Source organism: Bradyrhizobium iriomotense (assembly GCF_030160715.1).
GTDB lineage: Bacteria > Pseudomonadota > Alphaproteobacteria > Rhizobiales > Xanthobacteraceae > Bradyrhizobium > Bradyrhizobium iriomotense.
This window is the reverse complement of record NZ_BSOW01000007.1, coordinates 167802-283144: the sequence shown is the minus strand read 5'-3', so window position 1 is coordinate 283144 and position 115343 is coordinate 167802. Positions and strand designations below refer to the sequence as shown.

Here is a 115343-nt window from a genome sequence, read left to right as displayed (position 1 = left end):
CGTCCGGCCTGTTCTCGCGGGCGCTGACCAGCCCCGACGGCAAGATCCGCATTCCCATCAACGAGGACGCCGGCGAGTCCGGCCAGATCGAGGAATATCTGAAGACCTATCGCGGCGAGGGCATTCAGCACATCGCCTGCGGCTGCCGCGAGATCCACGGCACGATCGAAGGCCTGCGTGAGGCCGGCCTGCCCTTCATGCCGTCACCACCCGTCACCTATTTCGAGAAGGTCGACGCGCGCCTGCCCAAGCATGGCGAGGACGTCGCGCGATTGCAGAGGAACGGCATTTTGATCGACGGCGAGGGTGTCGTCGACGGCGGCCAGACCAAGGTGCTGCTCCAGATCTTCTCGGCGAACGCGATCGGCCCGATCTTCTTCGAGTTCATCCAGCGCAAGGGCGACGACGGCTTTGGGGAGGGCAATTTCAAGGCCCTGTTCGAGTCGATCGAGGAGGATCAGATCCGGCGCGGGGTGTTGAAGGTGGATGACGCGGCGTAAACTGCTGCTGTCGGGGATACTGCTGCGTCACTCGCGGTGTCGTCCCGGCGAAGGCCGGGACCCATACCGCGTGATCTATCATTGGCGGAAGGCAGGCGTACCGAACGACTAATCTTCGCCAAACTCCTCCCTGGGGTTATGGGTCCCGGCCTTCGCCGGGACGACATTTGATTTTGTAGCGCTAGCGCGGACTCTTACCGCTTCCACGCCTTCGTCACCGCGCCGATCTCTGCCGCCTCCGGCTCCCGAACCGTGGACGGCGTGCGCGAGAAGCGCGGCGCTGGGGCGGGCTGCTTCACGCCATGGCGCTCGACGAAGACGTTGCGCGCGACCATGTGCGGATGCTCGGTCGCCTCCGACATCGTCAGCACCGGGGCGAAGCAGATGTCGGTGCCTTCCATGATCTTGCACCAGTCCTCGCGCGTCTTGCTCTTGAAGACGGCCGTCAGCTTCTCCTTCAGCGCCGGCCAGGCCTTGCGGTCCATCTGCGCATCGAAATCGGCGTCGGTGAGCCCGGCGTGCTGCCGCAGCAGCGCGTAGAATTGCGGCTCGATCGAGCCGATCGAGATGAAATGGCCGCAGGCGCATTCATAGACGCCGTAGAAATGCGCGCCGCCGTCCAGAAAATTCTGGTCGCGGCCTTCGGTCCAGCGGCCCATCGCCGTCATGTCGAAGAAGAACGACATCAGCGACGCCGCGCCGTCGCACATTGCGGTGTCGACCACCTGGCCCTTGCCGGACCTCTGCGCTTCCAGGAGCGCCGCGAGCACGCCGACCACGAGATAGAGCGCGCCGCCGCCGAAATCGCCGACCAGGTTGAGCGGCGGCACCGGCGCGTCCTTCGTGCCGATCGCTGCCAGCGCGCCGGTGATGGAGATGTAATTGATGTCGTGGCCCGCCGCATTCGCCAGCGGGCCTTCCTGGCCCCAGCCGGTCATGCGGCCGTAGACGAGCTTTGGATTGCGCGCGAGCACGACATCGGGCCCGAGCCCGAGCCGCTCCATCACGCCCGGACGAAAACCTTCGATCAGCGCGTCCGCATTGGCGAGCAGGTCGAGCACCTCTGCGATTGCGCCCTTGTCCTTCAGATCGAGCTCGATCACCTTGCGGCCGCGCCCGGCCACCGACTTCATGCTCTTCTTAGCGCCAACGCGATCGAGCGTGACGACCTCGGCGCCCATGTCGGCGAGCAGCATACAGGCGAACGGACCCGGGCCGATGCCGGCGAATTCGACGATGCGGAAACCTGCGAGCGGGCCGGAGGCGCGGATGGTTGGAGCGGATTGATCGAGCACGTTGTTGTTTCCTCGGGGGCGCAAGACGGGCGCGCGAGAAGCGCACTCGTTTGGACGCTCCTCTATTGCGATTTAATCGGTCGATTAAATTTTCCCGCCTTCGGCCTGACGAGGCAAGCGCTTTTGATGCATGGGCGCATAATAAAAGCGGCGCGCATTGCTGCGCGCCGCGGAAAATTTGTGTTGAGTAGCTATCAGCCGGCCGCCGTTACCGCGCGCTGCGCCATCACCTTGATCAGATTGGCGCGATAGTCAGCCGAGCCGTGCAGATCCGACAGCAGGCCGCTCGACGGGATCGAGACGCTATCGATCGCGCTCGCCGCCCAGTTCGCCTTCAGCGCGGCTTCAATGGCAGCAACGCGCATCACGCCGCTCTGCGAGGCACCGGTCACGGCCACGCGCACGTCGCCCGCCTTGGTCTGGGCGACGAACACGCCGGTCAGCGCGAAGCGCGAGGCCGGATGCGGGAACTTGGCGTAGCCCGCTTTCACCGGAACCGGGAACGACACGGCGGTGATGATCTCACCGTCTTCAAGTGCGGTCGCGAACAGGCCCTTGAAGTAGTCGTCCGCCGCGATCGAGCGCTTGTTGGTCTTGATCGTCGCACCCAGCGCCAGCGTCGCGGCCGGGTAGTCGGCGGCCGGATCGTTGTTGGCGAGCGAGCCGCCGATCGTGCCGCGATAGCGCACGGCGGGGTCGCCGATCAGCGAGGCCAGATAGGCAACCGCGGGGATCGCCTTCTTTGCAGCGTCGCTGGTCGCGACGTCGTAATGCGGCGTCGCGGCCTTGATGGTCAGCGTGTCGCCGGAGGCATCAATGCCGATCAGCTCCTTGATCTTCGCAAGGTCGATCACGTCGGACGGGCTGGCGAGCCGCTGCTTCATCACCGGCAGCAATGTCTGGCCACCGGAGAGATATTTTGCCTCGCTCCCCTTGGCGAACAGCGCGGCCGCCTCGTCGACCGAGGAGGCACGATGATAAGTGGTCTGATACATCTTCGTTGCTCCTCTTTAAGCCGCGTGGATCGTGCGCCACACCCGGTCCGGGGTTGCGGGCATTTCCAGGTTGTTCTTGCCGATCGCATCCGTGATCGCATTGATCACGGCAGCGGAGGCGCCGATCGCGCCGGCCTCGCCGCAGCCCTTGATGCCCAGGGGATTGCCCGGGCAGAGCGTCGTGGTGTGGCTGAGCTTGAACGACGGCAGATCGTCGGCGCGCGGCATGGTGTAATCCATGAACGAGGCCGTGATCGGCTGGCCGTTGGCGTCATAGACCGCGTGCTCGAGCAGCGCCTGGCCGATGCCTTGTGCGAGGCCGCCATGGACCTGGCCTTCGACGATCATCGGGTTGATCAGGCGCCCGAAGTCGTCGGCCGCCACGAAGTTGACGAACGACGTCTTGCCGGTGCCGGGATCGACCTCGAGCTCGCAGATATAGGCGCCGGCCGGGAAGGTGAAATTGGAGGGGTCGTAGAAGGCGCTTTCCTTCAGGCCCGGCTCCATCCCGTCAGGCAGATTGTGCGCGGTGTAGGCCGCGAGCGCGACCATCGGCAGCGCGATCGCCTTGTCGGTGCCGGTCACCTTGAACTCGCCGTTCTCGATGACGATGTCGGCCTCCGACGCTTCCAGAGCATGCGCGGCGATCTTCTTGGCCTTGGATTCGACCTTCTCCACGGCCTTGAGGATGGCGGTGAGGCCGACGGCCGCGGAACGCGAGCCGTAGGTGCCCATGCCGAACTGCACCTTGTCGGTGTCGCCATGGACGATCGAAACCTGGCTGATGGGAATGCCGAGACGATCCGAAATGAGCTGAGCGAACACCGTCTCATGGCCCTGGCCGTGGCTGTGCGAACCGGTCAATACCTCGATGGTGCCGACCGGATTGACACGTACTTCGGCTGATTCCCACAAGCCGACGCCGGCACCCAGGCTGCCCACCGCCTTCGACGGCGCGATGCCGCAGGCCTCGATGTAGCAGGAGACGCCGATGCCGCGCAGCTTGCCTTGCGCCTTCGCCTGCGCCTTGCGGCCTGCGAAGCCGGCATAGTCGATCGCCTTCATCGCCGCATCGAGCGAGGCGTTAAAGTCGCCGATGTCATAGGCCATGATCACGGGCGTCTGGTGCGGGAACTGGGTGATGAAGTTCGTCTTGCGCAGTGCGGCCGGATCGACCTTGAGCTGCCGCGCCGCGGTCTCCATCATTCGCTCGATCAGGTAGCTCGCTTCGGGCCGGCCCGCGCCGCGATAGGCATCGACCGGCGTGGTGTTGGTGTAGACGGCGATCACTTCGGCATGGATCGCCGGGACGTCGTATTGGCCCGACAACAGCGTCGCATAGAGATAGGTCGGCACCGCCGAGGAGAACAGCGACATGTAGGCGCCGAAATTGGCGTAGGTCTTCACTCTGAAGCCGAGGATCTTGTTGTTGGCGTCGAACGCCATCTCCGCATGCGTGACATGGTCGCGGCCATGCGCGTCGGTGAGGAAGGCCTCGGTGCGGTCGCCGGTCCATTTGACGGGACGGCCGACCTTCTTCGACGCCCACAGCGCCACCATCTCTTCCGGGTAGATGTAGATCTTGGAGCCGAAGCCGCCGCCGACATCGGGTGCGATCACGCGCAGCTTGTGCTCGGGCGCGATGTTGTAGAAGGCCGACAGCACGAGGCGCGCGACGTGCGGATTCTGCGATGTCGTGTAGAGCGTGAAATGCTCTTCCGCCTCGTTATAGTCGGCAACCGCCGAGCGCGGCTCCATCGGGTTCGGCGCGAGGCGGTTGTTGGTGACGTCAAGCTTCACCACATTGGCCGCCTTCGAAAATGCGTCGTTCACCGCATTCTCGTCGCCGATGACCCAGTCATAGATCTGGTTGCCGGGTGCCTCGGGATGGAGTTGAGGTGCGCCGGCCTTGATCGCCTCGGTCACGTTCGCGACAGCGGGCAGTTCCTCATAGTCGACGACCACGGCTTCGGCGGCGTCGCGCGCCAGATTCTTGCTTTCGGCGATCACGACCGCGACGGCCTGGCCGACGAAGCGCACCGTTTCCGGCGCCATCGCCGGCCACGCGCCCATCTTCATCGGGCTGCCGTCCTTGGAGGTGATGGCCCAGCCGCAGATGAGGTTGCCGACCTTGTCGTCGACGATCTGCTTGCCGTTGAGCACCGCGACCACGCCGGGCAGCTTCAACGCCGCGGAGGCGTCGATGCCCTTCACCTTGGCATGCGCGTGGGGGCTGCGGATGAAATGGGCATAGGTCATGCCCGGTAATTTGACGTCGTCGACGTACCGGCCCTTGCCGGTAATGAAACGCTTGTCTTCCTTGCGCACGACGCTTGCGCCAATGCCTTCAACACCCATGTCCTGTCCTCCCGACCGGAATTTGTTTGACCGCGCTTTCCATCGAAAGCTGCGGCGGTTGTTCGTTCGAGGCCAAATCTGAGGCCAAGTCGCCGCTTACTCGGCGGCCTGCGCGACCTTCATGCGGCCGGCCGCATCCAGCACCGCCTTCACGATGTTGTGGTAGCCGGTGCAGCGGCAGATGTTGCCTTCGAGCTCGTGGCGGACGGTGGCTTCATCGAGCTGGCCACCATGGCGCTGCACGATGTCGACCGCCGACATGATCATGCCCGGCGTGCAGTAGCCGCACTGCAAACCGTGATTGTCGCGGAACGCCGCCTGCATCGGATGCAGCTCGTCGCCCTTGGCAAGGCCTTCGATCGTGGTGACGCTGGCGCCGTCGGCCTGGCCTGCCAGGATGGTGCAGGATTTTACCGCGCGGCCGTCGATGTGCACGACGCAGGCGCCGCACTGGCTGGTGTCGCAGCCGACATGGGTGCCGGTGAGGTTGAGGTGATCGCGCAGCAGATGGACCAGCAGCGTGCGGTCCTCGACATCGACAGAGACGGCCTTGCCGTTCACTGTCAGTTTGACTGTAGACACGTGAGTACCTCCCGATTGCTTGTTTGTAGTTATTCCAATTAGAGACAGCGCGAACGGAACTTTGCAACTGGGATTTTGGTGGATGCGCGTCATCGAAAGGTCATCGTGGCGACCGTCGCAGGCGCGCGATTCGATCATGATGGTCCATGCCGCCGCCAGCACGTGGCGCGGCTTGCAATGAGCTTTCGAAAAAGATCTCCGCTTCGTCGCTGGCGGCGTGCGTTCGGCCGTCATCGCGAAGCGCTTGCCTTGGACTTGCCCCGGACCTCCGCCTGGTCGCGCGTCGTCTCTCCCTTCAGCCTTGTTCGTTGTGCGAATAGGAGCACGCGCCCACGCCTTTGCAATCGCGATCTTGGTAGTAGGCGAAGGCGAGCTAAGTCATTGATTTTATTGATGGCGATTCTGGCGAGGCCCTCGCCGGCGGTGCGGTCCGCAAGCCGTGGCGGCGTGGGCGTCCTAGTACTTCCTGGCGATTGATCGACGGCGTGCGCCACCCTAGTCGAGCCGGACAGGCAACAGTTAAAGGGGAGGAAGCGATGCAGATGAACGACAGTCAGCGGATCCCGGCGTCGAAGGCCAAGGTTTGGGCTGCGCTCAACGATCCCGACATTCTCAGGCGCTGCATTCCCGGCTGCCAATCGCTCGAGATGGCATCGCCGACGGAGATGACGGCAACCGTGGTGCTGAAGGTCGGTCCGGTGAAGGCGACGTTCAGCGGCAAGGTGACGCTGGCCGATATCGACGCGCCCAACAGCTATCGCATCATCGGCGAAGGCGCCGGCGGCGTCGCGGGCTTTGCCAAGGGCGGCGCGAAGGTCAGGCTCGAGGAAGAAGCGCCCGACGTCACCATCCTGCACTACGAGACCGAAGCGCAGATCGGCGGCAAGCTCGCACAGCTCGGCTCGCGGCTCATCGATTCGACGTCGCGCAAGCTGGCCGCGAATTTCTTCGAGAGCTTTGCGACCGTGGTAGCGCCATCATCCTGATTGGCGCGCGTGTCGTTGCACGATGTCTTGCGGAGCGATGATCGGATTGCGGCATGATCTTGCCGGAATCCGACAGCGCGTTTCGAGCTGCAAGCAGGCCGCAAGACTCGAACGTGCACAACGAGATGCGCGACAAAAGCCGACGACGATTTGCACTACTACCTTCCGCCTATACTAAGCGCGCAAAGCCGATGCTGTAATTTCCAACGATGGCTCGCAGACAAACTGCGCATCAGGAGCGCAGCGCGCTCAGGCGCCCAACATGGCGTGCACAACAACACCGCGGAGGGAATACATGACCTTTGGAACGAAGGGCTTTTTGGCTGGCATTTCGATGATTGCGATGCTGGCCGCCGGCACGTCCGGCGCACGCGCCAACGACTCGGTGCTCAAGGCGCAATCCGACCAGAACCAGTGGGCCGTTGCCGGCCACGACTACGGCAATACGCGCTTCAGCCCGCTCAAGCAGATCAACAGCGAGAACGCCGGCAAGCTGACGCTCGCCTATTCGTTCTCGCTGGCGTCGCTGCGCTCGAACGAATCCTCGCCGATCGTCATCGGCAACACGCTCTACGTCTCGAGCTCCTGGGGCCCGAAATACGTCTACGCGCTCGATGCTGCGACCGGCGCGCGCAAATGGACCTACGAGCCGGACATTCCCGATGACGTGCTGCAATACGCCTGCTGCGACGTGAACAATCGCGGCGTCACCTACGCCGACGGCAAGATCTTCGTCGGCCGCCTCGACGGCAAGCTGACGGCACTCGATGCGGCCACCGGCAAGTCGCTGTGGACGGCGAAGGTGGTCGACTACAAGCAGGGCTCGGTCATCACCTCGCCGCCGGTCGTCGTGCGCGACAAGGTCATCACCGGCTTCGGCGGCGGCGAGTACGGCGCGCGCGGCGCGCTGCTGGCCTTCGACATCAACACGGGCAAGCAGGTGTGGCAGACCTACACCGTTCCCAATCCGGATGAGCCCGGCGGCGACAGCTGGAAGGGCGATACTGCCCAGCATGGCGGCGGCGCGGCCTGGCTGGTCGGCTCCTATGATCCGAAGACGGACACCGTCTATTGGGGCACCAGCAATCCCGGTCCGTGGAACACCGCGGTGCGCTCGACCGGCGACGGCAATTTCGGCAAGCTGACCAATCTGTACACGGCTTCCACGCTGGCGCTCGATCCCAACACCGGCAAGATCAAGTGGCACATCCAGACCACGCCGGCCGATGCCTGGGACTATGATGGCGTCAACGAGGCCGTGCTCGCCGATCTCAATATCGGCGGCACGACTGTTCCGACGCTGCTGAAGGCGGATCGCAACGGCTTCTTCTTCGTCGCCAACCGCGAGACCGGCAAGGTGCTGTCGGCGGAGAAATACGTCTTCTCCAACTGGGCGCAGAAGTGGGACATCGCCACGATGCGTGCGGTCGAGGATCCCGACAAGCGTCCGGGGCCGGGCCATCCCGCCAAGGACATCTGCCCGAACCTGATCGGCGGCAAGAACTGGCAGCCGATGTCGTTCAACCCGGAGACAGGCCTCGTCTACATCCCGTCCAACAACGTCTGCATGGACTGGTCGGTCGGCGACGTCACCTACAAGCGTGGCGTGTTCTATCTCGGCGCCGAATTCCCGACCAAGGAAGGCCCCGGCGGCTTCCTCGGCGAGCTCGTGGCCTGGGATCCGGTCGCCCAGAAGAAGGTCTGGTCGATCAAGGAAGACCTGCCGTTCAACGGCGGCACGCTGACCACCGGCGGCGGCCTCGTGTTTGCCGGCAACATCCATGGCGACTTCCGCGCCATCGATGCGAAGTCCGGCAAGGTGCTGTGGAGCAAGAACCTCGGCTCCGGCATCGGCGCGGGTCCGGTGACCTACCAGGTCGACGGCAAGCAATACGTCGCCATCGTCGTCGGCCGCACGGCTTCGCTGCCTGCGTTCCTGGGCGAGGTAGGCAAGAAGATGACGGCCGCAGCTCCCGAGGGCGGTTCGCTCTTCGTGTTCTCCGTCCAGTGACCACTCGCGCGCGTATCTCAGAGGTGACGAGGTACGCGCGCGCTTTTTCCAGACGATCGTTGCGGCATCGGCTGATGCCCCGTGCCGCAGCATCTGGTCCAACAATTCCCAACTACGGAGATGAGGATGCGCCGGAATCATCTTGGAAGTGGCAAGCGCCGAAATCGCACCGTTGCCGGGCTCGTCGCATGGGCGGCCGCATCCGCGATGACCGCACCGGTCACGACGACTCAGGCGGACGAGGCGCAGCCGTTCCGTCTCTGCGCCGATCCGACCAATCTGCCGTTCTCGAGCGATAGTCCGTCGCAGCCGGGCTTCTACGTCGAGATCGGGCAAGCCCTGGCGCAGGCGCTGGGACAGCCGATCGCGTATGACTGGTACAAATCCTATTTCGGCAAGCGCACCGTGCGCGTCACGCTGCTGGGCAAGCAATGCGATGCGATGATCGGCCTGCCGCGCTCCGAGGATTTCATGGGACCGGCCGTGATCTTCTCCAACAGCTTCGCGAAGGAAGGCTACGCCCTGGTGGCGGCGAAGGGACGGGCGATCGGCGGCGTCGATGGCCTCAAGGGCAAGCGCGTTGCCGTGCAGTTCGCCAGCACGCCGCAAAACCTGCTCGCGAGCCGTGACGACATCCAGAAGGTCACCGTGCTGTCGCCCGAGGAAGGCATGCAGGTGCTCGACCAGGGCAAGGCCGACGTCGCCTTCATCTGGGGACCCGTCGCCGGCTGGCTGAACAAGACCACCTACAAGGATCGCTATCAGATCGAGCTCACCGAAGGCGAAGGCCTGTCATGGGATGCGGCCATAGGCTTTGCGAAAACGTCGACGGAGCTGCGCGATCGCGTCGATGCCATCCTGCCGCAGCTTCACAAGACGATCGCCGACCTTGCGATGAAATACGGCTTGCCGACCGGCCAACCCGTTCGCTTCGGCGCGTCCCCGGCGGTGCCGGCGGGAACAACGACGGGAACGGGAACCGGAGCTCAAGCCGGAGCCCAAACCGGAGCCCAAACCGGAGCCCAAGTGACTGAGGTCGCCAATGTGGTGGCGACCGAGACCAAGGGCGACGCGGCCGCGCCAAGCGCCGAGGCGGTCGGCACGGGCAAGGAGATCTTCAACGGCACCTGTGCGCATTGTCACGGACCCGACGCGATCCAGAGCGAGCGGAAGATCGACCTGCGGCTGCTGCGTCACCGCTACGGCGACGAGATGCGCGAGAAATACTGGACCACCGTGCATGAAGGACGGCCTGCCAAGGGCATGCCGGCCTGGAACGAAGTCTTCACCGACGACCAGTTCGACAACATCTATTCCTTCCTGCTGACGGTTCAGTCCGAATCGAACGACTGAACGATCTTGACCGGACGCGATCGGGAGGATGTGCTAGCGTCCATCCGGCATCATCCCGGCGCCGGACGGGCGCCGCATGGATGCGCCACTTCCGCTCATGCGGTGGAGTCTCGTGCGGTGGAGTGTTGGGAAGGCGCCATGACCAGCTTCCTGATCATCGACGATCATCCGCTGTTTCGCGAGGCGCTTGGCAATGCGGTGCGGCTGGCATTGCCAGAGGCACGGATCTTCGAGGCGATGTCGATCGAGGACGCCCTGCATGTCCTGTCGGCCGAACAGGGGATCGACCTCGCGCTGCTCGATCTGTCGCTGCCGGATGCGACCGGCTTCTCCGGATTTCTCCGCCTGCGCGAGACCTATCCGCGCCTGCCCGTCGCCATCGTGTCGAGCGAGGAGGATCAGCACGTCGTCCGCGAGGCGCTGGCGCTGGGCGCCGCCGGCTATCTGCCGAAGTCGACCTCGAAGCGCGAGCTTGCGCAATCGATCGAAGGCGTGCTGAGCGGATCGGTGTCGGTGCCGAAGGATTTTGTCGCAACCCCGCAGCGGCGCCGGGCCGACACCAGCAAGGCGCTCGCGGTCAAGCTGCGCGAGCTCACGCCGCAGCAGCTTCGTGTGCTCGACCTGTTGCGCCGCGGCTATCCGAACCGGCAGATCGCCCAGGAGCTGCAACTCGCGGAGTCCACCGTGAAGGCGCATATCACCGAGATCCTGCGCAAGCTCGGCCTGTTCAGCCGCAACAAGGCGATCATCGAGATCGGCAAGATGGACCTGCCCGATCCCAAGGGCCGGCCCTATGCGCGCCTCGATCGCGGCAGGCCGCAATGACGCGCGCCTTCGTTTTTGACATGGGTCAACTCGGCTCGTCCCGACTGATGCATGCTCAATCCAATTTGGACCCCGTCAACACTTTGGGAATGGCTCACGCGTGATGCGATTTCTGATTGTCGAAGACCATCCATTGTTTCGCGAGGCACTCGAGGGCGCGCTGCAGATGGTGGCGCCCGACGCCGAGATCCTTCAGGCGATTTCGATCGACGGCGCGCTCGAGCTGATGTCGGCGACGTCAGGGCTCGATCTCATCCTCCTCGATCTGTCGATGCCGGGCACGACTGGCCTTTCGGGCATCATCCGCATCCGCAAGGCGTTTCCCAAAATTCCAGTCGTCATCGTATCCGGGCATCAGGATCCGCAGATCATCTCCGGCGCGCTGTCGCTCGGGGTCGCCGGCTACATCCTCAAATCCTCGTCCAAGCAGGATCTCGCGCAGTCGATCGGTGACGTCCTGCGCGGCGCGGTCTGCGTTCCCGGCGCCTACCGGTCGACCCGCCCGCAACGCGCCACAGGCCCGACGCAGGATCTCATCAAGCGCCTGCACGACCTGACACCGCAGCAATTGCGCGTGCTCGAAATGCTCAAGCGCGGTTTGCAGAACAAGCAGATCGCCTATGAGCTGAAGATTTCGGAGACCACGGTGAAGGTCCACGTCTCCGACATCCTGCGCAAGCTCAACGTGCTGAGCCGCACCAAGGCCATCGTCGAAATGTCCCGGATCGATTTCGCAACGCTGGCGAGCGAAGGGTCGAGGGCAAAGCACGATCGCGCGCAGTCCGAGTAGCAGGGCTGCGGCTCGATGCTCTCCCTTTCCTCACTCCTTGAGAGTGTTACTGCGCGCAATTGACGAGTTTCGCTCTGGCATTTCCGATGATGGCGTTATTTCGCTGATTTTCTCGATATATCAATGGCTTCTCATGATGCGTAAGGCGTGATGACCTAAAACCATCGACTCCTTTGCATGGGGTTGTTTTCGATATTTTGGTGTGGGCCATGCGCGATAGCCTCGCCGCAAGCGAATGGCTTTTGGTTGAATCGATTGCCCCCGCGGGCTCGGTAACCTCTCCCGCTTGCGGGAGAGGCGTAGGCCGCCTTCGGCGGCCGTCCTCAGGAGACGCCGAGGCGAAGCCTCGGCTATGGCGTAGCGCCGCGTGAGGGCTCTCTCCTCATCGGGGCTGTCCCATTGCGGAAGCACCCTCTCCCCAACCCTCTCCCGCAAGCGGGAGAGGGAGCGCACCTCCTTCGTGGCGCGGCAATCGCATCACCCCTAGGTCAGCAGGAACGACAGCAGAGCGCGCATCTCGGCGGGCTTGATCGGCTTCTTCAGCACTTCGAGGCCGTGGAGGCTGGCTTCCTTCGCGGCCTTCTCCGAATAGTCGGCCGTGATGATCATGGCGGGCACGTCCAGCTTCAGATGCTGGCGGATGTCGGCGACGGCCGACAAGCCGCTCTCGCCGTGGTCGAGATGGAGATCGGCGATCACGGCGTCGGGGGCGCCGCCGAGCTCGCTGAGGCGCAGCAAGGCGTCGGCGGCCGATCGCGTGGTCGCGACGTCGCAGCCCCAGCCTTCCAGCAGGGCGGCCATGGCCTCGGAGCCGTTCGGATCGTTCTCGATCAAGAGGATCTTGGCGCCTTCGAGCCCGCCATAGTGCCGCTCGGCGAGCTTGACCTCGTGCACCTCGTCGCTGACCTCAGTGAGGTCGGCCGGCTCCAGCTCCAGGGCGAAGGTCGATCCCCTGCCGACATGAGATGACAGGTGCACCTCATGTCCGAGCACGGTCGCGAAACGGCGGACGATCGAGAGGCCGAGGCCGAAACCGGCCTGGTCGGTGGCGCTGGCCTCGCCGCGCTGGAATTCGCGGAAGATCGCTTCCTGCTGCGCCGGCGCGATTCCAGGCCCGGTGTCGGAGACCTGGACGCAGATGCGCTCGCCCCTCGGCCGGCATCCCATGATGACGCCGCCGCTGCGGGTGTAGCGAATGGCATTGGCAAGCAGGTTTTGCAGGATCCGCCGCAGCATCATCGCGTCCGACGTTACCGCGAGCGGTGAGGTGCGGATGCGCAAGGACAGACCTTGCCGCGCAGCGATCGGCTCGAACTCGTTGCGGAGCTGCTCGAACAACGGCGCCAGCGCAATCGGGCGCACGTCGGGCCTGAGCGCGCCGGCGTCGAGCTTGGCGATCTCCAGCAGCGAGCGCAGCAGGTCCTCCAGCGTCACCAGCGAGCGATCGACCTGATCGATCAGCAGGCCCGCCTCCTGCGATTCCATCATCTCGGTCAGCGCCGACAGCGTCAGGCGCGCCGCGTTGAGCGGCTGCAACAGATCGTGGGTGACCGAGATCAGCACCGAGGATTTCAGCGAGCTCGCAGCCTCGGCCTGCTGCTTGGCGCGGTAGAGCCCCTCATTGGCGCGCTCGATCGAATGCAGGGCCTCGCGCAACTGGTGCGTCCGGTCGCGAACCTGGTGGTCCAGCGCAATCGCCGTCTCGAACAGCGAGAACGCATTGAGCTGCTGATCCATCGACCGCTCGACGCGGGACATCAGCGCCGCATTGATCTTCCGCAGCTTCGCGGCCTCGCGCCGGAGCTCGTCGACCGTATCAGGGCTTTGCAACATGTCCGTCACGCCGGCCGCCTGCCGATCGCGACGCCGGTGAACGTCTGGTTCACATGCATCGAGCCGAACTGCTCGCCATAGGTATGAAAGCCGACGACGCGATTCTGCCGGTACAGCTCGGACATGTCGCGAGCGAGCTGATGCTGCTCGGCGTCGAGCCGGCGCAGCAGGCATTCGAAGCCGATGAAGAGCGACACGTCGCCGATCTCATCGCGAATGTCGGCAAACGTATCGCGTGTCGTGCCGACCAGGCTTCGCGACGTCGCCGCCGTCAGCACCATGCCCTCGTCGATGGCGCAGAAGAAATGCAAGGAGCCGTCCGGTTCGACGCGCTGGATCGACCGCGCGTAATAGGAGCCGCCGACGCGCACCAGCACGGGGTGGGACGCAAAGGAGAACGGGTCGAGCTTGGCGTCCATGATCCCGACCATGCGCGAATATTCCTTCGCCGCAGGCTCCGCGTTCAGCTCCCTGACCGTTCGATTCTCGATGTCGGCCTCGGTGACCACCATCTTCTGCGGCTGCGGCTCGAAATTGTCGCACTTGAAGACCCGGAACGGCAGCGACGTGTTCAGGAGGATCAAGAGGGCGGCGTTGGTGTGGGCCTGGCCGTCGAAGAACACAAAGGTCTTCTCGAAGCGCATCCCGTCGCCCGCCGATCCGCCGACGACCGGAATGTCGTCGAGCGAGGCATAGATGGCGGACATCACCGCTTCCTCGCGGCGGCACAGGCCGTCGATCAAGACCAGGCCGAACGGATTGCCGCGGTCGACCTGCGGGGTGACCCGCAGCAGCTCGTGCCGCAACTCGCCGCCGATCCGGCGGCCGTCCTCGACGCGAAAACTGTCGAGATTGAGAATCGGCCGGATCACCGCCGAGAAGTCGGCGCGGCTGAACGCCAGCGCCACGACGCTGTTCTCGTCCCAGCCGTCCGGCGCAAGCTCGCCCGCGGTCGTGCAACCGCAGACCTGGGTCTCATCGAAATGCCGGGTGATCTCGGCGATGAAGTGATGGGGATCGTAAGCGGGGGAGAGGAAGACCAGGATCAGCGCCAGCTCGTCGGATGGGAGCTGGGCCACAAGATCGGCCACGGCTTCATCGACGCTGGCAGCCTTCGACTTGGCAACGGCAACGCCAGACGCACCGCCAAACCGAAAGTCGGTTTGCCCCACTCCGTTTCTCCCCTCGAGGACCGGCCCGGTCTGACGCCATGAGCCTGACAAGTGTCCGACAAGTGCCCCAAGAGTAAGGCGTTTCCCGGTTAGTCGCAACACGGCGCCACGCAGGCGGGGGACAGGATGCAGGCCGGACGAATTTACCGCCCCTTGACGTTTCTGCCTTAATTTTCCGCACCGGTTCGGGAGGGGCTGCTTCCGGGCCGCACGATCGTTGCAAGAACAAAGTGTGGGGGTTGGAATGACCGGGCGTACCGCGTCGACGTCGAAGCGCACATTTTTTCCGACCCTTAGGTTCCGCGCCAAGATCATTCTCGGCTTTGCAGCCGTGCTCGTGATCTCGGCCGTCAGCATGGCCTTTGCCTATTTCGGCTTTGAGCGGGTGTCGTCCGGCGTCGGCTCCTACCGCGCCAGCGTCTCCGAGGCTGACCTCGCCCGCACGATCGATCGCGAGCTGCTCGCCTATCGTTCGGCCGCCCGCTATTTCGTCGTCACCGGCAAGGAGGATGACGCCAAGGTGGCGCTGGAGGCCGAAGCCGGCCTGAAGAGCGCCATCGACCAGGCCATCAAGGGCACCAGGAAGCCGGCGCGGCGGGAAAGCCTCAACAAGCTCGCCAAGGAGTTTTCGAACTTCTCAGCGACCTTTGCCAGGATCCTGCAAGCCAAGCGCGACAGCGCGCTCCTGGTGCAGAACCAGCTTCAGCGCAACGCCAATCTCCTGAAGTACAAGCTCGACGACATCGGCAACAACGCCTCCGATGCCGAGGCGCAGGCGATCGAGTTCGGCACCAAGCAGGTCAATGCCCAGTTCCAGACCGCGAGCGCGGCGGCGACCAACTTCGTTCTCAATTCCGACCAGGCGCTTGCCGCAAGCGCGCTGGCGCGGCTGAAATTCGTCGAGAATTCGCTCAATGCCATCTATTCGATGGATGACAAGATCGTCGTCGGGCTCAAGGACGCCAAGGGCCTGCTTGTGGCCTACCGCGAGGCGCTGGAGAAGCTCGTCGCCAATGCCAAGATGATCGACGACCTCGTCACCGAGATGAGCGGCTCGGCGGGCGCCATCATGCAGGGCGCGACCGCGATGAAGGCCGATCTGGTGTCCGAGCAGCAGCGGCTGGAAACGGAATCCGAGGCCAGCATCGACCAGACGGAGCATCTGATCCTGACGCTGGCTGCCGGTGGCACGCTGCTCGGTGCCATCCTCGCATTCCTGCTCGGTACCGGCATCTCGCGGCCGATGATCGCGATGTGCAAGGCGATGCGGGAGCTGGCCTCGGGCAATTTCGAGGTCGTGCTGCCGGGCCTTGGCCGCAAGGACGAGATCGGCGAGATGGCCGGCGCGGTCGAAGAGTTCAAGATGCAAGCGGTGGCGAAAGCCGAGCGCGATGCGGCGAGCAGCGAAGCCCAGAACAGGGAGACGGCCGCGGCCCGCCGCGCCGAGCTGATCCGCTTTGCCGATGATTTCGAGACCGCGGTCGGCGCCATCGTCTCCAACGTCTCGGGGTCCGCCGTGCAGCTCGAATCGGCTGCCTCTACGCTGACCCGCACGGCCGAGACCACACAGAGCCTGTCGAGCCAGGTCGCGGGCGTGTCCGAGCAGGCCTCCTCCAACATGCAGTCGGTCGCCACCGCGACCGAAGAGCTCTCGGCCTCGGTCGAGGAGATCGGCCGCCAGGTCCGCGATTCCAGCCGCATTGCGGAGGCCGCCGTCGTGCAGGCCAAGGAGACCGACGGCCGCATTGGAAAACTCTCGCATGCGGCCCAGCAGATCGGTGAGGTCGTCAAGCTGATCACGGCGATCGCCGAGCAGACCAACCTTTTGGCGCTGAACGCCACCATCGAGGCGGCCCGCGCCGGCGAAGCCGGCCGCGGCTTTGCGGTGGTGGCCAGCGAAGTGAAGTCGCTGGCAAACCAGACCGCGAAGGCGACCGACGAGATCTCCTCGCATATCACGGGCATGCAGGGCGCGACCGCGGAGTCGGTCGCGGCGATCAAGGAGATCGGCGCCACCATCGGCCAGATCTCGACGATCGCGACCTCGATTGCGAGCGCCGTGGAAGAGCAGGGCGCCGCCACGCAGGAGATCGCCCGCAGCGTGCAGAACGTTGCACAGGGCACGCAGACGGCGGCCACCGATATCGGCCAGGTCAACCGCGGCGCCGCCGAGACCGGCTCGGCCTCGGAAGAGGTGCTGAACTCGGCCAAGACGCTCTCCAGCGAAAGCACCCGCCTGCGCGCCGAGCTCGACCGCTTCATGGCGAACATCAGGGCGGCGTAAGTAGGCCCGTCTGTCGCCTCATCTTCCGGTGTCGTCCTGGCGAAGGCCGGGACCCCCGCGCGAGCGCTTGCGCTCGTCGCGATATCCCCAGGGAGGAGTGGCGGCGCGAGGCTGATAACCACGAGTCTTCGCCAAACCCAATCCTGTGGTTATAGGTCCCGGCCTTCGCCGCGACGACAGCTGGGGATGCCTCTCGAACGCGCCCCCTCCACACCGCCGCAAATTTACCGCGGCTTATCCTTTCCGCCGTATTTTACCAGGGAGTCAGGGAGCGGGCTGCTCCTGGATTGCGGCTGGCTGGCCGCAGGTGAAATGGGGTGGGGCATGACCGTCACGTCCGAGGAAGCGTCGAAGCAAGCGACGAGGGCAAAGCGCGCAATCGTTCCGACGTTGCGCTTTCGCGCGAAGATCATCCTCGGTTTTGCCGCGGTGCTGGTGATCCTGGCCGTCAGCATGGCCGCTGCCTATCTCGGCTTCGAGCGGGTCGCAGGCGCCGTGACGTCCTACCGGACCAGCGTGTCGGAAGCGGACCTCGCCCGGGGCGTCGACCGGGACATGATCTCCTACCAGGCGCTGGCGCGGGCCTACACGCTGACCGGCGCACCCGATGATGAGACCGCGGCCAAGGCCGCCGAGGAGAATCTCAAATCGGCGATCGCGAAATCCATGGCCGCCACCACGGCGCCGGCGCGGCGCGAGCAGGTCGGCAAGCTGCAACAGGAATTCCAGGCCTTCGCAAAAATCTTCGCCGACATCGTCACGGTGACGCGCGAGAACACCAGGATCGCCGGCGAGGAGCTCAACGTCGTCGGCAACAAGATCCGCTTCAAGTTCGACGATCTCGCCGACACCGCGGCGCTGGCGGGGCTGCCGTCGGTGCAGACCACGGCCAAGGACATCACCTCGCAATATCTCGCCGTCTCCACCTCGGTCAGCGCCTTCATCGCCAAGCCCGAGATGAAGGCCGCCGACGGCATTACCGCGCGCGTAAAATTCCTGGAGACCCTTTTGGTCTCGATCTATGCCAACGATCAGAAGATCACCGACCGCGTCACCGAGATCGGCAATCTCCTGAAGCAGTATCGCGCGTCCTTCGCAAAATTGTCCGACAACGTGAAGGCGGTTGCCAAGCTAAACGGTGAGATGACCAGGTCGGCCGGTGCCATCCTGAAACTCTCGAACGAGCTGAGGTCGGACCTGACCGCTGACCAGCAGCGCATCGAGGCCAGTGCCAATGCAGCGATCGGCGAGACCGAGCGGTTGATCCTGATGCTGGCGCTGGGCGGCCTCGCAGTTGGCGCCGTGCTGGCGCTGATGCTGGGCAACGGCATCTCGCGGCCGATGATCGCGATGTGCAAGGCGATGCGGGAGCTGGCCTCGGGCAATTTCGAGGTCGTGCTGCCGGGCCTTGGCCGCAAGGACGAGATCGGCGAGATGGCCGGTGCGGTCGAAGAGTTCAAGATGCAAGCGGTGGCGAAAGCCGAGCGCGATGCGGCAACCAGCGAAGCCCAGAACAGGGAGACGGCCGCGGCCCGCCGCGCCGAGCTGATCCGCTTTGCCGATGATTTCGAGACCGCGGTCGGCGCCATCGTCTCCAACGTCTCGGGGTCCGCCGTGCAGCTCGAATCGGCTGCCTCTACGCTGACCCGCACGGCCGAGACCACACAGAGCCTGTCGAGCCAGGTCGCGGGCGTGTCCGAGCAGGCCTCCTCCAACATGCAGTCGGTCGCCACCGCGACCGAAGAGCTCTCGGCCTCGGTCGAGGAGATCGGCCGCCAGGTCCGCGATTCCAGCCGCATTGCGGAGGCCGCCGTCGTGCAGGCCAAGGAGACCGACGGCCGCATTGGAAAACTCTCGCATGCGGCCCAGCAGATCGGTGAGGTCGTCAAGCTGATCACGGCGATCGCCGAGCAGACCAACCTTTTGGCGCTGAACGCCACCATCGAGGCGGCCCGCGCCGGCGAAGCCGGCCGCGGCTTTGCGGTGGTGGCCAGCGAAGTGAAGTCGCTGGCAAACCAGACCGCGAAGGCGACCGACGAGATCTCCTCGCATATCACGGGCATGCAGGGCGCGACCGCGGAGTCGGTCGCGGCGATCAAGGAGATCGGCGCCACCATCGGCCAGATCTCGACGATCGCGACCTCGATTGCGAGCGCCGTGGAAGAGCAGGGCGCCGCCACGCAGGAGATCGCCCGCAGCGTGCAGAACGTTGCACAGGGCACGCAGACGGCGGCCACCGATATCGGCCAGGTCAACCGCGGCGCCGCCGAGACCGGCTCGGCCTCGGAAGAGGTGCTGAACTCGGCCAAGACGCTCTCCAGCGAAAGCACCCGCCTGCGCGCCGAGCTCGACCGCTTCATGGCGAACATCAGGGCGGCGTAAGTAGGCCCGTCTGTCGCCTCATCTTCCGGTGTCGTCCTGGCGAAGGCCGGGACCCCCGCGCGAGCGCTTGCGCTCGTCGCGATATCCCCAGGGAGAAGTTGCGGCGCGAACTGGCAACCACTAGTCTTCGCCAAACCACTTCCTGTGGTTATGGGTCCCGGCCTTCGCCGGGACGACAGCGGAGTGAAGTTCGCTTGTCCGGGATGACGAACTGAGTGTGCGGGCTGTCTGAATTTATTCACGCCGCAGCGCTCACTCCCTCCCGAACGCCCGCTTCAATTCCACCTTCGCGCGCTCGAGCCGCGTGCGCTGCGTCTTCGGCAGGGTCTTGCCGGCGCGGTTGATGTAGAAGGTCAGCATCGATAGCGCCGATCGATAGGCGCCGGACTTGCGGCGCCTCGAGTGCTCGGCCGAGCGCTTCAGGGACGCCGCGATCCTCTTCGGGCTGGTCTGCTTGAACACGCCGCGCTTGAGATCGAGCGCGTCGCTCTCCTTCGTCACCCGCTGCGACCAGCGCTCGGGCGCTGCACGTTTCGATATCTTGCGCGCGGATGTCTTGCGCGAGCCGGGATGGCGCCGCGTACGGCTTGATGTTCGATGCGCCGCCTTGCGCTTTGCGGTTTTGCGCGAATGTGTCGACTTTCTGACTTGAGCCATGCGTTAACTCCTTGCAGCTCCTCTGAAAACTGCTGCGCTACGAGGCGGTTCCTCCTGGAACCTGACTTCGCCGTAAACGTTGTCGGATGGTCGCGGATTGAATCAGGCCGCACCTCCAGCAATAGCGCGATGGACTTGCAGCAAACCCCAGCGCTGAAGTTTGGTTCTGCAGTCTCGGCGGCAGCGCATGATCGCGTCGTCGAGACCAGCATTCCCTCGCGCCTCGACGCGCTGCCCTGGAGCGGCTTTCACACCCGCGTCGTGCTCGCGCTCGGCATCACCTGGATTCTCGACGGGCTGGAGGTGACGCTGGCCGGCGCGCTCTCCGGCGCCTTGAAGCAAAGCCCGGTGCTGCGCTTCTCCAATTTCGATCTCGGCATCGCCAACTCCGCCTATCTTGCCGGCGCGGTGCTGGGCGCGCTCGGCTTCGGCTGGTTGACCGATCGCATCGGGCGCAAGAAGCTGTTCTTCATCACGCTGGCCGTTTACCTGTCCGCGACCGCCGCGACCGCGTTGTCGTGGAATATCGCGAGCTACGCGCTGTTTCGTTTCCTCACCGGCGCCGGCATCGGCGGCGAATACACCGCGATCAACTCGACCATCCAGGAATTGGTGCCGGCGCGCTACCGCGGCTGGACCGATCTCGTCATCAACGGCAGCTTCTGGATCGGCGCCGCCATGGGCGCGGTGAGCGCCATCATCCTGCTCGATCCTGCCGTGATCGGTCCCGATCTCGGCTGGCGTCTCGCTTATCTGATCGGTGCGACGATCGGTCTGGTCGTGCTGTTCATGCGGATGTGGATCCCGGAGAGCCCACGCTGGCTGATGATCCATGGCCGCCCCGATGAGGCCCACGCGATCGTCGATGACATCGAGCGGTCCGTGATCGGCCACCAGCAGGGCGAGGCCGCTTCGGCGAAGATCCGCCTTAAAATGCGCGACCACACGCCGCTCGGCGAGGTCGTGCATACGCTGTTCTCGGTCTATCGCCAGCGTGCGCTGGTGGGACTGGTGCTGATGAGCGCGCAGGCCTTCTTCTACAACGCGATCTTCTTCACCTTCGCGCTGGTGCTGACCGATTTCTACGGCATCAGCGCCGACGGCGTCGGCTGGTACATCCTCCCCTTTGCCGCCGGCAATTTCCTCGGCCCGTTATTGCTCGGTCGCCTCTTCGATACGCTCGGCCGCCGTACCATGATCGTGCTGACCTATGGCGTGTCAGGCGTGTTGCTTGCAGTCTCGGGTTATCTCTTCTCGATCGGCGCGCTGAGCGCGCAGGGACAGACGATCGCCTGGATGGTGATCTTCTTCTTTGCTTCGCCGGCTGCGAGCGCCGCCTATCTCACCGTCAGCGAAACCTTTCCGCTGGAGGTGCGCGCGCTCGCGATCGCGGTGTTCTATGCGATCGGCACCGGCATTGGCGGGGTCGTGGGTCCCGCGCTGTTCGGTGCGTTGATCGATACCGGCTCCCGCACCAGCGTGTTCGCAGGCTACCTTCTGGGATCGGCGCTGATGATCGCGGCCGCAATCGTGGCGTGGCGCTATGCCGTTGCCGCCGAGCGCAAGCCGCTCGAACAAATCGCGCGGCCGCTTGCCTATATGGAGTAGACTATGAATTCGGAAGTGATGGACATACGAACCATGGAAGATGACGAGACGCCGGAGACAGTGCCGGTGCCGCAGGCCCTGGTGCCGCATCTCAGCGAGACGGCGATTCTGCTCGACATCGACGGCACGCTGCTCGAACTGATGCCGACGCCGCGCGAGGTCTGGGTGCCGCCAGGCCTCTCGAAGACGCTCAATGGCTTGGTCGAACGGACCTCCGGCGCGCTCGCGCTGGTCAGCGGACGCTCGCTCAACGACATCGATCTGATCTTCGCGCCGGATCAATTTCCCGCCGTCGGCGGTCACGGTGCGGAGATGCGCCTCGACGCCGATGCCGAGGCGGTCGCGAGCCATGCCCCGCCGATGGACAAGGAATTGAAGCGGCGCCTCGCCGCGATCGCAAAGCTCTCACCCGGCATTCTGCTCGAGGACAAGGGCTACTCGCTCGCGCTGCATTATCGTCTCGCCCCGCATGCGGAGAAGGCGATCTATGCGGCGGTGTCGCTGATCCGCGCCGATCTGCCGAACGCGCCGATCGAAGTGCTGCCCGGCAAGTTCGTCTGCGAGATCAAGCATTCCGGCTTCACCAAGGCGAGCGGCGTGCGCGAGTTGATGACGCATGAGCCGTTCAGGGGCCGCCGTCCGCTGTTCATCGGCGACGATGTCACCGATGAAACCGTGTTCGCGATCATGCCCGACATGAATGGACTTGCATTCTCGGTGGGACGTCGCGCGCGCGGCGTGAATGGTCATTTCGACTCACCCAGTGATGTGCGTGAGTTCCTCGCCCATCTGCTCGACGGCGATACAAGGTAAAAGCAAGGCAGCGCCACGCGAGAGCCATAAAGGCCTCGGAACCCCGCGGCGCGCGCATGTTTCTTGCCGCGCAACAGGGAACGCCAAAAACTGTCTTTGCATCGAATTTTCGTTTCAGAGGACAAATGAAGGTTCCAGCGCGCGCGCCTGATTTTGGTTTCAATTGGTTGAAACCATGAACAGGAACCATATTGATGAACGCCAGTTAAACGAGGCGGAATAACAGGAGGGGACGACCCTGTGAATCTCGTCGTCATATCGAACCGCGTCGCGCGCGGGAAAGCCAACGAACCCATGACGGGCGGTCTCGCTGCCGCTTTGCTTCCCGTGGTGGAACATTCGGGAGCGATCTGGGTGGGTTCCTCGGGCCGGGTGCGCGATGGCCACCAGAAGGAACCCTTCGCCGAGATCGAAGCACTCGGCACCGGTGCGCTGGCGACGCTGGATCTGCCGGCGGCGCATTACGGCGGCTATTACGAAGGTTTTGCCAATTCGGCGCTGTGGCCGGCGCTGCATTCGCGCAGCGATCTCATTCGCGTCTCGCAAGGCGACTACCTCAGCTATCGCGAGGTCAACGCCTTCATGGCGCGCGCGCTGCTGCGTTTCCGCAAAGAGCGGACCGCCTTCTGGGTGCAGGATTATCATTTCCTTGCGCTCGGCGCGGAGCTGCGCGATCTCAACGTCGAAGACCCGATCGGCTTCTTCCTGCATACGCCGTGGCCGGTGCCGGCGGTGATCCAGGGCGTGCCGCATCATCGCGAGCTGATCGAGGCGATGCTCGGCTATGATCTCATCGGCTTCCAGACCGAGGAGGACTGCCGCAATTTCCTCAGCTATGTCGGTCAGGAACTCGGACTGACGATCGTGGACGGCATCGTCATCTCGAAGCACGGACGCACGCGATGCCAGGTGTTTCCAATCGGCATCGATGCGGAAAAATTTGCGCAGTATGCCGCGAAGTCGGTCTCGCATCCCGACGTGTCGCGGCTGCGCCGCAGCCTCAACGGCGAGAAGCTCGCGATCGGCGTCGACCGGCTCGATTATTCCAAGGGCCTCGTCAATCGCATCAGCGCGTTCGATCGCCTGTGGACCGAACAGCCGCAGTTCTTGCGCAGCATCTCGCTGCTTCAGATCGCAAACCCCTCGCGCGGCGGCATCGAAGCCTATGGCAATCTCCAGAACGAGGTCGCGCGCCTCGTCACCGACGTCAACGGCCGCCATGGCGAGGTCGACTGGACGCCGATCCGCTACCTCAACAAGGGTTTTAGCCAGGCAGTGCTTGCGGGCCTCTACCGCACCGCGCAGGTCGGCGTGGTGACGCCGCTCCATGACGGCATGAACCTCGTCGCCAAGGAATACGTCGCCGCGCAAAACCCGGCCGATCCCGGCGTGCTCGTGCTGTCGAAATTCGCGGGCGCGGCCAACGAGCTCGATACTGCGCTGCTGGTCAATCCGCACGACGTCGACGGCATGGCGCGCGCGATCTCGATCGCAGCCTCGATGCCGCTCACCGAGCGCAAGATGCGCTGGGAGGCGATGATGAAGAAGCTGCGCGGGCACACCATCCAGCAATGGTCCGCCGACTTCGTCGCGGAGCTCGAGAAGAGCCGGATCGAGAAACCTGCCGTGGTGCCACTGGCCGCGCAACCGCCGCAGGCGCTACGCTGGCTGAAGTCGGCGATCTCGGGCGTGAGGTTGATGTAGAATCCAGGAAGCTTGCTCCGCGCTCGATCGCCCTCTCCCCTTGTGGGAGAGGGTGGATCGCCGCGTAGCGGCGAGACGGGTGAGGGGTTCTCTCCGCGAATGAATCTCTTGCAGTTGAATTCGCGGAGAGAACCCCTCATCCGGCGCTTCGCGCCACCTTCTCCCACAAGGTGAGAAGGGAAGGAGAGACACCTCAATAACAATACGACACGCCGTCGAGCACAGCGCAGCGCCGCTTGTTCGGTGCGTTGGGATCATCCATCGGCACCATGCCGTTGCCCTGGCCGACGAACACGCCCTGGCCGACATGCACCGACGATTTGTTGCCGATGATCACGCTTGGATGCGGCGACGCGCTCGAGCGCGTGCCGTCCGGCCAGATGATGGCATCGCCCGCCAGCACCCCGCGCCGGCCGTCATCGCAGGTGACCTCGACGCCCTGGCGCGTGCACATCTGCGCGGACGCCTGGCCCGAAATCACCGAGACGACCGATACAAGGCCCAAGGCGGCGATGGCTCGAAAGCAGGTCATGGTGTCCCCCTCTCATCTGTCGGAAGCGCTGCTCGGTGAATCGTCGCGCCAGAGCCGCCGCCGGTTCACCCCGGGTGGTACGGCTCAAGCTCTGAGCGTCTATATATTCTTGTTAAAATACAATGGCTTAAGGAAATTTCAGCTGATCGGCTCGCAGTCCCTTGCAAAATCAGCGGCGCCCCTTCAAGAGAAGGCGCTCCGGAGAGATGGCCGAGTGGCTTAAGGCGCACGCTTGGAAAGCGTGTGTGCGGGAAACCGTACCGTGGGTTCGAATCCCACTCTCTCCGCCAGTACCCTGCACCGAGCAGAACCCACCAGAACTTATCTGAACGGAATAGCCCCAATATTCTCGGGGCTTAACCCGCTTTTCCTGCATCACGATGCACTGACCTGCACCAGTAGGAAATCCCGCCGAAATGTACAGTAAAGTGGACAGTGAGACCAATCGTGCCTATATCTTGGCAGCCGAACTAAAACCACCCTCCGAGGGGTTAGCTCCAACTACGTGAGCCGCTGGGTAAAACAGGGGGGGGTCACAGGGGGGTACGGGAAAAACCCCTTATGCGGCAAATGCTTACCCCGCTTTGGGCACAGGGGGTGGGCACAGGGGGGGGAGCCCCAGAACACCACCGCCGAAAGGCAGGAGAACATGGCGCGCGGCATTCACAAGCTGACGGAAACGAAGATCGCGAAGCTGATCAAGCCGGGCCGCTACGCGGACGGCGGCGGGCTCTATCTGCAGGTCGAACGCGGCGGCTCCAAGAACTGGATTTACCGCAGCACGCAGGCTGGCCGCGACACCATCACCGGGCTCGGCAGCCTGCGCGACATCGGCCTCGACGAGGTCCGCGACAACGCCAAGCGCATGCGCGGCCTGATCAAGAGCGGCGGCCGCTCTCCGCAGGCCGCCAAGGCCGCCAAGGCTGCGATCTCAGCGATCAATTTCCGCGAGGCCGCCCGCGCCTATGCCGCCGATCACAAGAGCAGCTGGCATAACCCGGTGCACCGCAATCAGTGGTTCAAGCACATGCTCGGCGAGGACGAGAACGGCGAGCTGGTGGGGCCGGAGCACGACTACTGCAGGCACCTCCACCCGCGCGACGTCCGCGACATCGGCCTCGACGAGGTCAAGGCGGTGCTGCTGCCGATCTGGAGCGCCAAGCCGGAAACCGCCCGCCGCATTCGGGGGCGCATCGAGAAGGTGCTCGGCTGGGCAACCACGCATGGCTACCGCGCGGGCGACAATCCGGCGCGCTGGGCGGGCTTCCTCGAAAACGTCCTGCCGTCGCAGTCCGGCCGCAAGGTCAATCACCACAGGACGCTGCCCTACACGGCGATGCCTGACCTGATGGCGAGGCTGAAGCAACAGGACGGCGTCGCGCCCAAGGCGCTGCGCTTCACCATCCTCACCGTGGTGCGGACCTCGTCGATACGCGGCGTCGACGACCGCGACGACACCCCGCCGCTCGACTGGAGCCACATCGATCTGCCGGCAAAATTGTGGACCGTCCCGCGCGTCAAGAACAACGACATCGAATTCGTCATCCCGCTCTCCGACGCGGCGCTCGATATCCTCCGCGAGATGCACCGCCTGACCGGCGGCAAGGGCCTCGTGTTTCCCGGCGACTTGAAGGGCGAGCCGCTCTCCAACAACGCCATGCTCGCGGTGCTCAAGCGCATGAAGGTCGCCGCTACCAGCCACGGCCTCGCGAGAGCCGGATTCGAGACGTGGGCCGACGAGTGCTCGACAGCCGACGACCAGATCATCAATGCCGTCATGTCGCACGGCAAGCAGCGCGGCAAGTTGAAGGCGGCCTATTCGCGGGGCCAGCTGCTACAGAAGCGGCGCGCCTTGATGCAGGATTGGGCCGACTATCTCACCGCTGCACAGGGGCGCAGGCTGACCGTGATTGCGGCATAAATAGCAGCTACGACGCACTGTCGTGTGGCGCGGCTGCAATAGCGCCAACGGCTTGCCGCCGCTGCGGTTCTCCTGCGCGATGGCCGCTTGCAAGCCCGACGACATCGTGCCTGCAAGCCCAACGCAAGCCGATGCAAGCCGATGTAAGCCGATTTTGACTTGAAACGGCGGTGTGCTGGATCATCGGTGCGCATCGAGTCAACCTGCTGCCGGTGAATGCAGTTGGGAGACCGGACCATGCAGAAGGGCAAGGCCAAATCCATCGCGCTTGATCGCGACCTGCCGTTGCTCGTCGATTACGAACGGGCGCGTCGCGAACTGGGCAATGTGAGCGAGCGCCACATCCACAATCTCGTGCAGCGCGGACTTCTGATCCGCAAAAAGGTCGGCCGCCGCTCGACCATCACCCGCGAGAGCCTCGAACAGTTCGCCGCAACCAAGTGAAATCCGAGGTCGCCAACGCCCATGCGGAGCCAACGACCCCGGACCAGTACGACAGACCATGTGTGAAGCGGTTGCAGCCGCTGCGCGCAGCATAACCTTTGCCGGTGTTGGCTTCAAGCAAGTGGGCGCTGACGGCCTCTCTTGAAAGGAGGAGCCAATGTCTCCGCTCGCAGCGGCGCTGCAGCTGGCCGCCGCCGACATTCCCTGCTTCCCGGTGGCGCGCTCGAAATGCCCGACCACGCCGCACGGCTTCCGAGACGCCAGCACCGATCCGGATGCGCTGTCCGATCTGTGGGGGCGCTACGGCGGGCCGCTGGTCGGCATCCGGACCGGCGCGTCAAGCGGACTGGACGTCCTCGACCTCGACCAGAAACCGGCCGCGCGGGCGTGGTGGACCGAGCATCGCGAGCGCATCCCCACGACACGCGTGCATCGCTCGCGTAGCGGCGGCCTGCATCTGGTCTTTCGGCATGCACCAAGCTTGCGCTGCTCGACTTCGCGGATCGCCATCGGCGTCGACGTCAAGGCCGACGACGGCTGCATCATCTGGTGGCCCGCCGCCGGCCTCCCGGTGTTGTGCGACGCGCCCCTCGCGCCTTGGCCCGACTGGCTTGAGGCGCTGGCGCAGCCTGCGGCGCCGCCTAGCTCGCGGCCTGTCGCCGTCGTCGCTGATGGCAAGCTGATCCGGGGAATTCTTGGCGTTGTCGCGCGCGCGAACGAGGGCGAGCGCAATCGGTCACTGTATTGGGCGGCCTGTCGCCTCGCCGAGAGCACGCTGGGGCGCACCGAGGCCGACGCGTTGCTGATCAATGTCGCCCTGCAAATCGGTCTGCCGGTCACCGAGGCGCGCGCCACGATCGCCAGCGCCTACCTCAGCCGCACGCGCGGAGGGTAGACGATGCCGAGGAAGAAAGCCGCGCCCAGCCTCAAGCTGGTGCAATCCGCAAAGCCCGACCTGTGCGTTCATTCGGACTATGCCGAGGTGTCCAAGTCCGCGCTCGCCCATCTCGCCGAGCATGCCGACGACGTCTTTCGCTTCGGCGACAGGCTCGCCTTCGTCAAGCGTGGCGACGACGGCGCCCCGCGCATCCACACCGCCGGCCTGCAGGATATTCGCCTGATCGTGGCCGACCACATGCAGCCGTTCAGGATCACCAAGGAGGGACGCAAGGAAATCGCGCTGCAGGAGGACGTCGCCAAGCTGATGCTCGCGGCCAAAACCGACATCGCCGCCTTCCGTCCGCTCGTCGGTGTGACCACCGCGCCGCTGCTGCGCGAGGACGGCACGATTCACCTGGCCGACGGCTACGACGAAGAGTCGCAGCTGTTTTGCGACTACACCCAGCTGCCGCCGCTCACTGTCCCGGAACGCCCCTCCCGCGAGGAGGCCGAGGCCTCGCTGCTGGCGATGCGGAAAATCTTCGCCGAGACGCCGTTCGCCGACCGGACGGTTGATCGCGAGAATCCGGAAGCGACCGATTTTGAACTGCCTCCCGGGCAGGATGAGAGTGCATTCCACAACGTGATGATGCTCGGCATCGCTCGCGCCTCGCTGCCGGCCGCGCCCGGCCACGTCGCCCGGGGCGCTTCCGGACAGAGCGGTGCCGGCAAGTCCACCATCACACGCGCCGTGGCCTTCACCGCCTTCGGCTGTCAGCCGACAGACACCGCGTTCGCGTCGGACATGGTCGAATTCGACAAGCAGCTCACCGCCACGCTGCGCCGGGCGCCGCTCGCTGTGCACTTCGACAACGGCAACGACGTGACGCTGCGTTCCAACCTGCTCAACATGGCCATGACGTCAGGTCACGCGCAGAGCCGCGTGCTCGGCAGTTCGGACAATATCGATCTGATGACGCGCGCGCTGCTGCTGTTCAACGGCAACGCGATCGACATCAGCGCCGACGACATCCGCCGGCTTCCGCTGATCTCCGATCTTGACGCCCGCACCGAAGACCCCGAGGCCCGCGTCACCTCGACCGACGATTTTCTGGAGCGGGTGATCAAGCCAAGGCGCGGCGAATTGCTGGGGCACTATCTCACGATCTGGCGGTGGGGCCGGCACAACGAAAGCGCCATCGCCCAAGGCCGGTCTTTGAAAAGTTACGAGACCTTCTGCCGCTGGATTCGTGATCCGCTGCTCGCGCTGGGCTGCAAGGACCCGGCGCTGCGCATTGAAGAGTTGAAGCGCACCGATCCGGAGCGCGACGCAAAAATCACGATCTTCCGCGAGTGGTGGCGTGCATCGCAAAGGGCCGGGGACGGCCTGCAGACTGTGCCGGTGACGGTGCACGGCCTCGACGCTGGGGTCTGCACCATCATCGATCCGAACTACGGGGCCAACAAGCGCCGCAAGGTGGCCCATGATCTCGCGCGGTGGCGCGGCGTGCGCGTCGGCGGGTTCGTGCTCGAAAGCAACGCCACGACCAAGGGCAAACACTCGGCGACGAAGTACTGGCTGACGCGGCAGGAGCCGTTGCCGATGGAGCACGAGAACCCGGCGCCGAAGTGCGACGACGCACGTTATGAGCGGGCCGAGCCCGAGCCGGAGTTTCCGGAGGTCAAGGAGCCACCGCGCGGTGCAGGCTATTTCCAGATCATCGGGCCGGAGCCGGACCATCCCTGCGAGCAATGCGGTGCGCGCGGCGACGTCTACCTGATCCGCGATCCGTTCCGGGGCGTCGCCAGCCACGCCCTGCACGAGGTCTGCGCGGCGAAGTTCTATGACCGATGATCATGGATGAAGGAGAGCGCGCTGCGACCTAGCCAAGGTAGCTCTTGCCGTCCGCGCCGTTGACGCGACCAAGGTGTCAACCCTTTGACACCTGCCTTCCTGTGCGCAGACGTTCTTCAGCGTTCGCTGTTGAGCAGTGAGCGCGCCAACGTCGCGACAGGGGGCGGGCCGATTGCGCTCTTGATCGTCGCACACAGCGTCAGGCTGTAGTGCGGCGGCAGGCCCTCGCGCACCGCGTGCTCGACCAGCCTTCGATGCTCTCCGCTAAGCCGCGATCTCTCCGCGTCGAAGGTCTCGGTGGCGTGCTGCCTGTAGGTCTGAAGCAGCGTCTCCCATTCCTCCTCGGTGATACCCGGATAACGCGCCTTCACCGTCCCCATCATCGCGTCGGTCAGCATCTCTTGGCTGCGCACGCCGTCGCGGAGGTTCGCCTCCAGCGTTGCCGTCATCAACCGCATGCATCGCTGCAGGTCCTGTTTAAGCATCGCAGGGTCCTCCGGGGACAAAAGCCCCGAGCGGCTCGCATCAACCGCCCGGGGCCTCTGGCGCAGCCTTCCGAGGGAAGCACTCCTCTCAAGCGCGCTCGCCCTTAAGCCTAGCTCCGGCGCCGGCAGCGCGCAAAAAAATTGTGAGCGCCGGTGGAATGCACCTGTTTCGGTGTGCGCACCCGAAACGGTACACGCCGGTGTCGCGACATCAGCGACTTGCGCGCAGGCGCGGCGTGATCGTACCCGATCCGGTACAGCAACGAATGGATGCACGCGCGCTCGTCATCGCGCGGTGAACGAGCAGGCGCGTTGACACTCTGCACAGCGCCGCGCATGATGTGGCCGTGAACCGCGACGGGGTTTCCCGCACCGCCAGAGCCAAATAGCGGCAGAGCCAAGCGCCAGCGCCAGTAAAGCCCTCGGGCTAAGAGGCCAGAGCCAAGCAGAGCCCAAACGGCCAGCGAAAGCCGGGCCGGTTCCACACGAGGCAAGGCAACGCAACGCGAGGCAACGCAACGCATAGCCTCAAAAAATCCGGACGCGGATTTTTGAACGGCAAGGGCTTAAGGGCTCTTGCCGTTCTTTTTGTTGACGGTTGCCCCGTCACAACCGACGATTTCCGCCCGGCTTCTCGAACGGCGGGCGGACCAAACCTCAGCCCTTGTTGAGCAGGACGACTGCGACCACGCCTCCGCCCAAGATCACAATGCCTAGGACGCCCCAGGCATCCTTGATCTCCTCGTCGTCGCTTGGCTCGAAAAGGGCACGGATCAGGACGAGCGCGATGGCAATCGAACCTGCGGTCTTGGTGAGGTCGGATAGCGTCAAACTTGCGAACGGCTTGTGTGAAATGTCTTCCGGCCAATAGGCATAGAGGATCAGGAACAGCACTGCGTAGGTGACGAGCCGCCCGAAAACACCCATTGGTCGCAGCCATCGCCGCCGCCGCGCGTCGTGCTCGGCTATCGCTTTTGCGCGACGTTCGATCTCCTCCAGCGCGTTCTCCGGCGACAGCTCCGGTTCGGCCAGCGGCACTGGCGGAGGTTTGACGAGAAGCGGGCTCGGCCGCGCCGGCCGGCGCATCCCAATGACGAACAGAACCACTATCCCCAATGCGATCAGCGCGACGCCCAAGACCTCCAACACCGTTGCCCCCTCAAATCAGCAACGCCCACGCAACGAGCGCCGTGCTACTGACCACCGAAAAGATCAGGCGTCTTTGGAGGCGGCTCCTCTAGGTCCTCAAGCCGATAGACCTGAAAGCCTTCGGCCTTGCCAAGCCGGATGACGTCGCTGTCCTCCGAATAAATGCGCTCAGCTCCCTCGACCTTCGCGATGGCAATGATCTGCCGGTCGAACTTCACCTTTGCCCAGCCCGCAGAGCCTTCCCTCTTGTCGCCTGCTTGGATCGCCTCGCGGTGACGGGCTGCTGCCTCGACAGCCGCGCGTGAGCCAAACGGGGCAATTTTGAAGCGTGCCGATTTGTTCAGAATGTCGAGATAGGATGGCGCTGCGTCGCCCGCGCCGATGAGCACTTCGCTCAATGCGGGGGTAGGCACAACGATGTCGTCCTTTCGCTTGTCCAGCGTTTCGATCAGATAAGCGAGCCGCGCATCGACATTGCCGACGCCCTTAACACTGTTAGGTGTAATTATGATGCCCCTATCATCAATTTTTTCCTGCCGCCGCCCCCTCTCGGGACCCCGACTCTGTTCACAAAGTCAACCAACGCGGCGCCAATGGCGATCCTCGCGTATGGCGTTGAACTCCGCACACTGCATCTGGCTTTCGAGAAGGCTGAGGCGCAATTTGGCGCGTGCGTCGTCAATCTGGTCCCTCAGCGAGTTGGCCTCGCGCCGCAAGGTGCGATTTTCTAGAATGGCCAATTGGGCCCGTGCGAGCAGGGGGTCGAGCATCGGCCAATGTTGGAGCGGTCGCAACTCGGTTCGCCATCACACATGTTAATCAGTCTGGATTTTAGCTTCCGCTGTATCGAAACCTCGTCGTCCGGGCCAAACCTCAGGCACGGGCGTAGCCAACAATTCGCGCGACTTCGACACCGCACGTTGGGAGCGCGCGAGCAATTCTTTGGTTAGCAAATCGCCCGCCTCAAGTCGGTGCATCATTGAGCGGTATCGCACAAACGCCGCAACGTAAGTTTCATCAGGGACAAACCTCATTTGCGCCTCATGGGTGGGGACCAGCGTGTAGCTGTCGCGCGTTGGGTTTTGTTACTCGGGTGGTTTCAAACCCGGCGATGTCAGCCACTCATTCATATGAGAGGCTGTTTCGGCGTGTCGGGCTTTGCGGATGAGTTCTTCGCGTAGAGCGCCGGGCGGAAGCATCTTGGCTTCTTCGCGTAGGCGCTTCGCTTCTTCGGCAAGGCGGGCTTCAAGGGTAAGGGTCTGTTTGAAACGGCGACGCTGCATGACACAACCTCGGGCTTACGGGTCCTAATCCGTAGGGTTCAGCACTTCCGATCTTAATATGCAGAAGGCCAGCTAACAGTTCCTTTTGGAGCAAAAAATGCCGGAGCGCCGGGGTTATGAGACAATACTCGTTGGGCCCAACCCAACGTTTTGGCCGACAAGGGGCGACGGGCTCCTTTTGCAAACAGACCAGAAACCTCCGTCATAATGATGTGTTAAACCTTCTTGGGGCCGCACAATGGAGTCGGCCATGCGGAACCGCATCGATATCGATCGCAAGCACAGCTATGCGATCCTTCGAGAGATCGGCGAAAGACTTCGCGGGGCTCTCAGGGAAGAGCCAGACCTCCCGGCGAGCTTTGGAAGGCAAATCGACCGGCTCCGTGAATTGGAACGTGGGTCGCCTAGACCGGGCCGCCCCAGAACTTCGTCAAACCCAAAAGAACAATAGAGGCAGTATTAGAAGAGATCATCCTAGAGGAGCGGCAGCAGCGCCTCGATGGCGTTTGCATCGCAGTCGTCTGGAGTCCGAGTTGGGTCACAAGGCGAAGAACTCAGCGTGAGCAAATCGCGTCCGCTACGCCCCCATTAAGCGGACCTCAGTGAGGGGGCGCCACAAACGACCTCAGCGCCGCCGCCACCGGCCTTGCCTGCGCTGCCAGACATAGAAGCGGACGTCGAGCGGATACGGATCGTCGCGCGGGAAGATGACGTAGAGCGTGCTGCCGGCACCCCGGCGCAGCGCGTGGCATTCCCGGTAACAGCCCGGCGCGTGGCCAGCGGCGACCGCGCGCGTCTCGCGCGGCGCGTCCTCGTCGGCGAGGAAGTAGCCGCGTGACGCCTCTCGCGGGAGCGGGTCCGTCATGCAGTGGGTGAGACGGTGGCCGTAGAACGGCCCGGGCCTGCCGCCGTCGCCGTGGGTGTGACCGCGCATCCCGCAAAAGGGACAGCGCGGAATGACGAGCAGATGGCCCTTGCGCCTGACGCTGATTACGGGCGGCGCGTCGGAGACGGGGGCGAGCGCCGTCATCACCTGACCCGCAGCAGCCGCAGCGCATCCGGGCAGATGATGCCGCCGCCGAGCCGGGCGAACAGCTTGTAGAGGATGCAGAAGCCGGCAGAATATTGGTCCGGCAGAATCGTCAGCGCGCGGCGATTGATCAGCATGTAGGCCTCGCGGAAATTGCCGAACGCAAGCGGCGTCGCGCCGGGGGCGACGTCGGGCCAGAATTCAGAGACCACGATCGGATGGCCGAGCAGTGTGAAGCGCGGTGCGGCCTGCAGGTCCTGCTGGACGATCGGGCGGCCCGCTGCGTCGCTCATGGAGAACAGCAGTCCGAGCGTGCGCTGGTTCGCCACCCACGTCGCGCCGGCATGGTAGGCGATCGGCACCTGAAACATCAGCATAACGAGGTCCTGCCACGTGAAGGTGCCGGCTGGCGTGTCGACGCCGGTATCGCAGATTGGGATGCCGGCCATCGGATTGAGGATGCCGATCGGCATGCCGTTGCCCGAGCCTGACGCAATCGCGCGCGAGGCGATCTTGCGGACACCGGCCTGCGCCTTGCGACTGATCCAGCTTTCGATGTCGATCGCGGCGTCGTCGAGGAATGAGCGCGTGGCGCAGATCAGGCCGCGCAGCTCCTCGGGCCTCAGCTCCAGCTGCCCGAGCCCCTTCGCGGCATCGGCCCCGGTGCCATTGGCCGCGCACTCGGCCTCGCAGGCCCAGCCGAACAGGTCCTCGAAATCCGCATTGTCGATCAAGAACTGGATCGAGGCGCCGCTGATCGTGAGGTTGTCGACGATGCCGGCGAGGTCGCCGGGGTCGGTGAGGCACGAGAGGATGCGGTCGCTGATCTGCGGCGGCACCAGCACGCCGAACTGGCCGAGCGCGAATTCGCTCAGCGCCTTGCGCTCCGGATCGAGCATGCGCTGGAAATCGCCGAAGCGGAGGAAGCTCCGAAACGCCTTGCGCGCGGCAATGGCCTGCTCGATCTCTTGGCCACCGAATTCGGGCGGCAGCGGCGAGGCCCCGACCTTCAGGACGTGGCGCGCGGTCAGGTAGTCGGTGGCGTGCTTGCGCTCAAGGGCGAGATCGGCGGCATCGAGCGCGCCGGGGCGGCTGATGCGCCTGATGATGTCGTTGACGCTTGTCTCAAGCGCGGCGAACTTCTTGGCGCTCGGCGCGTCCTTGAGACTTTCGCGCGCAGCCTTGATCTCTGCGAGCAGGTCCTGAATGCCGGATTGGTCGGTCATGGCGAGCGGCTTTCCACCGCCTCGCATGACGTTGGAGGCGGGATACGCTCGCGGGTCGCTCGGGTTATATACCCGAAACGGTCAGGCGGAAAAGCGGAAGCGGTACACGCGCGCGGGTGCGCGACACAGACGCCGAGCACGTCCAATTTTCATTGCTGCAATTTAACTGGCCGATCCTCTCGGGCTGGGGCAACACCGGACCGCGCTGAGGGCCACCCGCGAGAGTTTGCCTCCATCAAGCTATGCCAGATATCGAGATTACCGAGGAGTGTCGGGCCCTGATCGCGAGCGCGATCGAATCCCCGACCGGGCGGCGCTTGCCCAACGGCAACTGGCAGACCGAGATCGACGCGGCAACGTCGAAGTGGCTGCAGAGGTTGCAGCTGGACGGCGAGTCAGTATCGGATTGCATCATTCGCTTAGTGATCATCAGCCTCCACAAGCGTGGCTTGCAATAAAAGCGCGCACTCTCTCCTTGCGCTCGGCCGCGCCGGTCTCGCGGCGCTCGATCAGGCGGGCGGCGGCAGGGCCGCTGATCGGTTTTGCGTCATTTGGCGCAGCCGCCGTTTGGGGAGCGTTGATAGGATTCAGGTTTCTCTCTGCAGGTGCGTCATTTGACGCAGTGTCTCGATCCACGGTGCGGCTGCCGACCCCCAGCACCTTCGCCACCTGCCGGTTCGACGCCTTGGGCTGCAGCTCCTTGATGCGCATCGCCAGACGCTCGCGCACCGGCATACACCGCCAGCTTTAGCCTATCCGCTTAATTGCACTTCAGCGGGCTGCAGAAGGCCGCTGAGAGGGATTTGCCTCGGGCGCTGTTGAGGGAGCGGGTGGTGGGTTCAACGCGCGGGCGGCACGGCGCGGCGCGGGATGGCGGCGTTGCCGGGCGATGGAGCAGTGGTGGTTCGGAGGGGCCCGGCATGTCCGCACCTGACCGAGCCCCTCGTCCCCCTGCCGGATGGACCGGCACAACAGGCTTACACTGGAGGGTGTGGTGCGACAATGTGTCGGAGGTTCAGCCTGCAGGCTTCTTGGCGGCCAGCTCGCGCTCGACCTCGTCCGCGAGCGTCGCGAGATGCTTGGCAAGGCGGGTGAACAGCTCGCGCTTGCTCTTGTCGGTCGCAAGGTTCGCGATCAGCTCGCATTCGGCGGCGTCGCGGCGCAGCTTTTCGAGATGACGCTCATAGTCCTGCATCGCAGCATCCCCTAGCCAGTGCAGTTTACAACACGCGGAGGTGTGGGTGAAGGTCGGGGAATTGACTGGAGAGGGGGTACCTCCAGCCCGGGCGAAAAAATTTCACGCCGAGAATCCGAATCCCCCGGCATCATCGCAGGCCGAGGCGCTGACGGACGCGCGAGACCTGTATCGCATGCCATGGCTTGCCTGTCGCGGTCCTGATGCCGCGACTGTTCAGCTCGTCGGCGGCCGCCTGCATCGAGAGGTGACGCGTCGACGTGATCGCGGGCCGCACAGCTTCAGCGCGGGCCGTGGCGGCTTCCTGCTTGGCCTTGGCGATGCGTCGATAGTTGCCGAGCTTCCTGCCCTTGGCCTTGGCGGCGGCGAGCGCGGCCTTGGTCCGGGCGGAGATCGCATCGCGCTCGTGCTCGGCGACTGCAGCGAGGATGTGGATTGTGAACTTCGTGGCGGTCGGGTTGTCGCAGCAGACGAAGTCGACCTTGCGGTTCATGAGCGTGGCGATGAACGCGAGATTGCGCGACAGCCTGTCGAGCTTCGCGATGACCAGCTTCGCCTTATGCTTCCTGCAGGCGGCGAGCGCCCTCTCCAGCTCGGGCCTGTCGTTGCGCTTGCCGCTCTCGACCTCGGTGAACTCGCCGACCAGCTCCCACTTGCCGCCGTCGAGATAGTCGCGCACGGCCTTGCGCTGGGCATCGAGGCCGAGGCCCGACTTGCCCTGCTTGTCGGTCGAGACCCGATAGTAGGCGATGAAACGGCCGCGCATGACGGTTCCTATAACACTTCAGACGTTCATGAGATATGTTATGGACGGCCGGCGGCAAGGACCGGCGCGGGGAAAATTCTTCTCTGCTACTCGCCCTCGGGCTTCGGCAGCTTGCCGCGAATGCGATCGATGGCGGCGCGGACCCGTTCAGTCGAATTTTCAGCGGGCTGCACCTGACCCTCGATGACCTGCGGATCGGATCGCGGCTGCATCGAAAGCCCGAGCAGCACGCTGCGGCGCTCGATGATCTTGGTCACCAGCAACGCCGACTGCACGTCGCCGCCGCGTGCCTGGCTCTCGAACACCCGCTGCAATTCGTCGAGCCTTTCAAGCTCCAAAGCCAGTGTATGCACGCGCAATTTGTTTGTGATCGTCATGGCGGCGAAGCGATCAAGCACGTCGTTGACGTCAGCAATCGAGCAGCCGAACCGCTTGGCGATGTTGCGCACAGATTCGCCGCGCACGCGGGCCTGCACGATGTCCTCGCCATCGATGGTGATGATCTCGTTCATTTCGGCAGCATACCACGACGCCGGGCGCGGCGGTGGAGGTCGCGGTTCACGCCGCCGAGATGACCAATCAGCGCGTTCTCCTCGGCGATGATCTTCGCAACGAGGCGACGGACGCGAGTCGATCGCGAATTCATCGGCAGCGGCTCGAACGGGCGCGCGTCGACGCCAAGTCCGACGAGCTGTCGCCGCCAGCGCGCAATGCGGTGGACGCCGGGCGTTGAGCGATGCACGTGACGGCTGGCATAGTCGAGACCGCCTGCACAACAGGTCCGGCAGGCGATCTCGTCGAAATAGAGATGCCGACATCGGCGCTGGCATCGCGGACACAGGAACCACGGCCGCTTCAGTTCGTCCCACACGACGGCAATGCGGATGTCGCCGAGCAAAATGTCGGGCGCCTGTCTGGCGAGGCGGCGGCCCCCGTCACCCCACCTGACCTCCGTCACGACGCCGTCGGCCGCGAACGCGCCGGCACGGTGGAGCGCGAACGAGCAGAGCCGCGCCCGGTTCTCCACGAGACGATCGGGCGGGAAGTGCGTGGCATGTTGATCAGTGAGCAAGCCGAACGCGCCTGACATAGGTGTGAAACCAAAACGCAATCGGTGTTCGCGTCAACCGTACCAAACACCCGCGCGTGTGTACCTCCACGGCACAGGGGGCACAGGGGGTCACAGGGGAGGGCACAGGGGTCACTTATCCAGTTTGTTCTTCCTCGCAAAAAGACAAACACCCCCTGTGACCCCTATGCCTCTCCCATTCCTTTGGGAGCAAAACAGCAAAACGCCGCTCCAGAAGCGTACAGTAAAATGTACAGCGGCGCTCCCGAGCGCATACCCAAGTAATTGAAACTACGCTGACATCCGCCGTGGGTTCGGCGGGCACTCTCTCCGCCACGCCACCAAAATCATCTCGTAATTCGATCTGGAGACAGGCCAGAAATGCGGCCGCTTTCCTGCATTTTTATCGGCGGAGAACTCCCATCATCCATCCAACTGTGAGCTGGATATATCTGGAGAACCGAATTTTCTCCGAATCTTAGGACCCGCAAAATTGGTCTAGTACGGGATTCCCGCAAGACCAATGGCTTACTAGGGCGCCGGTTTGGATCTCTCTCGCTCAAGCGAGAGGGACGGAGGCGCAAAAACTTCGAAGGTCCTAGCAACTTGGACGCCGAGCGGTGGTGGTGAACTGCGGAACGACTCGGGCCTGTAAGAGCTGTTGTCACTGCCCGTCTGCAGGGCGCCGATCGGCGAGCTGCTTTTTGATAAGGATCGGGTTTTCCTAGCGAGTGAGCGTTTCGAGCTGATGCACGCACCCTCGGTGGGCGCTGGCGCGCATACCTCTTGAAGCAAGGTGAGCACAAGATCTTCAGGGCAAAAAGAACGGTATGAATGGCATTCCGCCGCCTTTCGGCTTGTCGCCCGCGCTGGCCTCGGCCTTGGGCGTTGCCGGAGCCTCCCTGCGCTCTTGCCTTGCGGACGGGCTGCGATCATACCTCGCGGACGGGGATTGACGCACCTTACGCTTCTCGCATTCATTGTCGTCATTGACAAAGTAACCTGGGGCGCAGGCAATCCTGACACAGCGATCGCCGTCGCGTTTGAAGCCGGATGCGCAAATCAACGGACAAACGCGCGCCGGCTTGAGCTTGATCGCATCAAGCACGTCGACGCTGGCGGCCTTGACATCGAACTTGGTGCCGGCGTGCTGGTTGAACAGCTCAAGCGAACGGCGTGACGCCGCATCCCACTCCCCATTGGCTGATCCAGTGAAGCAGCCGACGCGGCGCAACTCGGCCTGTACTAATTTTGCAACTTCGGCCTGCGGTGGCGGCGCTGGCGCTTCCGGAGCGGGCAATGCCGCGATTTTTGCATCCACTTTCGTCTCTCGCGGCCGGTCTGGCGAGACTGGTGCGACGTTTTTGGCGGCAGCGGCATCGGCTGCGGCACGCCTCTGCTCGGCCTGAGCGGCTTGCTCTTGTGCTGTTTCCTTGGCCTTCTCGGCGGCGACACGAGCATCTTCGGCTGCTCTCAGGTCCGAGGCCGCCTTGGCCAGCTGCAACTGTTGAGCGCCCTCATAGGCGAGCCGTGCCTGCTCCTGCTGGGCCAGACGCGCTTTTTCGGTCGCCGCGGCGCGCGTCTCTTCCGCAGCAATTTTGGCCAGCTGAAGCTTTGCCAGATTTGCGTAGTAGCCGTCTGGATACTGGGCGAGAAAAAAGTTGAATGCCTCCTTGTTGCCGATCTGCAGCGCGAGTTCATAATCGTGCCGCATCTCGGCCTGCGGAGGGGGCGCGGACGACGCACTCGGCGCGGCCTTGACCGGGACCAGCGGCACATCCTCGCCGCCGAGCGAGCCGTAGACGAACGGCTCCTGCCTGTTGCCGGTGCTTTTCAGCACATCGTCGCGCACGAAACCGAGGGCACGGCGCACGTCGAGACCTGGCGTCGTCAGACGCTGCGACAACGCGATCGTGAACGGGCTGTTGCTGCCGTCGCCGTCCTGTGCCGTGGAGCCGGCCTTCGCCGAATAGGCGACCAGCGTGTTGGGAATGCTTGGCTCGATCTGGGCGAGTCCTCTCCCGATGCCGCGCGAGGCCAGCGCGCGCTTCATGGACCTGGTGAAGGGATTGTCGCGGCAGGCGTCAAGGATCACAAGACGAAGCTGCTTTGCCGGATCGACTGCGACCAGGACGCGATCCAGCGAAAGAGTTTCATCGTATACGTCGGCGTCGCGCTCGAGCTTGGCGTCGACCGGAATCAAGTAATTCGCACCATCGACCTCGATGCCGTGCCCGGCGTAATAGACCACCGCGATATCGGCATCGCGCACCGCGTTGGCGAAGTCTCGCAAGGCGCGCCGCGTCTCCAGCGCCGGCAGGTCGTAACGGGAATCGACCACGTCAAAACCAGCATCCTGCAACATCTTCGCGATCAGCGCGCCGTCGTTGACGGGGTTCGGAAGTGGTGGCGCGTTCTGATACGCGGAATTGGCGATTACAAGCGCGACGCGCTTTCCGGCAAAGGCGGGTTGGGCGACCAGAACTAGCGCCAAGACAAGGAGCAACGGGCAAGATCTGAACAGGCTGCGCATGACGATGCCAACAACTGAAAGAATTCGCCGTCCAATCGCCACCTTAGCAGGAACTCGCGCGCAGTATTGTGAGCAAGGTCACGAGTCGCGACTGAGGTCACGAGTCGTGATCGAGATCACGACGCCCGCGCTTGTCCCGCCGCGGGAACTCAATCTATTAGTCGCACCAGCCCTGCAACGGTTCGCTCGCAAGGTTGCGCGCCGGGTTCCGGGCCGCCAAGACCGCCCTCTGCCGCCTGCGACATGAGGCCGCGGGCCTCCGGCGGGAGATGCGAAACGCATCGGACCAGCTGCCCTGAGGTTGGCTGGGCCAATTGATTTCCCCGGAGGCGTAGCGTCTAAAGCGCGATGAATTTGGTTGAATCGTCATCGCGCTTTAGCTCCTTGTTTGAGCACGATCTTTTCGGAAAACCGCTGCACACTTTTCCGGATCGTGCTCTAGTAAGACGAACCTCAATGAGCGAGGTCAGCACTGTGACTGACGTAAAGCTCGCCCAGGTGAACGCCCCAACGGGCGAGAACGGGATAGCCGATTGCGGTGTCAATCTTTGGCTGGATTGGACCTCAAGAGCAGCAATCGTCGTCATCTATGGCGGGTTTGCTCTCATCAGTGTCGCCAGCATTCCTCGCCTGCTTCCGTTGGACAGCATCCATGAGCTGCTATTGATCGCGGCTTGCGTTGCGAACGTCCTGGTCCTCACCCTGATAGCACTGACAACGATTACCCGGCTGGTCCCGATACGGAAGTCGAAGGGCATCGAGCCGCGCATCTCGGCATTGCTAGGCGCGTCCCTGAGCATAGCACTCGCTTTTCTTCCGAAGGCAGAACTGGGCCCTATTTGGTCGGCTCTGTCCACGACGTTGATCCTGGTGGGTGCCTCGCTTGCTTTCGTGGTGCTCCGCTGGTTGGGCAAATCCTTCAGCATTCTGGCGGAGGCAAGGCATTTGGTGACAGAAGGGCCTTATCGAATCGTCCGGCATCCGCTCTACCTCTGTGAGGGTGTTGCCTTGGTCGGTGTCACACTACAGGTGCTTTCACCGCTTGCCGTACTCATCGCCGTTGTGGTTGCGATCATTCAATGTCGGCGAATGATCAACGAAGAAGCCATTCTAAGGCTGGCGTTTCCTGAATATCACGCCTATGCCGCCAATACGCCTTTTCTGATCCCCGCAAGACTTGGGCGATTGGCCCATCAGGCTAGGCATAAGCTGTCGGCCAAGATTACTCGGTGGCGCCGGACCATGCCGACGGAGGACAGTTGACGCCATAACTCATACCCCGTCGCTGCTGCTCACCTTGTTTGGTGCGGGATGCCCTCGCTCACGAAAAATTCTCTCCACGTCGGCGGGGGCGGCGCAATGCTCCACGGCCGAGCGTAAGTTGATAGCCCTCGTCGGGAATTTCATGCCAATACATAGTCTCGACCACGTGCGAAGGTGACGCTAGCAGTGGCTGGCTCGTCCGTTGAATGAAGGAGCGCGCGTCCTTCACGAATGTCGTCGTCAGCACGGCACCGGCGCCGATCAGAAATCCACGTCGTGATTGCAGCATCAAAAATCCTCCGAGATGGCATGCGCATCTGGAGAACTAGCGACCTGCTGTTGCCCTCGCGGGTCATATCGTCGTGTAACCGTTGCCGGTATCCTTTAGACGGCGTCACAAACGCTGAACGCCCGTTAGACCATGAGCAGAACTTGAAGTGGCCTAATCGCGGTTTGCGAGTGTTCAAATTAGGACGGTACCAAGTGCGTCATCGGATAGCGTTATTCCGACTTTTTGCCGACAACCCATCTCACGATTGGCCAGCCCACAACGAAAGATGATGCGACGGTACCGATCATCCTTACGACGGCGTCACCCGCATCCTGATCGAAAAAATAGGGTCGTCGGTCATAGAAAATGAACACGAGGATGACGCTAAGCGCGCAGCAAAGGGCGATTAGCAATCGGGACACTTGCCCCTCTAGATGCGTGAGGCGATCGTTGAGTTTGTCGTGATCCACGGTCCTTCCTCCCCTTATCGCACGTTGCTTCCTCAGCCAACGGTCAAAACTATCCAGGATACGGATGCGGCAAAGAGTGCTTGCGAGCTGATGCCGAGCGGCCAACGAAGCCTCCGCTTCGTGTGGGTCCATCTATGCAAACGCTGTAGGGTCGTCAGAGGCTGCTTCGGAAGAACCCTGTGCACGACCCGCAGGGGGTCAGGCATCATGCCCGCGAGGGCGCCGAGCACGATCACTCCAATCGTTGCGGGTGTTGCGAAAAGCCAAGTTGCTATCAATAGACCCGCGCAAGCATCGAAGCCGATAAGGGCCAGATCGCGCAAAAACCTCGGATCTAACAGGCGGCGATTGTCGGCGCCCGGCTTTAGCCTGATCGCTCGAAGCGGATAATCCCAATGCGGAATCGCGTCGATCGCAAAGTGGCTTGCGAAGGCCGCAACCGCAACGAGGATTGGGTGCGACGGGAACAGGCTAGCGATGGCGCCGCCGACTACTGCGTGGGTGCTTAAGATCATATTCCCTCGTCTCGTTCCGCAACCTCGATCGGCCAAGAACATACCCGAGCCTACTGCTCCTTCGCGCGAGTGAACCAGGGAGTACCCCTAACGCGCCGCATTTCAGAAGAGCAAAGTGGTTCGGAAATAGGCAGCGCGAGCTTTTTTACTGGGACGACGCATCAAATTAGCCTTCGGCCCGGGAATCACTAGAAGGCGCGGCCCAATGGAGCTATCGTTAACGCCCATCCCCATCTAACCGGGAGGGCGAATTGATGCGCAAAGCAATCATCACGGCTGCGACGGCAATTGGCTTGGCTGCACCATCCTACGCCCAAGACCAACTCATCATCATTGGTGGCGCGCAACACCAGATGCCGAGTGCCGGATCAATCGCACAGCAGCGACTTTCCATCCAGCAGAGCCGTCCGAGCCGAGTGCCAAATAGTTGGTGGAGCAAAGACGCCGCACGGCACCAGCTACCCCAAAGCTCGTGGAACAGCGATGGCTATCAACCGCCGCAGAGCGCGTGGAATAACTATCAACCACCTACCAGCGCGTGGAGCAACAGCGGCTATCAACCGCCTGCGAGCGGTTCCACGAGTTGGTGGAACAGCAATGGCTATACACCACCCAAGAGCGGATGGAGCGGACAATGAACTCGGCAGCTACGACAAGCTGCAAGAGCCATAAGGCTCAACGACCCGATGACGTAGCCACCGCCTCCGCCGCCAGCATCGAAGCTGTTCAGCATCAGACCGATGTAGCAGTGATCTAGGCTTGAATTTTGGCTCTTGTCCCGCGTCAGGCGGCAGGCCACTCTGGTCGAGATATCGGGTGGCGCCATGACGATCTTCCTTCGCAGCCTCGATCGTGTGATCGGCGCCATCGTCGCCGCGGCCAAATGGCTGGCGCTACCGTTGATCATCCTGCTCTTCCTGCAATGGCCGCTGCGCGACTTCGTTCAGCGCTATTCGCGCGAGGCCAATGATCTCGGGCAGATCGCCTTCGCGCTGTTTGTCGCGGCCAGCGTCACTGCGGCGACGCGGGCGCGGACGCATCTTTCGGCCGATCTGCTTGCGCGGCACTATTCTCCGCGCACGCGGGCGATGCTGATACGGCTCGGCGCAGCGATCGGCCTCTTGCCCTGGGCGCTGTTCGTGCTGATCGCGGGCAATAGAAGCGTCTTCTCAAGCGTTCGACAGCTCGAGGCATTCCAGGACTCCGGCAACCCCGGCTACTTCCTGGTCAAGATCGCGCTCTTGCTGCTGGCGGTGCTCGTTCTCGGCCAGGCGCTTCTCGACATCTTCCGCCCGCGCGGGGGCGGGTGACTGATGGCATGGCTTGGTCTCGCGCTCCTGGTGCTGGTCGGCATCGCGATCGTCTCCACCGGCCTGCCTGCGGCCGTCATCCTGATCGCGATGGCGACCTGTGGCGCCGTGCTCGGCGTGGTGTCCGGTGCATTCGATCTGGCGACGCTGGGTGCGCTGCCCAGCCGGCTGATCAACCTTCTCGAAAACGACCTGCTCCAGGCGCTGCCGCTCTACGTGACCATGGGTCTCTTGCTCGACCGCCTTCCGGTCGCCGATGCGCTCTATCGCGCCGGCAACGCGGTGCTGCCGCGCAGCTCCGCCGCGCTGCTGGTCTCGGGCATGCTGCTCGGCGCCTTGCTCGGTCCGATGAACGGCTCGGTCGGCGCCAGCGTGCTCGCGCTCTCGCGCGTGGTCTCGCCGCGGCTGGCCGCGGAGGGGATCGCGGCGCCGGTGCGTCACGCTGTGATCGCGGTCGCGGCCACGCTCGGCGTGCTGGTGCCGCCGTCGCTGGTGCTGATCCTGCTCAGCGACGCCATGCTGTCGGCCCACACCATGGCGGTGACGGCCACCGGCCGCAGCGACCGCGTCGTCAACACGCAGGATATCTTTCACGCGGCGCTGGTGCCGGGCGGCATCTTCATCGCACTATGCCTGGTGCTGTCCTGGATCGCCGGCCGCGTCGCACCCACGCCGCCGAAACCGGAGCGCCTGACCGCGGGCGAAGCCTGGCTCGCCGTCATCGCGCTTCTCTTCCTGCTCACGCTGCTCGGCGGCGTCACCGTCGGCTATTTCTATGCGGTCGAAGCCGCCGCGATGGGCGCCTTTGCGTTGCTTGCCGCCGGTCTCCTCACCGGCCGGCTGTCCTGGAAAGTCCTGAACAGGGTGCTCAGTGACGCCATCGCGCTGACCGGAGCCTTGTTCGCGCTGCTGCTTGCGGCGACCACGTTCACGATGATCCTGCGGCTGCTCGGCACCGCCGATCTCGTCGGCAGGATGGTCGCGTCGATCCCAGGCGGCGAGATCGCGGCGGTGCTCGCCGTGCTTGCGGTGATCGCGATCTCGGCCTTCGTGCTCGACGCCTTCGAGATCATCTTCGTGATCGTGCCGATCGTGATTCCGCCGCTCCTGATCCGCGTCGCGGATGCGCGCTGGGTGTCGGTGCTGGTCCTGCTCACCTTGCAGTCGAGCTTCCTGCTGCCGCCGTTCGGCTATGTGCTGATGATGGTGCGTGGTGTGCTGCGGGAGCAGGTTGCCTTCCGTCCCTTCCTGCGCGCACTGGCGCCGTTTCTGGCCGCGCAATGGCTGCTGCTGCTCCTTGTCCTGCTCGTGCCGCAATTGACCCGCGTCGGCCTTTCACCGGAAGCCGCCTCGCGCGCGCCTGCCGCGCCGCTCTCCGACGATGAGTACAACAAGCGCCTGAAGGAGATGCTGCCGGACCTCGACCAGCTCGTGCCGGCCGATCGCCGCTGACGACTGGCCGCAATGCTCAACGGCAGGCGTTTGCCTGGCCATTGCTCTTCTGGGTTAGCGCGAAACCTGCCTGCGGCTATTGCGTCAGGTGCGAGGAGGCAACCGCCTTCTGGAACAGCGCGGTGAGTGCGGCACTGATGCTGCTGTCACTCGATACCTCGTAGTAGTAGCCCGACGTCGCGCAAGCCTTCATCTGGGTCGCGATCGAGCTGCGCCACGGCGCGATGTAGGTCGTGTACCAGCTATTGTTGGTGATCGCGAGATAGGTCGTGTAGAGAATGGCGATGTTGATGCCGCGGTTCTTGATGGTGTCGCAGATCGTGGTCGTCAGCGGCTCCTGGCATCGCCCGGACGAGGTGATGACGGTCTGCGAGCAGCTCGACGGATAGTAGTAGTCGGCCACACCGTCCGAGATGAAGAACAGCCATTTCTCGGGTGAGGAGGCGGTGCCTGTGCCGGAGGTCGGAATCGTGCTGTTCATCGACGACAGGATGCCGTCGAAGTCGGTGCACATGTCGTTGTTGTAGTTGGTGTAGGGGATCGTCATCAGGTCGACGGAGGAGACCGCCGTTTTCACCGCCGACAGGCTCGAGGTGAGCGAGGAGATCGTCGCCAAGCCGATCGAGCTGCAATCGCTGCCCATCGTGTAGACCGCCATGCGATACTGGTTGCTGACGAGCTCGCTGGCCGTTGCCGTATCGGTGAGCGACTGTGTCGCCTCCCGCACCAGGTCGATGCGCATCGTGATGCCGAGCTTCTTTGCGATCGAATAGTAGCTGTTGGTCTGCTTGGTCTTCTTCGAGCTCGACGTATAGGTGTCGTGGCAGGCGAAGGCGCAACTGTCGGAGGTCGCGGCCTGCAACGCCGTCATGTCAGCGGAGGTCGCGCCCAGCCCCTGCGAGGGCGAGTTGTCCAGAAGCACGTAGAAGTCGATATAGGTGGGCAGCGAGGCTGCCGAGGACGAGCTCGCCGACACCGTCATGGTCTTGTAGCCGAGTAACCCCATGAAATAGGTTGAAACAAAGGACGTCGCCGTCCCTGTCGCCGTCCGCGTGGTCAGGCTGTCGGTCACGGTGATGGTCACCGAGCCGGTCGCCATGTTGTAGGCCGACATCTGCGCCGCGAACGTGTTCAGCGCATTGCTCTGTGCGGTGGCAGCGGTGTTGGTGATCTCGCTCTTGGCGGTCGCGACCAGCACCGCGTCATCGAGCGCCGCCATCAGCTTGGTGCGCGCCCGCACGGCGAGGGAATAGTCGACGGCGGCGCCGACTGCGGCCAGCACCGGCAACAGCGCGATGGCAAAGATGACCGCGATATTTCCGCGGCGGTCGGAGATGAAGCGCGAAAGCAGGCGACTGAAACGCGTGGTAGCAAACGTCAACTTGGCGCACCCTCAAGCGAAAACTGAACGCCTCAACCTGGGGCGCGGGTGCTTGCGGTTCGGTTGCCAAATGCGTGTGGAGACGTTTCCGATGCGTTGCAGAATTTGTCGCACGCTCACGGAAAATCGTATCGAACCATCGACGCTTGAGAAGCGGGCGTCGATCATTCTTTGGGATTGCGGAAATCACGCGCGTAACCGCAACACGCCCACAAGGGGAGAAGGGGTCTACCTCACCCTCTCGCGCCAAGCACCGCTCGTGCGGCCGTCACATACTCCGGCCAATGCGTTTCCGCGTAACGCTCGGCCTGCCGTGCGCAGGTGATGTCGGGCGCGTGCGCGGCGGCGATCAGCCTGGCGAAGTGCTCTTCGGCGACCGTCATGTCTGCGCCGCCGACGGAAGGATGGGCGCTGGCTGCACCCTTTGGTGCTGCGACGAGTCCAGCCATTCCGGCCAGCAACACACGGCGTGATGTCTTCATTGCTTTCATCCTCTCTCGTGCTCGTCGCCCGAGCTTGGCAGGCAAGTGTGTCGTTGCGATAGCGGCAGGGTAACGTCGCGCGCCCGGACAGTCCACAGATGGCCCGGTATGGTTTGACGCAGCGACCGATCGCGCCCCAATCGGATAGGCGCTGCGAGCGCCGCATTACATCGTGCGCAACTGATTTCCGGCGTGGTGGATTTTCAGTAAAGCGGACGTCCTGGAACTGTCCGGGTGGCCGTGCGCGGCCGTCGCTCTGCGCAACTGTTGGGCAACGGCTTTTCGTGCGCCCCGCGTCCTTCCAATTTGCTGCACCCGTCAACAGATCGTTAGCCTTCCCGCAAAATCGCGATCTGCGTTATCCCGCCGCAAGGGGCATTGCGGCAGACTGGAGCCGGTTTCGTCCAGGAGGTTGCGATGCCCCGTTTGACGCCGGAACGAACGTTCCTGGCCGGGAAGATCATCTTCAATTTTGGGCAATCGTCGCTCGATTGCGTGGTGCGACGCATGCCCGAGGAAGGGGCAACGCTCCAGCTCGAGACGGGCCTTGGCGTGCCTGACCAATTCCAGTTGAAGCTTGCGGACGACGAGTTGCTGGCATGCCGCGTGGTCTGGCGTTCCGACCGCGAGATCGGTGTGGCGCTCGGCAGGGCTGGCGGAGAGGCGAGGGCCGAGGCGGCGCCGGCTCGGCGCGGCGACGCATTGATGCGCAGCCAGATGCTGGCGCTGCGCGCCGCGCTCGATCACGTGCCGACCGGCATCGTGCTGCTCGACGCGCAGCTAAGGGCGCGCCTGATCAATCGGTCATTCCGCGAAATGTGGCGGCTGCCTGACGAGGTTGCCGACAGCAATCCCTCCATCCTCACACTGCTCTATCATGGACGTGATACCGGGGGCCTACGAAGTGCCGGACCCCGAGCTCGATGCGCACGTCGCAATGCGCGCCCGTCAGGTCGAGGCAGGAGATCCCACGCCGATCGATCTGCGCCGAACCAACGGCGACGTCGTGCGCGTGCAGTGCACGCCGTTGCCGGACGGTGGGCGAATGCTGACCTACACGCCTGTCACCGATATCGTGCGCTTCTCCGATGAGCTCAGGGTTCTGCGGGATGCGCTGGAGAACGTCCAGGACGGCGTTCTCCTTCTCGATTCCGACTTGAACGCGAGCTTCATGAACCGGCGGATGCGGCGGTTCTGGGAGGTGAGCGAGGAGGAAGCGGCCGGCCGGCCGGCTTACGCGTCGCTGGTGCGGCGCATGCATCGCGCCAGCGCGCCCGATCTCCCGCCGAGCGAGCTCGCAAGATTTCCGGCGAGGCGCGTCGAAGAGGTCAAAGCCGGCGATCACGTGCGCGACCTTCAGACCCCCGACGGCCGGCGCATCCGCGCCCATTGCACGACGATGTCGAACGGCGGCCGCATGCTGACCTATGTCGATATCACCGATCTCACGCAAAAAGCCAAGATGCTGGAGACGCTGGCAACGACCGATCCGCTCACCGGCCTGTTCAACCGCCGCCATTTCCTCGAGAGCCTCGATGCGGAATGGAGCCGCTTCCAGCGCTATTATCGTTCGGTTTCGGTGTTGATGCTCGACATCGATCACTTCAAGTCGGTCAACGACCGCTATGGTCACGCGGTCGGCGACGCCGCGATCAAGACGGTCGCTGCCGCGTGCCTCGACGGCAAACGAAAATCTGACATCGTCGGCCGCCTCGGCGGCGAGGAGTTCGCGGTTCTCCTGCCCGAGACCAGCCTGTCGCGCGCGAGAACGGTCGCCGAGCGCATCCGCAAGCGCGTGATGAGCTCGTATGTCGCCGCCCACAAGATCCAGTTTGGCGTCACCGTGAGCATCGGCATCGCCGAGGCCAGCGTCAGCATGTCGGGCATCGACGCGCTGATGGCTGCGGCCGATCACGCGCTCTATCAGGCCAAGGCCGAAGGTCGCAATCGCTGCATCGCCTGGTCGCCCCCGCCGCCCGCAAGCAAGGCGGCGGAGTGATCGGGCAAACGATGCCGGCGTCTAATCCGGTACCGGCACGTCGAACGTGTTCAGCGTGACCGAGACCATGCAATAGACGCCAACGAGATAGGACAATTCGGCCGCACCATGCTCGCCGAATTCCTTCACCGCCGCGCGCCAGGTCAGCTCGGGCAGCACGCCGCCGCTGACCAGCGCGGACGCCATGTCGTAGGCGACGGCCTCCTGCTTGGTGAGGTCGACCGGCCGCTGGCCGGCGACGATTGTCGCGAGCTTCTCGTCCGACAGGCCGCGCTGTTCGGCGACCAGCACATGGGCATAGAGCTCATAGCCGGAGCGGAAGTGCGAACCGGTGACGAGGATCGCCACCTCGCGCACCGGCGCCGGCAGCAGCGGATTCGACGCGATCGCCTTGACCAGCTCCCACACCGGCTTGCCGAAGCGAGGCTCGCGGATCCAGGGATTCCAGGGTCCGAGCAGCGCGCCGTCCTCGCGCATGTTCACAAAGCCCTTGAAATGGTCCTTGATGCCCGCTCGCATGTCCTCATAGAGCGGCTTCTGCTCGGCGCTCAGGTCCTTCGGATCGAGAATGGGAAGGCGCATGGCAGGTCTCCTCGTTGAGAAGCGGCGACCGTCGCCCGGTCGCTGGCGCAAGGCAAGTGAAGTTGCCGTGACGATCACATGGCATTGAGATGCCGGCACAGCCATGAGATTTCGGTACGGCCGAACCGTGCTGGCCGGTTCCGGATCGGGATGTGCTTTATCGCCGACAATGGCGGTCGCGGAACCACGCCAGCGGCTCGCCCAGCGTATGCATCAGCCGGTTGGCCCATGATTCGTAATGCGCGGTCAGCGGGGCATCGCCGACATGCCGGCACATCCGCACCGCCAGCGCCGCGCGCAGGCCGTGGCTCAGCCCGCCGGCTTCGCGCGGCACCAGCACCGCGTCACGCGCGGCTTCGCTCAGCCGCAAAATCTCGGCACGCGCTTTCAGCGCCTGGCCAAGCCGGGATCCTCGGGCACGGCGGCCATCGTTTCGATCAGCGCGGTCACCCGTCACCTCGGGAATTCTGTGGGTTTGCCACATCCGCAATCGTGAAGCTGAGCGGCTTGCCCGTTTCCAGGAAGGCCGACAACTCGGCCTCATACGGCGCGGGATCGAGTCCGCGCGCGGCAAGCCATTGCGGCTCATAATAGGTCTGGCGGTAGCGCTCGCCGGAATCGCAGATCAGTGTCACCAGCGATCCTGTCTCGCCTGCATTGCGCATCTCGCTCGCAAGCCGGCACAGCGTGAGGAAATTGGTGCCGGTGGAGCCGCCGACCGCGCGGCGCAGCCGGCGGGTCAGCAAATTCATCGCGGCGATCGTCGCAGCGTCCGGGATCTTCATCATGCGGTCGACCACACCAGGCACGAAGGAGGGCTCGCAGCGCGGACGGCCAACACCCTCGATCAGCGACGGCCGCTCGCAGACCTGCGTGCGATCCTGGTTGCGGAAACAGTCGAAGAAGGCGGAATGCTCGACATCGGCGACGCACAGCCGCGTCGGATATTGCCGATAGCGCAGATAGCGCCCGATCGTCGCCGAGGTGCCGCCGGTGCCCGCGCCCATCACGATCCAGTCCGGCACCGGGCGCGGCTCGCCCTTGAGCTGGGTGAAGATCGATTCGGCGATGTTGTTGTTGCCGCGCCAGTCGGTGGCGCGCTCGGCAAAGGTGAACTGGTCCATGTAGTGGCCGTTCAGCCGCGCGGCGAGCGCGGCGGCCTCCGCATAGAGCGCGCGGCCATCGTCGATCAGATGGCAGTTGCCGCCATAATGCTCGATCGCGGCGATCTTCTCCGCCGAGGTCGTGCGCGGCATGACCGCATAGAAGGGTACGTCGATCATCTGCGCGAAATAGGCTTCCGACACCGCCGTCGATCCTGACGAGGCCTCGATCACCGGCGTGCCTTCGCGGATGTGACCGTTGCAGAGCGCGTAGAGGAACAGCGATCGGGCGAGCCGATGTTTCAGGCTGCCGGTCGGATGGGTCGATTCATCCTTCAGGTAGATGTCGATGCCGGCGAGCGCCGGCACGATCAGCCGGATCAGGTGGGTGTCGGCGGTGCGGCACTGGTCCGCTTCGATCGCGGCGACCGCCTCGTCCACCCAGCCCCGCCGGTAGGCCGGCGCGGCCGGATCCTGCTGGCGGAAGGGGAGTGGTTGCATCGGCATCGGCTGAATCTCGCATGATGCGTATCGCGCATCAATAGCGCCGCTCAAAACTCCAGCGGCGCGTTGTCGACGACCTCTTTCATCACGAAGAAGGTGCGGGTCTGCCGCACGCCGGGCAGCGCGATGAGTTGCTCACCGTGGATGCGGTTGAAATCCTCCATGTCGCCGACGCGGATCTTGAGGAAATAATCGAAGTCGCCGGCGACGAGGTGGCAGTCGAGCACGAATTTGAGCTTTGCCACCGCCTGTTCGAAGATCCCAAAACTCTCCGGCGTCGAGCGGTCGAGCACGACGCCGACCATCACCAACGTGCCCTTGGCCACCTTCTTCGGCGCGACCAGCGCGCGCACCGAGGCGATAAAACCGTCCTCGAACAGGCGCTGGGTGCGGCGATGACAGGTGGCGGGGCTGATGGCGACCGTTTCGGCCAGCTCGGCGTTACTGAGTCGGCCATTATTCTGTAGCAATCGCAATATCTTAAGGTCGGTTCGATCGAGCCGGGCAGCCATGGAAGAAAGTTCCGTAGATTACAAATAATATGAAAGAAAATGTCGATTCTGACGATAATAGTGCAAGAGTAACTCGCATATCTAGACCTATTTGAGAGCACATTTCCTTCGACTAGTGCTACTCGCTCCTTCCAGCTCAACGCCAATCGGGATGACCTTACGATGCTGGAAAAATTCGCGCGCTATCCGCTGACCTTCGGGCCGACCCCCATCGAGAAGCTGGAGCGGCTGTCGAAGCATCTCGGTGGCAATGTCGAGATCTATGCCAAGCGCGAGGACTGCAATTCCGGTCTTGCCTATGGCGGCAACAAGCTGCGCAAGCTCGAATACATCATTCCCGATGCGATCGCTTCGAACGCCGACACGCTGGTCTCGATCGGCGGCGTGCAGTCCAACCACACCCGCATGGTCGCCGCCGTCGCGGCCAAGATCGGCATGAAGTGTCGCCTGGTGCAGGAAGCCTGGGTGCCCCACGAGGACGCCGTGTACGACCGCGTCGGCAACATCCTGCTGTCGCGCGTGATGGGCGCCGACGTGCGCCTCGTCGAGGACGGCTTTGACATCGGTATCCGCAAGAGCTGGGAGCAGGCGATCGAGGAAGTGAAGGCCGCAGGCGGCAAGCCCTACGCGATTCCGGCCGGCGCCTCCGTGCACAAATTTGGCGGGCTCGGCTATGTCGGCTTCGCCGAGGAGGTTCGCAGCCAAGAGAAGGAACTCGGATTCAAGTTCGACTACATCGTCGTCTGCACCGTCACCGGCTCGACCCATGCCGGCATGCTGGTCGGCTTCGCCGCGGACGGCCGCGCACGAAAGGTGATCGGCATCGATGCCTCCTTCACGCCGGCGCAAACCAAGGCGCAGGTGCTCTCGATCGCGCAGAACACCGCAAAACTCGTCGAGCTCGGCAAGGAGCTCGTTGAAGACGACGTCGTGCTGATCGAGGACTACGCCTATCCCGCCTACGGCGTGCCGTCGGAGGAGACCAAGGAAGCCATCCGCCTCACCGCGCGTCTCGAAGGCATGATCACCGACCCCGTCTACGAGGGCAAGTCGATGCAGGGCCTGATCGACCTCGCGAAGAAGGGCCATTTCGAGAAGGGCGCAAAAATCCTCTACGCGCATCTCGGCGGCGCGCCGGCGCTCAACGGCTACGCATACGCGTTCCGGAATGGGTGAGGGAGCGCGAGCGGCGTACCCCACCAAGATTGTCGTCCCGGGATGCGACGAAGTCGCGGGCGCGGGACCCATAGCCACGACAGCTCATTGGCGTGAAGATTCTAACTCCGAGTCTTCGCCAAACTACTCCTGGGGTTATGGATCGGATCTGCGCTACGCTTGTCCGGGATGACTGTGGAGGAATTGAGCGCGCCAACGCTGCTGCGCGGTCAGCTACCGCGTCCTGACCAGCCGCAGCAGCTCCTCGCCGTAGTGCTCGAGCTTCTTGTCGCCGATGCCGGGGACGTTGCGCAGTTCATCCAGCGTCGTCGGCCAGGCGCGGACGATGCCGTCGATCGTCGCATCGTGCAGCACGACATAGGCGGGCACGCCGCGCTCGCGGGCGACCTCGGATCGCCAGGCGCGCAGGCGTGCGCGCAATTCGGGATCGACGTCGCCCTGTGGCCCGCTCGCCGCTGGCGCAAGATCGCCGCGGCGGGATTTCGCGCGGCTGCCGCGAAGGCGCGTGCCGGGGGCTTCCTCGCGCAGCCAGACTTCCGTCTCGCCGCGCAAAACGCCGCGCGAGGATTCCGTCAGCTTCAGCGCGCCAAAAGCCTCGCTGTCGCTCTGCAAATGCCCCATCGCCACCAATTGCCTGAGCACCGTGCGCCACTGCTTCTCGTTGAGCTCGCGGCCGATGCCGAACACCGTCAGCTTCTCGTGGCCGAACTGCGTCACCTTCTCGGTCAGGCGCCCCACCAGCACGTCGATCAGGTGCATGGCGCCGAAGCGCTGTCCGGTGCGGTAGACGCAGGACAGGAGCTTCTGCGCCGGCACCTTGCCGTCGCGCATCTGCGGCGGCGTCAGGCAGTTGTCGCAATTGCCGCAATTGTCCGCCGTGACCGTCTCGCCGAAATAGGCGAGCAGCCGCCGGCGCCGGCAATGCGCGGTCTCGGCAAGCCCGACCAACGCGTCGAGCTTGCCGATCGACGCCCGCTTGAACTCGTCGGATGCACCGGACTCGTCGATCATGCGACGCTGTTGCACGATGTCGGAAAGGCCGTAGGCCATCCAGGCGGCGGACGAATTGCCGTCGCGGCCGGCGCGCCCCGTTTCCTGGTAATAGGCCTCGATGCTCTTGGGCAGGTCGAGATGCGCGACGAAGCGAACGTCCGGCTTGTCGATTCCCATGCCGAAGGCGATGGTCGCGACGATGACGATGCCGTCCTCGTTCAGGAAGCGATCCTGGTTGCGCGACCGCACACTGCCGTCGAGCCCGGCATGATAGGGCAGCGCCGGAATGCCGGCTTCGCCCAAGGCAGCAGCGACCTCCTCGACCCGGTTGCGCGACAGGCAATAGACGATGCCGGCGTCGCCGGCATGGCGCTCCCGGATGAATTCCTTCAGTTGCGCCACCGAATTGCGCTTGTCGACGATCTCGTAGCGGATGTTCGGCCGGTCGAAGCTGGAGACGAATTGCGGCGCGTCCGTGAGTTGCAGTCGCTCGACGATCTCCTTGCGCGTCAGCTCGTCGGCGGTAGCGGTGAGCGCGATCCGCGGCACGTCGGGAAAGCGCTCGGCGATGATCGAGAGCGCGACATATTCAGGGCGAAAGTCATGGCCCCATTGCGAAACGCAGTGCGCCTCGTCGATCGCAAACAGTGCGACCCTGGCCTGTGCCAGCAGCGACAGGCAGCGCGGCGTGACCAGCCGCTCGGGCGCGACATAGAGCAGGTCGAGATCGCCGGCAATCAGCCGGCGTTCGACCTCGGACGCCTCTTGCGATGTCAGCGAGGAGTTCAACGCGGCAGCGTTGACGCCGGATTCGATCAGACCCGCGACCTGGTCGCGCATCAGCGCGATCAGGGGCGATACCACGATGCCGCAGCCCTCGCGCAGCAGCGACGGCAACTGGTAGCAGAGCGACTTGCCGCCGCCGGTCGGCATCAGCACCAGACAATTGCCGCCCGCCGTCACATGGCGGACGATTTCGCCCTGCGCGCCACGGAAACCGGAGAGCCCGAACACCGAATGCAGCACCGCCAACGCGTCGCGGCGATCGGGCGGCGCGGGTTGGGAAGCGGTGGAGGAGGCGGACATGGGGTGTCGGACCGGACCGTGAGATTCGGACCACGGCAGTCGCATGGCGGGGCGATTGTGGCAAGTCTATCTTGTCCCTTTCCCTGCAAGCGGGGCGAGGTGACGAAACTACGCCCCGATTCGCCGCAGGGCTTCGGCGACTGTCACGATCGGAACGTCGCGCCTCTGCGCCGCCTTCAATGCGTGGTGCAACAGCGACGGCGAGCAGCCATAGGGGCTCGGCTGGTTGACGACGTCGTGGCCGTAGAAGATCAGCCAGCCGCCGCTCGCGTTGGTCTCGTCGAAATAACGATCGATGCCGCCGGCATCGATGTCCTTGTCGATCAAAGGCGTGGAACGCAGCAGCTGCAGGTCGATGACGTCGCGATTGACGCCGGGAAGGATGCCGCGCGCCGAGCGGAAGTTCTTGGTGAGCTGCGGCTTGCGCCAGATCGAGGCGAGGCCATAAGGGTAGGCGAAGTTCTCGAGCCTGATCGAAGGGTCGAGCGCGTGAAAATAGCTGCGGTTCTGCTCGATCTCGCGGGCGAGCGCGGCCTGGTCGAGATCCGCCGCGCGGCGATGCGAGAACGTGTGGCAGGCAATCTCGTGGCCGCGATGATGGAGTTGCAGAATCGCGTCGTTGGACAACCCGAGCCAGTGACCGGACCACTGCCCGATCTGGCTGCCGGCCAGATAGAACGTGGCGCGTCCGCCATACTCTTCCAGCATGGGGGCGCCGTGGCTCGCGGCGCTGTCGGGCGCATCATCGAAGGTGAAGCTGACCATCGGCGCATGCGCCGGCAGCCGGTGCGGCGCGACGGCGAAATGCCGGGCCAGCCGATTGCTCACGCGTCCGTTGATCGCCGACCACACCGGGGTTGTTTCCCTGTATTTCCAAACGGGGCGGTAGCAATGAACCATCCGCCCTCGGCCTGACGCAAGCTTTACGATTCGGTATGCCTAACGGGGGAGCCCGCTCGGCCCTTCAGCGCAGAGACAGCGGCGTGGCCGCATCCTCGGCGAGAAAATCGAGCCAGTTCCTGAAAAGTACGGCCGCAGCGCTTCCGGCGGCGATATCGCTGCGCAAATTCAGTGCAGGCAGCTCGCTTGCCATTGCCGGATGACGCTGGTGCCTGGCGCGCTTTTCGAAGCGGATGAGCTTCTCTTCGGTCGCCGCATCAAAATAGCTCACGGGCAGCCCTGGATAGGTCTCGCGCTCGCGCGCGAGGAAGCGGCCGAGATCGCGCAGATATTCACGCTGCAGCGACAGCGCGTCATATTCGGGATGGCCCTGGAAGAACACGAAACGGCTGGCATATTGCCGGGCGAAAACGTCGACGCCGGCCTTTGCCGAGCGCGTCAGCACCTGGTAGCCATGCCTGGTGAGGTCGGCTTCTGCGACCTCGTTTAGCCGCGAGTGTGAAACTTTCAACGGCACCGTTGCTGTCCGCGTCAGCGGATCGCTGCCGACCGTCTCGCAGTCGAAAACGCCGTGGCATTTAGCGGTGAGTGGCCGCCGCGCGATCCGGTCGAGATGCAGCACCGCCGCATGCGCGGCAAGGCACGACCAGATCGTCGAGCGCGTATTGGTCCTCGCCCAGTCGATGATGTCGGTGAGATCGCGCCAGTACGGCTCCTGGTCGAGATCGGGCGCGACCGGCTCGGCGCCGGTCACGATCAGCCCGTCGAATCTTTGCCGCTTCAGATCGGAGAGATCGGAATATTCGCTCTCGACATGCCAGCGCGCCTCCGGCGAGCGCTTGACCGAGGGCAGCGAAAAACACTGGAAGCGGATGCGGCGTCCGCCGGCAGCGGCTTGCAACAGCTTTATGAACTGCCGCTCGGTCGCCTTCAATGCCGGATCCGGCATATTGTTGATCAGCCCAATGGCGATCTCGCGACCGTCGCCGCGCGCGTCGCCCAGCGCCGGCACCAGGGCCGGGCTCAAAATACCTTGATCCTTGTCGATCAAGACGGTCATCGGCGCTGCCGTCTACTCCGCAGCCTGAAGCCGTTCCGACGGGCACGCCTTTGCCAGCGCCTGGTCGATGTCTTCGATGATATCTGCGATATGCTCGATGCCGACCGAGAGGCGGATCGTCTCCGGCAGCACGCCGGCGGCGCGCTGCTGCTCGGCCGACATCTGCCGGTGCGTGGTCGAGGCCGGATGGCAGGCGAGCGATTTTGCATCGCCGATGTTGACGAGCCGCGTGATCAGCTTCAGTGCGTCATAGAAGGCCTTGCCGGCCTCCATGCCGCCCTTGATGCCGAAGGTGAACAGGGACGAGCCATTGCCGGCGAGATATTTCTGCACCAACGGATAATACGGGCTGTCCGGGAAGCCCGCATAGTTGACCCAGGCAACGCGCGGGTCAGTGCGCAGGAATTCCGCGACCTTGCACGCGTTCTCGACGTGGCGCTCCATGCGCAGTGCCACGGTCTCGATCCCCTGAAGCAAAAGGAAGGCGTTGAAGGGCGACAGCACCGAACCCATGGTGCGCTGATAGATGCTGCGCGCGCGCTCGATGAAGGCGGTATTGCCGAAGCGCTCGGCATAGACGAGGCCGTGATAGGACGCATCGGGCGTGTTGAAGGCCGGGAAGCGTGCGGCATGCTGCGCCCAGGGGAAACGCCCGGAGTCGACGATCGCGCCACCGAGCGTGGTGCCGTGGCCGCCCAGAAACTTCGTCAGCGAATGCACTGAGATATCGGCGCCGTAATCGAACGGCTTGAGCAGGATTGGCGTCGCCACCGTGTTGTCGACGATCAGCGGCACGCCGTGGGCATGCGCGATCTTCGCGAGCGCCTCGATGTCGCAGACGTTGCCGGCGGGATTGCCGATGCTCTCGGCGAACACCGCGCGCGTGTTCTCATCGATCAGCTTTGCGATCGCATCTAGCTTGTCGCTCTCGGCGAAGCGGCCCGTGATGCCCTGGCGCGGCAGGATGTGGGAGAGCAGGGTGTGCGTGGTGCCGTAAAGCTGCGGCACGGAAACGATATTGCCGCCGTGATCGGCGACGTTGACGAAGGCGAAATGCAGCGCCGCCTGTCCGGTTGCGACCGCCAATGCACCGACGCCGCCCTCTAGCTCGCTGATGCGCTTCTCCAGCACCGCCGTGGTCGGATTGGCGATGCGGCTGTAGCGATAGCCTTCAGCTTCGAGATTGAAGAGAGCTGCGCCGTGATCGGCGCTGTCGAACGCATAGGCCGCGGTCTGGTAGATCGGCACGGCGACCGCATGCGTGGTCGCTTCTGGTTCGTAGCCGGCGTGAATAGCGATCGTTTCGTTGCGCATCGTTCACCTCCGCATTTCAGCGGGTCGCACTTATTGGCACGTCAAGGGATGTGCGTTATCCGTCGTCCTCGTGTTAGAGGCGGGTGGTAAAGCGGGCAATAATTCGTCTAGAGATCGACGAAGTAACCCTAACGACTGCTGCGGAATTGGCTAAAATTTGAATCAACCTGTATCGATGGGGCCCTCGAGGGGGAGGGGGCGGTGAGTACGCCTCACTCTCCGACCGCGCGCCGGACCTGTTCGCCGATCTGCGACAGCACGAGCTGCGCCTGCGGCAGGATCGCGCCCATGGCGTGGAAATTGTGAACCATGCCGTCGTGGCAGACATGCTCGACGACACCGCCGGCCGCCAGCAGCCTGCGCGCGTAGGCGTTGCCCTCGTCGCGCATCGGGTCGAACTCGGCCGTGTGGATGATCGCCGGCGGCAAGCCCGTCAGCCGCGCGGCGCGAAGCGGCGAGATGCGGGGATCGGCCGTATCGATGCCGTCAGCCAGATAGTCCGCAAGATCGGCGTTGATCGTGACGCGATCGATCAGGTGATTTTCGGCAAAGGCTTCGCGCGAGGGCGAGGTCTCCTCGAAATCCAGCACCGGGCAGATCAGGCATTGCGCGACGATGGAGAGCCCGGCGTTCTGTGCCGCCTCCTGGCACACGACGGCCGCCAGAGTCGCGCCGGCTGAATCGCCGCCGACCACCAGCCGCTCTGCGTCGATGCCGAGGAGATCAGCGTTCCGCGCCACCCATTCGGTTGCGGCGATCGCGTCATCGACCGCAGCGGGGAATTTGTGCTCGGGCGCGAGCCGGTAGTCGACCGACACCAGGCGGCAACCGGTCTCGTGCGCGATGCCGGCGGCGATGCGGTCATGGGTCTGGATGCTGCCGGCGACGAGCCCGCCGCCGTGAAAGAACACGAAGCCCGGCGCTCGCGGCGCGGCGTTTTGCGGCGCATAGAGCCGGTAAGCGAGCTCGCCGCTAGGGCCGGGCAGCATGCCGTCGGACGTCGTAACGCCGGGAGCCTCTGCGCGCGCAAACTGCATCAGCTTCGCCAGCGACTGCCGTCGCGCCTCGACGCTCGGGCGGGTCCGCACTGCCGGCCCGGCCGCGGCCATCATGGTCAACAGGCGCTTTGCAAGCGGATCGAGCGGCATTGGGGCTCTCTCGGGATCGCTGCGTTGAATCTGTGGATCAGCAATCCAGAATTGAGCCCCTTCGGTCAAGTTCCATGCAGGAAATCTTTTAGAAAATCGGCTAATAGTGACGCATATTGCGGCATCACGGTAAGGGGAGGCTGGGCAATGGCCGAGAGCACAAAACTCATCGAATACTCGCCGAGCTGGACCTTCTTCGAAGGCAAGTGGCACGAGGGCAACGTGCCGATCATGGGGCCACGCACACATGGCGCCTGGCTCGGATCCGTCGTGTTCGATGGCGCCCGCGCCTTCGAAGGCGTTGCGCCCGATCTCGATCGCCACGTCGCCCGTGCCAATCAATCCGCGATCAACTTTGGCCTCAGGCCGGTGGTCGACACCGACACCTGGATGACGCTCGCGCGCGAAGGCATTGCGCGCTTTGCATCGAACGCCGAGCTCTACATCCGTCCGATGTACTGGGCGCAGAACGGCGCCGGTGGCGGTGTGCTGTTCGATCCCGAGACCACCAATTGGTGCCTGTGCATCTACGAGGCGCCGATGCCAAAGCCGGTCGGCAACGCGATCACACTGTCGCCGTTCCGCAGACCGACGGCGGAATGCGCACCGGTCGAGGCAAAGGCGGCCTGCCTCTATCCGAACAATTCGCGCGCGCTCGCCGAAGCCGCCTCCCGCGGCTTCCAGAACGCCCTGATGCTCGACATGCTCGGCAATGTCGCGGAGTTCGGCAATTCCAACGTGTTCATGGCGAAAGACGGTGTGGTCTACACGCCGGCGCCGAACGGCACGTTCCTGAACGGCATCACGCGCCAGCGCGTGATCGGCCTGCTGCGGGCCGACGGCGTCACCGTGGTCGAGAAGACCTTGCGCTATGCCGACTTCGTTGCCGCCGACGAGATCTTCTCGAGCGGTAATTTCGCCAAGGTCGCCCCCGTCATCCGCATCGACGATCGCGAGATGAAGCCGGGCCCGTTCTACACCAAGGCGCGCAAGCTCTATTGGGACTTCGCGCACGCCGTGAAGCTCGCGGCGTAGGGCTGCTCACCCGCGCCGGCGAAAGCGGCTGAACTGAAACGCCTGGGTGGAATCCCAGGGTGTGTGGTGGACATCGTGCCGCGTCTCCACCAGTTCGAAATCCTGGCTAAGCTCTGCGGCGAGACTGTTGCCATCATAGCGCTGCACCGGCAGCCCGCTGCATTTCTCCGGACCGTCGAGCGCGAAGGTGCCGATGATGACATGACCGCCCTCGCGCACGGCCGATCGCAGGCGATCGACATAAGCGGTCCGATCGGAGGGTTCGGTCAGGAAATGAAACGCGGCGCGGTCGTGCCAGAGCTCGTATGAGCGAGCCGGTCGCCATGTCGTGACGTCGGCAACGATCCAGTCGACGCCGGCTGCGGCAGGGCCGATCCGTGTCTTTGCAGCGTCAAGCGCATGGGCGGAGAGATCGAGCACCGCAATGGAGCGGTAGCCTTCCTGCAGCAGCGCATCGACCAGCCGCGACGCGCCGCCGCCGATATCGACGATGGCGGCGTCACGGCCCGGATTCGCTGCGTGGATCATTTGAAGCGAGATGGCCGGGCTGTCCTCGAACCAGCTCACCTCACGCTCGCCCTTGGTCGTGTAGACGCGTTCCCAATGCGCGCTGCGCTCGGACATGGATTGGTTTCCGTCGTTCGGAGGAAACTACCACATTTCCGGTGCCATCACCCGCGAAAGCGGGTGATCCAGTATTCCGAGACGTCTGTAATAGAACAGAGAAGCCGCGGCGTACTGGATGCCCCGCCTTCGCGGGGCGTGATAGCGGAGAATGTGCCGCCAGCAAGTCGATTGCGACGGACGCCCTCACGGCCCGTACAGCACGAGCTCCGTGTCGGTGAGGTCGGCGAGCTCCGGCCGGTGTGGGCCCTTGAAGTATTTTCGGCCGCGCCGCTCGGTGTAGATGCCGGTGAGGCCGGGGATGGGGCCGTTGGAATCGACGATGACCGAGATCTTGCCGAGCCGCAGCAGCAGGCGGCCGATGCGGCCGGCGCAGGCGACGAATTCGGCGACGCTGCGGCAATAGATCAGTTGCATCGCAGGCGGCGCGATCCAGCCGCGGCGGATGCGCACCGGTTGCAGGATGAAGGGGAATACGCCCTTCGGCGTGCGGACCACGAGGCTCAGGCAGTTGTAGCGCGCATGCCGCGTCAAAAGCTCGGTCTCGGCCTCGCCGAGGCCCTCGATCCGCTTGGCGTGCGGCGCGATCACCTCGATCTTGGTCCAGCGCGGCACGCGCGACAGCACCGGCACCGAGAAGAACAGGCCGCGGCAATACGCGCTGAATCCCTGGGTCTCGATGGTCGGCCAGGTCCACACCGCGGGACTGATGTTGAGATAGGTCACGTCCTTGTGCCGCTGCGCGATCTTGGTCAGGAACGGCGCGTAGTTGCGGAACGCCGGCTCGACATACCAGCTCGACAGGTTGCATTGGATGGCGATGGTCTCGCCGTCCTGGCGCGCCGTGTAGATCAGAAGCAGCACGCCGACCGGCGAGCCGTCATTGTCGAGCATGTAGCCGAAGCGCGGATAGCCCTCGGGCACGGGCCGGAAGGCCTGGCGGCGCAGGCCCTGAATCCAATAGTCGCGCGAGCGGCCGACGAAGCCGCGCGTCAGCAGGTCCGCGATGGCATCGACATCGGACTCTGTGATCTCGCGGCACCGGATCTTGGTATGGATCACGCTCGTCTTGCCCGTGGAAATGATCGGCCTCGTCGCTTAGCGCCAGCCTTCGACATGGGCGTCAGTTGCCACGTGCGGCGACAGGCCCAGGATGTCCCGCACCTTGGCGGGCCAGACGGAGAGGTCGACACCGTGGGTGTGGAACATCGCGACGGCGAGGCGGTCCATGCCGAACGCGACGCAGCCGGTGTGGGCGGGCTCGCCATTGGCGTCCTGGATACCCCAGGTCGTGCCGAAATGCTCGCGATGATAGTTGAAGCTCATGCAGGCCGTCGGCTGCTCCTCCGAGCGTAGCGGAATCAAAAGCTCGAACTTGAGCTGCTGCTGCTTCTGGCTCACCGCCTTCATCTGGCCGACGCGGCCGAAGAAGGGATCGCTGGCATAGTCGACACGGAAGGTCAGGCCGAGGTCGTGGGCGATCGCCTGCGCGCGCACCATCCAGCGCTCGCGAAAATCGGCGACGTCATCGGGGCTGCCGATGCAGACATATTCGCGCATCCGGAACGATTGCAGCCGGTCGAGATGACGCGACGGCTCGCGGCGGAAGCAGTCGGCGGCGACGTCGAAGCGCAGGCCGCCCTTCGGCAGCTGTCCGCGGCTCGCTGCAATCGGATAAACGGGATAGCAGGCCGCCGGCGACAGCACGAGATCGGCGGGCGAGAGCGACGTGGTCCAGTCGCCGCCGGCATCGAAGCGGCTGACCGCGGCGTTGATCTCGCGCTCGGTGCCATGCAGGCCGCAGACGCAGCCGAGCAGGTTCGGGAAGCTCTTGAGGTAGCCGGATTTTTCCAGCTGCGCGCGGCTCATCACCGGCGGAAAGCGCATCACCTCGGTGCCGGCCTCACGGTGCCGCGTGATCAGCGCGGCGAGCCGCTCCACGACATCCTCATAGAGCGCGGTGCGGGCGTAGACGCCGTCCGAGCCCATGCGGTGAAACAGAACGTCGGTGAGATGGTCGAGCGGATCAACCGCTTGCGGCGCGGTGTCGGGCGAGGTCGGGAGAACGGCAACGTTCATGGCCAAAACTTCCTGTTATCTGCAATTCTTCTTGTTGGTCGTGTAGGCTCGTCGGTCTCGAAGGCTAGTTAGTCCCGAAGGCTTGCCGGCACGCCGCTCATCAAGGTCGAGGTCGCGGCGTTGGCGAGGATGCGGTCATTATTGATCATGATCGGCGCGGAGAGCACGTCGCGCAGATGGCGGCCCATGGTGAAATCGCCGTCATTGCGATAGCCGGCAAGGCCGGTCGTGCGCATCGCGTGCATCACGGTCTCGACCGCCAGCTCGGAGGCTTGCACCTTGAGCAGCGTGATGGAGGACTGGAAGTCGAGCGAGCCCAGCGCGCGCTCGTCATGCTCGTGATGGGCGAAGGCGTCGATATTGGAGGCGATCAGCGCGCGGAGTTTTGCCAGCGACATCTTCGCGGCGGTGAAATGCGCCGCTGCCGGCGGCATCTGCCCGCCGGAGGCGCGCGCCGCCTTGCGGACGAACGCCTGCGCGCGCGTCACGGCGGCGGCCGCAACGCCGGCCCAGGCCGACGACCAGCACAGATGCGCAAACGGCGTCATCGTCTGTGCGTGGATCTTGTCATAGGATTCCGGGAATACACGGTCGGCGGGGCAGTCGACCCTCAGCTCGAAGCCGGTCGAGCAGGTGCCGCGCATGCCGAGCGTTTCCCAGCCCAGCGTCCGCTTCAGCGAATAGTCGTCCTTGGCGAGCGCCAGCAGCACCTGGTCGGAGGCGGCTGCATCGCCCGCGCGGCGCGCGATGGTGACGAGGCCGTCGGCCTCGGCGCCGTAGGAGATCACGGTGGCATCGCGCGTCAGCGCGATCATGTCGCCTTCATGATCGACCGCGGCCGCGCTCGCGCGGATATTGCCGCCGTTCTGGCCTTCGGTGGTCGAGGAGGCGAGCAGCCACTGGTCGCGGCCGACCCGGCGCATCATGGTTTCCATCCAGGGAATGCCGTGGCCGTGCCTTATGACGCAAGCGACCTTGGTCGTATGCATCGCATAGATCATTGCAGTCGAGGCGCAAGCACGCCCGAGCGTGTAGCAGATGTCGGTGACGTCGTAGATCGAGGCACCGAAGCCGCCGAATTCGACCGGGATCATCACGCCGAGCAGTTTTTGCTCGCGCGCGGCGTCGAATGCCTTGTGGGGAAAGCGGCCGTCGCGATCGACACCCTCGGCTTCGCCGGCTGCCACCGTCGCCATGCACGCGGCGCGTTCCACCAGAGAAGGGCTGTGCTCGAGAAAGCTTGCCTGGGCGTCGTCGACAGGTTGAAGGGCCGCTTCACGCACGTTCATGATTGTCCGCCTCCGTTACGTCGTTCGAGATCAGCACGGAGCACGCCGTGCCGATCATCCGACCATGTCTGCTTGGAGCGGAGGCTACGGATTTAATTCAAATTCGTCGACGAAATTGAAGGTAAACAAGGCTTAATTCGGAACGAGCAGTTAAGGCAGGGTTTTTTGCATCCGCGGATTTTCCGCGATCGCGTTAACGATGAGAGGACGGCGCGAGTTTTAGTCAATCTGAGTCATCGTTTACTAAGAAACGCGAGTTAAGAGTCGCGCCCATTGCGGGATCGGCCGGTCATGCCCATCGTAGCCGGTGCTCCGGACCTTATCAGAGTATGGGATATTGCAGATGCAGGCGTTCGATACCGATGTGCGGGATCGCATCATCAAGCTGGTGAAGGGCATCCTCGAACAGAATTCGCTCGCCGCGAACGTCGCGCCGGGTGTGCGCCTCGTCGACATCGGTCTGACCTCGATGGACATGGTCAACCTGATGCTCGGCGTGGAAGCCGAGTTCGACTTCACCATCCCGCAGTCCGAAATCACGCCGGAGAATTTCCAGTCGGTCGATACGCTCGAGCGGATGGTGGCGAGCCAGTTGCAGCCGGTGAAGGCGGCGTAGCCAAAACGACACCTGTTTCCCCGCGTCGTCCCGGCGAAGGCCCATACCGCGGAATCTATCCCATCGCGGACGGTCGTAGTACCGAACGACGGTCTTCGCCAAACCACGCCCTTTGGTTATGGGTCCCGGCCGTCGCCGGGACGACATCGAATGTGTGGCGAGCGCCGAAGCCTCGCTCGCAACGCCACGACCCGTCCCACCATCCCCGTTCCAAATCCGTCCCAAAACTGGCATAGCTTAACCACGTTGCACATCGCGGACGGGGTGAAGCAGGCATGACGCGGGCGGTATTGGGCATCATCGGCGGCTCCGGCATCTACGACCTGCCGGGACTCGAGGGGGCGCGCGAAGAGGTGATCGGGAGCCCCTGGGGCGAGCCGTCGGCGCCGGTCAGGCGCGGCACCATTGCCGGTCTGCCGATCGTGTTCCTGCCGCGGCATGACAAGGGCCACCGCCTGTCGCCCTCCGACATCAACTATCGCGCCAATATCGACGTCCTGAAGCGCGCCGGCGTCACCGACCTGGTGTCGCTCTCGGCCTGCGGTTCCTTCAAGGAGGAAATGCCGCCGGGCACCTTCGTGCTCATCGATCAGTTCGTGGACCGCACCCACAAGCGCGAGAGCTCGTTCTTCGGCAAGGGCTGCGTCGCGCATGTCTCGATGGCGCATCCGGTCTCGCCGCGGCTGCGTATCCATCTCGCCGCCGCGGCCGAAGCCGAAGGCATCGCAATCGCGCGCGGTGGCACCTATGTCTGCATGGAGGGGCCGCAATTCTCGACGCTTGCGGAAAGCATGACCTACAAGACGCTGGGCTATTCCGTGATCGGCATGACCAACATGCCCGAGGCCAAGCTCGCCCGCGAGGCGGAGATCTGTTACGCCACCGTTGCGATGGTGACGGATTTCGATTGTTGGCATCCGGATCACGACGCCGTCACCGTGCAGGATATCATCCGTGTGCTGACCTCGAATGCCGACAAGGCAAAGTCGCTGGTGGCCAGGCTGGCAAAGGATTTTCCGCGGGAGCACGAGCCGTGCCCGATCGGCTCGGACCGCGCGCTCGATACCGCGCTCATCACCGCGCCCGAGGCGCGTGATCCGGAGCTTCTGAGGAAGCTCGATGCCGTCGCGGGGCGCTTGCTCCGCGCATAAGGCGAAAGGCAGAACGCCATGAAGGTTGACGGCAAGCATTTTCGCAGCATCTGGCGCGAGCGCGACGGTTGGTCGGTCGGAGCCATCGACCAGCGCCGGCTGCCGCACGAATTCGTCATCGCGCGTCTCACCACGAGCGAAGAAGCCGCTGACGCCATCCGCACCATGCTGGTGCGCGGTGCGCCGCTGATCGGGGCCACGGCCGCGTTCGGCATGGCGCTCGCCATGCGCGAGGACAGTTCCGACGCCGGACTGAAGCGCGCCTACGAGACGCTGGTGGTGGCGCGCCCCACCGCCATCAATCTCAAATGGGCACTCGACGAGATGCGCGCAACGCTCGGACCGATCGATCCCCTGGAGCGCGCGGAAGCGGCTTACGCACGCGCCGACGAAATCTTGGAGCAGGATGTCGAGATCAACCGGGGCATCGCCCGCAATGGCCTGGAGCTGATCGAGGCGATCGCCGCGAAGAAAAAGCCGGGCGAGACCATCAACGTGCTGACCCATTGCAATGCCGGCTGGCTTGCCACTGTCGACTGGGGCACCGCGACGGCGCCGATCTATCTGGCGCATGACCGCGGCCTCAAGATCCATGTCTGGGTCGACGAGACACGGCCGCGCAACCAGGGCGCCTCGCTCACCGCCTGGGAGCTCGGGCATCACGGCGTGGCGCACACGGTGATCCCCGACAACACCGGCGGGCATCTGATGCAGCACGGCATGATCGATCTCGCGATCGTCGGCACCGATCGCGTCGCGGCCAATGGCGACGTCTGCAACAAGATCGGAACTTACCTGAAGGCGCTCGCCGCACACGACAACAACGTGCCGTTCTATGTCGCGCTGCCATCACCGACGATCGACTTCGCGGTCAATGACGGCATCCGCGATATCCCGATCGAGCAGCGCAGCGGGGTCGAGGTCACCGACATGACGGGCCGCACCGCCGACGGGCGGCTCGAGACGGTGCGGATCGTGCCCGAGGGCTCGCCGGTCGCCAACTATGCGTTCGACGTCACGCCGGCGCGGCTCGTCACCGGTCTCATTACAGAGCGCGGCGTGCTGAAGCCGGATCGTGCTTCGCTCGCGGCCGCCTTCCCCGAGCGGATCGCGACGGCGGCGGAGTAGTTTGGTTGGGCGATATCCCGCCGCACTCGTCATTGCGAGCGAAGCGAAGCAATCCAGTGTCTTTCCAAGGATGCATTCTGGATTGCTTCGTCGCTGCGCTCCTCGCAATGACGGAGAATGGACTATCCGAGCTTCAACCCCGTCGCCTTCTGCAGCTCCGTGATTGCCTGTGCAGCGCTCGCGACCTTGATCGTCGTCATCCCCATCTCGCGCGCGGGCTTCAGGTTGACGCCGAGATCGTCGAGATAGACGCAAGCTCTCGGATCGACCTTCAGCGCCTCGACCATCATCTGGTAGATCCGCGGATCGGGCTTGCGCAGGCCGATCTTGGCGGACTCGATGACGTGATCGAACAGCGCCATCACCTCGGCGACGTAGAGCGTGCGTCCGGTCATGCTGCCGATGGCGTTGGCGGGAAGATTGTTGGTGATGCAGCCAGTCTTGAAATTCGCCTTGATCCGCTTCAACGCCTCGACCATCTCGGGCCGCAGATTGCCTTGCAACAGCGGCAGCACGTCGCGGCCGCGCACCTCCGCGCCCAGCGCAAGCGATTCCGCGGCGAACAGCCGGTCAAATGTTTCGATATCGACCTCGGCGCGTTCGAACTTCGCCCAAGCGTTTTCCAGATGATTAGCGGCATTGGTGCGGCGGATGATGTCGGCGGGCAGGCCGCGCTCCTGTTCGAAGCGCGTGAAGGCCTCGAAGGGCGAGCTTGTCAACACGCCGCCAAAGTCAAAGATCACAGCTTCGATCGCCACTGTCCTGCCCTCGTCGATATCAGGTGAAAACCGCTAGCACGCTGCCGCTGCAACGGCCAGCGTGAAGGGTCTCTTCCAAGGGGCTCTTGGCTAAAGGCGTCCCAGCGGCTACCACACTTGCCCATGAACTTGCCCATGAACAAGACGTCGATCCGGCTCGCAGCAGTGGCGTTGCTCTTCACCGCACCCGCCCAGGCCATCGTCGGCGGCGGCACGCCGCAGTCCGAAGGCGTCGCGCGCTCCATCGTCACGATTGTCGGATCGCGCGGCAATTTCTGCACCGGCAGCCTGATCGCAGCGAGGCTGGTGCTCACCGCGGCGCACTGCGTGCAACCTGGCGCGGAGTACAAGATCCTCGACTATGGCGCCGACGGCAAACCGCAATTGCAGAACGTGCGTGCGGTTGCGATCCATCCGAGCTTCAACATGCAAGCCATGCAGTCGCATCGCGCGACCGCGGACGTGGCGTTGCTGCAACTCGAAATTCCACTCAAAGGAAAATCAACATCGCAGATCGGCACGCCACAAATTCCGATCGTGGTCGGCGGCCGCTTCACCATTGCAGGCGTCGGCGTGACGGTGCCCGGCGACGGCAAGAGCAGTGGCACGACGCGTGTTGCGGGCCTCGTCGTGACCGGCCAGCCCGGCACGCTGCAAATCAGGCTTGTGGACCCCGTAACCAACGGCGTTCGCACCGGAATCGGCGCCTGCACCGGCGATTCCGGCGGTCCGGCATTCGAGGACAAGCCCAACGGTCCCGTCGTCATCGGCGTCATCAGCTGGTCGACGGGGCCCAATGGCAGTGCGGGTTGCGGCGGTTTGACCGGCGTCACGCCGCTCACGCTCTACCGCGACTGGCTTGTGCAGACAGCGCGGAGCTGGGGTGCGGCGCTGTGATTTGATTGCGATTTGATCTATGTCATTTTGAAGCGGAAGCGCGGCGGGCGACCATGAGCCCGTTGCGGAGGAAACGCGTCGCTCGATCAAGGGCGACCTCAAAAGGCAAAGAATCAACAATGAATGTCGCTGTCCGTACTCAGCCCACCACGCAGCAAGCCACTGAACATTTCGATGTCCTGATCGTCGGCGCCGGCATCTCCGGTATCGGCAGCGCCTATCATCTGACAAAGCAGCTTCCGGGCACGAGCTTCGTCATCCTGGAAACCAAGGACAGCTTTGGCGGCACCTGGATCACGCATCGCTATCCCGGCATCCGATCCGACAGCGATCTCCACACCTTCGGCTATCGCTTCAAGCCCTGGGTGGGACCGCCGATCGCGACCGCCGACGAGATCCTGGCCTATATGAACGATGTGATCGAGGAGAACGATCTCGGCAAGCACATCCGCTACAAGCACAAGATCAATTCCGCGAGCTGGTCGAGCGAGACGAATCTCTGGACCATCGAGGCGGTAACGACCGATACCGGCGAGGCCAAGACCTTTACCGCGAAGTTCCTCTGGATGTGCCAGGGCTACTATCGCCATTCCGAAGGCTACACCCCGGAATGGAAGGGTACGGACAAGTTCAAGGGCCGCATCGTCCATCCGCAGACCTGGCCTGAGGATATCGATCTCACCGACAAGAAGGTCGTGGTGATCGGTTCGGGTGCGACGGCTGCGACGCTGCTGCCGAACATCGCCGACAAATGTGCGCACGCCACCATGCTCCAGCGCTCGCCGACCTATTTCCGCATCGGCCGCAACGCCATCGAGATCGCCGAGGAGTTGCGCAGGCTCCAGGTCGATGAGGCCTGGATCCACGAGATCGTGCGGCGAAAGATTCTGTTTGAGCAGGATGCATTCACAAAGCTCTGCGTGGCAAAGCCGGAAGAAGTGAAGAAGGAGCTGATCGGACAGATCTCCGCGATCCTCGGTCCGGACTACGACGTCGAGACGCATTTCACGCCGACATATCGGCCGTGGCGGCAGCGCATCGCCTTCGTGCCCGATGCCGATCTGTTCAAGGGCATCGCCGGCGGCAAGGCCTCGGTCGTCACCGACGAGATCGAATGCTTTGTCGAGAACGGCATCCAGCTCAAGTCCGGCAGGCTGCTCGAAGCCGACGTCATCGTCACCGCGACCGGCTTCAACCTGGCCGCGCTCGGCGACATCGCCTTCGAGATCGACGGCAAGCCGCTCGGCTTCGGCGACACCGTCACCTATCGCGGCATGATGTTCACGGGCGTGCCGAACATGGTGTGGGTGTTCGGCTATTTCCGCGCCAGCTGGACGCTACGCGTCGATCTGGTCGCCGATTTCGTCTGCCGGCTTCTCGGTCATATGAAAGAGAAGGGCGCCAAGAAAGTCGAGGTCAAGCTCAGGCCCGAAGACCACAACATGCCGATCCTGCCCTGGATCGATCCAGAAAACTTCAACCCCGGCTACATGATGCGCAATATGGACCTGCTGCCGAAGCGCGGCGACAAGCCGGAGTGGCAGCACAGCCAGGATTACTGGACCGAGAAGGACGATATCCCGAAGACGAATCTGGACGACGGGGCGTTTGTGTACGGGTGAGGGGGCCCGCGCCGCGGCCATCTCCAGTGTCGTCGCGGCGAACGCCGGGACCCATACCGCGGAATCTATCGATCGCGGACGGTAGTAGTCCCGCGACGATGAGTCTTCGCCAAACTCCTCGCTGTGGTTATGGGTCCCGGCCGTCGCCGGGACGACAGCATCCACTGGGCTGCCGGCGTCCCGACTCATTCGCAGTCGTGTCGGCGAATGTCAGTGCGGCTACGAATTCCTTCGCGTCGCGTTGGTCGCAATCGCTGCGGCCGCCGTGCGGTTTTCGACGCCGAGCTTGGCGTAGATCTGCTCCAGGTGCTTGTCGACCGTGCGGGGGCTCAATCCCAGGATCTGCGCGATGTCGCGGTTGGTCTTGCCTTTGCTCAGCCAGGCCAGCACCTCGCCCTCGCGGGTGGTGAGGCCGAGCTCGCTGGTGAATTCCGGCGGCAGCGTGGTGCCGGCCTCCTTGGAGAGTCGCAGCAAGAACTCATTCGATGCGAGCTCGCCCATGTAGTAGAGGCGGAGCTGTGGATTGTCAGGCAGTGACGCGGCTTGCGATTTTGCGCCGGCCTTGCCCTTGCGCGCCTGCTCCAGCCATTGCAGCAGCGATGGCGGCAGTCCCGCATCATCGCTTGCATTGGCGCCGTGATGGTCGGCGAGAAGCTTTTGTGCCTGCGGCGTCGCCCACAGGATCTTGCCCTGCCGGCTGACCGCGAACAGGAAGCGGCCGGAGACGTCGAGCGCCGCGCGCGCGCTCTGCGTCAGCCGCGCATTGCCGAGATGGACGCGGATGCGCGCCAGCATCTCCTCGATGACGATCGGCTTGGTCACATAGTCGACGCCGCCGGCCTCCAGCCCGCGCACGATGTGCTCGGTTTCGGCGAGACCCGTCATGAAGATGACGGGCACGTTGGCAAGCCCGGCGTCGCGCTTCAGCCGGCGGCAGGTCTCGAATCCGTCGATGCCCGGCATCACGGCGTCGAGCAGCACGATATCGGGCGTAATCTGGTCGACGATGCGCATCGCAGCCGCGCCATCGAGCGCCACCATCACGGTCATTCCCGCGCCGTCGAGCGCATCGGTGAGCAGCCGCAGCGTTTCCGGGGAATCGTCGACGACGAGGGCGACGTCGCGCTTTTTCGGCTCAGTGCTCATAAGCATGCAATGCTTTCAATGTGGCCAAGTACTGATCGAGATCGAAACGGTCGATCAGCGAGCGCATTTGTGCGACGAAATCGGCGTGCTCAGGGTGCTCGCTGCCGATCTCGTCCAGCTTCAACTGGATGCCCTTGACGTAACCGATCTGCCCGAGCCCTATCAGCGCCTCGATATGCCGCACAGGCGGCCGCGATCCGCTCTCCGGCCGCCACAGCGGCACGGCGATCTCGTCCGAGCCATACTGCCATTCGATCTTGAGGAGTTGCCGGATCGTCTCGAGCAGCCGCGGGATATCGATCGGCTTCATCAGGTAGCCGTCGTGGAAGGGCTGCGCCAGCGGCGTGCCGTGGGCTTCGAGCGCGCTCGCAGACACCATCAGGATGCGCGCTTGGTGATGGCCGTTCGCGCGCAAGGTCTCCGCCACCATCCAGCCGTCCATGCCGGGCATGGAGATGTCGAGCAGGAACAGGTCCGGCCGGCAATGCTGTGCCAGCGCGAGGCAGCCCGGCCCGTCGGTGGCGCTGAGCAGGATGAAGCCGAGCGGGGTCAGCACCTCGCGCAGGAGGTCGCGATGAACGGGGTCGTCGTCGGTGATCAAAATGGTCTTGCGCGCGCCGAGATAGCCGGAGACCGGCGCTTCCACTGGCGCGGTGCGGCGTGGATTGGTGACCTCCGACAGCAGGATCTTGACCTTGAACGTGCTGCCGGTGCCGACCGTGCTCGTCACCTTGATGTCGCCACCCATCACGCCTGCGAGCAGGCGGCTGATGGTCAACCCCAGGCCGGTGCCGCTCTGCGGCTGCGAGACGCCGAGCGCGCCGCGCTCGAAAGGTGCGAAGATGCGCTCGAGATCATCCGCCTGAATGCCCGGGCCGGTGTCGGTCACCTCGAACTCGGCGACCGGACTGCGGTAATGCACCACGAACTGCACGCTGCCGTTCTGGGTGAACTTGATGGCGTTGGAGAGCAGGTTGATCAGGACCTGGCGCAGCCGCTTCTCGTCGGCATAGACCACCGCCGGCAGGGCGCGAGGCCGCTTGAACACGAAGTCGACGCCCTTGGCGGCGGCCTGGAGGCGGAACATGCCGACGAGCTGATCCAGGAATTCGCTGAGGCGAACCTCGTCGCGCGACAGATACAGTCGCCCCGCCTCGATCTTGGAGATGTCCAGGATGCCGTCGATCAGCCCGGAGAGATGGTCGGCGCTGCGTCGAACCACGCGCACCTGGTCGCGCGGCTTGGCGTGCAGCGTTAAGTCCTGCTCCAGGAGCTGCGCATAGCCGCTGATCGCGTTGAGCGGCGAGCGCAGCTCGTGGCTCAAGCCGACCACGTAGCGGCTCTTGGCGAGGTTGGCGGACTCGGCGACTTCCTTGGCGCGTTGCAATTCAGCGTCGGTGCGCTTGTGCGCGTCGATCTCCTGGATCAGGAGCGTAGTCTGTCGCCGCGTCTCGGCCTCGGCCGCGCGGCGGCTCTGCTGCGCCAGCACGAACAGCCAGGCCACCACGCCGATGATGATGCTGAGCGAGAAGAAGACCTTCCAGAGCACGTTGGAGACGAGCATGTTCTCGCCATGCACGCTCGCCGAGGTCTGGAGATAGATCAGCCCCAACACCAGCGCGACGAGGCCGGCGGAGACCACGAACACGCCGACATAGTGGCCGAGCTGCGAGTTGATGCGAGCGTAAATCGGCTGCGGCATCAGCTTGCCCAGCGTCTCCGACACCTGCGCGTGGATCCGCGCATGCGGCTTGCAGAGATCATGGCAGCGGGCGTCAAGCGAACAGCACAGGGAGCAGATCGGCCCGGCGTAAGCGGGGCAGGAGGCCATGTCTTCCGGCTCGAACGAGTGCTCGCAGATGCAGCACTGGATCGCCTCGATGTTCTGCCAGCTCCGCTTCGGTTTACGCGCTATGTAGTATTTGCCGTCGGTCGCCCAGGCGATCAGGGGGGCGGCGAGGAAGGCAACCGCGAGCGCTATGAAGGCCGCCAGCGCCTTAGCGGTGGGCCCGAACAGGCCGTAGAAAGCACTGATGGAGATGATGGTTGCGATCGTCATCGCGCCGACGCCGACCGGATTGATGTCGTAGAGATGCGCGCGCTTGAATTCGATCTGCTGTGGCCGCAATCCAAGCGGCTTGTTGATGACGAGATCGGCGACCAGCGCGCCGACCCAGGCGATCGCGACGTTGGAATAGAGCGCCAGCGTCTGCTCCAGGGCCTTGTAGACGCCGATCTCCATCAACAGCAGCGCCACGATGACGTTGAAGACCAGCCAGACCACGCGGCCGGGATGGCTGTGGGTCAGGCGCGAGAAGAAGTTCGACCAGGCGATCGAGCCTGCATAGGCGTTGGTGACGTTGATCTTGACCTGCGACAGGATCACGAAAGTGCCGGTCAACGCCAGCGCGAGGTCAGGCTGCGACAGCACATAGCGGAACGCTTCGAGATACATATGTGCCGGCTCGGCGGCCTCTTCGGGCGGCACGCCGTGGCTCAGTGCAAAGAAGGCGAGGAACGAGCCGGCCAGCAGTTTCAGCGCGCCAAGCACGATCCAGCCGGGCCCCGCGCTCATCAGCGCGATCCACCAGGAGGCTTTCGACGCACGGCGGTCGCGCGGCAGGAAGCGCAGGAAGTCGACCTGTTCGCCGATCTGCGCCACCAGCGAGAAAACCACCGAGGCTGCGGTGCCGAACAGCAACAGGTCGAGATGGCCGCCGGCATCGCCATGCTCGCCGGCAAATTTGCGCCACTCCGTAAAGGAGTGCGGGTTGTGCCAGGCGATCGCCACGAACGGGATGATGTGGAGCACGATCCACAGCGGCTGTGTCCACAATTGGAAGCGGCTGATCAGCGTGATGCCGTAGGCCACCAGCGGGATGATGACAACGGCGCTGATAAGATAGCCGACAGGGCGCGGAATCCCGAAGCACATCTCGAGCGCGGACGCCAGGATCACGGCTTCGATCGCAAAGAAGATGAAGGTGAAGGACGCGTAGATCAGCGAGGTGATGGTCGACCCGATGTAGCCGAAGCCAGCGCCGCGCGTCAGCAAGTCGATGTCGATGCCGCATTTGGCGGCGTGATAGGCGATCGGCAGGCCGCAGAGAAAGATGATGACGCTGACGACGAGAATTGCGGCCGAGGCGTTCATCGCCCCATAGTTCAGCGTGATCGTGCCGCCGATCGCTTCCATCGCCAGGAACGAGATCGCGCCCAGTGCGGTGTTGGCGACGCGGGCCGCGGACCAGCGTCGCGCGCTCTTGGCGGTGAAGCGCAGCGCGTAGTCTTCCAGCGTCTGGTTGGCGACCCACTGATTGTACTGTCGCCTGACGCGGTCTATTCGCTGCCGCCCTGCCACTCGTTACCCCACTCCTGGACCAGCCGGAGCCCTCGCAAATCCCGTACCAAAAGCCTACGTCGGGATTTTGCGGTGCAATATACGCGATCTTGCGTATGCTTGCGCTGCACAAATCCGAGCCATCCTCACGGGACCAATCGCGTGTCCTCGAACAAAAGTGGGGTGCTCATGTCAGACCAAGCAAACAAGGGCTTATTGTCGCCGCTCCGGCGCAAATTATTGATGGGAATGGCGGCCTTGCCGGCCATTTCGATGCTGCCGCGGCAGTCTTTTGCCGACGTTCCGGCGACCGCGGCGGTGAACACCACGGGTCTTGCCGTCACCGACACCGAGGTAACGGTCGGCATCCTCCACTCTGCTACCGGCACGATGGCGATTTCGGAAACCGGCTCGATCGAGGCCGAAAAGCTCGCGATCGAGCAGATCAATGCCGCCGGCGGCGTTCTCGGCCGCAAGATCAAGTTCATCCAGGAAGACGGCGCCAGCGATTGGCCGACGTTTGCGGAGAAGGCCAAGAAGCTGCTGGTCAACGACAAGGTCGCGGCGATCATGGGCTGCTGGACCTCGGCCTCGCGCAAGGCGGTGCTCCCGGTCGTCGAGCAGTACAACGGCATGCTCTACTACCCGACCTTCTATGAAGGTCTCGAGCAGTCCAAGAACGTGATCTATACCGGCCAGGAAGCCACCCAGCAGATTCTCGCCGGCCTGAACTGGATCGCCAAGGAGAAGGGCGCGAAGACCTTCTTCTTCATCGGCTCCGACTACATCTGGCCGCGCACCTCGAACAAGATTGCGCGCAAGCACGTCGAGAACGTGCTGAAGGGCAAGGTCGTCGGCGAGGAATATTATCCGCTCGGCAATACCCAGTTCAACTCGGTCATCAACAAGATCAAGCTGACCAAGCCCGACGTGATCTTCACCGACGTCGTCGGCGGCTCGAACGTCGCGTTCTACAAGCAGCTCAAGGCGGCCGGCATCGACCTCGCCAAGCAGCCGCTGCTGACGATCTCGGTGACGGAAGACGAAATCGACGGCATCGGCGGCGAGAACATTGCGGGTGCCTATGCCTGCATGAAGTACTTCCAGTCGCTCGACAACGCCAACAACAAGGCCTTCGTGCCGGCGTTCAAGAAGATGTGGGGCGAGAAGACCGTGATCGGTGACGTCACTCAGGCTGCCTATCTCGGCCCGTGGCTGTGGAAGCTGACGGTGGAGAAAGCCGGCTCCTTCGACGTCGACAAGATCGCCGCGGCCTCGCCGGGCGTCGAGTTCAAGGGTGCTCCGGAAGGCTACGTGCGCATCCACGAAAATCATCACCTCTGGTCGAAGACCCGGGTGGGACGCGCCAAGCTCGATGGCCAGTTCGAGCTGATCTACGAGACCGCCGATCTGGTCGAGCCGGATCCGTTCCCCAAGGGCTACCAGTAACAAGGGCCACGTGGCGCTGGCCGCGGTTCTCCTCAAGACCAAGCAGCTCCCTGGCGTGGATCAGCAATCCGCGCCCACGACCCCCGCGTCGCGAAGCTGCTCGCGACGCGGGACCCTATCCCCCGACGGAGGACATCGATGTTCGGCGACTACTCGATTGGCGACCTTGGCTCCATCTTCGTCATGCAGGGTTTTGCAGGACTGATCCTGTTCTCGGTCTATGTTCTGATGGCGCTGGGTCTTGCGATCATCTTCGGCCAGATGGGCGTCATCAACATGGCCCATGGCGAGTTCATGATCCTCGGCGCCTACGTCACCTGGATGACCTCGAATTTATTCCAGGCCTACCTGCCAGGCTTGTTTGCCGGCTACTTCTTCCTCGCGATGATCCTGGCCTTCGTCGCATCCGGTGCACTGGGAATGCTGGTGGAATGGGTGCTGATACGGCACCTCTACAAGCGCCCGCTCGACACCCTGCTTGCCACCTGGGGCCTCAGCCTGATGTTGCAACAGGCCTATCGCTCCGTGTTCGGCGCGCGCGAGGTCGGCGTCGAGCTGCCGCAATGGATGCTAGGCTCCCTGCAAGTGACCAGCAGCATCGAAGTGCCGATCAACGGTGTGTTCGTGATGTGTCTCACCGTGCTGATCACCATCGGTGTCGCCTATGTGATGTACAAGTCGCGCTGGGGCCGTCAGGTGCGCGCCGTCGTGCAGAACCGCATCATGGCCGGTGCCGTCGGCATCAACACCGAAAAGGTCGATCGCTACACCTTCGGTCTCGGTTGCGGCATCGCGGGCGTCGCCGGAAGCGCCTTCACGATGATCGGCTCGACCGGGCCGACGTCCGGACAGCTCTACATCGTCGATACGTTCCTGGTGGTCGTGTTCGGCGGCGCCGCGAGCCTGCTCGGCACCATCGCCTCGGCCTTCTCGATCTCACAGACGCAATCCACCCTCGAGTTCTTCATGTCGGGCTCGATGGCCAAGGTGCTGACGCTGCTCGCCGTTGTCGGGATCCTGATGCTGCGGCCGCAGGGGCTGTTCGCCCTCAAGGTCCGCAAGTGAGAAACAGAGGCTGATGCAATGACCGACAATCGCTTCTTCAATCGATCGGAACTGATCGGAATTCTGATGCTCGCGGTCCTCCTGGTGGTGGTCCTGCCGCTCACGCTCGACGTCTTCAGGCTCAATCTGGTCGCGAAATATCTGACCTATGCCTTCGTCGCGCTCGGCCTGGTGATCTGCTGGGGTTATGGCGGCATTCTCAGCCTCGGGCAGGGCGTGTTCTTCGGGCTCGGCGGCTACTGCATGGCGATGTTCCTCAAGCTCGAAGCATCGAGCGTCGAGAACACCAAGATCCAGTCGACGCCGGGGATTCCTGATTTCATGGACTGGAATCAGATCACCGCGCTGCCGTTCTTCTGGAAGCCCTTCAACAGCCTCACCTTCACCATCGCCGCCATCATCCTGGTGCCCGGCATCTTCGCCCTGATCATCGGCACGGCAATGTTCAAGCGCCGTGTCGGCGGCACCTATTTCGCGATCATCACGCAGGCCGTCGCAGCGATCCTGACCATCCTGATCGTCGGCCAGCAGGGCTACACCGGCGGCATCAACGGCATGACCGATCTGCGCACGCTGAAAGGATGGGACATCCGTCCCGACCACGCCAAGATCGTGCTGTATTTCTTCGAGGTCGGATGCCTGTTCGTCTGCATCATGATCGCGCAGTTCGTCCGGCACTCCAAGCTCGGACGCATCCTGGTGGCGATGCGGGAGAAGGAGGACCGGGTCCGCTTCTCCGGCTATAGCGTCGCCAACTTCAAGATCTTCGCCTTCTGCATCGCCGCCGTGTTCGCAGCGATCGGCGGCGCCATGTTCGCGCTCAATGTCGGCTTCATGTCGCCGTCCTTCGTCGGCATCGTGCCGTCGATCGAAATGGTGATTTACACCGCGGTTGGTGGCCGGCTTTCGATCCTCGGTGCGATCTACGGCACGCTGCTGGTCAATTTTGCCAAGACTGGCCTGTCGGAATCCTTTCCCGAATTGTGGCTGTTCGGACTGGGCGGGCTGTTCATCGCCGTGGTCCTTGCCTTTCCGAACGGTCTTGCCGGGATCTGGGGCGATTATGTGCAGCCGCGCATCGACCGCCTGATTTCGTCGCGCAAATCGAAACCCGACGGCGGCTGGACCGACAGCTCGGTCGCCGACGGCGCGCCTGCGGAGTGAGGAGATCACCATGCTCATAGGTCACCAACCCAAGGATTTCCGGCTCGCGGTGTCCGGCCTGACCGTTTCCTTCGACGGCTTCAAGGCGGTCAACGATCTCTCCTTCTATGTCGACGAGAACGAAATTCGCGTCATCATCGGCCCCAATGGCGCCGGCAAGACCACCGTGCTCGACCTGATCTGCGGCAAGACCAAAGCAACCTCCGGCTCGATTCAGTTCCGCAGCCAGGAGCTGACCCGGATGAAGGAAAACGAGATCGTGAAGGCGGGGGTCGGCCGCAAGTTCCAGAACCCCTCGATCTATGACGATCTCACCGTGTTCGAGAATTTGGAAATCTCCTACCCGCGTGGCCGCTCGGTGTTCGGTGCGCTGACCTTCACCCGCGACGCCGCGGTGCGCGACCGGGTGCATGAAGTCGCCGAAATGATCTTCCTGAAGGATCGGCTGAACGTGAACGCCGATCTGCTCAGCCACGGCCAGAAGCAGTGGCTCGAGATCGGCATGCTGCTGATCCAGGACCCGGACCTCCTGATGCTCGACGAGCCCGTCGCCGGCATGAGCGTGTCCGAGCGCGCCAAGACCGCGGAGCTCCTCAATCGCATCATCAAGAACCGATCGGTGCTGGTGATCGAGCACGACATGAAGTTCGTCGAGGACATCGCGCACAAGGTCACCGTGCTGCACCAGGGCCAGATCCTCTCCGAGGGCACCATGGAGAAGGTGAAGAACGACCCCAAGGTCATCGAAGTGTACCTCGGCCACTAAGGAGCGCGCTGATGCTTGCAATTTCCGATCTTCACGTCGCCTACGGCCAGAGCGAAGTACTGCACGGTCTCAACGTCAAGGTCGCGCCCAACGAGATCGTCGCGATCATGGGCCGGAACGGCATGGGCAAGACCACGCTGATGAAGTCGCTGATGGGCATCCTTCCGGCGAAGAGCGGCTCGGTGACCATGGACGGCGCCGAGCTCGGCGGCCTGCCGAGCTATGAACGTGTCGCCAAGGGCCTCGCCTACGTGCCGCAGGGCCGCATGATCTTCTCGACCATGACGGTGAAGGAGAACATCGAGACGGGTCTCGTCGTCTCCGGGGGCTCCGAGGTGCCCGGCGATATCTACGAGCTCTTTCCGGTGCTGCTGGAGATGAAGGGCCGCCGCGGCGGCAATCTCTCCGGCGGCCAGCAGCAGCAGCTCGCGATCGCCCGCGCGCTTGCGACCAAGCCGAAGGTGCTGTTGCTGGACGAGCCGACCGAAGGCATCCAGCCCTCGATCATCAAGGACATTGCGCGCACGCTGAAGCGCATTCGCGACGAGAAGGGGCTCTCGATCGTCGTGTCCGAGCAGGTCCTCAGCTTTGCGCTCGACATCGCCGATCGCGTGCTGGTCATCGAAAACGGCGAGATCGTGCGCGACGACCCGCGCGACAGCGTCGATGCCGCGCAGGTCTCGAAATATCTGTCCGTCTAACCAACCGTGTAAAAGGGGAGCATCTCGATGCCAGAGACACTGATCAAGGTCGATCTCACCAAGTCGGCTTACGAAAATGACATGGTGCACAACCGCTGGCACCCCGACATCCCGATCGTGGCCTGGGTCAATCCCGGCGACGATTTCATCATCGAGACCTATGACTGGACCGGCGGCTTCATCAAGAACAACGATTCCGCCGATGACGTGCGTGACATCGATCTCTCGATCGTGCACTTCCTGTCCGGCCCGATCGGCGTCAAGGGCGCCGAGCCCGGCGACCTGCTCGTTGTCGATCTGCTCGACGTCGGCCCGCTCAAGGAGAGCCTCTGGGGCTTCAACGGCTTCTTCTCCAAGCAGAATGGCGGCGGCTTCCTCACCGATCATTTCCCGCTGGCTCAGAAGTCGATCTGGGACATCAAGGGGCTCTACACGTCGTCGCGTCACGTTCCCGGCGTGAATTTTGCGGGCCTGATCCATCCCGGCCTGATCGGCTGTCTGCCCGATCCGAAGATGCTGGACATGTGGAACAAGCGCGAGGCCGAGCTGATCTCGACCAACCCGACCCGCGTGCCCGGCCTTGCCAATCCGCCGTTCGCACCGACCGCTCATGGCGGCCGCGCCAAGGGCGATGCCAAGGCCAAGATCGGTGCAGAGGGCGCGCGCACCGTGCCGCCGCGCGAACACGGCGGCAATTGCGACATCAAGGATCTCTCGCGCGGCTCGAAGATCTACTTCCCGGTCTATGTGCCGGGCGGGGGCCTCTCGATGGGCGACCTGCACTTCAGCCAGGGCGACGGCGAGATCACTTTCTGCGGCGCCATCGAAATGGCCGGCTGGCTGCATCTGAAGGTCGACGTGATCAAGGATGGCGTCGCGAAATACGGCATCAAGAATCCGATCTTCAAGCCGTCGCCAATCACGCCGAACTACAAGGATTACCTGATCTTCGAGGGCATCTCGGTCGACGAAGCCGGCAAGCAGCACTATCTCGACGTCCACATCGCCTATCGCCAGGCGTGCCTCAACGCGATCGAGTATCTGAAGAAGTTCGGTTACTCCGGCGCCCAAGCCTATTCGATCCTCGGCACCGCGCCGTGCCAGGGCCACATCTCCGGCGTTGTCGACGTGCCCAATGCCTGCGCCACGCTGTGGTTGCCGACGGAGATTTTCGACTTCGACGTCATGCCGTCGGCGGCAGGACCGGTCAAGCACATCACGGGCGATATTCAGATGCCGATCTCGCCGGACAAGTAATCCCTGCGCGACGGGGTGCGGGACGGCGCGTCTTTGCCGCCCCGCATCCGCCGCGCGATGTTTTGAACAGGCAACAGCGTAGGGATGATGCGATGCCGGTCTATGAATATCTCTGTGACGACTGTGGTCCCTTCAAGGATCTACGCCCGATGGCCGAGTGCGACGATCCGCAAACCTGTCCGCAATGCGAGGTCCTCGCGCCGCGGGTGATTCTCACCGCGCCGAGTTTCTTCTGCATGCCGGCCGAAAAGCGCAAGGCGCACGCCGTCAACGAGCGCAGCACGCATGCGCCGCAGACGCTCGCGCAATACAAGGCCTCGCACGGTCCCGGTTGCGGCTGCTGCTCGACGGGCAAGAAGAAACCGGCACGGCCGATGACCAAGACGAAAAGTGGCGCGAAGGGATTTCCGACCGCGCGGCCATGGATGATCAGCCACTGACGTTCACGCCGTCGTCTGATCGGCGGTCAATTCAAACCAGAAACCAAAACAGAAGGCATCGCCAATGCTTCACGGTGACATTTCTTCCAGCAACGACACGGTCGGCGTCGCAGTCGTCAACTACAAGATGCCGCGCCTGCACACCAAGGGCGAGGTGCTCGATAACGCCCGCAAGATCGCTGACATGATCGTCGGCATGAAGCTCGGCCTGCCCGGCATGGATCTCGTGATCTTCCCGGAATATTCCACGCACGGCATCATGTACGACTCCAAGGAGATGTACGACACCGCCTCGTCGATCCCGGGTGCGGAGACGGAGATCTTCGCCGCCGCCTGCCGCAAGGCCAAGGTCTGGGGCGTCTTCTCGCTGACCGGCGAGCGGCATGAGGAGCATCCGCACAAGGCACCCTACAACACCCTGATCCTGATGAACGACAAGGGCGAGATCGTCCAGAAGTACCGCAAGATCATGCCATGGGTGCCGATCGAAGGCTGGTATCCCGGCAACTGCACCTATGTCTCCGATGGTCCGAAAGGCCTGAAGATCAGCCTGATCATCTGCGACGACGGAAACTTCCCGGAGATCTGGCGCGACTGCGCCATGAAGGGCGCCGAGCTGATCGTGCGTTGCCAAGGCTACATGTATCCGGCGAAGGAACAGCAGGTCCTGATTTCCAAGGCGATGGCCTGGGCCAACAACGTCTATGTCGCGGTCGCCAACGCCGCCGGCTTTGACGGCGTCTATTCCTATTTCGGCCACTCCGCGATCATCGGCTTCGACGGCCGCACGCTGGGCGAGACCGGCGAGGAAGAATACGGCATCCAGTACGCAGGACTGTCGAAGAGCCTGATCCGCGACGCGCGCCGCAATGGCCAGTCGCAGAACCACCTCTTCAAGCTGCTGCATCGCGGCTACACCGGCATGATCAATTCCGGCGAAAGCGCGCGTGGTGTCGCCGCTTGCCCCTATGATTTCTACAAGACGTGGATCGCGGATCCCGAGGGCACGCGCGAGATGGTCGAGGCGATGACGCGCCCGACGGTTGGAACCGACGAATGCCCGATCGAGGGCATCCCGAACGGCCTGACGGGGACCAATTACTGAGGCATTGCGCTACGACGTGGCCGCAACAACCTCGACTGAATGCGCCTGGAACGCAATCACTGCTTCTGCTGCGTGGGTTTGCGCGGCGGGCGAGGGGCTACGGGCGTGCCGCTCATCTTGTTGGCGGCCTCGCTGATGTCGAGGAGGGCGCGGCGCCCGTCCTCGATGAAGCTCGCCGACTTCTTCTTCATGGTGTCGGCGAGCTCGCGCAATCCCTTCATCTTCTCGAACAGCTCGTCGGCCTTGCCGTCGGCAAAGCCCGGCACGACGTTTTCGATCTTGGTCACCGCATTGTCGAAGCTCGCGAAGCCCTTGTCGACCTTGCCCATCACGGCGTCGATCTCTTCGCCCTTGCCCTTGAGGTCGGCGGTATAGTTTTCGAACGTGCGCAGGCCGTCCTTGATCGCGGCCGAGTTGCTCACGATCATGCGGTCGACATTATGCAGGGTCTCGACGATCGACTCGGCGTCGCTGAGATCGGCGGTCAGCACGGGGACGCCGTCCTCATCCAGCGGCACGGGCGGCGCCGAGGGCGCGCCGCCGATCAGCGAGATCGCGGCGATGCCGGTCAGGCCCTGGAATTCGATGCCGGCGACGGTGTCCTTGCGGATCGGGGCCGTGTTGTCGAGCATGACGAGCGCGACGATCTTGCGCGGATTGTCGAGCTTGATCGAGACGATCTGGCCGGCCGGCACGCCATCGAAATTCACCGGGCCGCCCCGGCGCAGGCCGCTGGCCGAGCCGCCCTCGAACACCACGCGCAACTGGCTGCGGCTCTGGGCGGCGCGGTATTTCTGCACGCCAAGCAAACCGCCGAACGCCACGGCGATCGCCAGCAGCGTCACGGTTCCGATCGTCAAATTGCTTCTGCGCGCCATTATCCGTTCCGGCTCGCGCCCCGCCGCCGAGAGCAGCGGAATCGCGCGCCGATTTTATGGGCAAAGCGCGGCCAGTGGAAGCCGATCAATGCCCGGCCGCGCGCCGGGCGGCGGCGTTGTTGAGGACGATCAGTGCGTCTACGGCGACACCGGTGCTGGTATTGATCAGGAACGGATTGACGTCGATCGAGGCGATCCGGTCGCCGGCGTCCGCGATCAGGTTGGAGAGGCCGACCAGGGCCTTCATGGCGGAGGCCTCATCCAGCTTCGGCTTGCCGCGATAGCCGCGCATCTTGATGCCGGCCTTGGTGCGGCCGATCAACTGCCGTGCCTCGGCCGCATCGAGCGGCGCACCGGCCAAGGCGACGTCCTTCATCAGCTCGATGTCGATGCCGCCGGTGCCGAACAGCACAACCGGTCCCATCTCGGCGTCGAGCGATGCGCCGACCACGAGCTCGAGATCGGCCTTGACCTGTTGCGCGATCAGGATGCCGTCGAGCCTGGGCTTGCCCTTCAGCTTCTTGACCCGCGCGGTGATGTCGTTGAACGCCTGCTTCACCTCGGTTGCACTGTTGAGGTTGAGAACCACGCCGCCGATGTCGGACTTGTGCAGGATCTCAGCGCTGACGACCTTGGCGACCACGGGGAAACCGATCTGCTTGGCGATCTTCACGGCCTCCGCCGGCGTCTGCGCGATTCCTTCCTTGGAGATCGGGATGCCATAGGCCTTCAACAGCTTCTTCGAGGCGACCTCGTCAAGCGCGGCGCCGGTGGCGGCCTTCAGCGTCTTCTCCAGCACGCTGCGCGCCGCGGGCTTCGAGCTTGCGACGACATCAGGCACTTCCTTGGCGAGCTTTGCGTAGTCGAGCAGCGACTTGATCGCGGTTACCGCGCGGTCGAGGCCCTGCATCACCGCGATATGCGGCAGCGATTTGCGCAGGGTTTTTGTGAACTCGGTGAAGCCGATCGACATCGCGCTGATGTAGATGACCGGCTTTGCGGCGCGGCTCGCCATCTCGTTGACGATGCGCAAGTTGCGTTCGCGCAGCTCATGCGGCGCCTTCGGCAGCTCGGCATCGATGATGACGATGTCGATGTCGGGATCGTCGATCATCAGCTTGATCGATCTCATGTAGACGGAGGGATCGACCACCGCGGCAAAGCCGGCATCGAGCGGATTGCCGACGATCGAGCCGGGACCCAGCATCTTCGCGAGCTCGCCGCTGACATGCGGGCTCAGCGGCGCAAAGTCGACCCCGGCCGCATGGAAGGCATCGATCAGGAGCCCGCGCTTGCCGCCCGAGAGCGTCACCGCCGCAAGGCGATTGCCTTTGGGGACGGTGCTGTGCACGAAACATTCGGTGGTCTCGATCAACTCGTCGAGACCGCGCACGCGGATCACGCCCTCGCGCGTTGCGACCGCGTCGAAGGTTTCGATAGAGCCCGCGAGCGCGCCGGTATGCGCCATTGCCGCTGCCCGCCCGCCCTCGGAGGCGCCGAGCTTGAGCGCGATCACCGGCTTGCTGGCGGCACGCGCGGCCTTGCAGGCGTCGCGAAATGCCCTGGTGTTGCGCACGCCCTCGAGATAGACGACGATCACGCGGATGCTCGGATCTTCGGCGAAATAGCGCATCAGATCGGGCGTCTCGAGCCCGGCCTCGTTGCCTGTAGTCACCATGTAACCGACACCGACGCCGCGATCCTCCAGCGCCTGGCGTATCGCCATCACGATGGCCCCGGATTGTCCGGCGATTGCCACCGCGCCCTGGTCCATGGTGACGACGCGGTCGTCGATATTGGTGAAGAGTTTTTCGCCGGCACTCAAATTGCCGAGGCAGTTTGGCCCGGTGACGGCGAGGCCAGTCTCGCGTATCGCCTGCTGTAGCTCGCCGGCGAGTTTCTGGCTCTCCTCATCCTGCAACTCGCTGAAGCCCGACGTGACGATGGTGGCCGAGCGTGCGCCGGCTGCAGCCGCATCGCGGATCACCTGCACGGCGAAGCGCGCCGGCACCAGCACCAGAACGTGATCGGGCGTTTCGGGAAGGCTTGAAAAATCCTTGTAGCAAGTCACGCCCCAGATCGTTTCGCGCTTCGCGTTGATCGGAAACAGCGAGCCTGCGAATCTGTATTTGATCAGGTTGTTCCAGATGCGCTCGGCATAGTTGCCGGGCTTGTCGGTGGCGCCGACGAGCACGATGTTGCGCGGATGCAGCATCGCGTGGATGCCCTTCACGACGTCGCTGGCATCGGGCGCTGGAGACCATGGTAGAGGGGTTGCAGCGGTCACCTGTGCTTCCATGGTTCCTCACCTTGTTCTTCTTGGCGTGCGTTCTTGTCGGCACGTCCGCTTTGTAGGGTGAGTTCGCACGAGTGGCAACCGCGCGGCCCGCATGCCGCCGCGCGGGAAATAGGGCGTGCCGCAATCAGTATTTCAGGAGGCCGAGCTTGTAGCCGTAGTGATAGGCGATCTGGAGCGCGAGATAGGGCGCGATGACACGGCGGATCTCGGCCTGCGTCGGATCGAAACCCAGCACGCGCCGCCGCAAAATTCCCATTTCCTTCACGCCCACCGCATAGGTGGCCGCGGTCTTCTGCGCATCGTGGATGCGGAAGCACGACAGGAAGCGCGGCAGACGAACGAATTTGAACCCCGCCGCCTGCGCGCGCAGGATGAAGTCCCAGTCCATCGCAAAATGGAAACTCTCGTCGATCGGCCCGACCTTGTCCCACACGCGCTTGCGCCAGAACATGGTCTCCTGCGGAATATAGTCGGCATACTGCAGCGTCTTGCCGTGATAGGGCGGCAGCACGGCGCGGCCGACCTCCAGCCCGTCGCGATCGACGAAGACGCGGTGTCCGTAGACGATATCGATGTCGGGATGGGACATGAAGTAGTCGGCGACATAGGCGAGCGTGCCCGGCAGCAGCATGTCGTCGCTGTTGAGGTAGGCCATGATCTCGCAGTCGACGCCGGAAAAGCCGATATTGATGGCGTTGGACTGGCCCTTGTCGGGCTCGCTGCGCCAGCTCAGGCCATTACCACGCTTGCTCAGCAGCTCAACCGTTCCATCGATCGAGGCACCATCCTGCACGTGATAGTGCAGGTTCGGATAGTTCTGGTTGAGGATGCTGTCGATGGTGGCGTCGAGATAGTGCACGTGATTGTAGCTCGGCGTCACCATCGCGATCCGCGGTGCGTTCGCAGGTGGCGATGGTGTCGGCTGAAAGCTGTTCAAATTGAGCAGGCGCGGCGGATACTGCTCGAACGTCCACATCGGCGGTCGTCGCCAGAGGCTGCGCAGCGACTCACGTCGTTGTCCCGCCGCGATGAGATGCTGGTTTCTCTCCAGAAGCGCGATGCGGCTTTCGATCTGATCGAGCTGTTGCAAAACTTTCTGCTTGAATTCGTCGTCCATCAATAAAGTTCCGCAACAGGAATGCAGTATGAAAAGCGCCTGGCCAAGCCGTTCGCTACGAGCCGTCTCTATAGGTCTACGGCCCGCGATGCCAGTTCAGTTCCCCGCTCGAAACGGGTGCCCGGAAGCCATGGTTAGAAGCCATAGTTAATTGTGCGCGACGTGAGAAGCCCTCACCAGACCTCCCTGGGTCTTGCGGGCGAGGCGATGCCAGCCAGCAGCACGGCCAGGATGCCGGTCAGGAAGATGCCGTCGAACGTGCCGGCGCCACCGATCGAGGCGACGGGGGCGCCGAGATTGCCGATCTTGTCGAGGTTGAGCAAATCGGCACCGATCAGGGTGCCCATCGAGCCGCCGATATAGGCGAGCGGCGCGGCATATTCGCGCGACAGCAGGAAGGCCAGGATCGCCGTGACCACGACCGGCGCGAAGACGGGAACCGCGATGCCGACTCCCTGCACCGGTGTCGCCATCATGTGGATGACGAAAGCGATCGCGATCACCGCGATCGCAGCCTTCAGCCAGAGCTGGTAGCGCAGCACGAGATAGCTCGACATCAATGTCGGGATCACGGCGCCGCCGACGTTCACCGCAAGCACCGTGCCCGGCCATTGCGTCACCAGCGGTACCACATAGCGCATCCCGAAGAAATCGACGATCTCGCCTGAGCGCACCGCCTTGCCCGGCAGCACCGTGACCGGGATGTTGAAATAGCTGCCGACCAGCGAGCCGAACAGCAAGAGCAGCGCAACGCCCGGGCCGACGCCGAGCCGCATATAGGCATAGCGCAGGATGCGGAGCTGGATCAGGATGATCAGCCCGGCGAACAAGAGCACCAGGACGGAAAACAGGCCCGGCGTGATCGGCAGGTACTGAACTTGTGAATGCATGGTCACACGGCTGGATCTGGCGCGTCACGCCAGCATCCCACGGGACGGCCGCGATGACAAACCTAGCCGCCGGTTCCAATCAGCGTCGCGTGCAGGATGTAGCGGTCTGGGCCTGAGGTGAGCGCATCGAACGGCCAGCAGGTCGACAGCACGAGCTCGTAACCTTGTGTATTGGGATCGATGCCCGAGGCGTCGAAGCGCACTACGGCCGAGGCGTCGGCCCGGTAGTGGAAGTGCTTGCCGTCGCCGCGCGTGACCTCGATCTCGTCACCAACGGCAACATCTTGCAAGAAACGGAAATGCGTGTCGCGATGTGCCGCGTAGACGGCGACGCCGCGCTCGCCTGCGTCCACGGTCTCCTCGACATGTCCGGGACCGAAGGCGAGCGCCTGGCCGCTGCTGCCTGCGAGCACGATGGCGCTGGCGCCGATCCGCTTCACCTCGATCCGTGCCACCGGCCAAGTATCCGCCCATGACCACGGCTTCGTCGGCTGACCGCTTGCGATGCTCTTTGTGAACGCGCGTTCCAGCAGCACCTGTGCCAGCCATGCCTTGGCGTGGATATAGGCGCCGTCGCCGAACAGGATGGCGCCGACGAGCGCGAGAATGAGGGGATGGACGAGGCGGGGCATCTTGCCGGATTCTCCGTCATTGCGAGGAGCGAAGCGACCAAGCAATCCAGACTATCTCCGCGGGTGCAGTTCTGGATTGCTTCGCTTCGCTCGCAATGACGAATGCGGTGATAGGGTAAATCTGAAAAAAAGCGCGCGCGGCTGTTTGGGGCGGGTGACGGGCAGCCGCGCGCGCTGAAGGAGAGAAGGTGGCTGAGACCTCCTCTTTCATCCGGCGTCAGTGAGCAAAGGCTGCCGCCGGTTGAACACGAACAGGACCAGGCTGAGCAGCAGCACGATCAGCCCTGCGATCATCTTCAACTCGGCCGAGGTTGCCGTCTTCGGCAGGCGGATCGTGTCGGCTGCCGCCGGCGTCGGGCGTCGCGCGGCCGGCTGGCCGCTCGCATCCGCATGGCGCTCGCGGAGCTGCGTCGGCACTTGCTGCGGCCGTTCGCCGAACACCTTTTCAAAGTCCCAACCGGACGGCAGGTTGATCGGCAGCTCACTGAGCTTGAGCGGCTCGCCTTCGGGGCGGCCCGGCGTCTTGTCGACGGCGACGAGGCTAGTCAGCCGGGTGACGATCTGGTGCTCCAGCGCCAGCCGCAAGATGGCCTTGTCGGCATCTTCCGGGTTCATCTGATGCATGGTGCGCGCCACCTCGGCGTCGCCGATCTTGCGATTGGCCCAGAGCTTCGAGAGACCCTTGCCCTCGGCGGCGTTCTGCAAAGGCAGCGTCACCGACCACGGCCGGTCACCGACGCGGCCCTTGATCTCGAGCGAGCCCGAAAGCTTGTCGAGCTTTGCCGCGAGCACCAGCGGCTCGTCGCGATAGACGTCGGGAATGATCGCCGGCGTGATATCGGCCGAGGCGTCCGAGAACCTGGCCGAGAGGCCGGTCACGGCCGGATTTTCCAGCTTGGCGAACAGGCTGCGCATGCGCTCCTCGACCTGCTCGACCGAGCCGATATGGGTGAAGGCGCCGCGTCCGAGCTCGGAGGCGCGGGTCATCAGATAGGTGTTGGGCGCAGAGCCGATGCCGACCATGAAAATGCGCGAACGGCCGCGCATCGCCGTGATCGTTTCGAACAATTGCTGCTCGTTGCCGATGGCACCGTCGGTCAGGAATACGACCTGGCGGACCATGCTGGTGTCGCCAAGACTATCGGTGAGCGCGGCGCGCATCGCCGGCACCATCTCGGTGCCGCCGCGGGCCTGAAGCGCGTCCACGAAGGCGGTTGCCTGCCGGACATGCTCGATGTCGGCCGGCACCGACGTCGTGAACAGCACGTCCATGGTGTCGTCGAAGCGGATGACGTTGAAGCGATCGTTCGGCTGGAGGCGCGCGAGGGCGTAGTTGAGGCTCGCCTTGGCCTGGATGATCGACGTGCCGCCCATCGAGCCGGAATTGTCGATCACGAACACGACTTCGCGCGGCAAGGGTTTTTGCGTCGCCTGCTCGATCGACGGCGGGGTCACGAAGGCAAGCAGGTAATCGGCGTCGCCGACATGCTCGCGGAACAGGCCGACCGACGGCGCCTTCTCGGCCGCGGGCTTCCAGGTCAGCTCGAAATCGCGGTCCGCAGGCACGGTGTCGTCGGCAAGGCGAACGATCCGCGTTGCATTGTCGGGGCTCTCGATCTTGACGGCGTGGTGATGGCTCTTCACCTCGCCGAGCGCAAAGCCCCCCTGGAGGCGAACCGTGATGCTGGTCGGATTGACCGGCGGATTCTTGGCGGGATCCAGCACCGGCGGCGAAATACGGTCGCGATCCGGCACCGGGTCGGTCTTGGCCGCGCCCCAGCCGGAGCCGTCGGGACGGAAATCGACGCTCTGCACGATCGGCGCCGGATTGTAGCGCGGCCCGACCACGAGCGGCACGCGCAGCGAATATTCGTTGCCGGACTGGTGCACCGGCTCCTGGTATTCGATCTGCACCAGCACGGTTTCGCCCGGGCCGATATTGGCGACCGAGTTGGTGAAGATGTTCGGCCGTTCCTGTTCGGTGAGCGCGGCCTTCTGGCCATCCCGGCGCGCCTGCTCGTAGATCACGCGTGCCTGCTGCCGCTCCTTGATGTCGCCGACGATGACGCGGTCGCCGACCACCATCTTCAGCGTGTCGACGGCGCCGTTGGTGGCCATCGGATAGACATAGGTCGCCTCGACCCAGTTCTTGGTGGGATTCCTGAACACTTGGGTGACGCGCGCACGCAGCGTCGGGCCGGAGACGGTGATGTCGACGTCGATGCCGAGGCGGAGGGCCTCTGTGGTGGCGCCGTCGTCCTTCAGAAACAGCGTCCCCGAGCGGGCCTCGCCGGGCTGTAGCAGGCCTGCCTGCTCTGATGTGGCCGACCAGCTCGGCACGAAGCTCACGAGCAGAGCCACGAAGGCGATCAGGATCACGGCAACGCCCTGCGCCAGCAGGAACAAGCCCAGATTGATCAGCTTTCGCAGCATAGGGTGCTCGTCATTGTCGGTCTCGTCATAGATGCTCATCTCACCTGCTCCCGAAGCACGTTTGGCTGGCCTCTATTTCGGCCGCGGAGCCCTGATTTCGCGAGCAGAATGATCGGCAATGTTCGGCCGCCGGCCACCTGGGCCAGCCGCCGCCGAGGCGGTCCTGTGCGGTTTTGTGCTGATTTGTCCGGCCTGCTAGAATGTCCGCCTGGAGCAGGGAATAACGATGCAGACGCCGGACAAGCAGCTTACCGACGAGCAAAGCCGCGAGGTCGCGGAGAAGATCCGCGAGGAGCTCGCCAAACGGCGCATCTCCCGGCAGGCGCTGGCCGAGCAGGCCAAGCTCAGCCTGTCGACGCTGGAAAAGGTGCTCGGCGGCCGGCGCCCGTTCACGCTGGCGACCACGGTGCGGCTGGAGCAGGCGCTGGGGGTTTCCTTGCGGAAAAATCACGCCGCGCCGCCGTCGCCTGTAGCAGGCAACGATGTCGCGCCCGACAGTCTCGGCTCCTATTCGCACCGCGCGGTGACCTGGCTCGAGGACGTCTACATCACGCTGCGGCCGTCATTCGGCGACAAGGACGCGCTCTTTGCCTACCGCACCGAGATCGCCTGGGAGCCGAAAGTGTCGTCGCTGGTCTTCCGCGAGGGCGAGCGCACGGACGCCGCCTATGAGCACACCGGCGAGGTCGCCGTTCCCCATCAGTCCGGCTTCATCTATCTCGTCATCAACCGGCACGGGCAGCATCGGGTGATCACGGTGTCGCGGCCGACCACCGCCGGCGAGATGTACGGCATCATCTCGACGCTGCGTGCCGGCCCGGGCTCGCAACTGACGCCGATCGCTGCGCCCATCGCCTTCGTGCCGGCGCGAAACGTCAAGACGCCGACCTTGGGGCGGATTTCTCCCGACAACGTCAATTACGCCCTGTACCGTGACCATCTGCGTCGTACGGTGGACGAATCATTCGCGCTGTTCCTTCCGGTCTAGCGGCTCTTTCATCCCACCGTTGCTTTATTGAATTCGTTTGCCAGTGTCATTCATGCCCAGTCCGCAAGCCGAGCCCGACGCCGAGCATCCGCTGTTCTCCGTCATCATTCCACTCGAATATCACCGCGGGCAGTGGGAGCAGTCATGGCAGGGCTGGATGTCGCAGACCATCGCGCGTTCGCTTTACGAGATCATCCTGGTGGTGCCGCCGGACTTCTCGCCGCGCGAGAATCTGTCCGCGCTTGCCGGCGGCGAGGCGCGGCTCGAGTTCGCCGATTCGGCCCATGACATCGGCCTCTGCGCGATCGGCGCGGCACGGGCGCGCGGCAAATATCTGTTCTTCACGGAATCGCACTGCTGGCCGGAGCCCGAAGTGCTCGCGCTCTGTGTCCGCGCCTTCGAGGATCGTCCCGAATGGTCGGGCTTTTCCTGCAAGTCGATCCCGGTCTGCCACAACCGCCTGTCGGAAGCCGAGGCCGCGATGTACCAGGCCGACATCGATTTCGGCATGAAGGTGCATCCCTGGCGCAAGGTGCTGGACCAATGTTTCGTGACGCGGCGCGATGTCTACGAGGAATGCGGCGGCTTGCGCGAGGAGCTCGGCCATTTCGCCGAATGGGTGCTCGCGGCCGCCTACCATGCGCGCGGCCGCGTCATCGGCTATCTCCAGGAGGCGCGCTTCCATCACTACTACATCGGACGGCTGTCCGACCTGAAGACGTTTACGCTCGATTTCGTGGAGGGCGAGATCCGCTACCTCAGCGAAGGACGGCGCGAGCCCGGCAGCGAGCTTCTGGAAATTCCCGTCGAATGGAGCCGTCAGGACAATTTCGATCCCGCGCTGGCGCGGAGCGCGCTTCGCGCCTTAGTGCTTGATGGTCGTGCGTGGTTGAATTGGCCTCAAGAGACATGGCGCGGAGTTCGGCGCTGGGTCGGACCTGCGCTGTTTGGCGACCTCCTCGCGCGCGGTGCAGCGCGGCTCGTGGCAGCCTATGCCCGCTGCGTCCTGACCGTTCTGGCGCGTGCCGGCTCGCCCGAGACCATCGCGCGCTGGATGAAGCTTTACATTGCGGCCCTGATCGATTTTCAGCGGCTCGATTGCATCCACCGCGTTCGCAACGCGAGAGGCGTTCCCTTGCAGCGCTTGGGCGATCAGGTGCTTGCGCAGGCCGGCTTCAATGCGGCGGAGATCTGGCAGGGCCGAGCATTCCGCTGGAGCGAGCCGGAAGCCGCCATCCGGATCAGCGTACGGCCCGGCCGCAACGTGGTTCGTGTTCAATGCCTCAACGTCCGCGGACCCGTCGATCGAATCGGGCTCCGCTTCTATCTCGACGGCGCGCGTGTCGCCGACCGATCGATCGCGATCCATGAGGACGGCTTCGAGTTGTGCCTTGAGCTGCCATCGTCGGGCGCGGCCACGCTGGCATGGACCTGTCCGAGTTTTGCGGCCGTGGGCGATCCGCGCCGCCTCGGTTTGCCCGTGGTCGGGATCGAAGTGGCGAGCGACGCGCAGCCGCGCGACGCTTGATGCTCGGGCGGTCGCGACTCCGGCCTTGTCGACTTCCGAAGCGTTGAATTCTTGGAACATGGATCGACTCGAAGTCGAGTGCTCCGCGCCAGCTACTCGACGCAAGTGAGCGGGTGGTGTTCCGGTCATGTTGGCATCAGGAATCGCCGCCAGCGAAAGCGACCATGCGATGGCAAGCCCGTTCTATACCGCCGAGCACGACGCCTTTCGCGCCGTGATGCGCCGCTTCGTCGAGAAGGAGATTGAGCCCCACGCCCATGAATGGGACGAGGCCGGCGAATTCCCGCGCACGCTGTATCGCAAGGCGGCGGAGATCGGCCTTTTGGGGCTTGGATTCCCCGAAGAATTTGGTGGCATCCCCGCCGACCAGTTCATGAAGATCGTGGCGTCCCAGGAGCTGGCGCGCGCCGGTGCCGGCGGCATCAGCGCGTCGCTGATGAGTCACACCATCGGCTCGCCGCCGATCGCGCGCGCGGCGCGGCCTGAGATCAAGGCCAGGGTGTTGCCGCAGGTCCTCGCCGGTGAAAAGATATCCGCGCTCGCGATCACCGAGCCGAGCGGCGGCTCCGATGTTGCGAACCTCCGCACCAAGGCGCGGCGCGACGGCGATCACTACGTCGTGAGCGGCGAGAAGACCTTCATCACCTCGGGCATGCGCGCCGACTATCTGACCGTTGCCGTGCGCACGGGCGGCGAGGGCGCCGGCGGCGTCAGCCTGCTCCTGATCGAGGGCGATACGCCCGGCCTGTCGCGCACCAAGCTGAAGAAGATGGGCTGGTGGGCCTCCGACACCGCGACGCTGCATTTCGACGAGTGCCGCGTGCTGGCCGAGAATTTGATCGGCGAAGAAGGGCAGGGCTTCAAGATCATCATGCAAAACTTCAACAGCGAGCGCATGGGCATGGCGGCCGGCTGCACGGCCTTTGCCCGTGTCTGCCTCGATGAGGCCATCGCCTACGCGAAAGAACGCAATACGTTCGGCAAGCCGCTCGCCCAGCACCAGGTGATCCGCCACAAGATCGTCGACATGGCGCAGAAGGTCGCAGCAAGCCAGGCGATGCTGGAGATGCTGGCCTGGCGGCTGGAGCAGGGCGAGAGCCCGGTCGCCGAAATCTGCATGATGAAGAACCAAGCGACGCAGACGATGGCGTTCTGTGCCTCGGAAGCAGTGCAGATCTTTGGCGGCGCCGGCTTCATGCGCGGCATCAAGGCCGAGCGCATCTACCGCGAGGTCAAGGTCAACGCCATCGGTGGCGGCACGGAGGAGATCATGAAGGATCTGGCAAGCCGGCAGATGGGGTTATGATGCGCCGATCTTTTCGGAAAACCGCTGCACACTTTGCGCTAACGCGGCCCTATGGGTCCGGATCATGTTCTAGGGGAAACGACTGATGATCACGCTTTATCACTGCGACGCCGCGCGCTCCTTTCGCCCGCTCTGGATGCTGGAGGAGATGGGCCTGCCCTATGAGCTGAAGATGCTGCCGTTCCCGCCGCGCGTCTTCGCCAAGGAGTACCTTGCGATCAATCCGCTTGGAACGATCCCCTATCTGATCGACGGCGAGACGCGGATGACGGAGTCCTCCGGCATCTGCCATTATCTCGGCACCCGATATGGGCCGACGCCGCTGATGGTCGATGCCAATGATCCCGATTTCGGCGCCTTCCTGAACTGGATGTATTTCAGCGATGCGACGTTAACCTTCCCGCAAACGTTGGTGTTGCGCTACAGCCAGCTCGAGCCGGAGGAGCGGCGCAATCCGCAGGTCGCCGGCGACTATGCGAAATGGTTCTTGGGTCGCCTCCGCGCGGTCGAGGCAGCGACTGCCAACGCCGGGGCGTTGTGTGCCGGCCGCTTCACCGCCGCCGACATCGTGATCGGGTATGCCCTGCGGCTTGCAGAAAGCATCGGGCTTTCGCGGGATTTCGGTCCAAATGTCGCAGCCTATTGGACGCGGCTGCAACAGCGTGATGGTTTCAAGCGGGCGGTGGCGGCGGAACGCAAGGCCGGCATCGAGCAAAATGTCGCGCCAAGGTTGAGGGCGTAGCTTTTTGTCGTCCCGGCGAAGGTCGGGACGACGGTTTTGAAGAGTTCCGGGCTCGCGGTTTGGTCGTCCCGGAACGGCGACGTTTTGCGTCTCCATGACAGCGCTATCCCGCAGTGACACCGCCCAAAATTCCGCTAAGGTGGCCTCCGTCCGCAGCGGTCCGAAGAGCCGCGCGAGGAGGACCGCCGATGGAAGGCCCAAAAATCAAAGACAGCGGTCGCGAATCCGACCATTTGATGCTGATCACGCCGGAACGCGTGTTCTACGCAGGGCTGCTTGGCCGGCCGCGCCGGCGAACAGCCGGTTGCTGCCACGTCTATGTCGCGATCAAGGGCAGCCTGCATCTGACCATCGACGACGTCCATACCACCGATATCCTCGTCGTGACGCTGCCGAACCAGCGGCACACCATCGCGAGCGATTACCGCACCGTCATCAGCGTGACGCTCGAGCCCGAGAGCATGTCGGACGGCGTGATCGAGGCGCTGAAGCAGCGCTTGATCGGACCGGACAAGGCGGTCTATGCGCGAAAGATCCTCGCCGCCTACGCGTTCCTGCGCCAGCGCCGCTATGGTGACGTCGCCACCGCCGAATTCGACGAGATGTGTTTTGGCGAGGCGCTGCCGCGCCGCGTGCTCGACCCGCGCGTGACGCGGGCGATCGCGCGCATCGAGCGCTTCTCCGGCGAGCCGGTGACGGCGGATACTTGCGCGGCGGAAGCGGGCCTCTCGGCCTCGCGCTTCCTGCACCTGTTCAAGGAAGAGACCGGCATCTCCTTCCGCTCGTTCCGCGCCTGGAAGCGCGCGCGGTATCTCCTTCATTTCGCCAACCAGGACCTCAACCTCGCCCATCTCGCGCAGGACATCGGCTATCCCGACAGCACCCATTTCAGCCATTCGATCCGTCGCTTCTATGGCCTGAAGCCGCGCGCCATCTTCGTCGGCTCGCGCGATCTTGCGATCTATCGCAGCAGCGAGACGGTGAAGCTTGCGGAAGCAAGCTAGCCAAGTGTCGTAGGGTGGGTTAGCGAAGCGTAACCCAGCACTTCTGTATCCGGGAAAACGGACTTGGTGGGTTACGCCTTCGGCTGACCCACCCTCACGGCAGCGTGCCAGATCTCTAGCTTCTCCGCGCAAGAAGCCACTACCTGCCGCGTCACATGATCGCAGCGTTGCATTCCCAACCTGCGAGAACCCCAAGGCATGAGCGACAAGGCCGTCATCACCTGCGCGCTGAACGGCGTGCTCACCGACCCCCGGCAGCACAACGTGCCGGTGACGCCCGAAGAGATGGCACGCGAGGCCAGGGCTGCGTTCGACGCCGGCGCCAGCATCATGCACATCCATCTGCGCCAGCAGGCGCCGAACAAGGGGCACCTGCCGTCCTGGGAGGTCAGCGTTTCGCGCGAGATCCAGCAGGCGATCCGCGAGGCCTGCCCCGGTGTCATCATCAATCACACCTCGGGCGTGTCGGGGCCAAACTACAGCAGCGCGCTCGATTGCATCCGCGAGACCAACCCCGAGATCGCCGCGTGCAACGCCGGATCGCTGAATTATCTGAAGGTCAAGGCCGACAACAGCTGGGCCTGGCCGCCGATGATGTTCGACAACGCGGTCGAGAAGGTGAAGGATTATCTCGATGTCATGAACGCGGTCGGCACCATCCCCGAGTTCGAATGTTTTGACGTCGGCATCGTCCGCTGCGTCGGCATGTACACCCAGGTCGGCATGTACAAGGGGCCGCTCGAATACAATTTCGTCATGGGCGTTGCCTCCGGCATGCCCGCCGATCCCGAGCTGCTGCCGATTCTATTGAAGCTGAAGCGCCCAGAGGCGCATTGGCAGGTCACGGCCATAGGCCGCGAAGACATCTGGCCGCTGCACCAGCGCTGCGCCGATCTCGGCGGTCACCTGCGAACCGGCCTCGAGGACACCTTCTATCTCGCCGACGGCAGGAAGGTGACGTCGAACGGGCAGTTGATCGAAGCAGTCGCGGCGTGTGCCCGGCGAACGGGGCGCGAGATCGCGAGCCCGGCTGAGGCGCGGAAGATTTTTGGGACAAACCGGTAGGTATCACCCCCAACCGTCATTGCGAGCACAGCGAAGCAATCCAGAATCCCGTCGCGGCAACAGTCCGGATTGCTTCGTCGCTTCGCTCCTCGCAATGACGAGCAGGATAGACTTCATGTCCATCATCGAAAACACCATATCCCCCGGCAGCGCTGCCTACCGCGCCAACCATGACGGCATGCTGGCGCTGATCGATCGCATGCGTGCGCTGGAAGAGCGCACCCGCGCGTTGTCCGCCGCCGCGAAGGACCGCTTCCACAAGCGCGGGCAGCTGCTTCCGCGCGAGCGCGTCGCGGTGGTGCTCGATCCCGGTGCTCCCTTCATCGAGCTCTCCACGCTCGCCGGCTACATGTTCGACGTGCCCGATCCCAACAAGAGCGTGCCCGGCGGCGGCGTCATCGCCGGCATCGGCTTCGTCTCGGGCATTCGCTGCATGGTCAGCGCCAGTGATGCCGGCATCGATGCCGGCGCGCTCCAGCCTTACGGCCTCGACAAGACGCTGCGGGTGCAGGAGCTCGCGCTGGAGAACAAGCTGCCTTACGTGCAGCTCGTCGAAAGCGCCGGTGCCAATCTCTTGCGTTACCGCGTCGAGGATTTCGTCCGCGGCGGCAACATCTTTCGCAACCTCGCGCGGCTGTCGGCGGCGGGCCTGCCGGTCGTCACCGTGACGCATGGCTCGTCGACCGCGGGCGGCGCCTATCAGACGGGGCTCTCCGACTACATCGTCATGGTGCGCGGCCGCACCCGTGCGTTCCTTGCAGGTCCGCCGCTGCTCAAGGCGGCAACCGGTGAGATCGCAACGGAGGAAGAGCTCGGCGGCGCCGAGATGCATACACAAGTCTCCGGTCTCGGCGACTACCTCGCCGAGGACGATCGCGACGCCCTGCGCATCGCGCGCGAGATCATGGCGGCACTGGAATGGGAGCGGCCGAGCGGGGCGAGCGCTCAGTACAAGCCGCCGCGCTACGACCAGGATGAGCTGCTCGGCGTCATGCCGATGGATCACAAGCGTCCGGTCGACATGAAGCAGGTTATCGCGCGCATCGTCGACGATTCCGATTTCACCGAGATGGCGCCGAACTACGGTCCTGCCACCGTCTGCGGCCACGCCCGCATCGAGGGGCAGGCGATCGGCATCATCACCAATAACGGCCCGCTCGATCCGGCCGGCGCCAACAAGGCGACGCATTTCATCCAGGCCTGCTGCCAGACCCGCACGCCGCTGCTCTATCTCAACAACACCACCGGCTACATGGTTGGCAAATCCTACGAAGAGGCTGGCATGATCAAGCACGGCTCGAAGATGATCCAGGCGGTGACGTCGGCGACCGTGCCGCAGATCACGATCTATTGCGGCGCCTCCTTCGGCGCCGGCAATTATGGCATGTGCGGCCGCGGCTTCCATCCGCGCTTCTGCTTCTCCTGGCCCAATGCCAAGACCGCCGTGATGGGCGGCGAGCAGGCGGCCGAGACCATGGCGATCGTGACGGAGGCCGCCGCCGCGCGGCGCGGCAAGCCGGTCGAGAAGGACAAGCTCGAGGCCATGAAGGCGCAGATCATCGGCGTGTTCGACGGCCAGATGGACGTGTTCTCGACCAGCGCGCGCGTGCTCGACGACGGCGTGATCGATCCGCGCGACACCCGCGCGGTGCTCTCCGAAGTGCTAGCGATTTGCCGCGAGGGCGACGCCCGGATGCCCCAGCGCATGCAATTCTCGGTGGCCCGCCCATGAGGAATGGATCAGTGCAGCACCGGCCGTTCTTCAAGGTGTTGGTCGCAAATCGCGGCGAGATCGCGCTGCGGGTGATGCGCAGCGCGCGGCGGCTCGGTTTGGGCGTCGTCGCGGTCTATTCGGATGCGGATCGCGATACCCTGCATGTGCGGCAGGCCGACCAGGCGGTGCGGATCGGTGAAGCCTTGCCCGCGCAATCCTATCTCAACATATCAGCCATCATCGCCGCCGCGAAAGCGAGCGGCGCGGATGCCGTGCATCCCGGCTATGGCTTCCTCGCCGAGAACGGAGTGTTCGCGCGGGCCTGCAAGGATGCGGGCCTCGTTTTCATCGGCCCGTCGCCGCAGGCTATCGAGGCAATGGGCAACAAGGCCGGCGCCAAGGAGATCATGAAGAAGGCCGGCGTGCCCATCGTGCCCGGCTATCAGGGTGCCGATCAGAGCGACGAGGTGATGCTCGTGGAAGCCGAGAAGATCGGCTTCCCCGTGATGATCAAGGCGGTCGGCGGTGGTGGCGGCCGCGGCATGCGGCTCGTGTCAGAGGCGGCATCCTTCCCCGACGCGCTGCGGAGCGCGCGCTCGGAGGCGAAGGCCGCCTTCGGGGATGCCACCGTCATCCTCGAACGCGCGATCCAGAATCCCAGGCACATCGAGATCCAGGTGTTCGGCGACGCCCATGGCAACGCCATACACCTCGGCGAGCGCGATTGCTCCGTGCAGCGGCGGCACCAGAAGCTGATCGAGGAGGCGCCGTCGCCGGCCGTCTCGCCCGAGCTGCGTGCGAAGATGGGCGAGGTTGCTGTCGCGGCGGTGAAGGCGCTGCGCTACGAGGGCGCCGGCACGCTGGAATTCCTGCTCGACGCTAGCGGCGGGTTCTATTTCATGGAGATGAACACCCGCCTTCAGGTGGAGCATCCCGTGACCGAAGCCATCACCGGGCTCGATCTCGTCGAGCTACAACTGCGCGTCGCTCGCGGCGAGCCGCTGCCGGTGAAGCAGCAGGACATCAAGTCCAGCGGGCATGCCATCGAGGTGCGGCTGTGCTCGGAGGACGCCGGGCACGATTTCATGCCTCAGTCCGGCCGCATGGCGCGCTGGCAGGTGCCGAACGGTGTGCGCGTCGAGCACGCGCTGCAATCGGGCGCGGAGATACCGCCCTTCTACGACTCCATGATCGCGAAGGTCATCAGTCATGGCGCGACGCGCGAGGAGGCGAGGGGCCGGCTGATCTGTGGCCTGGAGCAGCTCACAGCTTTCGGCGTCACCACCAACCAGGCGTTCCTGATGTCGTGCCTGCGTCATCCCGGTTTCGCCGGGGGTGAGGCGACGACGGCCTTCATCGGCGCCCATCGCGACGAATTGCTGGCGCTGCGCAAGGACGCGTTCGACACGGCGCTGGCAGGCCTGCTGCTCTACGTTACCAACCCGCACGCGCCATCATGGCGCGCCGGACGGAGCCTGGCGGCAACGTTTCGGTTGCTGGCGAAGATCGAGGTGGACGGTCACGCGCACGAGCTCGAAGTCACGCGCGAGCGCGATGGCAGGTACATGGTCTCCAGCGATGGGCAGGAGCATAGGTTTGAGCTCGATGAGCTCAACTCGGAGACGATTCGCTTCCGCCACAACGGTCTCATGGACACTGCAAAATTCCTCCGCGACGGCGATCGGCTCTACCTCCAGCACCGCGGCATCCCGCTTGCGGTCACCGATCTCACCCTCGCTGCGCCGAAGGCCGCCGCAACCAACGGCGGCGACGGCAAGGTACGCGCCGCCATGAACGGCCGCGTCGTCGCCGTGCTGGTCAAGCAGGGCGACCGCGTCACCACCGGCCAGCCCGTGATGACGCTGGAGGCGATGAAGATGGAGCACGTCCACAAGGCCGGTATCGATGGCGTGGTCGCGGCGATCGACGTCGCCGAAGGCGAGCAGGTGACGGCGGGAAAGATCGTGGTGGAGATCGAGGCCGGGCGCGTAAGCTGAGGCTGTCATCACAGACGGCTTCCGCAATCGCCGGCTCGGCGCGGAAAATCGCGAAGCGATTATGCCCTCGCGCGCTGGGTCCAGAAACGCAATCAGTGATTTGAATGCGATCCGTGCAGACCGTGGCCGAGAAATGCGTCGGCCTGTGAACTGTCTCACGTTCGATGGCACGGACCTGCGTTATCTTGAGCGGAGTCTGGCCAGGTCTGGATCAAGCCAAGCGTCGTAAAGCCGTCTCCGATCGAGCGCCGCACGGAAGTGAGGAATTGGAGGGCAAGTCATGTTTCAAGCGAATCGTCGCATTTTCATTCAGTCGTTTGCAGCAGGTGCCGGAGCCCTCGCCACTACTCAATCCTTTGCTGCGGCCAATGATGGTCACGCCGTAGGGTACGATGTCTCGCCTGCTTCCGAATACATGAAAACGGTCCCGCGCAAGAGCGGCGATCCGGTTGCCTTCACGGCCTCGCTCGACAAGGCGCCGATCAAGGCGACCTCGGGCGGCTGGGCGCGCGAGATTACGACCCGCGGATTGCCTATTGCGACCGCTATCGCCGGCGCGCATCTGTTCATCAATGCCGGCGGTGCGCGCGAGATGCATTGGCACAACTCGGCGGAGTGGGCCTACGTCGTGGACGGTCATTGCCAGGTCACTGTGGTCGACCCTGAGGGGGTCGCGGAGGTCGTCAACCTCGGTCCGCGTGATCTCTGGTACTTCCCGAAGGGGCATGGTCACGCGATCCAGACGCTCGGAACGACTGCCTGCCACGCAATCCTCGCCTTTGATGACGGGCTTTATTCCGAGCATGGAACATTCGGCATCAGCGACTTGATGAGTCGCTACGATAGTCCGACGCTAGCGCAGGTTTTTGGTGTGTCCGCAGACATATTTGCCGACACGCCCAAGGCCGAGACCTACATCATGCAGGGGGACGTGATCCCGCTGGACGGCCCGCAGGCCCGCTCTGCACGCGAACTGAATCGGGCGCGAACGCACCGGTTTTCCATGACGGGGCAGAAGCCGCGCGTCGGCGGCGCAGGCGGCTCGCTCTATGTCGCCTCGGCAAGGGAATTTCCAATGTCGACCACCATGACCGGCATGCTGCTGCAATTGCGGCCCGGCGGGATGCACGAGCCGCATTGGCATGCTGACGCCAACGAATGGCACTACGTGCTCAAGGGGCGTGCGCGCGTGACGTTGTTTGCGCCGGACAAGCGCCTTGCCGTTGCGGAGCTATCGGCCGGGGAATGTGCTTATATTCCGCGCAATTGCGGCCACTCGATTCAGAATATCGGGATGGAGGATGCCGAGATCGTCGGTGTGCTGGATAGCGCAAGCTACCGCGAGAGCTCGCTATCGGATTGGCTCACCAGCGCGCCGCGTCACCTGCTGGCCAACAATTTTGGCATCGCGGAAACGGCCGTCGCCAGTTTCAAGAAGCACCCTGCGATCTCGGCAGCCAAGGCTCAGACGTGATTGAGGTAGATGGTGGCTTGAGGACTATGATCGCGCAGTTGCGTGCCTATATGCTGAGCCTGGTGCTGCTCCTCGCTCCAGTGCCGGCAAGCCAGGCGGCGGATCAGACGATCACGCTGGCGCTCGGCACCGGATCGGTGTTCACGCCTGAACAGCCGTTTGAAACCGTGCTCATTGATGACGAAAATGTCGTCAGTATTCGCATCCAGGACGATCGCTCGGTGATCTTCCAGGCGCTCAAACTCGGGACTACGAACGTCATTTTCATTGATGCGCAAAGCATCGCGATTGCCAATGTCAGGATCGTCGTGCGTGACGCGAGAGCATGAGCCTGCCCTCGTCAGCCGGCCGATGTAACTAAGGCGTCAGGCCGACCGCCCCGTCCCCTCATTGAGCAAGCACGCCACCTGGTGCCCATTGGCGGCCTCCACGAGCGCCGGCCGCTCCGTCTTGCATCGCTCCATCGCAAAGCGGCAGCGAGTGTGGAAGGCGCATCCCGAGGGCGGATTGACCGGGCTCGGCACGTCGCCGTCGACCAGCGGCGTAAGCCGCTTCGCATGCGGGTTGGCGATCGGGACCGAGGCGAGCAGGGCCTGCGTGTAGGGATGGCGCGGATTTCTGAACAGCTCGTCCTTGTCGGCGATCTCGACGATGCGGCCGAGATACATCACGGCGACGCGGTGGCTGATATGGGCGACCACGGCGAGATCATGCGCGATGAAGAGATAGGAGAAGCCGTGCTGCCGTTGCAGGTCGATCAGGAGGTTGATCACCTGCGCCTGGATCGAAACGTCTAGCGCGGAAACCGGCTCGTCGCAGACGATCAGCCGCGGCTCGAGCGCGAGCGCCCGCGCGATGCAGATGCGCTGGCGCTGGCCGCCCGAGAATTGATGCGGGAAGTTGCCCATCTGGTCGGGCCGCAGGCCCACCTGCTCGAACAGTTTTGCGACGCGCGCCTCCAGCGCCTTGCCGCTCGCGAGGCCATGCACCGCCAGCGGCTCGCCGACGATGTCGCCCGCGGTCATGCGCGGATTGAGCGAGGCAAAGGGATCCTGGAATACGATCTGCATCGAACGGCGATGCGGCCGCAGCTCGGTCTTGGAGAGATGCGTGATGTCCTCGCCGTCGAGACGAATCTGGCCCGAGGTCGGCTCGACCAGCCGCAGTACGCTGCGCGCCACCGTCGACTTGCCGCAGCCGGATTCGCCGACGAGGCCCAGCGTCTCACCCGTTCGAAGCGAGAAGCTGACGCCGTCCACCGCATGCACGGTGCCGACCTGCCGCCGCAGCACGCCGGCGCGCACCGGATAGTGCTTCATGAGATCGGTGACCTCGAGCAGAGCCTCGCTCATGCCACCTCCTCCGCGACCTCGGCCGCGCGCCAGCAGGCGGCGAGATGACCGCCGCCCCAATCCTGGAGCGGCGGATACTCCTCCTGGCAGCGCTTCACCACCAGCTTGCAGCGCGGCGCGAAGGCGCAGCCTTTGGGCAGCCGTACCAGCGAGGGCACTGTACCAGGAATTTCGTTCAGCCGCGCCTGCGCGGCCACACCGGACGCCGGGACCGCCGGGATCGAGGCCATCAGCCCGCGCGTATAGGGATGCTTTGGTGCAGCGAACAGCGCTTCCACTGTCGCTTCCTCGACCTTTTTCCCCGCATACATCACGATCACGCGCTGCGCGGTCTGCGCGACGACGCCGAGATCATGCGTGATCAGCACGAGGCCGGTGCCGAGTTCCTTCTGGAGGTCGAGGATCAGCGCCAAGATCTGTGCCTGGATGGTGACGTCGAGTGCGGTGGTCGGCTCGTCCGCGATCAGGAGCGCCGGCCGGCAGGCCAGCGCCATCGCGATCATCGCGCGCTGGCGCATGCCGCCGGAGAGCTGATGCGGATATTCCCTGGCCCGTCGCGCGGCTTCCGGAATACGCACCAGCCGCAACATCTCGACCGCGATGCCGTTAGCTTCCCTCACCGGCAGGTTCCGGTGCAGCCGCACGGCCTCGACGATCTGGTCGCCGATCCGCATCACGGGATTGAGCGAGGTCATCGGCTCCTGGAAGATCATGGAGATGCGGTTGCCCCGGATCGCGCGCATCTTCGCATCATCCAGCGCGAGCAGGTCGGTGCCCTCGAGCGTGACGGAGCCGCCGACGATGCGGCCGGGCGGGTCGGGCACGAGCCGCATCAAGGACAGCGCGGTGACGCTCTTGCCGCAGCCGGATTCGCCGACGATCGCCAGTGTCTCGCCGCGCCGCACGTGGAAGGAGACGTCATCGACCGCCTTGAACAGCCCGGAATTGGTGAAGAACACCGTTTTCAGGTTTTTGACATCGAGCACGAGATCGGAGGCGTCGCTCATCAGCCGCGCTGCCTCGGATCGAGGATGTCGCGCAGCGCGTCGCCGAACAGGTTGGTGCCGAACACGGCGAGGCTGATGGCAATGCCTGGGAAGATGACGAGCCACGGTGCGGTGCGGACATATTCGGCCGCCGATTCCGACAGCATGCGGCCCCAGGATGGGTAGGGCTCGGGAATGCCGAGGCCGAGGAAGGAGAGCGAGGCTTCGGTCAAAATGGTCGAGCCGAGCTGGGCGGTGGCGAGCACGATCAGCGGCGCCAGCGTGTTCGGCAGCACGTGGCGGAGCGCGATCCGCACCTCGCTCATGCCGATCGATTTCGCGGCTTCGACGAACGGCTGCTCGCGCAGCGCCAGCGTGTTGGCGCGGATCACGCGCGCCACCGTCGGGATCAGCGGAATGGCGATGGCGATGATGACGTTCGGCAGCGACGGCCCGAGCGCGGCCGTCATCACCAGCGCCAGCACCAGAAGCGGCAGCGCCTGAAGGACGTCGGAGACGCGCTGGAACACGAGATCGACCCAGCCGGAGAGATAGCCGGAGGTCAGCCCGACGATGACGCCGATGGACGCGCCGAGCGTGGTCGAGCCGATCCCGACCGCGAGCGAGATCCGCGCGCCGTGGATGATGCGGCTGAAGACGTCGCGGCCGAAGGAGTCCGTGCCCATCCAGTGCAGCGCGCTCGGGCGCGCCAGCGCATGCGCGGCATCGACCGTGAGGGGATCGAAGCGGGCGAGGACATTGGCGAAGATCGCGGTGAGCGCGAACACGATCATGATGATCAGCCCGGCCGCGCCCAGCACATGCCGCTGCGCCAGGAACAGCGCGCGCCGCCAGCCGCCGGTCGCGCCCGCGCCGGCGCGCTTCAGTTCGAGATCATAGTCGATCGCGGCCAAGCAGATCTCCTAATCCGTATACCGGATGCGCGGGTCGAACACGGCGTAGAGCATGTCGACGGTGAAATTCGCGAACACCACGACGACGGCGATGAACATCACGAGGTTCTGCACGATCGGATAATCCCGCCAGCGGATCGCTTCGACCAGGAAGCGCGCGACGCCGGGGATGTTGAACACGGTCTCGGTGACGATGAGGCCGCCGATCAGGAATGCGGCCTCGATGCCGATCACGGTGATCACGGGCAGAATCGCGTTCTTCAGAGCGTGCTGATAATTCACTGCGGCGTCGGAGGCGCCCTTTGCACGTGCGGTACGGATATAATCCTGCCGCAGCACCTCCAGCATCGAGGAGCGCGTGATGCGCATGGTGAGCGCGGCGCTGCGGAAGCCGACCGCCGCAGCCGGCACCGCATAGGTCGCAAATGCTTCCAGCCAGGTCTGCGGATTGGGATTGAAGATCGGCATCTGGCCGAACATCGCCACCGACGCCGTCAGAATCAGAAGGCCGAGCCAGAACGAGGGCAGCGACAGGCCGCTGAGGCTGACGACACGCAACGCGTAGTCGAGCTTGGTTCCCTGCTTCACTGCGCTGATGACGCCGAGCGGAATGCCGATCGACGCCGAGAACAATAGCGCGAGGCCCGCGAGCCGCGCCGTGATCGGAATCCGCGGCAGGATCTCCTGGAGCGCCGGCTTCTCCGAGACATAGGAGTAGCCGAAATCGCCGCGCAGAAAGCCGCCGATCCAGTGCAGATATTGCACGACCAGCGGCTGGTCGATGCCAAGCTCCTTTTCCAGATTGGCCTTGTCGGCGGGATCGACATAGCCGGCTGCTGCGAACAGGATGTCGACGATGTTGCCGGGCACGATGCGCAGCAGGAAGAAGATGACGATCGAGATCCCGAACAGGGTCACGAGCATCAGGAACAGGCGGCGCACCAGATAGGCAAACATCCCAACGCCTCCTGCCGAGCCCTCAGCTGCCCGCCCGCCGCGTCACTTGTCCAGCCACAGATCCTCGTACCGATAGCCATTATAGGAAGAGTTGCTCATGACCGTCACGCCCTTGACATAGGGCTGCCAGCAGGTGCCCAACCGGCTGTGGAAGATGATCGGGCGGGCGACGTCCTCCTGCAACTTCTTGTCGATGTCCCAGACCAGCTTCTTGCGCTTGTTGGCGTCGGTCTCCTGCGACTGCACGTCGAACAGCTTCTCGATGTCCTTGTTGCAGTAGTTGGTGTAGTTGCGCTCCGAGCCGCAGGAATAGTTCTCGTAGAAGGACTGGTCGGGATCATCCACGGCATTGCCCGTGAGGTTGAGGCCGATCATGTAATCCTTGCGCGCGACCTTCGGGAACCAGTTCGCGGTCTCCGCGACGTCGAGCTCGCCGTCGATATAGATGCTCTTGAGCTGGTCGATCAGGATCACAGCGGGGTCGCGATAAACCGGGATGTTGCGCGTGGAGACCTTCACGGCGAGGTGCTTGTCGGGTCCATAGCCCGCCTTCTGCATCAGCTTCTTCGCCTCCTCGCGGTTGGCGCTCACGTCGGGGCCGTAACCGGGAATGGTCTCCAGCATCTCCTTGGGCATGCCCCACAGCCCGTTCGGCGGCGGCAGCATGGTGCCGCCGACGTCGCCCTGACCCTCGAACATGATCGAGATGAACGCCTTGCGGTCGAGCGCCAGCGCCATGGCGCGGCGGATGTCGATATTGTCGAACGGCGGCGCCGTCGAATTGACGATGATGTTGGTCGCGACGTTGGTCGGCGCGATCTCGCAGATCGCGTTCGGCGCCTGCGACTTGACGTCCTTCACCAGCGGGATCGTCACCTCGGTCGGGAACGTCATGTCGAACTTGCCGGCGACGAAGGCGAGGATCGCGGTCGAGCGATTGGGGATGATGGTGAACTCGATGCCGTCGAGATAGGGCCGGCCCTCCTTCCAGTAGTCGGGATTGCGGGTCAGCTTGATCGATTCATTGGCCTTGAACTCGACGAACTTGAACGGCCCGGTGCCGATCGGATGGGTGCGCATGTCGCCCGGCGAGACGTGGCAGGGATAGACCGGGGTATACCCCGAGGCCAGCAGCGCCAGCAGCGAGGGCTGCGGCCGCTTCAGGTTGAACGAGACCTCGAAATCGCCGTTGGTCGAGACATCATTGACCTCGTTGTACCAGGTCTTGCGCGGATTCTGCCGGAACTTCTGCTGCGACTTGCCCATCAGCATGTCGAAGGTGCATTTGACGTCAGCCGATGTGAACGGCTTGCCGTCGTGCCATTTGACGCCCTGGCGCAGCTTGAAGGTCAGCGTCTTGTTGTCGTTGCCCCAGGCCCAGCTCTCGGCGAGATCGGGGACGATGGTGTCCATGCTGTTCTGCGCCACGTCCTGCTTGTAGATGACGAGGTTGTTGAACACGGGCATGAAGGGCACGTTCAGTGAATAGGTCGCGCCTTCATGGATCGAGGCATTGCCGGGGCTGTCGCGGTGATACATCCGCAAAATGCCGCCCTGCTTGGGTCCGCCGGCGAGTGTGGTGGTTGAGACCGTCAGCACCGATAGCGCCGCCATCGCGGCGAGCGCAACCACGCTCCGCATGCTTCTCTCCCTCGAACCTCAAGGCCTTAAGCAGCCTGTTTGATGGCGACGATAGCTAGGTGGGCGAGGGCAGGCAACGGCCAAGGCCCGTTGCGGCCTTGGCAATTCGGATGACGTAAAGCCGCACGTAGCGTCGCTCTCTCGCAATGTGAGAGAAGCCGAGGTCATCATTTCGGTGGTTGGAACCGGATCGACGCTACGGCTGCGCTTGCGCGCGGGATGGCAGCAGCGCGAGGGCGATCGAGGGCAGCGGAAAGAACAGGGCACCCAGAACGAACCAGACACCCCGTGAACGTCCCTTCTCCGCCGCGAATTTCGCAGTGCAGCGTCCGCAAATCACGAGCAGGTAAACAACCAGAAGGCCGTAAAGGGTCAAGGCGAGCATGACGGCTCCCTGTCGATGCACCCTGTTGAGCATACAGGACCGCGAACGCAGAGACGACGGCGCCGGCAGCCCCGCGACATCAAAACTGAGAGAGCTTCGCGATCACACGTTGAGCGTGTCGCCGCCCTTCAGGTGCAACATCTCGCGTGCCTCGTCGGAGGTGGCGACCTCCAGGCCAAGCCCCTCGATGATCTTGCGGGCGAGACGCACCTGCTCGGCATTCGACGAGGCCATGCGGCCCGGCGCAGCCCACAGCGAGTCCTCGAGGCCGACGCGGATATTGCCGCCCATGGCAGCGGCCATCGCCGCGATCGGGAGCTGATGCCGTCCGGCGCCCAGCACCGACCAGATGAACTTGTCGCCGAACAGCCGCTCCGCGGTGCGCTTCATGTGCAGCACGTCCTCGGGATGCGGGCCGATGCCGCCTTGCAGGCCGAACACGGTCTGCACGAACAGCGGCGGCTTCACCAGGCCCTGATCGAGGAAGTACTGGAGATTGTAGAGATGCGCGGTGTCGTAGCACTCGAACTCGAAGCGGGTTCCGGTTTCCGACAGCGTCTTCAACACGAACTCGATGTCCTGGAACGTGTTGCGGAACACGATGTCCTTGTTCTCGACATGCTTGCGTTCCCATTCATGCTTGAAGGTTTTGAAGCGATTGAGCATGCCGAAGAAGCCGAAATTCATCGAACCCATGTTCAACGAGGCCACTTCCGGCTTGTACACTGCGGCTGGCCGCACGCGCTCGTCCACCGTCATGGTCGGCGCGCCGCCGGTGGTGAGGTTGATCACGGCGTTGGAACGCTGCTTGATGATCTTGAGGAACGGCGCAAAGGCTTCCGGCGATTGATCGGGCTGGCCTGTCTCGGGGTTGCGCGCGTGCAGATGCACGATTGCAGCCCCCGCTTCGGCGGCGTCCACCGCGGCGTCCGCGATCTCCTGCGGCGTCACCGGCAGAGCAGGGGACATCGACGGCGTGTGGATCGCGCCGGTGACGGCGCAGGTGATGATGACTTTGCGGGCCGTTACTTTGCTAACCATGGGTTTGCAACTCCGAGGCGGCTGTGATCTACCGTCACGCTTAGCATCAAGACACGACCGGAGCCATCATGGATCTCGACATCAAGGGGTTGCGCGTATTGGTGACCGCAGGGGCGGCCGGCATAGGGCTTGCTATCGCCCGCCGCTTCCTTGCCGAGGGCGCAAGGGTGCATGTCTGCGATGTCGACGAGATGGCGCTTGCGGCGGTCGCGAACAGCGATCCCGCCATCACGCGCACGCAGTGCGACGTCTCTGATCGCGCCGCGGTCAAGACGATGTTCGACGAGGCGGTCCGCGTGCTCGGCGGGCTGGATGTGCTCGTCAACAACGCCGGCATCGCCGGCCCGACCGCGAAAATCGAGGAGATGAATCCGGAGGACTGGGACCGCTGCGTCGAGGTCTGCCTCACCGGCCAGTTCAACTGCACCCGGCTCGCGGTGCCGCTGCTCCGCGAGAGCAAGAACGCCTCGATCGTCAACATCTCGTCCGCGGCGGGAAAGGTCGGCTTCGCCATGCGTGCGCCCTATGCGGCGGCGAAGTGGGGCGTCATCGGCCTGACCAAATCGCTGGCGATCGAGCTCGGCCCCGACAAGATCCGCGTCAACGCCATTCTGCCCGGTCTCGTCGCCGGCGACCGCCAGCGCCGCGTGCTGGAAGCAAAGGCCCAGCAGCGCGGAATCTCCTACACCGAGATGGAGCGCATCGCGTTCTCCTACACCTCGATCAAGGACTACGTGACGCCGGAGCAGATCGCCGACCAGATCCTGTTCATGGCAAGCCCTCGCGGCCGCACGATCTCCGGCCAGGCCATCTCGATCTGCGGCGATACGCAGATGCTGGGGTGAGGCTGCGTCAACTGCCTGCCACGAACTCCACCGTCGTCCCGGCGAAGGCCGGGACCCATACCGCGGGATCCGTCAATCGCGGAAAGTAGGCATATCGAATGCCTATCTTCGCCAAACGACTGCCTGTGGTTATGGGTCCCCGGCCTTCGCCGGGACGACACCGAGTGTGTGGCGCCTGCTTGCGAGAAAGTCCTCACACAATCCTTGAAGTCTTGTTCCCCCAATAGCGATCCCGCAGCAGGCGCTTGTAGAGCTTGCCCGTCGGCAGGCGCGGCAACTCCTTTTCGAAATCGACCGAGCGCGGCACCTTTTGCCGCGACAGGGATTTGGCGCAGAACGCGATCAGCTCCTCGGCGAGCCCTGGCCCCGGCACCACACCTGGCATCGGCTGCACCACGGCCTTCACCTCCTCGCCGAGATCGGCATTGGGCACGCCGAACACCGCGGCGTCCGCGACCTGCGGATGGGTGATCAGCAGATTCTCGCATTCCTGCGGATAGATGTTCACGCCGCCCGAGATGATCATGAAAGTGGCGCGGTCGGTGAGATAGAGGAAACGGTCCTTGTCGACATAGCCGACGTCGCCGACCGTGCTCATGCTGCCATCGGCCGAGCGGGCTTCGTTTGTCTTCTCGGGATCGTTGAAATATTCGAACGCCGAGGCGGTCTTGAACCACACCGTGCCGGCGGTACCGGTCGGGCACTCCTTCATGTTCTCGTCGAGGATATGCAGATCGCCGAGCATGATCTTGCCGACGGTGCCGCGATGGGCGAGCCATTCTGCGGTGTTGCAGGCGGTGAAACCGAGACCCTCGGTCGCGCCGTAATATTCGTGGATGATCGGGCCCCACCACTTGATGATGTCCTCCTTCACCAGCGCCGGGCAGGGCGCCGCGGCATGGATCGCGATCTCGAGCGAGGACAGGTCGTGGCGCGTGCGCACCTCCTCTGGCAGCTTCAGCATGCGCGAGAACATCGTCGGCACGAGCTGGGTGTGGGTGATGCCCCATTTTTCCACGAGCTCGAGGTAACGCTCGGGATCAAAGCTCTCCATGATGATTACGGTGCCGCCCATGCGGATCGTCAGATTGACGGCGGCCTGTGGCGCGGCGTGATAGAGCGGCGCCGGCGACAGATAGACCATGCCCTCGCGGTAGTGCCAAAGCTTTATGAGAAAATCGAACAGCGGCATGTTGTGTCGCGGCGGCTCCTCCGGCAGCGGCCGCAAGATGCCCTTCGGCCGTCCCGTCGTGCCCGACGAATAGAGCATCGCCGTGCCCAGCCATTCGTCCGCGATCGGCGTCTTCGGCAGGCCTGCCGTCGCCTGCTCCAGCCCAACGATGCGATCGCTCTCGCCGGGTCCGTCGGCGACGACGCAGAGCTCGACCTTCGGACATTCCTTCAGCGCGTCGCGCGCGATGTCGAGCTTGGCCACCGAAGTGATCAGGATGCGCGACTGGCTGTTGGTCAGGATGTAGGCGAGCTCGGCCGCGGTGAGGAACGAGTTGACGCAAGTAAAATAGAGCCCGGACCGCTCACCCGCGCTGCAGGCTTCGAGATAGCGCGAATTGTTCTCCATGAAGATCGAATAGTGGTCGAGCCGCTTCAAGCCGTGCTTGCGAAACAGATGCGCCAGGCGGTTGCTGCGCGCATCGAGCTCGCGATAGGTGACGGTCTCGCCCGTGCCGGCCATGATGAAGGCGGGTTGCAGCGGGCGTAGATGGGCATGCGTACCTGTGTACATCAATCCTCCAGGGGCGATCAGGCGGCGAGAAGCAGGATTTCACGAATCTGGGCGGGACCATCGATCCTGCGCGGGTTGCGCGGCACCCAGGGCGTGCGCATCGCTTGCGCGGCGATGGCGTCAAAATGCTCCGGCGAGACGCGCATTTCGGAAAGGCTGCGCGGCATACCCAGCGAGCGGATGAAGGCGTCCAGCACGTCGGCGGCATTCTTGCCGGGAAAACCCATTGCCGCCGCGACGATCATCTGGCGCTCGGCATTGTCGGGCGCATTCCAGCGCATCACCGCCGGCAGCATGATGCAGGAGGTGTAGCCGTGCGGCACGTCGAAGGCCGCGCCCAGCACGTAACCGATGCCGTGGCTCGCGCCCATGGGAACGCCGGCGGCGAGCGCGCCCATCGACAGCCAGGTACCGAGCTGCGCGTCCATCCGCGCGTCGAGATCCCCGGGGTTGGCCTTCACCCGCGGCAGCGCATCGGCGAGCATAGCGAGCCCCTTCACCGATTGCGCGTCGGCATAGGGATGCGTCTCGCGCGAGCAGATCGCCTCGACGCAATGGTCGACGGCACGGATGCCGGTCGAGAGGAACAGCCATTCCGGCGTGTGCACGGTCATCGCGGGATCGAGGATCGTTGCGCGCGGCACCACCAGCGGGTGGCGCAGCATCTGCTTCACATGAGTGCTGCGGTCGGTGACCCCCGCGATGGCGCTGAACTCGCCGCCGGCGATCGTGGTGGGCACGCTGATCTGCCGCACGGTGGGCGCATTCATCTCGGGGTCAACCCCCCTGTGGACGCGGATGCGCTCGATGCCGTCGACATCGTCGATGCCGTTGGCAAGGCAAAGCTGCACCGCCTTGGCGCCGTCGGTGATCGAGCCGCCGCCGACGGTGACGATCAGGTCCGCCTTCACCTCACGCGCCATGTTCGCGGCCGCAATCACTGCTTCGCGGGGCGTGTGCGCCGGCATGGCGTCGAACAGGCCCGCACAGCGCGCGCCCAGCGCCTTTGTGATCTTCTGGATTTCGTCGGTCTGTCGGTTGAGCGTACCCGAGACCATCAGGAAGGCGTGGTTCGACCCCAAGCGATCCATCTGCGACAGAATGGCGCCTGCGGCCGGATGGCCGAACACAACTTCCTCGATCGCGCCGAAAACGACACGCCCTTGATGCACGCCTGCCCTCCCGGACAATTCGTCTTGTTTTTGTTCGATTAATCTAGCCGAGCGGCTGGCGTCCGTCATGTGCGAAGACGCTGGCATTGTTCTCCTTCTCCCGCGCCACCATCTCTCCGCAACCCCGCCACCTGGCTAGGGCGCGCCGCCAAAGATTTGGACCGTCCTTCGTCTTGAAGAGTTCATTATTGCAAACCATCTTGTGCCGCCTGCGGGTAGGCGGGTACCCTGTTTGCTCGCAGCCACCAAGGAAGGGGCAAGACATGAGCGAGCCGAAGCCGAGGCAGCATCCAGTCCGGCGGCAATCCGGGCCACGTCCCTTCCTCTCGGTTCTGGCGCTGACGGCTGCCGGCCTCCTCGCAGGCTGTGACAAGCCGGCCTCGCAGGCGGCAGCACCGCCGGCGCCCTCAGTCACTGTCGCTCAGCCGGTCAAGCGCACCGTCACCGACTGGGACGAGTTCACCGGCCGCTTCGAGGCGGTCGAGGAGGTGCAGGTGCGCCCGCGGGTCGGCGGCTTCGTCACCTCGGTCGAATTCCAGGATGGCGCGATCGTGCATGCCGGCGATCTCCT

Annotated in this window: 103 protein-coding genes, 1 tRNA gene and 1 pseudogene (2 of these 105 cut by a window edge); 49 read left to right on the top strand and 56 right to left on the bottom strand. The window is 63.9% G+C overall.

Going from position 1 to position 115343, the window contains the following annotated elements; translation table 11 throughout:
* Positions 1-500 carry the end of a 4-hydroxyphenylpyruvate dioxygenase gene (gene hppD, locus QQL28_RS12960; protein WP_284265561.1) on the top strand. The gene continues 619 nt to the left of window position 1, outside the view, so 500 of the gene's 1119 nt are visible here — the last part of the coding sequence; the start codon falls outside the window, past its left edge; it ends in the stop codon at positions 498-500.
* Between the two features lie 194 nt (positions 501-694).
* On the opposite strand, the gene QQL28_RS12955 is transcribed toward hppD, so the two are convergent.
* The 4 genes from QQL28_RS12955 to QQL28_RS12940 form a co-directional block, all read right to left on the bottom strand.
* The gene (locus tag QQL28_RS12955) at positions 695-1795 is read right to left on the bottom strand and encodes a CaiB/BaiF CoA transferase family protein (protein ID WP_284265559.1); all 1101 of its coding nucleotides are present in this window, start codon (positions 1793-1795) and stop codon (positions 695-697) included.
* A 194-nt stretch (positions 1796-1989) separates the two neighbouring features.
* A complete protein-coding gene (locus tag QQL28_RS12950; RefSeq protein ID WP_284265557.1) occupies positions 1990-2790 on the bottom strand; it encodes an FAD binding domain-containing protein in 801 nt (266 codons plus the stop codon).
* 15 nt (positions 2791-2805) lie between these two features.
* Complete coding sequence (locus QQL28_RS12945) at positions 2806-5148, bottom strand: xanthine dehydrogenase family protein molybdopterin-binding subunit (protein WP_284265555.1); 2343 nt, start codon at positions 5146-5148, stop codon at positions 2806-2808.
* Positions 5149-5244: 96 nt separating this feature from the next.
* A complete protein-coding gene (locus QQL28_RS12940) occupies positions 5245-5730 on the bottom strand; it encodes a (2Fe-2S)-binding protein (RefSeq protein WP_284265552.1) in 486 nt (161 codons plus the stop codon).
* Positions 5731-6266: 536 nt separating this feature from the next.
* Between QQL28_RS12940 and QQL28_RS12935 the strand changes: the two genes are divergently transcribed.
* The 5 genes from QQL28_RS12935 to QQL28_RS12915 all read left to right on the top strand — a co-directional run bounded on the left by QQL28_RS12935 (position 6267) and on the right by QQL28_RS12915 (position 11695).
* Complete coding sequence (locus tag QQL28_RS12935; RefSeq protein WP_284265550.1) at positions 6267-6716, top strand: SRPBCC family protein; 450 nt, start codon at positions 6267-6269, stop codon at positions 6714-6716.
* A gap of 295 nt (positions 6717-7011) precedes the next feature.
* On the top strand, positions 7012-8727 hold the full coding sequence (locus QQL28_RS12930) for a PQQ-dependent dehydrogenase, methanol/ethanol family (protein ID WP_284265548.1): 1716 nt from the start codon (positions 7012-7014) through the stop codon (positions 8725-8727).
* 126 nt (positions 8728-8853) lie between these two features.
* Positions 8854-10080, top strand: a complete 1227-nt coding sequence (locus QQL28_RS12925) for a c-type cytochrome (protein WP_348522491.1) — start codon at positions 8854-8856, stop codon at positions 10078-10080.
* Between the two features lie 138 nt (positions 10081-10218).
* Entirely contained in the window at positions 10219-10905 is a 687-nt protein-coding gene (locus tag QQL28_RS12920) for a response regulator (RefSeq protein ID WP_284265544.1), read from the top strand.
* Between the two features lie 103 nt (positions 10906-11008).
* The gene (locus QQL28_RS12915; RefSeq protein WP_284265542.1) at positions 11009-11695 is read left to right on the top strand and encodes a response regulator; all 687 of its coding nucleotides are present in this window, start codon (positions 11009-11011) and stop codon (positions 11693-11695) included.
* A gap of 483 nt (positions 11696-12178) precedes the next feature.
* On the opposite strand, the gene QQL28_RS12910 is transcribed toward QQL28_RS12915, so the two are convergent.
* Together QQL28_RS12910 and QQL28_RS12905 are read right to left on the bottom strand one after the other, a co-directional pair.
* On the bottom strand, positions 12179-13528 hold the full coding sequence (locus QQL28_RS12910) for a hybrid sensor histidine kinase/response regulator (RefSeq protein ID WP_284265604.1): 1350 nt from the start codon (positions 13526-13528) through the stop codon (positions 12179-12181).
* Between the two features lie 5 nt (positions 13529-13533).
* Positions 13534-14700 carry an FIST N-terminal domain-containing protein gene (locus tag QQL28_RS12905; RefSeq protein WP_284265540.1) on the bottom strand — a complete coding sequence of 389 codons (1167 nt, stop codon included), beginning with the start codon at positions 14698-14700 and terminating at the stop codon, positions 13534-13536.
* Positions 14701-14944: 244 nt separating this feature from the next.
* Here QQL28_RS12905 and QQL28_RS12900 point away from each other — a divergent pair, with 244 nt between their 5' ends.
* Together QQL28_RS12900 and QQL28_RS12895 are read left to right on the top strand one after the other, a co-directional pair.
* Positions 14945-16984, top strand: coding sequence for a methyl-accepting chemotaxis protein (locus QQL28_RS12900; RefSeq protein ID WP_284265538.1), 2040 nt, complete (start codon positions 14945-14947; stop codon positions 16982-16984).
* 324 nt (positions 16985-17308) lie between these two features.
* Entirely contained in the window at positions 17309-19366 is a 2058-nt protein-coding gene (locus tag QQL28_RS12895; RefSeq protein WP_284265536.1) for a methyl-accepting chemotaxis protein, read from the top strand.
* 252 nt (positions 19367-19618) lie between these two features.
* On the opposite strand, the gene QQL28_RS12890 is transcribed toward QQL28_RS12895, so the two are convergent.
* Complete coding sequence (locus QQL28_RS12890) at positions 19619-20023, bottom strand: DUF3175 domain-containing protein (protein ID WP_284265534.1); 405 nt, start codon at positions 20021-20023, stop codon at positions 19619-19621.
* Positions 20024-20152: 129 nt separating this feature from the next.
* Between QQL28_RS12890 and QQL28_RS12885 the strand changes: the two genes are divergently transcribed.
* From QQL28_RS12885 to QQL28_RS12875, 3 genes are all read left to right on the top strand, one after another.
* Positions 20153-21631 carry an MFS transporter gene (locus QQL28_RS12885; RefSeq protein WP_284265532.1) on the top strand — a complete coding sequence of 493 codons (1479 nt, stop codon included), beginning with the start codon at positions 20153-20155 and terminating at the stop codon, positions 21629-21631.
* Positions 21632-21634: 3 nt separating this feature from the next.
* A complete protein-coding gene (gene otsB / locus QQL28_RS12880; RefSeq protein ID WP_284265530.1) occupies positions 21635-22444 on the top strand; it encodes a trehalose-phosphatase in 810 nt (269 codons plus the stop codon).
* Between the two features lie 240 nt (positions 22445-22684).
* Positions 22685-24148 carry a trehalose-6-phosphate synthase gene (locus QQL28_RS12875; protein ID WP_284265528.1) on the top strand — a complete coding sequence of 488 codons (1464 nt, stop codon included), beginning with the start codon at positions 22685-22687 and terminating at the stop codon, positions 24146-24148.
* 193 nt (positions 24149-24341) lie between these two features.
* Here the strand turns inward: QQL28_RS12875 and QQL28_RS12870 are convergent, their stop codons facing one another.
* Positions 24342-24680 (bottom strand): hypothetical protein, encoded by a 339-nt coding sequence (locus QQL28_RS12870; RefSeq protein WP_284265526.1) that lies wholly within the window; start codon positions 24678-24680, stop codon positions 24342-24344.
* Between the two features lie 200 nt (positions 24681-24880).
* On the opposite strand from QQL28_RS12870, the gene QQL28_RS12865 reads away from it, so the two are divergent.
* The 5 genes from QQL28_RS12865 (at position 24881) to QQL28_RS12845 (ending at position 29779) form a co-directional block, all read left to right on the top strand.
* Positions 24881-24970, top strand: a tRNA-Ser gene (locus QQL28_RS12865).
* 359 nt (positions 24971-25329) lie between these two features.
* Positions 25330-26601, top strand: coding sequence for a tyrosine-type recombinase/integrase (locus QQL28_RS12860; RefSeq protein ID WP_284265523.1), 1272 nt, complete (start codon positions 25330-25332; stop codon positions 26599-26601).
* Between the two features lie 237 nt (positions 26602-26838).
* On the top strand, positions 26839-27045 hold the full coding sequence (locus tag QQL28_RS12855; RefSeq protein ID WP_284265521.1) for a hypothetical protein: 207 nt from the start codon (positions 26839-26841) through the stop codon (positions 27043-27045).
* Positions 27046-27202: 157 nt separating this feature from the next.
* Complete coding sequence (locus QQL28_RS12850) at positions 27203-27940, top strand: bifunctional DNA primase/polymerase (RefSeq protein ID WP_284265519.1); 738 nt, start codon at positions 27203-27205, stop codon at positions 27938-27940.
* A gap of 3 nt (positions 27941-27943) precedes the next feature.
* Positions 27944-29779, top strand: coding sequence for a hypothetical protein (locus QQL28_RS12845; protein WP_284265517.1), 1836 nt, complete (start codon positions 27944-27946; stop codon positions 29777-29779).
* 116 nt (positions 29780-29895) lie between these two features.
* Here QQL28_RS12845 and QQL28_RS12840 read toward each other — a convergent pair whose 3' ends face one another.
* The 13 genes from QQL28_RS12840 to QQL28_RS12780 form a co-directional block, all read right to left on the bottom strand.
* Entirely contained in the window at positions 29896-30264 is a 369-nt protein-coding gene (locus QQL28_RS12840) for a hypothetical protein (RefSeq protein WP_284265510.1), read from the bottom strand.
* A 657-nt stretch (positions 30265-30921) separates the two neighbouring features.
* Positions 30922-31413, bottom strand: a complete 492-nt coding sequence (locus tag QQL28_RS12835) for a hypothetical protein (protein WP_284265508.1) — start codon at positions 31411-31413, stop codon at positions 30922-30924.
* 44 nt (positions 31414-31457) lie between these two features.
* Complete coding sequence (locus tag QQL28_RS12830) at positions 31458-31853, bottom strand: PIN domain-containing protein (protein WP_284265602.1); 396 nt, start codon at positions 31851-31853, stop codon at positions 31458-31460.
* Between the two features lie 135 nt (positions 31854-31988).
* Positions 31989-32183 (bottom strand): hypothetical protein, encoded by a 195-nt coding sequence (locus tag QQL28_RS12825; protein WP_284265506.1) that lies wholly within the window; start codon positions 32181-32183, stop codon positions 31989-31991.
* A 315-nt stretch (positions 32184-32498) separates the two neighbouring features.
* The gene (locus QQL28_RS12820; RefSeq protein WP_284265504.1) at positions 32499-32696 is read right to left on the bottom strand and encodes a hypothetical protein; all 198 of its coding nucleotides are present in this window, start codon (positions 32694-32696) and stop codon (positions 32499-32501) included.
* 625 nt (positions 32697-33321) lie between these two features.
* The gene (locus QQL28_RS12815; RefSeq protein WP_284265502.1) at positions 33322-33726 is read right to left on the bottom strand and encodes a hypothetical protein; all 405 of its coding nucleotides are present in this window, start codon (positions 33724-33726) and stop codon (positions 33322-33324) included.
* On the bottom strand, positions 33726-34952 hold the full coding sequence (locus QQL28_RS12810; protein ID WP_284265500.1) for a phage major capsid protein: 1227 nt from the start codon (positions 34950-34952) through the stop codon (positions 33726-33728). The genes QQL28_RS12815 and QQL28_RS12810 overlap by 1 nt, the downstream gene beginning before the upstream one ends.
* A gap of 429 nt (positions 34953-35381) precedes the next feature.
* Complete coding sequence (locus QQL28_RS12805) at positions 35382-35681, bottom strand: hypothetical protein (protein WP_284265498.1); 300 nt, start codon at positions 35679-35681, stop codon at positions 35382-35384.
* Positions 35682-35967: 286 nt separating this feature from the next.
* Positions 35968-36147, bottom strand: a complete 180-nt coding sequence (locus tag QQL28_RS12800; RefSeq protein ID WP_284265496.1) for a hypothetical protein — start codon at positions 36145-36147, stop codon at positions 35968-35970.
* 130 nt (positions 36148-36277) lie between these two features.
* Positions 36278-36913, bottom strand: coding sequence for a recombinase family protein (locus QQL28_RS12795; protein WP_284265494.1), 636 nt, complete (start codon positions 36911-36913; stop codon positions 36278-36280).
* A gap of 86 nt (positions 36914-36999) precedes the next feature.
* Positions 37000-37425 carry a hypothetical protein gene (locus QQL28_RS12790; RefSeq protein ID WP_284265492.1) on the bottom strand — a complete coding sequence of 142 codons (426 nt, stop codon included), beginning with the start codon at positions 37423-37425 and terminating at the stop codon, positions 37000-37002.
* Positions 37422-37985, bottom strand: a complete 564-nt coding sequence (locus tag QQL28_RS12785; RefSeq protein ID WP_284265490.1) for a hypothetical protein — start codon at positions 37983-37985, stop codon at positions 37422-37424. Before QQL28_RS12785 ends, QQL28_RS12790 begins: the two co-directional genes overlap by 4 nt.
* An 808-nt stretch (positions 37986-38793) precedes the next feature.
* Positions 38794-40515 (bottom strand): caspase family protein, encoded by a 1722-nt coding sequence (locus QQL28_RS12780; RefSeq protein WP_284265488.1) that lies wholly within the window; start codon positions 40513-40515, stop codon positions 38794-38796.
* Between the two features lie 456 nt (positions 40516-40971).
* On the opposite strand from QQL28_RS12780, the gene QQL28_RS12775 reads away from it, so the two are divergent.
* On the top strand, positions 40972-41778 hold the full coding sequence (locus QQL28_RS12775; RefSeq protein ID WP_284265486.1) for a methyltransferase family protein: 807 nt from the start codon (positions 40972-40974) through the stop codon (positions 41776-41778).
* A 773-nt stretch (positions 41779-42551) separates the two neighbouring features.
* On the opposite strand, the gene QQL28_RS12770 is transcribed toward QQL28_RS12775, so the two are convergent.
* Positions 42552-43034 carry a hypothetical protein gene (locus QQL28_RS12770; protein ID WP_284265484.1) on the bottom strand — a complete coding sequence of 161 codons (483 nt, stop codon included), beginning with the start codon at positions 43032-43034 and terminating at the stop codon, positions 42552-42554.
* A gap of 254 nt (positions 43035-43288) precedes the next feature.
* Here QQL28_RS12770 and QQL28_RS12765 point away from each other — a divergent pair, with 254 nt between their 5' ends.
* From QQL28_RS12765 to QQL28_RS12755, 3 genes are all read left to right on the top strand, one after another.
* The gene (locus tag QQL28_RS12765) at positions 43289-43672 is read left to right on the top strand and encodes a hypothetical protein (protein ID WP_284265481.1); all 384 of its coding nucleotides are present in this window, start codon (positions 43289-43291) and stop codon (positions 43670-43672) included.
* Between the two features lie 186 nt (positions 43673-43858).
* Positions 43859-44344, top strand: a complete 486-nt coding sequence (locus tag QQL28_RS12760) for a TRAP transporter small permease subunit (RefSeq protein ID WP_284265479.1) — start codon at positions 43859-43861, stop codon at positions 44342-44344.
* 3 nt (positions 44345-44347) lie between these two features.
* Positions 44348-45796, top strand: coding sequence for a TRAP transporter large permease subunit (locus QQL28_RS12755; protein WP_284265477.1), 1449 nt, complete (start codon positions 44348-44350; stop codon positions 45794-45796).
* A 76-nt stretch (positions 45797-45872) separates the two neighbouring features.
* Here QQL28_RS12755 and QQL28_RS12750 read toward each other — a convergent pair whose 3' ends face one another.
* The 3 genes from QQL28_RS12750 to QQL28_RS12740 all read right to left on the bottom strand — a co-directional run bounded on the left by QQL28_RS12750 (position 45873) and on the right by QQL28_RS12740 (position 48406).
* Positions 45873-47177 (bottom strand): TadE/TadG family type IV pilus assembly protein, encoded by a 1305-nt coding sequence (locus tag QQL28_RS12750; protein WP_284265475.1) that lies wholly within the window; start codon positions 47175-47177, stop codon positions 45873-45875.
* A gap of 233 nt (positions 47178-47410) precedes the next feature.
* On the bottom strand, positions 47411-47659 hold the full coding sequence (locus QQL28_RS12745) for a hypothetical protein (protein WP_284265473.1): 249 nt from the start codon (positions 47657-47659) through the stop codon (positions 47411-47413).
* A 318-nt stretch (positions 47660-47977) separates the two neighbouring features.
* A complete protein-coding gene (locus QQL28_RS12740; protein ID WP_284265471.1) occupies positions 47978-48406 on the bottom strand; it encodes a hypothetical protein in 429 nt (142 codons plus the stop codon).
* Between QQL28_RS12740 and QQL28_RS46115 the strand changes: the two genes are divergently transcribed.
* Positions 48365-48751, top strand: coding sequence for a PAS-domain containing protein (locus QQL28_RS46115; RefSeq protein WP_431309597.1), 387 nt, complete (start codon positions 48365-48367; stop codon positions 48749-48751). The two genes, QQL28_RS12740 and QQL28_RS46115, sit on opposite strands and share 42 nt — an antisense overlap.
* Entirely contained in the window at positions 48666-49658 is a 993-nt protein-coding gene (locus QQL28_RS12735; protein ID WP_431309596.1) for a GGDEF domain-containing protein, read from the top strand. The genes QQL28_RS46115 and QQL28_RS12735 overlap by 86 nt, the downstream gene beginning before the upstream one ends.
* A 21-nt stretch (positions 49659-49679) precedes the next feature.
* Here QQL28_RS12735 and QQL28_RS12730 read toward each other — a convergent pair whose 3' ends face one another.
* From QQL28_RS12730 to QQL28_RS12715, 4 genes and pseudogenes are all read right to left on the bottom strand, one after another.
* A complete protein-coding gene (locus tag QQL28_RS12730) occupies positions 49680-50240 on the bottom strand; it encodes a carboxymuconolactone decarboxylase family protein (RefSeq protein WP_284265467.1) in 561 nt (186 codons plus the stop codon).
* Positions 50241-50457: 217 nt separating this feature from the next.
* A pseudogene (locus QQL28_RS12725) lies at positions 50458-50669 on the bottom strand (CMD domain-containing protein); the annotation flags it as partial.
* A 17-nt stretch (positions 50670-50686) separates the two neighbouring features.
* Positions 50687-51844 (bottom strand): PLP-dependent cysteine synthase family protein, encoded by a 1158-nt coding sequence (locus tag QQL28_RS12720; protein ID WP_284265600.1) that lies wholly within the window; start codon positions 51842-51844, stop codon positions 50687-50689.
* Positions 51845-51894: 50 nt separating this feature from the next.
* Positions 51895-52359, bottom strand: coding sequence for an Lrp/AsnC family transcriptional regulator (locus tag QQL28_RS12715; protein ID WP_284265466.1), 465 nt, complete (start codon positions 52357-52359; stop codon positions 51895-51897).
* A gap of 162 nt (positions 52360-52521) precedes the next feature.
* Between QQL28_RS12715 and QQL28_RS12710 the strand changes: the two genes are divergently transcribed.
* Positions 52522-53535 (top strand): 1-aminocyclopropane-1-carboxylate deaminase, encoded by a 1014-nt coding sequence (locus QQL28_RS12710; protein ID WP_284265464.1) that lies wholly within the window; start codon positions 52522-52524, stop codon positions 53533-53535.
* A 213-nt stretch (positions 53536-53748) separates the two neighbouring features.
* Here QQL28_RS12710 and recQ read toward each other — a convergent pair whose 3' ends face one another.
* The 5 genes from recQ to QQL28_RS12685 all read right to left on the bottom strand — a co-directional run bounded on the left by recQ (position 53749) and on the right by QQL28_RS12685 (position 60036).
* Positions 53749-55614, bottom strand: a complete 1866-nt coding sequence (gene recQ, locus QQL28_RS12705) for a DNA helicase RecQ (RefSeq protein WP_284265462.1) — start codon at positions 55612-55614, stop codon at positions 53749-53751.
* Positions 55615-55722: 108 nt separating this feature from the next.
* Positions 55723-56466, bottom strand: coding sequence for a polysaccharide deacetylase family protein (locus tag QQL28_RS12700; protein ID WP_348522490.1), 744 nt, complete (start codon positions 56464-56466; stop codon positions 55723-55725).
* A 112-nt stretch (positions 56467-56578) separates the two neighbouring features.
* Entirely contained in the window at positions 56579-57574 is a 996-nt protein-coding gene (metA, locus tag QQL28_RS12695) for a homoserine O-succinyltransferase MetA (protein ID WP_284265458.1), read from the bottom strand.
* 12 nt (positions 57575-57586) lie between these two features.
* Entirely contained in the window at positions 57587-58888 is a 1302-nt protein-coding gene (locus tag QQL28_RS12690) for an O-acetylhomoserine aminocarboxypropyltransferase/cysteine synthase family protein (RefSeq protein WP_284265456.1), read from the bottom strand.
* Between the two features lie 212 nt (positions 58889-59100).
* A complete protein-coding gene (locus QQL28_RS12685; RefSeq protein ID WP_284265454.1) occupies positions 59101-60036 on the bottom strand; it encodes an alpha/beta hydrolase in 936 nt (311 codons plus the stop codon).
* Between the two features lie 147 nt (positions 60037-60183).
* Between QQL28_RS12685 and QQL28_RS12680 the strand changes: the two genes are divergently transcribed.
* The gene (locus QQL28_RS12680; RefSeq protein WP_284265451.1) at positions 60184-61071 is read left to right on the top strand and encodes a branched-chain amino acid aminotransferase; all 888 of its coding nucleotides are present in this window, start codon (positions 60184-60186) and stop codon (positions 61069-61071) included.
* 6 nt (positions 61072-61077) lie between these two features.
* On the opposite strand, the gene QQL28_RS12675 is transcribed toward QQL28_RS12680, so the two are convergent.
* From QQL28_RS12675 to QQL28_RS12660, 4 genes are all read right to left on the bottom strand, one after another.
* Positions 61078-61695 carry a class I SAM-dependent methyltransferase gene (locus tag QQL28_RS12675; protein ID WP_284265449.1) on the bottom strand — a complete coding sequence of 206 codons (618 nt, stop codon included), beginning with the start codon at positions 61693-61695 and terminating at the stop codon, positions 61078-61080.
* A 186-nt stretch (positions 61696-61881) separates the two neighbouring features.
* Positions 61882-62757: an acyl-CoA acyltransferase gene (locus QQL28_RS12670; RefSeq protein ID WP_284265447.1), complete on the bottom strand. Its 876-nt coding sequence runs from the start codon at positions 62755-62757 to the stop codon at positions 61882-61884.
* A 36-nt stretch (positions 62758-62793) separates the two neighbouring features.
* Positions 62794-63774: an amino acid--[acyl-carrier-protein] ligase gene (locus QQL28_RS12665; protein WP_284265444.1), complete on the bottom strand. Its 981-nt coding sequence runs from the start codon at positions 63772-63774 to the stop codon at positions 62794-62796.
* Positions 63775-63842: 68 nt separating this feature from the next.
* Complete coding sequence (locus QQL28_RS12660) at positions 63843-65063, bottom strand: acyl-CoA dehydrogenase family protein (protein ID WP_284265442.1); 1221 nt, start codon at positions 65061-65063, stop codon at positions 63843-63845.
* Between the two features lie 343 nt (positions 65064-65406).
* Between QQL28_RS12660 and QQL28_RS12655 the strand changes: the two genes are divergently transcribed.
* The 3 genes from QQL28_RS12655 to mtnA all read left to right on the top strand — a co-directional run bounded on the left by QQL28_RS12655 (position 65407) and on the right by mtnA (position 67958).
* Entirely contained in the window at positions 65407-65679 is a 273-nt protein-coding gene (locus QQL28_RS12655; protein WP_284265440.1) for a phosphopantetheine-binding protein, read from the top strand.
* Between the two features lie 275 nt (positions 65680-65954).
* Positions 65955-66830 (top strand): S-methyl-5'-thioadenosine phosphorylase, encoded by an 876-nt coding sequence (locus QQL28_RS12650; RefSeq protein WP_284265438.1) that lies wholly within the window; start codon positions 65955-65957, stop codon positions 66828-66830.
* Between the two features lie 18 nt (positions 66831-66848).
* Complete coding sequence (gene mtnA, locus QQL28_RS12645; RefSeq protein ID WP_284265436.1) at positions 66849-67958, top strand: S-methyl-5-thioribose-1-phosphate isomerase; 1110 nt, start codon at positions 66849-66851, stop codon at positions 67956-67958.
* 122 nt (positions 67959-68080) lie between these two features.
* Here mtnA and QQL28_RS12640 read toward each other — a convergent pair whose 3' ends face one another.
* Positions 68081-68716, bottom strand: coding sequence for an HAD-IA family hydrolase (locus QQL28_RS12640; RefSeq protein ID WP_284265434.1), 636 nt, complete (start codon positions 68714-68716; stop codon positions 68081-68083).
* Positions 68717-68851: 135 nt separating this feature from the next.
* On the opposite strand from QQL28_RS12640, the gene QQL28_RS12635 reads away from it, so the two are divergent.
* A complete protein-coding gene (locus QQL28_RS12635) occupies positions 68852-69613 on the top strand; it encodes a S1 family peptidase (RefSeq protein ID WP_284265433.1) in 762 nt (253 codons plus the stop codon).
* A gap of 119 nt (positions 69614-69732) precedes the next feature.
* Positions 69733-71235, top strand: a complete 1503-nt coding sequence (locus QQL28_RS12630) for a flavin-containing monooxygenase (RefSeq protein WP_284265431.1) — start codon at positions 69733-69735, stop codon at positions 71233-71235.
* 219 nt (positions 71236-71454) lie between these two features.
* Here QQL28_RS12630 and QQL28_RS12625 read toward each other — a convergent pair whose 3' ends face one another.
* Together QQL28_RS12625 and QQL28_RS12620 are read right to left on the bottom strand one after the other, a co-directional pair.
* The gene (locus tag QQL28_RS12625) at positions 71455-72387 is read right to left on the bottom strand and encodes a response regulator transcription factor (RefSeq protein ID WP_284265429.1); all 933 of its coding nucleotides are present in this window, start codon (positions 72385-72387) and stop codon (positions 71455-71457) included.
* Positions 72371-75742 carry a hybrid sensor histidine kinase/response regulator gene (locus QQL28_RS12620; RefSeq protein ID WP_284265427.1) on the bottom strand — a complete coding sequence of 1124 codons (3372 nt, stop codon included), beginning with the start codon at positions 75740-75742 and terminating at the stop codon, positions 72371-72373. The genes QQL28_RS12625 and QQL28_RS12620 overlap by 17 nt, the downstream gene beginning before the upstream one ends.
* Before the next feature lie 168 nt (positions 75743-75910).
* Here QQL28_RS12620 and urtA point away from each other — a divergent pair, with 168 nt between their 5' ends.
* The 8 genes from urtA (at position 75911) to QQL28_RS12580 (ending at position 83668) form a co-directional block, all read left to right on the top strand.
* Positions 75911-77170, top strand: a complete 1260-nt coding sequence (gene urtA, locus QQL28_RS12615) for an urea ABC transporter substrate-binding protein (RefSeq protein WP_284265425.1) — start codon at positions 75911-75913, stop codon at positions 77168-77170.
* A gap of 138 nt (positions 77171-77308) precedes the next feature.
* On the top strand, positions 77309-78235 hold the full coding sequence (urtB, locus tag QQL28_RS12610; RefSeq protein WP_284265422.1) for an urea ABC transporter permease subunit UrtB: 927 nt from the start codon (positions 77309-77311) through the stop codon (positions 78233-78235).
* A gap of 18 nt (positions 78236-78253) precedes the next feature.
* Positions 78254-79399, top strand: a complete 1146-nt coding sequence (urtC, locus tag QQL28_RS12605; protein ID WP_284265420.1) for an urea ABC transporter permease subunit UrtC — start codon at positions 78254-78256, stop codon at positions 79397-79399.
* A 10-nt stretch (positions 79400-79409) separates the two neighbouring features.
* Complete coding sequence (gene urtD / locus QQL28_RS12600; RefSeq protein ID WP_284265418.1) at positions 79410-80165, top strand: urea ABC transporter ATP-binding protein UrtD; 756 nt, start codon at positions 79410-79412, stop codon at positions 80163-80165.
* 11 nt (positions 80166-80176) lie between these two features.
* On the top strand, positions 80177-80866 hold the full coding sequence (gene urtE / locus QQL28_RS12595; RefSeq protein ID WP_284265416.1) for an urea ABC transporter ATP-binding subunit UrtE: 690 nt from the start codon (positions 80177-80179) through the stop codon (positions 80864-80866).
* A gap of 27 nt (positions 80867-80893) precedes the next feature.
* Positions 80894-82123, top strand: a complete 1230-nt coding sequence (gene fmdA / locus QQL28_RS12590) for a formamidase (protein WP_284265414.1) — start codon at positions 80894-80896, stop codon at positions 82121-82123.
* A 92-nt stretch (positions 82124-82215) separates the two neighbouring features.
* Positions 82216-82563 (top strand): FmdB family zinc ribbon protein, encoded by a 348-nt coding sequence (locus QQL28_RS12585; protein ID WP_284265412.1) that lies wholly within the window; start codon positions 82216-82218, stop codon positions 82561-82563.
* A 64-nt stretch (positions 82564-82627) separates the two neighbouring features.
* Positions 82628-83668, top strand: a complete 1041-nt coding sequence (locus QQL28_RS12580) for an aliphatic amidase (protein ID WP_284265410.1) — start codon at positions 82628-82630, stop codon at positions 83666-83668.
* A gap of 56 nt (positions 83669-83724) precedes the next feature.
* Here QQL28_RS12580 and QQL28_RS12575 read toward each other — a convergent pair whose 3' ends face one another.
* The 6 genes from QQL28_RS12575 to QQL28_RS12550 form a co-directional block, all read right to left on the bottom strand.
* Positions 83725-84546 carry an MlaD family protein gene (locus QQL28_RS12575; RefSeq protein WP_284265408.1) on the bottom strand — a complete coding sequence of 274 codons (822 nt, stop codon included), beginning with the start codon at positions 84544-84546 and terminating at the stop codon, positions 83725-83727.
* Positions 84547-84631: 85 nt separating this feature from the next.
* On the bottom strand, positions 84632-86845 hold the full coding sequence (locus tag QQL28_RS12570) for an acetate--CoA ligase family protein (protein ID WP_284265406.1): 2214 nt from the start codon (positions 86843-86845) through the stop codon (positions 84632-84634).
* A gap of 124 nt (positions 86846-86969) precedes the next feature.
* Positions 86970-87962 (bottom strand): glycosyltransferase family 2 protein, encoded by a 993-nt coding sequence (locus QQL28_RS12565; RefSeq protein WP_284265404.1) that lies wholly within the window; start codon positions 87960-87962, stop codon positions 86970-86972.
* Between the two features lie 173 nt (positions 87963-88135).
* Positions 88136-88852, bottom strand: coding sequence for a DUF1614 domain-containing protein (locus QQL28_RS12560; protein ID WP_284265402.1), 717 nt, complete (start codon positions 88850-88852; stop codon positions 88136-88138).
* 62 nt (positions 88853-88914) lie between these two features.
* A complete protein-coding gene (locus QQL28_RS12555; protein ID WP_284265399.1) occupies positions 88915-89484 on the bottom strand; it encodes a class GN sortase in 570 nt (189 codons plus the stop codon).
* A 207-nt stretch (positions 89485-89691) separates the two neighbouring features.
* Entirely contained in the window at positions 89692-91956 is a 2265-nt protein-coding gene (locus QQL28_RS12550) for a marine proteobacterial sortase target protein (RefSeq protein WP_284265396.1), read from the bottom strand.
* A gap of 187 nt (positions 91957-92143) precedes the next feature.
* On the opposite strand from QQL28_RS12550, the gene QQL28_RS12545 reads away from it, so the two are divergent.
* The 10 genes from QQL28_RS12545 to QQL28_RS12500 all read left to right on the top strand — a co-directional run bounded on the left by QQL28_RS12545 (position 92144) and on the right by QQL28_RS12500 (position 104064).
* Positions 92144-92905: a helix-turn-helix domain-containing protein gene (locus QQL28_RS12545; protein WP_284265394.1), complete on the top strand. Its 762-nt coding sequence runs from the start codon at positions 92144-92146 to the stop codon at positions 92903-92905.
* A 52-nt stretch (positions 92906-92957) separates the two neighbouring features.
* Positions 92958-94433 carry a glycosyltransferase family 2 protein gene (locus QQL28_RS12540; protein WP_284265392.1) on the top strand — a complete coding sequence of 492 codons (1476 nt, stop codon included), beginning with the start codon at positions 92958-92960 and terminating at the stop codon, positions 94431-94433.
* 169 nt (positions 94434-94602) lie between these two features.
* The gene (locus QQL28_RS12535) at positions 94603-95739 is read left to right on the top strand and encodes an acyl-CoA dehydrogenase family protein (RefSeq protein WP_284265598.1); all 1137 of its coding nucleotides are present in this window, start codon (positions 94603-94605) and stop codon (positions 95737-95739) included.
* An 85-nt stretch (positions 95740-95824) separates the two neighbouring features.
* Entirely contained in the window at positions 95825-96481 is a 657-nt protein-coding gene (locus QQL28_RS12530) for a glutathione S-transferase family protein (protein WP_284265390.1), read from the top strand.
* A gap of 203 nt (positions 96482-96684) precedes the next feature.
* Positions 96685-97485, top strand: coding sequence for a helix-turn-helix transcriptional regulator (locus QQL28_RS12525; RefSeq protein ID WP_284265596.1), 801 nt, complete (start codon positions 96685-96687; stop codon positions 97483-97485).
* 198 nt (positions 97486-97683) lie between these two features.
* A complete protein-coding gene (locus tag QQL28_RS12520; RefSeq protein ID WP_284265388.1) occupies positions 97684-98550 on the top strand; it encodes a beta-keto acid cleavage family enzyme in 867 nt (288 codons plus the stop codon).
* Between the two features lie 115 nt (positions 98551-98665).
* Complete coding sequence (locus tag QQL28_RS12515; protein ID WP_284265385.1) at positions 98666-100282, top strand: acyl-CoA carboxylase subunit beta; 1617 nt, start codon at positions 98666-98668, stop codon at positions 100280-100282.
* The gene (locus QQL28_RS12510; RefSeq protein WP_284265384.1) at positions 100279-102261 is read left to right on the top strand and encodes an acetyl-CoA carboxylase biotin carboxylase subunit; all 1983 of its coding nucleotides are present in this window, start codon (positions 100279-100281) and stop codon (positions 102259-102261) included. The genes QQL28_RS12515 and QQL28_RS12510 overlap by 4 nt, the downstream gene beginning before the upstream one ends.
* A 280-nt stretch (positions 102262-102541) precedes the next feature.
* On the top strand, positions 102542-103735 hold the full coding sequence (locus tag QQL28_RS12505) for a cupin domain-containing protein (protein WP_284265382.1): 1194 nt from the start codon (positions 102542-102544) through the stop codon (positions 103733-103735).
* A 26-nt stretch (positions 103736-103761) separates the two neighbouring features.
* On the top strand, positions 103762-104064 hold the full coding sequence (locus QQL28_RS12500) for a pilus assembly protein N-terminal domain-containing protein (RefSeq protein WP_284265380.1): 303 nt from the start codon (positions 103762-103764) through the stop codon (positions 104062-104064).
* Between the two features lie 36 nt (positions 104065-104100).
* Here QQL28_RS12500 and QQL28_RS12495 read toward each other — a convergent pair whose 3' ends face one another.
* The 7 genes from QQL28_RS12495 to kce all read right to left on the bottom strand — a co-directional run bounded on the left by QQL28_RS12495 (position 104101) and on the right by kce (position 111011).
* Positions 104101-105087 carry an ABC transporter ATP-binding protein gene (locus tag QQL28_RS12495; RefSeq protein ID WP_284265378.1) on the bottom strand — a complete coding sequence of 329 codons (987 nt, stop codon included), beginning with the start codon at positions 105085-105087 and terminating at the stop codon, positions 104101-104103.
* On the bottom strand, positions 105084-106094 hold the full coding sequence (locus QQL28_RS12490; protein WP_284265376.1) for an ABC transporter ATP-binding protein: 1011 nt from the start codon (positions 106092-106094) through the stop codon (positions 105084-105086). Before QQL28_RS12490 ends, QQL28_RS12495 begins: the two co-directional genes overlap by 4 nt.
* Positions 106094-106987 carry an ABC transporter permease gene (locus tag QQL28_RS12485; protein WP_284265373.1) on the bottom strand — a complete coding sequence of 298 codons (894 nt, stop codon included), beginning with the start codon at positions 106985-106987 and terminating at the stop codon, positions 106094-106096. The genes QQL28_RS12490 and QQL28_RS12485 overlap by 1 nt, the downstream gene beginning before the upstream one ends.
* Before the next feature lie 9 nt (positions 106988-106996).
* Positions 106997-107944, bottom strand: coding sequence for an ABC transporter permease (locus QQL28_RS12480; RefSeq protein ID WP_284265371.1), 948 nt, complete (start codon positions 107942-107944; stop codon positions 106997-106999).
* A gap of 42 nt (positions 107945-107986) precedes the next feature.
* Positions 107987-109585, bottom strand: coding sequence for an ABC transporter substrate-binding protein (locus QQL28_RS12475; RefSeq protein ID WP_284265369.1), 1599 nt, complete (start codon positions 109583-109585; stop codon positions 107987-107989).
* A 196-nt stretch (positions 109586-109781) separates the two neighbouring features.
* On the bottom strand, positions 109782-109970 hold the full coding sequence (locus QQL28_RS12470; RefSeq protein ID WP_284265367.1) for a hypothetical protein: 189 nt from the start codon (positions 109968-109970) through the stop codon (positions 109782-109784).
* A 102-nt stretch (positions 109971-110072) separates the two neighbouring features.
* Positions 110073-111011 (bottom strand): 3,5-dioxohexanoate:acetyl-CoA acetone transferase, encoded by a 939-nt coding sequence (kce, locus tag QQL28_RS12465; RefSeq protein ID WP_284265365.1) that lies wholly within the window; start codon positions 111009-111011, stop codon positions 110073-110075.
* A gap of 68 nt (positions 111012-111079) precedes the next feature.
* On the opposite strand from kce, the gene QQL28_RS12460 reads away from it, so the two are divergent.
* Positions 111080-111856, top strand: a complete 777-nt coding sequence (locus QQL28_RS12460; RefSeq protein WP_284265364.1) for an SDR family oxidoreductase — start codon at positions 111080-111082, stop codon at positions 111854-111856.
* A gap of 193 nt (positions 111857-112049) precedes the next feature.
* Here QQL28_RS12460 and QQL28_RS12455 read toward each other — a convergent pair whose 3' ends face one another.
* Together QQL28_RS12455 and QQL28_RS12450 are read right to left on the bottom strand one after the other, a co-directional pair.
* Positions 112050-113600: an AMP-binding protein gene (locus tag QQL28_RS12455; RefSeq protein ID WP_284265362.1), complete on the bottom strand. Its 1551-nt coding sequence runs from the start codon at positions 113598-113600 to the stop codon at positions 112050-112052.
* Between the two features lie 17 nt (positions 113601-113617).
* Entirely contained in the window at positions 113618-114772 is a 1155-nt protein-coding gene (locus tag QQL28_RS12450) for an iron-containing alcohol dehydrogenase (RefSeq protein ID WP_284265360.1), read from the bottom strand.
* 263 nt (positions 114773-115035) lie between these two features.
* Between QQL28_RS12450 and QQL28_RS12445 the strand changes: the two genes are divergently transcribed.
* Positions 115036-115343 carry the 5' end (the start) of an efflux RND transporter periplasmic adaptor subunit gene (locus QQL28_RS12445; protein WP_284265358.1) on the top strand. Its footprint extends 892 nt past the window's final position, so the window shows 308 of its 1200 coding nt (coding positions 1-308); it begins with the start codon at positions 115036-115038; its stop codon lies beyond the right edge, outside the window.

Coding starts and splice junctions, on each gene's coding strand:
- QQL28_RS12665 (WP_284265444.1), bottom strand. CDS start 63,774: ATGAACGTTGCCGTTCTCCCGACCTCGCCCGACACCGCGCCGCAAGCG.
- recQ (WP_284265462.1), bottom strand. CDS start 55,614: ATGTCCGCCTCCTCCACCGCTTCCCAACCCGCGCCGCCCGATCGCCGC.
- QQL28_RS12545 (WP_284265394.1), top strand. CDS start 92,144: ATGCAGACGCCGGACAAGCAGCTTACCGACGAGCAAAGCCGCGAGGTC.
- QQL28_RS12850 (WP_284265519.1), top strand. CDS start 27,203: ATGTCTCCGCTCGCAGCGGCGCTGCAGCTGGCCGCCGCCGACATTCCC.
- QQL28_RS12635 (WP_284265433.1), top strand. CDS start 68,852: ATGAACAAGACGTCGATCCGGCTCGCAGCAGTGGCGTTGCTCTTCACC.
- QQL28_RS12780 (WP_284265488.1), bottom strand. CDS start 40,515: ATGCGCAGCCTGTTCAGATCTTGCCCGTTGCTCCTTGTCTTGGCGCTA.
- kce (WP_284265365.1), bottom strand. CDS start 111,011: ATGGTTAGCAAAGTAACGGCCCGCAAAGTCATCATCACCTGCGCCGTC.
- QQL28_RS12795 (WP_284265494.1), bottom strand. CDS start 36,913: ATGCGCGGCCGTTTCATCGCCTACTATCGGGTCTCGACCGACAAGCAG.
- QQL28_RS12510 (WP_284265384.1), top strand. CDS start 100,279: ATGAGGAATGGATCAGTGCAGCACCGGCCGTTCTTCAAGGTGTTGGTC.
- QQL28_RS12470 (WP_284265367.1), bottom strand. CDS start 109,970: ATGCTCGCCTTGACCCTTTACGGCCTTCTGGTTGTTTACCTGCTCGTG.
- QQL28_RS12755 (WP_284265477.1), top strand. CDS start 44,348: ATGGCATGGCTTGGTCTCGCGCTCCTGGTGCTGGTCGGCATCGCGATC.
- QQL28_RS12710 (WP_284265464.1), top strand. CDS start 52,522: ATGCTGGAAAAATTCGCGCGCTATCCGCTGACCTTCGGGCCGACCCCC.
- QQL28_RS12535 (WP_284265598.1), top strand. CDS start 94,603: ATGGCAAGCCCGTTCTATACCGCCGAGCACGACGCCTTTCGCGCCGTG.
- QQL28_RS12500 (WP_284265380.1), top strand. CDS start 103,762: ATGATCGCGCAGTTGCGTGCCTATATGCTGAGCCTGGTGCTGCTCCTC.
- QQL28_RS12475 (WP_284265369.1), bottom strand. CDS start 109,585: ATGCGGAGCGTGGTTGCGCTCGCCGCGATGGCGGCGCTATCGGTGCTG.
- QQL28_RS12655 (WP_284265440.1), top strand. CDS start 65,407: ATGCAGGCGTTCGATACCGATGTGCGGGATCGCATCATCAAGCTGGTG.
- QQL28_RS12935 (WP_284265550.1), top strand. CDS start 6,267: ATGCAGATGAACGACAGTCAGCGGATCCCGGCGTCGAAGGCCAAGGTT.
- QQL28_RS12575 (WP_284265408.1), bottom strand. CDS start 84,546: ATGGCGCGCAGAAGCAATTTGACGATCGGAACCGTGACGCTGCTGGCG.
- QQL28_RS12770 (WP_284265484.1), bottom strand. CDS start 43,034: ATGATCTTAAGCACCCACGCAGTAGTCGGCGGCGCCATCGCTAGCCTG.
- QQL28_RS12920 (WP_284265544.1), top strand. CDS start 10,219: ATGACCAGCTTCCTGATCATCGACGATCATCCGCTGTTTCGCGAGGCG.
- QQL28_RS12945 (WP_284265555.1), bottom strand. CDS start 5,148: ATGGGTGTTGAAGGCATTGGCGCAAGCGTCGTGCGCAAGGAAGACAAG.
- QQL28_RS12910 (WP_284265604.1), bottom strand. CDS start 13,528: ATGTTGCAAAGCCCTGATACGGTCGACGAGCTCCGGCGCGAGGCCGCG.
- QQL28_RS12480 (WP_284265371.1), bottom strand. CDS start 107,944: ATGTTTGCCTATCTGGTGCGCCGCCTGTTCCTGATGCTCGTGACCCTG.
- QQL28_RS12560 (WP_284265402.1), bottom strand. CDS start 88,852: ATGCATTCACAAGTTCAGTACCTGCCGATCACGCCGGGCCTGTTTTCC.
- QQL28_RS12530 (WP_284265390.1), top strand. CDS start 95,825: ATGATCACGCTTTATCACTGCGACGCCGCGCGCTCCTTTCGCCCGCTC.
- QQL28_RS12540 (WP_284265392.1), top strand. CDS start 92,958: ATGCCCAGTCCGCAAGCCGAGCCCGACGCCGAGCATCCGCTGTTCTCC.
- QQL28_RS12855 (WP_284265521.1), top strand. CDS start 26,839: ATGCAGAAGGGCAAGGCCAAATCCATCGCGCTTGATCGCGACCTGCCG.
- mtnA (WP_284265436.1), top strand. CDS start 66,849: ATGAAGGTTGACGGCAAGCATTTTCGCAGCATCTGGCGCGAGCGCGAC.
- QQL28_RS12555 (WP_284265399.1), bottom strand. CDS start 89,484: ATGCCCCGCCTCGTCCATCCCCTCATTCTCGCGCTCGTCGGCGCCATC.
- QQL28_RS12765 (WP_284265481.1), top strand. CDS start 43,289: ATGCGCAAAGCAATCATCACGGCTGCGACGGCAATTGGCTTGGCTGCA.
- urtC (WP_284265420.1), top strand. CDS start 78,254: ATGACCGACAATCGCTTCTTCAATCGATCGGAACTGATCGGAATTCTG.
- QQL28_RS12825 (WP_284265506.1), bottom strand. CDS start 32,183: ATGCTCGACCCCCTGCTCGCACGGGCCCAATTGGCCATTCTAGAAAAT.
- QQL28_RS12790 (WP_284265492.1), bottom strand. CDS start 37,425: ATGAACGAGATCATCACCATCGATGGCGAGGACATCGTGCAGGCCCGC.
- QQL28_RS12455 (WP_284265362.1), bottom strand. CDS start 113,600: ATGTACACAGGTACGCATGCCCATCTACGCCCGCTGCAACCCGCCTTC.
- urtD (WP_284265418.1), top strand. CDS start 79,410: ATGCTCATAGGTCACCAACCCAAGGATTTCCGGCTCGCGGTGTCCGGC.
- QQL28_RS12720 (WP_284265600.1), bottom strand. CDS start 51,844: ATGCAACCACTCCCCTTCCGCCAGCAGGATCCGGCCGCGCCGGCCTAC.
- QQL28_RS12840 (WP_284265510.1), bottom strand. CDS start 30,264: ATGCTTAAACAGGACCTGCAGCGATGCATGCGGTTGATGACGGCAACG.
- QQL28_RS12660 (WP_284265442.1), bottom strand. CDS start 65,063: ATGAACGTGCGTGAAGCGGCCCTTCAACCTGTCGACGACGCCCAGGCA.
- QQL28_RS12715 (WP_284265466.1), bottom strand. CDS start 52,359: ATGGCTGCCCGGCTCGATCGAACCGACCTTAAGATATTGCGATTGCTA.
- urtE (WP_284265416.1), top strand. CDS start 80,177: ATGCTTGCAATTTCCGATCTTCACGTCGCCTACGGCCAGAGCGAAGTA.
- QQL28_RS12860 (WP_284265523.1), top strand. CDS start 25,330: ATGGCGCGCGGCATTCACAAGCTGACGGAAACGAAGATCGCGAAGCTG.
- QQL28_RS12570 (WP_284265406.1), bottom strand. CDS start 86,845: ATGGAAGCACAGGTGACCGCTGCAACCCCTCTACCATGGTCTCCAGCG.
- urtB (WP_284265422.1), top strand. CDS start 77,309: ATGTTCGGCGACTACTCGATTGGCGACCTTGGCTCCATCTTCGTCATG.
- QQL28_RS12630 (WP_284265431.1), top strand. CDS start 69,733: ATGAATGTCGCTGTCCGTACTCAGCCCACCACGCAGCAAGCCACTGAA.
- QQL28_RS12495 (WP_284265378.1), bottom strand. CDS start 105,087: ATGAGCGAGGCTCTGCTCGAGGTCACCGATCTCATGAAGCACTATCCG.
- QQL28_RS12490 (WP_284265376.1), bottom strand. CDS start 106,094: ATGAGCGACGCCTCCGATCTCGTGCTCGATGTCAAAAACCTGAAAACG.
- QQL28_RS12760 (WP_284265479.1), top strand. CDS start 43,859: ATGACGATCTTCCTTCGCAGCCTCGATCGTGTGATCGGCGCCATCGTC.
- QQL28_RS12520 (WP_284265388.1), top strand. CDS start 97,684: ATGAGCGACAAGGCCGTCATCACCTGCGCGCTGAACGGCGTGCTCACC.
- QQL28_RS12625 (WP_284265429.1), bottom strand. CDS start 72,387: ATGCTTATGAGCACTGAGCCGAAAAAGCGCGACGTCGCCCTCGTCGTC.
- QQL28_RS12890 (WP_284265534.1), bottom strand. CDS start 20,023: ATGGCTCAAGTCAGAAAGTCGACACATTCGCGCAAAACCGCAAAGCGC.
- QQL28_RS46115 (WP_431309597.1), top strand. CDS start 48,365: ATGCGCAGCCAGATGCTGGCGCTGCGCGCCGCGCTCGATCACGTGCCG.
- QQL28_RS12885 (WP_284265532.1), top strand. CDS start 20,153: ATGGACTTGCAGCAAACCCCAGCGCTGAAGTTTGGTTCTGCAGTCTCG.
- QQL28_RS12745 (WP_284265473.1), bottom strand. CDS start 47,659: ATGAAGACATCACGCCGTGTGTTGCTGGCCGGAATGGCTGGACTCGTC.
- QQL28_RS12460 (WP_284265364.1), top strand. CDS start 111,080: ATGGATCTCGACATCAAGGGGTTGCGCGTATTGGTGACCGCAGGGGCG.
- QQL28_RS12815 (WP_284265502.1), bottom strand. CDS start 33,726: ATGACGGCGCTCGCCCCCGTCTCCGACGCGCCGCCCGTAATCAGCGTC.
- QQL28_RS12675 (WP_284265449.1), bottom strand. CDS start 61,695: ATGTCCGAGCGCAGCGCGCATTGGGAACGCGTCTACACGACCAAGGGC.
- QQL28_RS12950 (WP_284265557.1), bottom strand. CDS start 2,790: ATGTATCAGACCACTTATCATCGTGCCTCCTCGGTCGACGAGGCGGCC.
- QQL28_RS12505 (WP_284265382.1), top strand. CDS start 102,542: ATGTTTCAAGCGAATCGTCGCATTTTCATTCAGTCGTTTGCAGCAGGT.
- otsB (WP_284265530.1), top strand. CDS start 21,635: ATGAATTCGGAAGTGATGGACATACGAACCATGGAAGATGACGAGACG.
- metA (WP_284265458.1), bottom strand. CDS start 57,574: ATGACCGTCTTGATCGACAAGGATCAAGGTATTTTGAGCCCGGCCCTG.
- QQL28_RS12680 (WP_284265451.1), top strand. CDS start 60,184: ATGGCCGAGAGCACAAAACTCATCGAATACTCGCCGAGCTGGACCTTC.
- QQL28_RS12810 (WP_284265500.1), bottom strand. CDS start 34,952: ATGACCGACCAATCCGGCATTCAGGACCTGCTCGCAGAGATCAAGGCT.
- QQL28_RS12900 (WP_284265538.1), top strand. CDS start 14,945: ATGACCGGGCGTACCGCGTCGACGTCGAAGCGCACATTTTTTCCGACC.
- QQL28_RS12800 (WP_284265496.1), bottom strand. CDS start 36,147: ATGCAGGACTATGAGCGTCATCTCGAAAAGCTGCGCCGCGACGCCGCC.
- QQL28_RS12565 (WP_284265404.1), bottom strand. CDS start 87,962: ATGGACGACGAATTCAAGCAGAAAGTTTTGCAACAGCTCGATCAGATC.
- QQL28_RS12730 (WP_284265467.1), bottom strand. CDS start 50,240: ATGCGCCTTCCCATTCTCGATCCGAAGGACCTGAGCGCCGAGCAGAAG.
- QQL28_RS12515 (WP_284265385.1), top strand. CDS start 98,666: ATGTCCATCATCGAAAACACCATATCCCCCGGCAGCGCTGCCTACCGC.
- QQL28_RS12895 (WP_284265536.1), top strand. CDS start 17,309: ATGACCGTCACGTCCGAGGAAGCGTCGAAGCAAGCGACGAGGGCAAAG.
- fmdA (WP_284265414.1), top strand. CDS start 80,894: ATGCCAGAGACACTGATCAAGGTCGATCTCACCAAGTCGGCTTACGAA.
- QQL28_RS12845 (WP_284265517.1), top strand. CDS start 27,944: ATGCCGAGGAAGAAAGCCGCGCCCAGCCTCAAGCTGGTGCAATCCGCA.
- QQL28_RS12930 (WP_284265548.1), top strand. CDS start 7,012: ATGACCTTTGGAACGAAGGGCTTTTTGGCTGGCATTTCGATGATTGCG.
- urtA (WP_284265425.1), top strand. CDS start 75,911: ATGTCAGACCAAGCAAACAAGGGCTTATTGTCGCCGCTCCGGCGCAAA.
- QQL28_RS12870 (WP_284265526.1), bottom strand. CDS start 24,680: ATGACCTGCTTTCGAGCCATCGCCGCCTTGGGCCTTGTATCGGTCGTC.
- QQL28_RS12820 (WP_284265504.1), bottom strand. CDS start 32,696: ATGCAGCGTCGCCGTTTCAAACAGACCCTTACCCTTGAAGCCCGCCTT.
- QQL28_RS12775 (WP_284265486.1), top strand. CDS start 40,972: ATGAGCGAGGTCAGCACTGTGACTGACGTAAAGCTCGCCCAGGTGAAC.
- QQL28_RS12580 (WP_284265410.1), top strand. CDS start 82,628: ATGCTTCACGGTGACATTTCTTCCAGCAACGACACGGTCGGCGTCGCA.
- QQL28_RS12925 (WP_348522491.1), top strand. CDS start 8,854: ATGCGCCGGAATCATCTTGGAAGTGGCAAGCGCCGAAATCGCACCGTT.
- QQL28_RS12550 (WP_284265396.1), bottom strand. CDS start 91,956: ATGAGCATCTATGACGAGACCGACAATGACGAGCACCCTATGCTGCGA.
- QQL28_RS12690 (WP_284265456.1), bottom strand. CDS start 58,888: ATGCGCAACGAAACGATCGCTATTCACGCCGGCTACGAACCAGAAGCG.
- QQL28_RS12685 (WP_284265454.1), bottom strand. CDS start 60,036: ATGCCGCTCGATCCGCTTGCAAAGCGCCTGTTGACCATGATGGCCGCG.
- QQL28_RS12650 (WP_284265438.1), top strand. CDS start 65,955: ATGACGCGGGCGGTATTGGGCATCATCGGCGGCTCCGGCATCTACGAC.
- QQL28_RS12585 (WP_284265412.1), top strand. CDS start 82,216: ATGCCGGTCTATGAATATCTCTGTGACGACTGTGGTCCCTTCAAGGAT.
- QQL28_RS12915 (WP_284265542.1), top strand. CDS start 11,009: ATGCGATTTCTGATTGTCGAAGACCATCCATTGTTTCGCGAGGCACTC.